Raw genomic sequence first — 115,343 nt, 5'->3', positions numbered from 1 at the left:
CCCTTGGCCCAGCTCGGCAAGCTGGACATGCTCTCGGTGGTCGTCGCGAGCGTCGGCCTGGTGCTCACCGCGGAATTCATCGCGGGCGACGAAGAGCGCGCCACTGTCCTGGTCGCCGGTCTGCTCGGCATGATCACCTATATCGTGGTCGACGGCCTCGGTTCGATGTTCCATACCGAGGAGTTCGAGGAATCCGCGGATGGCGGTCCGTCCCAGCTGGTCAAGGCCGCTGGCAAGGCGGCGTTCTTCCTGTTCCTGTACCTCGAGGTGCTGGACGCGTCGTTCTCCTTCGACGGTGTCATCGGCGCCTTCGCCATTACCTCCGACCCCATCATCATCGCGCTCGGCCTCGGTCTGATCGGCGCCATGTTCGTCCGTTCGATCACTGTGTACCTGGTGCGCAAGGGCACACTGTCGGAGTACGTGTACCTGGAGCACGGCGCGCACTGGGCGATCGGCGCGCTGGCAGTCATCCTGTTCATCTCGATCGGCGTGCACATCAACGAGATCGTCACCGGCCTCGTCGGCGTGGCGTTCATCGGCGCCGCGTTCATGACCAGCATCATCCGGAATCGGCGCGATGATGTCGACGAAGTGGAGAGCACGCGAGAGGTAACCCCGGTAGCCTGAATTCCGGCGGTAGCCGAAGAACTCGAGCGGCAGCGGCGTACCGGCCGCTGCCGCTTCTCTTTTCTCGAGGGGGAATGGCGACGTCGAACGAAACTCTGGGCGTGCAGCTCGCCAAGGTGACCCTGTCGAAGGCCACGCCGAGCAAACCCGGTGGTCAGCAGGGCACCATGCGGGTCAACCTGAACTGGTCCAGTGGCCCGAAGGGCTTCTGCTACCGCACCAAGATCTGGACCTGGGCTGCCTATACGAATTGTCGAGCGGTGCCAAGGGTGTAGTGCAGGCCATCGGCAATTATTTCGGCGGTAATTCAGCGCACGGGCACCGGCTGCCGCTGCTCGACCACCCGCCTCGGGCGGCGCGATGCGAACACCATGCCGAGCAGCCCGACGCCGAGTCCGGCGGCGGCGAGCAGCCGTAGCGGCTGATCGATGAACAGCCAGGCCAGCACGGCCGTGACCGCGGGAGTCGCGAAGAACAAGCGCCCGACTCGCGTTGCCTCCCAACGCTTCAGCATCGCGTTCAGCAGCAGGAATGCGACCATCGAATTGACCAATACCATCCAGGTGAGCGACGTGGCGAATCGCGTCACATCCCAGATATGCAATTGGCCGGTGCCCCAGGCCAATACGCCAGCGACCGGCGCGCTGACTGCCATGTGAACGGTGGTGGCGGCGCGCGAATCGACCTGCGGGACAAAGCGTTTCTGGTAGATCGTGCCGACGCTGAGGCCGAGCAGGCCGACCACGCACAGCAGCAGACCGACCAGTGACATGCTCGATTGGTCGAGTACGGCCAAACCGACGCCGATGCCACCGACGCCGAAGCCGAACCACTGACGCGCCGTGACGGTTTCGCCGATGAATCCGGCCAGCAAGGCAATGACGACCGGATTCAGTCCCTGCACCAGGGCGATGATGGCGGCCGAAACATGCAGGCTCATCGCGGTATAGAACGCACCGAACTGCACGATCTGCATCAACAGACCCGCGATCACGACATGTTTGAGCTGACCCGCACTCGGCCAGCTCGCGTGCATCACGGTGGCGTATATCGCGAGCAGGACCGCGGCGAGGCCGAAGCGCGCGAACAGCACCATCATCGGCGGGGCGGCGCCGACACCGACTACCCCGGCGATGAAGGCACTGCTCCACAGCACGACGAACAGAGGTTGCATACCCGCCGCGAGGGATGGCTTGCCGGTCGCGCGGAACAGCGGGTCCAAGAGCTGCGTCGGCACGTGCCCTCCTCGATCGACCATGACAGGCCAGATAACCACCTAAGACGGTTACTACCGTCGCATTCCGGCCCGTAACCTGTCAAGGCGGTTATTATGAGAGAGTGTTCGCCTTCGTCAGCGGTAATCTCGCCCTGGACTTCGCAGGCACGGTCAAGGCCCGTGCCACGACGTTCGACGATTTGCTCACCTCGCCGGCGGATCTCGACGAGTGGCTGGTCGCCGCCGACCTCCTCGATGCCGCACCGCCCTGCGATGCGGCGCTACTCGACCGGGCCGTGCGTCTGCGCGAAGCGAGCTACCGACTCGCATTGGCGGTGGTTCGCGACGAGCCATTCGCCGATGCGGACCGCGAGATCGTCAACGAGCTCGCCGGTGGCGAACTCCCCGGGCTCACTTTGCGATCCGATGCGACGATCGCCCGTCACGGTGGTCCGGACGCCGCACTCGCCGCGATTGCCCGTTCCGCCATCGAAATGCTCGGTCGGCCGGAGCGGGAGCTGATCAAGGAATGTGGGCGCGACGAGTGCACTCGCCTGTATCTCGATACGTCACGGGGGAAGTCGCGCCGCTGGTGCGATATGACCATCTGCGGCAACCGCGCCAAGAGCGCCGCCTTCCGCGCCAGACACACCGACTGACCCCGGCCGGCGTCAGGGAAGGAATTCGGTACTAGGCCACGGGGACGAGGCTGCCGGGTTCGAACCGCGGTATCGGCGGCGGTTCGGGTCGGGTTCCGCGCGGCAGCACGCGCACGAACAGGAAGAAGAACACCACGAGCAGGGCGGCACGTCCCCAGACGCCGAATTGCACGATGTTCTCCATCGAATCCACCGAGTTGCCGGATCCGATCGAATAGAAATACCGGAATACACCGATCCCGATCGCCGCATCGGCGATCAGATACCCGCCGATCACCGCCCACGGCACCTCGAGCAAAACCAGGAACGGCACCAACCACAGCGTGTACTGCGGCGAATGCACCTTGTGGAACAGCAGGAATCCGCACAGCATCGCGCCACTGACCCCGATCCACGGGAAAGTGCCGGTCATCGTGAATCGCTTCCAGCCCAACCACATTGCCAGCGCGAAGGAGGTCAGCACCAGCGTCGGCGAGGCGATCGAGACCACATGCTGAAATACGTTCTCGCCGTCGGTATCCTGACCGAACAGCTGTCGAAGCCCCCAGTACCAAATGGAATTGGTGGTGATATCGGCCTGGCGCAATTGCTGGAAGGTGATCGATGCGCGCCAGCCGTCGTAACCGGCAACGGCGAATGGCAGATTCACCACGACCACCGTGCCGACGGCCGCGGCGGCGGTCAGCAACGCACCGCGCACATCGAATCGGGTCGGCGTCGGATCGTCGATATCGCGCTGACCGCCGGTGAGCACATAGGCCAGCAGCGGCAGCACGAAGATGCCCGGATACAGCTTGAGGCAGAAACCGATACCGAGCAGCACAGCGGCCAGAATTCCCCTGGTACGCAACGAATACCTGGTCAGCGCGGTCACCACATACACCGCCGCGACCGCCGTGCAGACCACGGGCAGCTCCCAGTTGTGGAATGCGTAGAGCACCAGCGGCGGCCCCGCCGCCCACAGCAGCGCCGCCCGCCCCGCCAACCGGACCAGCAACCAGGCGGTCAACAGTGCGAACGGCGCCAACAGCAAGGCCGAATGCAGCAGGAATTCCGCGTCGTTATCGGCGCCGACCGCGCCGAGCCACATCAACACGCCGCTGAGCACGGGATATTCGACTGCGCCGCCGGTCAGCATGCCGTCGTCGGTAATGCCACCGTCGACATACGGAAAGACGTGCTGATCGATATCGCGCCCGAGCCACAGGAATTGGATATCGGAATAACAGACGTCCGAATCCTTGATCACATCGAAGACCGCACTGCGACCGTTCTCGGCGAACGGCGCGCCGGCGCATCGCGCCTTGTTCGCATACGCGAGCGCCAGCGTGAGCCCGCACAGCAACACCACCACCGCAGCCAGCACTGTGGTGCGCTGCGCGCGGCCCGCGATCGTGTCGCTGGCGGCCAGTCGGGTCGGCATGCCGACCAGACTAGGTGGCTGCGGCAGACCGCGCCCGCGGCTCCCCCGCCTCCCCGAGCCTTTTACCGGTCGTCAGTGCCACGACAGCCGCGTCGCGGGCCGGCGGTCGGCCGTTGGGTCGAATGCAGTACGTACCCGGCGAGTTACCCGTGTACGTACGAAATCAGCGGTTGCCAAGGAAATCGTGGGGGAGCTTGCGCTGCTCAACGGGGCGTTCATGTAGCCTTGTCGGGTTGCTGACGCAACGACCCTCCTGCCACGGACCGTCCGTGGCCGTTTCCTAGTCCACAGGAGGTGATTGGTCCGTGCGTCATTACGAAGTGATGGTCATCCTCGATCCGAGCCTGGACGAGCGCACTGTTGGTCCGTCGCTGGACAACATGTTGAGCGTCGTCAAGACCGATGGCGGCAAGGTCGACAAGGTCGACATCTGGGGCCGCCGCCGGCTCGCCTACGAGATCGCCAAGCATGCCGAGGGCATCTACGCGGTGGTCGATCTGACCGCCGAGCCCGCCACCGTGAGCGAGCTCGACCGCCAGCTGGGTCTCAATGAGTCGGTGCTGCGCACCAAGGTTCTGCGCCACGGCAAGTGACCCTCGATTGCGTCGGTGCCTGTCTCTAGGCTCTAGGGACGGCAGGTCGGCGAAGCCGACGGGGTGGGTAAACACAGCGCAACAGGTGCACTGCGGACTGCATACCGAGCAGGAGGAACCACATGGCAGGCGACACGGTCATCACCGTCATCGGAAACTTGACGGCCGATCCCGAACTTCGATTCACGCCCGCGGGCGCTGCGGTGGCGAATTTCACCGTCGCATCGACTCCCCGCGTGTTCGACCGTAATTCGAACGAATGGAAAGACGGCGAAGCGCTTTTCCTGCGCTGCAACATCTGGCGTGAAGCTGCGGAGAATGTCGCCGAAAGCCTGACCCGAGGCGCCCGCGTGATCGTGAGCGGACGACTGAAGCAGCGCTCCTACGAAACCCGCGAGGGTGAGAAGCGCACAGTCGTCGAGCTCGAGGTCGACGAGGTCGGACCCTCGCTGCGCTACGCCACCGCGAAGGTCGCCAAGGCCAGCCGCGGCGGCGGGGGTGGCGGCGGCTTCGGTTCCGGTGGCGGCGGTGGCAACTTCGCTCCTGCCGGTGGTGGCGGCGGCAGCCGTTCCGGCGCCGACGACGACCCGTGGGGCAGCGCACCCGCGGCGGGCTCCTTCGGGGGCGGCCGCGTAGACGACGAACCGCCGTTCTGAGAACGGCTTACATCGGCCTGAATGTTTTTGGGCCATCACTTATTACGGAGTAACCATGCCTAAAGCGCCCGCGCGCGAAAAGGTGCTGAAGAAGAAGGCTTGCACCTTCTGCAAGGAAGCCAAGTCCGGCACCGTCAATATCGACTACAAGGACACCGCCCTGCTGCGGAAGTACGTCAGTGATCGCGGCAAGATCCGCGCTCGCCGGGTCACCGGCAACTGCGTGCAGCACCAGCGCGACGTCGCCGTTGCCGTGAAGAACTCGCGTGAGGTGGCCCTGCTGCCCTACGTGTCGACGGCTCGCTGAGAAGGGAGACATCGCAATGAAGTTGATTCTTACTGCTGATGTGGACAACCTCGGTGCCCCCGGTGACACCGTGGAGGTCAAGGACGGCTACGGCCGCAACTACCTGCTGCCCCGCGGCCTGGCGATCGTGGCCACCCGTGGCGCGCAGAAGCAGGTCGAGGGCATCCGTCGGGCACAGGACGCGCGCAAGGTGCGCGACCTGGATCACGCCAATGAGCTGAAGCAGGCCATCGAGGGTCTGGCGTCGGTCTCGCTGTCGGTCAAGACCGCAGGCACCGGCAAGCTGTTCGGCTCGGTCACCCAGTCGGACGTCGCCGCCGCCATCAAGTCGGCCGGTGGGCCGGTCGTCGACAAGCGCAGCATCGAGCTGCCCAAGTCGCACATCAAGACGGTTGGCAAGCACAACGTCGTGGTGCACCTGCACCCCGATGTGGTCGCGAAGTTCGACCTGCAGGTCGCCGCGAACTGAGTTCCTCCGAAGGCCACTCTTGTGTTTCGGCACAAGGGTGGCCTTCGGCTGTGCTGCATCGATCCATATGCGATCGCGGCCTGAGTGAGCTGCGCCTTCCAGAGAAATAGCCAAATATTTGCGATGCGACCGCGACGGTGATCTGGACCATTCTCGGCAACCCGCTGCTATCGGCTCTACCACCGGTTATTCAGCTTGTGGATCGTCGAGAAAACCGACCGGACGCAATGTGATCTACGCCATAACCACCGAACGTGCTGTTTACCCCCAACACGCCCGGCTGTTGAACTAGACCGACACGCCGCACTTCATTCATCCACACGTGGATAGATCAAGAAATCGATATCTATCAGCACATTTGAGCGGTGTGACCTGGGTTTTCCCCAAGTTGTACACAGGGGGTGCACAACACCAGGTAAACAGTCCCCAACTTATCCACAGGTGTGTGCACAGTACGGTTTGGCGACTGCCCATCGGGTCGCCTAGGTTCGTCGGAACATCATGCACGCACCACCCGGAACGGCATGATTCGGCACCTGCCGCGGCGGTTTGCTGGAACCGCAGGTGAGGCCCGCTAGCGAGGTCTTTCGACCGCGGTGCGCTGCCGAATGTGTCGTAGCCCGGGAGTACAACGAATGATCAAAGGGTCGGCGGGTAGGCGCTTCGAGCGGCCTGCAGTGGCGAGAGAGGACGGTCGAGTCTGGTGACCACCACCGATGACCGCGGGCATACCGACTACCCGCCTGAACCGCCCGGTGAGGACTTCGGCAGACAGCCCCCGCACGATATGGCGGCCGAGCAGTCCGTGCTCGGCGGCATGCTGCTGAGCAAGGACGCGATCGCCGATGTCGTCGAGGTGCTGCGTCCCGGCGACTTCTACCGCCCGGCCCACCAGGCGGTCTACGACACCATTCTCGATCTGTACGGCCGCGGCGAACCCGCCGACCCGGTCACCGTCGCCGCGGGTCTGGACCGCCGCGGCGAACTCAAGCGCATCGGCGGCGCGCCCTATCTGGTCACCCTCACCCAGACCGTCCCCACCGCCGCCAACGCCGGGTACTACGCCGAAATCGTTGCCGAGAAGGCGATTCTGCGCCGCCTCGTCGAGGCCGGCACCCGCATCGTCCAATACGGCTACGCGGGCGCCGACGGCCAGGACATCGCCGAGGTCGTAGACCGCGCCCAGGCCGAGGTCTACGAGGTCACCGAACGGCGCACCACCGAGGACTTCCTCCCGCTCGAGGAACTTCTGCAGCCGACGATGGACGAAATCGACTCCATCGCCTCCCGTGGCGGCATCTCACTCGGCGTCCCCACCGGATTCACCGAACTCGACGAACTCACCAACGGCCTGCACCCCGGCCAAATGATCATCGTCGCGGCCCGTCCCGGTGTCGGCAAGGCGCTGGCCCTCGACACGCCCCTGCCCACCCCTACCGGCTGGACCACCATGGGCGAGGTCCGCGTCGGCGACGAACTCCTCGACGCCCACGGTCGCCCCACCCGCGCCCTCGCCGCGACCGAGGTGCTGACCGAACGGCCGTGCTACGAGGTCGAATTCTCCGACGGCACGGTGATCGTCGCCGACGAGCAACATCAGTGGCTCACCATTGCCGGGGCTGCGGGTGCTCGTATCGCCGCGGTGCGCACAACTGGCGAAATCGTCCACAGCGTGCACCTCGCCGACGACAGCCCGAACCATCTCGTGCCGACCACCGCTCGTTCGGCCGCCAGGCACATCGTGGATGTGCGAAAGATCGACACCGTCCCGGTGCGATGTGTCGAGGTGGACAACACCGACCATCTGTACCTCGCCGGGGAGTCGATGGTGCCGACGCACAACTCCACGCTCGGCATGGATTTCATGCGCAGCTGCTCGATCAAACATGGTCTGGCGAGCGTCATTTTCTCGCTGGAGATGAGCCGCACCGAAATCGTCATGCGCTTGCTCTCCGCTGAGGCGAAGATCAAGCTCGGCGATATGCGCTCCGGGCGTATGAGCGATGACGACTGGACCAAATTGGCTCGGCGGATGAGTGAGATCAGCGAGGCCCCGCTGTTCGTCGACGATTCGCCGAACCTCACCATGATGGAGATTCGTGCCAAGGCGCGTCGACTCAAGCAGCGCCACGACCTGAAACTCGTTGTGGTGGACTACCTCCAGCTGATGACCTCGGGTAAGAAGGTCGAATCCCGACAGCAAGAAGTCTCGGATTTCTCCCGAAACCTGAAACTGCTCGCCAAAGAACTCGAAGTTCCGGTAATCGCGATCAGTCAGCTGAACCGTGGCCCCGAACAGCGAACCGACAAGCGCCCCATGGTCTCCGACCTCCGTGAATCCGGATGCCTGCCTGCCTCGACCCGAATCCTACGGGCGGACAACGGCGGGGAGACGACTATCGGGGAGCTCCTCGCAAGCGGCGAACAGCCACTGGTGTGGTCGCTGGATGAGCGCATGCGCATGGTCGCGCGGCCGATGGTGAAGGTCTTTCCGAGCGGACGCAAGGAAGTGTTCCGGCTCCGTCTGGCATCCGGGCGGACTGTGGACGCCACCGGCAACCACCCGTTCCTGACGGTCGACGGCTGGATCCCGCTCGAAAAGCTGTCGGTCGGTGACCGCCTCGCGACACCCCGCATTGTCCCCGAGCCCGTGCAGACGACTCGGATGGTCGATGCCGAGGTAATCCTGTTGGCACACATGATCGGTGACGGCTCCTGCGTCAAACGCCAGCCGATCCGTTACGCGAGCATCGACGAGGAGAACCTCACTGCGGTGACCGCGGCAGCGCTGCACTTCGGTGTGACCGCCGTGCGGGACGAGTACGCGGCTGCGCGTGTCACGACTCTCCGACTGCCGGCGCCGTATCGACTCACGCACGGTAAGCGCAATCCGATCGCCGCGTGGCTCGACGAACTCGGGCTCTTCGGGCTGCGAAGTTACGAGAAGTTCGTTCCACAGCAGGTGTTCTCGTTACCGAACGATCAGGTCGCACTGTTTCTGAAGCACCTGTGGGCCACCGACGGTTCAGTGCGCTGGGATGCCAAAGGACGTCAGGCTCGCGTCTACTACGCCTCCACCAGCCGTCGCCTTATCGACGACATAGCGCAACTACTGCTGCGTCTGAGCGTGCACGCACGAATCAAGCGGGTCCACAAGGCGGGCTATCGCGACTGTTGGCACCTCACGATTGATGGGGCGGACAATCAGACGGTCTTCCTGCGCGACATCGGTGTCCACGGTGCACGTGGACGGGCTGCGCAATCGGCCCTCACCGAACTGGAACCGATATCGCGCAACACGAACGTCGACACCGTTCCCAAAGAAGTCTGGACCCAGGTCCGCAGTCTGCTGGCCACCAAGCACATGACTCACCGAGAGTTCTCGGCCGCCATGGATTCTCGCTTCTGCGGCTCCACCATGCGGAAGCGCTCACCCAGCCGTGCCCGTCTCGCCCGGGTCGCCGCCGTCTTCGATGACGCCGATATCGAAATGCTGGCTACCAACGATGTGTTCTGGGACAAGGTTGCCGAAATCACCAGCCTGGGCGAACAAGACGTCTACGATGGCACGGTCCCGGGAACGAATAACTTTGTGGCACAAGGAATCTCAGTGCATAATTCGCTGGAACAAGATGCCGATATGGTTATCCTCCTCCACCGGCCGGATGCGTTCGAGCGGGATGACCCACGCGGTGGTGAAGCCGACCTTATTGTCGGTAAACACCGTAATGGTCCGACTGCCACGATTACCGTTGCGCACCAACTGCATTTGAGCCGGTTCGTGGATATGGCCCGGGGCTAGTACGCATTTCGGATGGGCATGCTTGGGCGATCGTCTTCGAGTTAGGCCCGCACCGCGGTGCGGATTCGCGCCGATGAATGGCTTCGACAGTCTTCTGCGACGGATCCTCTCGCGGCGTTGTAGGAAAGCAACCCCAGCCCGCATGGTGAGACCGGCTGAGGAAGTGCCGGGGGAGTTGATCGGCCCGTCGGTGATGCGGATCCGGCGCGATCTCACCCATCGATGCCGTCCGGAGTCGGGTGCAAATGGCCGCACAGGAAGGCGTGGATTTCCCGGCGAGCGGGACGGGCGGCTGGTACCAGGCAGGGGATGCCGAGGAAGGTATGGGTGGCCCTCGATATCGACCACACCCGCGGCGACTCGAACCGGCACGACAGGCATGTCACCGTGCTACGAGCGACGAATCGGCTAGGTCGGCGTATGCATCTCCCGGGCCCGCAGGTTGCGCTTCTTGGCGCGATTGCCGCAGGTATCCATCGAGCACCAGCGTCGGTTTCCCGGGCGGGACAGGTCGACGAAATAGGCCTGGCAACTCTCGCCCGCACATCGCCGTATCAGGGCGGCGGTCGGCGAAGTGACCAGATCGAGCGCGTCCCGGGCCACCGTCGCCAGAACCGCCGCGATCGGATCGGGAGCTGCCCACCGCAATTCCCCGTGCTCGTCGAGACTCGGGATCGGGACGTGTCGGCTCGCCGCCTTGTTGATGACGGCGCGGTCCCGGTCGGACGGGCGTACCGCTCCCTTGGTAGTGCGGGCCAGTTCGACCACGCGAAAGATGGCCTCCCGCAACGTTCGCGCGGACTCGACGGCGCGAATATCAGGTGTCGCGGCCATCCGGTCCCACGGGCCGAATTGCGTGACCCACGCCGTCAGCGTCGCCGGATCGCTCAACTCCTCGACCTCGGCGGGCGCGCCGCGATGACGCAACGTCCGCACGTAGTCGAGGCAGATTCGACCGGATCCCTCACGAAATAACCACACGACCCCAGTCTATGGAACCACTTTGACTGGTTCGGAAAGAACCGGTTAAAGTGGTTCGCATGGTCGATGCAGTCACGGATGCAGAACTGGCACAGTCACTCTCGGGAGACTTTCGCAGCCACTACGCCGAGATCAACGGCATTCGGCTGCACTACGTCGCGGGCGGGGCGGGCACGCCGGTGATCCTGCTGCCGGGTTGGCCGCAAACCTGGTGGCAGGCCCGCAAGATCATGCCGCTGCTCGCGCGCCGACACCGGGTCGTCGCCGTCGACCTGCGCGGTATGGGCTCCTCGGACACTCCGGGCCACGGCTACGACAAGAAGACGATGGCCGAGGACATCCACCAACTGGTGCGGCACCTCGGCTACTCGACCGTCGACGTCGCCGGACACGATATCGGCTCGATGGTGGCCTTCAGCCTGGCGGCCAACCACCCGGAAACCGTGCGCAGGCTGGCGCTGCTGGAGGAGCCGCATCCCGATGATCGGCTCTACGACCTCCGTCTGCTGCCCGGACCCGGGGAACGTGGCCGGCAGCGCTGGTGGTTCGCCTTCAATCAGGTCGCCGAACTACCCGAACAGCTGCTGGCCGGACGCGGCAGGCAGCTCGTCGACTACCTGTGCCAGCGAAATCTGCACAATCCCAACGCCATCGACGAACAGGCCCGCGCGGTGTACGCACACGCCTACTCGCGTCCCGAGTCGATTCGCGCCGCCAACGGCTGGTATCAGGGTTTCACTCAGGACATCGAGGACGGCCGGTCGTATGCGAAACTGGCGATGCCCGTTGCCGCACTGTACTTTTCGGGCCATACCGACATCCTCGACAGTCTCGCCGAGCGAGCGACCGACGTGCTTGCCATCGAAATCCCGGATAGCGGCCACTATCTCGCCGAGGAACAGCCCGATCTCGTCGCGGCTCACCTGTGCGAGTTCTTCGGATAGCGGTTCAGCGCGCCCAGTCCGGGGCCCATATATCGGCGGTGGATGTCGTTCGGTATCTGATGTGGAGGTAGTCGAGGAAGTTCGCGAGCACCGGGTGCGGATTATCCGCTCGCCAGATGACGGAGAGCGGGTAGACCGGGGTCGGGTCGACGACGGGGATTCGGCGCAGATCATAGCTTTCCGGCCAGAGGTATCGGGAGCCTTCGCCGACGAAGGTGGCGAGTCGGGTCGAGTCGGCGAGTTCGGCGAGGAGCGCTTCGATGCCGAACATCGGCCCGATCGTGTCGATGGTGAGTCCGAATGCGGTCGCCAGATCTTCGTAGTAGCCGATCGGTTCGGCGTCGGACATGCCGGGCATCCAGATGGGGTGATCGGTGAGTTCGGCCAGCGTCACGGTCTTGGTGTTCGCCAATGGGTGCCGTGGGCCGACCAGCAGTTCGTGCCGGTCGTCGATCACTCGCGCGGACCGCAGTCCGTTCGGAACGCTGCGGCCTCGCAGGGATCTGAAGGTGGCATCAACGGTGCCCGAACCGATCTCGGCCAACGCCGACTCCGCATCGAAGTTGGTCAGGGTGACGACATCGAGTTCGATGTCCGGATGTTGCTGGTAGAAGGCGTAGAGGATGGTGGAGGGGGCGATCCTGCGGCTCACGACGTCGATGCGCAGCGCCCTGCGCCCCGGTGTCACCGCCGCGGTGGCGCGTTCGGCGGCACGAAGGATTTCCCGGGCATGCGGTAGCAAGGCTTGCCCGTCGACGGTCAGCCGCACCCCCCTGGCGATCCGCGTGAAGAGCTGAACGCCGAGTTCTCGCTCCAGCGTGGCTACTCGTTTCGACGCGGCCTGCTGGGTGATGCCCAGATCGTCGGCAGCGGCTTGGAACTGGCCGGTCTCGACAACCGCGACAAAGGTACGAACCGCATCGAGCTCCACGAGCGGAAACCTACTCCCACAACGAAAAGTTGTGACACTCCGCATGATCCGTTGTTGGTGCCGGCACGCATCGACCGGCTTCAATCTCCCGGACAACAGCGGGTTGTCCGGGAGATGGAGCAGGTGCTGAACATGTGGCGGAGGGCGAACTTGGGTCCGGCATTCGGGTGGCTGTGGGCCGCCTACGCGGTCAGCACTTACGGGACCGGACTCGGGTTCGGCGCATTTTCGGTTGTCGCCATCACCGTCCTCGACGCTGGTTCGGCGCAAGTAGCGGCCTTGTCGGCATCCGGACTGGCGATCGGGGCACTGCTGGCGGTCCCGCTCGGGCCGTGGATGGAATTTCGCGCCAAACGGCCGGTGATGATCGCCACGGACCTGATCCGCTTCGCGGCGTTGGCATCCATACCGCTCGCCTACTGCCTGGGTGGGTTGTCTTTCGCGCAGCTCTTGGCGGTCTCCGTCGTCACCGCCGCGGCGAAGATCGCGTTCACCGCCGCCAGTGGCGCCTACCTGAAGACCATCGTCCCGGCCGACCGACTCTTGGTGGCCACCAGTCGTTTCGAGTCCACCACTTGGTCGGCCACGGTCATCGGACCGCCGGTGGGTGGCGCCGCTATCGGGTTGTTGGGGCCGGTGACCACGGTTGTTGTCGATGCGGTGAGCTACCTGCTCTCAGCGCTCGGCATCACCGCGATCCGGGACTTCGAGCAGCCCCCGCGGAAGACCCGAACGCATCGGTCGAGCGACATTGTCGAGGGGTGGCGCTACATCCTGACCCACCACACACTGCGTCGACTCTTCGTGAACACCATCCTGGTCAACGGGCTGATCATGGCCGCGGAACCGCTGTTGTCGGTGCTGATGCTCGCGCACTTGGGGTTCCCGGTCTGGGAGTACGGGCTGGCATTCGCTGTTCCGTGCCTCGGTGGCCTGATCGGGTCACGACTCGCCCGCCGTATCGTTTCGCATTTCGGCGAACAGAACGTGCTGCTGGTCCTCGGCACGTTACGTGCCTGCTGGCCGCTCGGGCTGGCATTCATCCGGCCGGGCGCGGCCGGGCTGGCGATCGTGATGGTCACCGAGTTCGGGCTGATCAGCTGCGCGAGCATCTTCAACTCCGTCTTCGCCGCTTATCGGTTGAATAACACCGATACCGATCGCCACGCCCGGGTCCTCGCCGCGTGGTCGATCACCAGCAGCTTCGGCATCGCCGCCATCACTGTGATGTGGGGTCTATTGGCACAGCTCACCGGCCCGCGCACAGCCATCGCGCTGGCCGGGGTGCTACTCCTCGGCACGCCGTTGCTGCTGCCGCGACATGTCGCCAGGCCCGAACCGGTGCCGTCGAATGATGAGCCGGTGCTCTCCGGCGACGGGTAGGCATTGCAAAATCTATAGACCGGTCTATTCTGGCTTTATGGTTACGTCCAAAGGTGCTCAGACGAGTGGGCAGTTGGTGGAGTCGATGCTGGAGCTGATCCAGGCGCGGGGGTATAGCGGGACCGGTTTGAACACCGTCGTGGAGCATGCGGGAGCGCCGAAAGGGTCGTTGTACTTTCACTTTCCGGAGGGGAAGGAGCAGCTCGGTGCGCAGGCGATCGAGTTGGCGGCGCAGCGGTTTCGGACCCTGTTGGACGAGACGACGGGGCCGGGGGCATCACCGGGGGAGGTGATCCGGCAGGTCGTGGCGGTGTTGGCCGAGCTGGTCGCGGACAGCGATTTTCAGCTCGGGTGCCCGGTTTCGGTGGTCACTCTGGAGATGGGTGCGCACAGCGAACGACTGCGTGCCGTATGTGCCGCGGCGTTCGAATCGTGGATCGCGCCGGTGCGCGAATATCTGATCGCGGCAGGGCACTCGGAGGCAGCGGCGCGCACGCTGGCGACCGCGACGGTCAGCGCGGTCGAAGGCGCGGTGATCGTGGCGCGCGCCAAACGCGATGTGGAGCCGTTGCACAGTACGGCCCAGATGCTCGCGGCGCTGCTCGACCGGCCCGGGACGGTCGTGTGATGACCGCACGTCATGCGCTCGTATTCGGAGCCACCGGCTTTGTCGGCCGCAATCTGATCCTCACCTTGGACCAGGCCGGCGTTCGCGTCACCGCCGCCGTCCGCAGCCACGAATCGTTCGCGGTGCTGGCCACCTGGTTGACCGATCACGGATGCCGGACAGCTCCCGCCGAATTGATCGTCGACTTCGAGGCCGATCCCCTGGTTCCGGGCGAAGAGTCGACGTGGGCGGATATCACCGAGGTCTACAACTGTGCGGGCGCTTACCGATTCGGTATGACGAAGGACGAGGCACGGCACGGCAATGTCGACAGCGTCCGCGCGGTGGTGTCCTTCGCAGCGCGGCTGCCTCGGCTGTCCAGGCTCGTCTACGTCTCCGGCTACCGAGTCGGCGGTCAGGACCCGAGCACCGTGCCGTGGAGCCCGGAGCGGGTACAGCGAACCCATCGCCGTCTCGGTGCCTACGAGGCGTCGAAGGTGGAAGGCGACGCGGTATGCCAGGCCGCCGCCGACGAACTCGGCGTGCCGTGGTCGATTGTCAATCCGCCCACCGTCATCGGGCCGAGCAGCACCGGTGAATCCGATCAGCAATTGGGCCTCGCGGCGAGCATGAAGGAGATTTGGCAAGGCACCGCGGCGGCACTGCCGGGTAACTCCCGCACCTTCGTGCCGGTGATCCCGGTCGACTATCTGACCCGCTTCATGGCCCTGCTCCCGACAGATCCCGCCACCGCCGGTGCGGCGTACTGGGTGCTCGACGATGCCACGCCGGCACTGCCGACCCTGCTGTCGCACGTCGGTCGGCACTATCGAGTGCCGGTGCCGCGCACGCGCATCCCGGTCGCGCTGGTCAAGCGGCTTCCGCAGTGGTTGACGAAGGCCGATCCGGAGACGCTGACCTTCCTGTCCACCGACCGCTATCCCACGGCTTCGGCGCACGAATTGGCCCGCAGGCATGGCCTCGACCTACCTGATACCACCCGCACGATCCTGCGCTGGGCCGACCATCTCGCCGCGCACCGCTTCGGTACGGCGCCAACCGATCGTGCCGCACGGACTTTCGACGAATACGCCGGTGTGCGGACGTTCCGGATCGGCATGCCCGACGCGCCCACTGTGCTGCTGCCCGGCCTGCCGATCAATGCCGACACCTGGGCTCCGGTCGCGGCGACCATCGGCCGGGCTCAGGTTCTCGACCTGCCCGGACTCGGCATGTCCGCGGGCGGTCGAGGTGACTGGCACGCCTGGCTCACGGCAGTGCTCGAACGAACACCCGGCGCGCACCTGGTCGGTCACTCCATAGCCGCCGCCGCGGTGGTCGAGGCCGCGGCCGCACATCCCGACAAGGTCGGATCGATCACGCTGGTCGCCCCGTTCTTTCTCCAGCCGAGCGCCGGGATTTCGGCACGGGCCACCCCCCTGACCCGCTGGTACCTGCGTCGACTCAGTCCGAAAAGCCTGTCCGACCGGCTCACCGGCTCGCCCGACCACGCGGCGGTGCTGCAATCGAGCGTCCAAGATCTGCGGCGTGCGAAGGTCGCGGCCACTGTCGCCACACTATTCGCCGCGACGACGAACGCACGCTGGCGCGGCGAACTCGCCACCAAACTCGCACAGTATCCCGGACCGGTCCATGTGATCACCGGAAGCGCGGACCCACTCACTCCCGCCCAGCTCGAATCACTCTCGCCCCGAACCGAATTCAGCACCATCGACGGAGCCGCACATCACCCGCAACTGACCCGGCCCGACGAATTGGCGAATGCGATTGCCGCACCCGCGCGCAGCGCGCGGCCGTCCGGTTCGCGCGATGAGCGATCAGCACCTCAGCCAGGAAAGCGTGAACCAAGGGCCGGAATCAGATCGTCGAACCAACGGGCCGCGGGGTCGTAGTGGGCGAAGAATTGGCGGCCCACATCGGCAGGGTTTCGGGCTTGTAGGAGGCGTAGCGCGAAAACCTCGACGCCGAGGACAGTGGTGATGCCATCGATGAGGACCTTGCCGGGATGGGCGGACATGACCGGGCCGCGGGCAGTGCGCGCCAAGCCCGATACGCTGCGAATGGCATCGGTATAGATCTCGTGAGCCTGGGCCAAGGGCACTTCGAAGTAGTTGCGGGCACCGGTATCTCGCTCGACGAACATGTAGTACGGGATCACCCCGAGCCAGACCAGCTGCTGCCACATGTCCGCCCACACCCGGGCGTCGTCGTTGACATGCGCGACCAGCGGCGCTTGCGCCCGGATCACCGCACCGGTGTTCCGAATCCGGGCGATGGCCTGCCGCACGGCGGTGGTCGACAGCTCCCGTGGATGCGAGAAATGCGCCATGACGGCGAGTCGGCAGCACCCGGCCCGGCGGGCACGCAGGTGTAACCAGGCAATACGAACAGCAGAGCCGGGTACAACGCCTCGGAATCGAATGCGGAAAGCGGTACCGATCGCGGCTCGAACGCCGGAATTTCACCGCGCAATACGGCACCGACGTCGTAGCGAGATTCCGCGGGTGCGGTTTCCAACAGTCGGGCATGCAATCCGACCTGCGGGCTGCCGTCGACGGTGCCGATCAGCCAGCGTGGCTGCCCCGGCAGCAGCGGACCCATCGTCTCCAGCCATCGGCCGGACACGGCGAAATCCGCGGTCGCGTCCGCCAGCATCGCCCATTCCGGCGGACAGCCATCGGGCCCCCTGAGTTCCACACGCATCGCTCACCTGCAGATTCCCGATGAGTGAGCGGATCGGCGCTGACACCGCGGAACCACCACATCGATCATGCCGTTAACTAACGTAACTATATCAAGCGTGCCGTTAAATAGTGATATATAACTCAGCTCGACTGTAACCATTTCCACACCGCGGTAACGATCCGACCCTCGAGCCCGACGTCCTTCGTGACACATGGCCTGTCGGGGGGCCTGTCCGTCCACTTGTCGTTTTCGGATTGGGGAACGGGACATGGCTCTTCGGGAGTTCTTCGCGCGCCATCGCATGGCTTCGGCCATCGTCGCGCCCGCGTCATTGGGGGTGGCGGCGATTGTCGTCGCCTCGGTTGCGCTCACATCGACGCCCGAAACCGTCGATACGCGCCTGCGGGCGTCCGTCACGGAGTGTCACGACATGGTGACCATTTCGGTCGCCGGGCGTCGGGATACGCCGGACGCCGCGACCACGAAGATGCTCGTCGATGCCAATGGCAACGAGTTGCCCGCCGCGCTGTCCGGTGACCACAGCAGCCAATGGGTCGATCCGGTGGTCAACGCACCGGCCGACGATGTCGATCCCGGGTCGTACGCCGCCGTCTACATCGCTTATCCGGCGAATATGGACACCTACGAGGATGCCGTCAACGCCGGTGTCGCGAATACCGAACAGGTGATGCGGGAAATCTCACAGGCCTGCCCGGACACCAAGTTCTCGATCGTCGGCTACAGCGAGGGCGCCGATGTGGTGCGCCGCGTCGCCATGACGGTCGGACATCAGACCGCCGATAAGGATGGTGGCTACGGCATTGTCGATCCGGCCGATGTCGTGGGTGTGGTCATCCTCGCCGACGCCGGACGTTCGGCGGGCGAGGGACCGTTCCCCGGCGCGAAGGATCCGTACAGCAATCCCGACGGCTTCGACCAGAAGTATCAGAACGGCACGACAACCGCATCGGGCCAAGGCGCACTGCCCGGAACCAGCGGTGATTTCGGTGCGCTGAACGGCAAGATCGCGTCGTTCTGCTCCGACGGCGATCTCACCTGCTCGGCGCCACAGAACATTTCACTGCTGCAGCTGGCGGTGAATGTGGGGCGGCAGTTGAATGTCGACGCACTGGAACGCGACGGACTCACCCCGGCGACCGGACAGGACGTCGCCGTTACTCTCGGCCGAATCGCGATGGCGGCATTCGCGGATATCCAGTCGCAGCCGAACTGGATGCAGAGTGATGAGACATTTCTGCAAGTGCTGCTGAGGGTTTCGGATCCGGCATACCAGCCGGGTCAGGCGCCGAAGACTCCGGCCAAGGCGGAGTCGATCGCGACCAACGAGATGTCGCCGCTGGCCTATCTGCCGCAGAAGGTGTTCAACGAGATCATCGGTCTGATCGTGACGAACCAGAACACCATCCCGGTGATCATGAGCGACCCTTACCAGCTCACGCTCGGCCCCAATGCGACCGGTCACCACTTCGACTACTGGCGCGACGCCGACCCCGACAACGGTAAGCCGCTGACATCCGCCGAGTACGCGGCCGCCTGGCTCACCCATCTGGCGCAGCAGGCGCAGGCGGGTCAACCGGTCGATACGACCGCCAAGCCGGAGTCGGCCGATCTCGCCGCCGCGTACCGGGCAGCGACCTCGACAACCAAGACCCCCGAACCGAGCAAGACCACAACGACGGCACCGACGACCACCAACGCCGCCCCCGCGAAGACGGAAGTCAAGAGCCAGCCGACTACGACGGCACCGCCGACTACGACGGCACCATCGACTACGACGGCACCATCGACTACGACGGCACCATCGACTACCACGACACCATCGACTACCACGACACCATCGACTACACCGGCAGTGACGACACCACCGACTACGACGACCGCTCAGCCCCCGAAGCCGGCCGTCACCGAAACCACCACCACGACGACAACACAATCCACGGCCCCGACCACTACGACCGGGTCGAGTCGCCCCTGACCGGACCGCGAGCGCAGGTCCGCACGGCTACCGCCGTCGCGGGCCTGCACAGACATCCCGCTTTCCAGCCATCCCCTGATGGGATGAATTCGTATAGGCTCCGATTCGATCGGAAGTGAGCAGGGCCATGGCTGGTGAGACGGGGGAGCGATGACGCGGCGCGGGTGGGTGCTGTTCCTGGCGATGGGCGTCATCTGGGGTGTGCCCTACGCGATGATCCGGATCGCGGTCGAGGATTTCGATCCGATCGTGGTGGCATTCGGCCGGACCTTCCTCGGCGCGCTGATCCTGCTGCCGATCGCGCTCTACACCAAAACCCTCACACCGGTGTTCCGGCGGTGGCGTCCGCTGCTGCTGTACACCCTGGTCGAAATCACCGGGCCATGGTTTCTGATCGGGTACGCGGAGACCACGTTGAACAGTTCGACCGTCGGGCTGCTGATCGCCGCGGTTCCGCTGGTCGGAATGGTGATCCTGTCCAGACCCGTGCAGGGCATCGGCGCGAAGCTGTGGCCCGAGCACTCATTCGCCCACGATCGCTTCGATGCGCGCCGCACCATCGGCCTGATCATCGGATTCGCGGGTGTGGCGGCGCTGGTCGGCTTCGATATCGATCTGACCCAGCCCGCCGCCATCGGTGCCATCGGGCTGACGACCATCGGTTATGCCATCGGTCCGGTCATCATCAATCGCGCACTCGCCGATCTGCCGCCACTCGGTGTGGTCACCGGATCACTGATTCTCGCGGCGGTGATCTACACCCCCTTCGCCGTACTGCGTCGGCCCGCGCATTTCACCGCCGCGGCGTCGTGGTCGGTGCTCGGGCTGGCCGCAATCTGTACGGCCGCGGCATTCTTGGTCTTCTTCGCGCTGATCAGCGAGGTCGGCCCGGCCCGTGCCACGGTCATCACGTATATCAATCCGGCGGTGGCCATCCTGCTCGGCGTATCCCTACTGGACGAGCCACTGACCATCGGTATGGGTATCGGCTTCCCGCTGGTCATACTCGGCTCGATCCTCGGCACCGCCCGCGCCCGCGCCGCGGAGGAGCCGGTCGCGACGCCGGTCACCCCCGTCAACCGAATCTGAAGCGCGCTCAGTAGGCGGCCGCGGTAGGTCAGACCGGCACCGCCGATAATCTTCGACAGTCGGTGCCCGCGCTCGCCGCCATCGCGACCGCGACGGAAACCCTCCTGGCCATGGGCTTGATCCTCGGCATCGCGGCGAAACTCACCGCACGCGGCGCCACCGCGGTCTTGGTCGCCTTCGCGGTGGCCATGTGGACGTCGGTGGGGTTCGGCGAAATGTGTTCCTACGGTGTCCTTGTCGTGGCGGGCGGCGCCGCGCTGCTCGGCACCTGCGATACCGCCCTGCACCTCGACAAACTGTTGCGCCGCACGCCGTCGCGACGACTCGCAATCGAATCGGGCGTCGCCGAGTGAGTCGACACGTGGGTGCATGATGTCGTGGTGACAGCGAACAGTCGAACCGTTCCCGCAGATGTGGCGCGCACCCGCGCCGCCTACGACGAGAACGCCATCCGCTACGCGGAATTCGCCGAAGGCCATCTCGCGGCGCAGCCATTCGACCGTGCCATGCTCGGCACCTTCGCGGAACTGGTGCGGGCCGACGGCCGCGTGGCCGACCTCGGATGCGGTGAAGGCCGAATGACCGCCCACCTGTCCGGGCTCGGCCTCGATATCTTCGGGATCGACCTGTCACCGCGACTGCTCGAATTGGCGCGGGCGCAATATCCGGCACTCGATTTCGGCGAGGGTTCACTCGAACAGCTCGATATCGGCGACGCCGCCCTCGCGGGAATTCTGGTGTGGTACTCGACCATCCATCTGCCGCCCGAACGAATGCCGGCGGTGTTGGCGGAGTTTCATCGGGTACTCGAATCCGGAGGGCACGCGCTGCTCGCGTTCCAGGCCACCACTGCCCGGGAGGTGGAACCGTTCGACCACAAGGTGATTACCGCCTATCGATGGTCACCGGATCGGCTCGCCACGCTGGCCGAACAGGCCGGTTTCACGCCGCTCGCCCGGATGGTCCGAGAACCGGATCCCGGCGAGCGGGGTCGCCAGGCCTACTTGCTGCTGGTCAAGGATCGCTGATTCGGCAAACGCCGATCCGCACCTTTCAGTAAGGTTGGGGACAGCGCACAGGGGACATGGCTGTGCGGACCCTCACCGACATCGTGGTCGATTTCCTTTCACCGAAAACCTCAGCACCACATCGTCGTCAGGGGGCGACAGACCATGGAGCTCATTTCTCCGATCGATGCCGTATTTCTGCTCGCCGAATCCCGCGAGCACCCAATGCATGTCGGATCGCTACAACTATTCGAGGCACCGGAGGATGCCGGATCCGATTTCGCTCGGTTGACCCATGCGAAATTGTTGGCGAACAACGAATTTCACCCCACCTTCCGCAAGCGTCCGGCCACCTGGCTCGGCGCCCCACAACTGGCGTGGACCGAGGCCGAGGACGTCGAACTCGCCTATCACCTACGCCGATCGGCGCTGCCGAGTCCAGGCGGCTTCGAGCAACTGCTCGCACTGGCCTCCGACCTGCACAGCGCACTACTCGACCGGCACCGCCCGCTCTGGGAGATCCATGTCGTGGAGGGGCTGAACGATGGCCGCTTCGCGCTGTACTCGAAGATGCATCACGCGCTGATCGATGGCGTCACCGCACAGCGAGTGCTGCAACGGACGCTCACGAACGATCCCACGGCGAACGAAACGCGGGTGCCGTGGAATCTGCCCAGATCCAAGCGCAGGACCGAACCGTCCGGCTCGCTGCTCGGTGGGCTCGCGCGAAATCTCTTGTCGGCTGCCAATTCCGGGCCCGCTGTGCTGCGGGTAGCCAGGGCCGCACTGGTGCAGCAACAGTTGACCATGCCCTTCGAAGCGCCGCGTTCGATGTTCAATGTGCCGATCGGCGGCGCCCGGCGGTGTGCGGTCCGTTCTTGGCCGCTGGAGCGGGTCAAGCAGGTCAAGAAGGCGACCGGCACGACCGTCAACGATGTGGTGCTGACCATGTCGGCCGGTGCGTTGCGCTCGTATCTGATCGAGCAGAATGCGCTACCCGATAAGCCGTTGATCGCCATGGTCCCGGTCTCGCTGCGGACCGATGAGGAGGATGCCGAGGTCAGTGGCGTCAAGGTCGGCGCGATCCTGTGCAATCTCGGCACCGATATCGCCGATCCGATCGAACGGCTACGCGTGGTGAGCGAATCGATGCGCCGCAGTAAAGAGGTCTACAACTCGCTCTCGCCCGTCCAGACCATGGCGCTATCCGGCTTGATGCTCAGCCCGCTGGCCCTGACCCTGCTGCCCGGCATGCTGTCGTTCACGAATCCGCCGTTCAATATCGTCATCTCGAATGTCCCCGGCCCGAGGGAACCGCAGTACTGGAACGGCGCCCGCCTGGACGCCTCCTATCCGATGTCGATTCCCTTCGACGGTCAGGCCGTCAACATCACCCTCACTACCAATGTCGACAGCCTGGACTTCGGACTGGTCGGCTGCCGCCGCAGCGTGCCGCGACTGCACAGCCTGCTCGACCACCTGGAGAATTCGCTGGCCGAACTGGAGCAGTCCGCCACCTGACTCTCGAATAGCCCGGTCGATACGCTGAGGCGATCGACTGGCGACGGGCGGGCGACGATGGCTCTTTACGACCACACGGGTCAGACGTACGCCCGGACCAGGCAACCGGATCCACGCATCGCCGCGGTCATCGATGACGCGGTGCGCGGTATGGACTCCGTTGCCAATATCGGCGCGGGCAGCGGATCCTACGAGCCGTCCGCCACCGTGATCGCGGTCGAGCCGAGCGCGGTGATGATCACGCAACGCCCGCCCGGCGCCGCACCCGCAGTACAGGCCGTCGCCGAACAGCTACCGATCCACACCGACGCCGTCGATGCCGCCCTTGCCATCCTGACCGTGCACCACTGGACCGACCTCGACCGCGGCATCGCCGAACTGAAACGGATCGCCCGCCGTCGCATCGTCATCCTCACCTGGGATCACACCGTATACCGTGAATTCTGGCTGGTCGATGACTATCTGCCCGCCGCGGCCGATACCGATGCGAGCCTGGCCGTCGCGCTCCCGCGTCTGGCCGCACTGCTCGGCGATGCATCGATCACGCCGATCCCGGTCCCGCACGATTGCGCAGACGGGTTCGGTGGCGCGTACTGGCGGCGACCCGAGGCGTATCTGGATGAAACCGTGCGTGCGGGGATGTCGATGCTGGCGATGACACCGGCGGCGCTGCTCCAGGACGGACTGAACCGACTCCGGGACGATCTGGCGACCGGCGCGTGGGCCGGGCGACATGGCGAGCTGCTCGACAAATCCCACCTCGACCTGGGGTACCGGCTCGTCAGCGTCGAACTCTGATCTGGGCGTCGGGAACAGCTATCCCCAGAAAACTAGAACGTGTTACATTCGAGGTCAGGTACCCGCGCCTGCTGACGAAGCTACCGCCGCCTCATGGCGATATCTGCGGCGGACGGCCGAATCGGCAGCGCGGGCCGGTGACCAAATATGCAACCCGTTCCAGCACTCGTCAGCCGTTGCGATCCGGCTGCTGAGCAAGTAGGGAGACCAGCACGCCATGCGTACCGAAATCTGCGACCGGCTGGGGATCGAATTCCCCATCTTCGCCTTTACCCATTGCCGCGATGTGGCGGCCGCGGTCAGCAATGCCGGTGGACTCGGCGTGCTCGGTGCGGTCGGCTTCACCGCCGAGGAGTTGGAGGTCGAGCTGGCCTGGCTCGACGACCATGTGCACGGTGTGTACGGCGTCGACCTCGTCATCCCGTCGAAGTACGAGGGCAAGGGGATCGATGATCTCACCCCCGAACAGCTGGAAGCCAAACTGGCGGAACTGGTTCCGCAGGGGCACCGGGACTTCGCGGAGAGGCTGCTCAACGACCACAATGTCCCGCATCTGCCCGACGGTGAGCACCACAACCAACTGCTCGGCTGGACCGCCACCACCGTCGCACCGCAGATCGAGGTGATCCTGCGCCATCCGAAGGCCAAGCTGGTCGCCAATGCCCTCGGCACCCCGCCGCCGGATGTGATCGAGCAGATCCAGGGCTCGGGACGGCTCATCGGCGCGCTGTGCGGTTCGGTGAAACATGCGCTCAACCACAAGCGCGCCGGTCTGGATTTCGTTGTCTGCCAGGGCACCGAGGGCGGCGGGCACTGCGGTGAGATCTCCTCGATGGTGCTGTGGCCGCAGGTGGTCGACGCCATCGGCGATATGCCGCTGCTGGCCGCCGGCGGTATCGGCAATGGTCGGCAGATCGCCGCGGCCATGGCAATGGGCGCGGCGGGCGCGTGGACCGGCTCGCTGTGGCTGACCGTCGAGGAGGCGAACGTGCCGCCCGCGCAGATGCAGACCTATATCGAAGCCTCCAGCCACGACACGGTGCGCTCGCGGTCCTGGACCGGCAAGCCGTGCCGCATGCTGAAGAACGACTGGACCGAGGCCTGGGAGGCGCCCGAGAATCCGGATCCGCTGCCTATGCCACTGCAGATGATGGTGGCCCTGGACGGCGTCAAGCGTGGGCACCGCTATCCGGAGGCGGCCAAGGATGTGAACTTCAATCCGGTCGGTCAGGTCGTCGGCATGATGAACAAGGTGGAGCGCTCCGCCGATGTGATCGCCCGGCTGATCAATGAGTACGTGGAGGCGTGCGACCGCCTGAACAAGCTCAATAGCGCGCTGTAGCAACATCATCGATGCCGCCCCGCGAATCGTCGGGGCGGCGTCGTCGGCCTCCCGTGGCTGGGTAGCCGTCCAGGAGCGCACGCGGTATACAGATGATTCGCACTGTTACGGTGCGAGCGCTCGCGTCAGTCTTGGGAGGTCGGCATGTATCCCTGCACCAACCCTCGGTGCGGAAGTCGCGGACATAATGAACCGGAGTGTCCGAATCTGATGCATGCCGATCAGCCGCAACGGCGAAATCTGGTGGTGCTGGCGGTACTTGCCGTCACGATCGTCAGCTCGCTCGTGCTCGCCGCGTTCGCCGCGGCACCGCATTGATATCGATCCCGGCTAGGAAGTCACCGAGAAGTCGTAGCGCACACCGGTCAGCCGCTCGCTGAGCTGCCAGAGTCTGCGCGCGGTCGAGCGGCGGTAGGCAAGTGGATTGCGCAGCGCTCGCCGCGGATATCCGGCGACTTCGAAACCCGGTCCCACATAAGAGTTTCCGCGCACATCGGGCACGGTGGCGGCATACAGTTGCGGCAGTGCGCCCATGTGATCGGACTGGGCCAGCGCGAACAGAATCGCCTGCGGAATTGCCGCCAACACACCACTCACCCCCTTCTCGCCGTTGCGGTCATAGAGGTGGGTCGCGGCCACACCGGGATGCGCGGCAACCGCGCGTAGGTGCGACCCGGCCGCGCGAGCCCGACGCTCCAGTTCGGCGGTGAACAGCAGATTCGCCAGTTTGGACTGGCTGTAGGCGAGCCAGCGCAGATAGAGCCGCTGCCAATTCGGGTCGAACCAATTGATCACGCCGACCCATGCGGCCACCGACGATACGGTCACCACCCGCGGGTGTTCGGTGCGCAGGAGTGCGGGCAGTACCGCACCGGTAAATGCAAAGTGCCCGAGGTGATTCGTGCCGAATTGGGTGTCGAACCCGTCGGCCGTGCGCGAGCGCGGTACCGCCATCACACCCGCGTTATTGATCAGCAGATCGATCCGGCCGACGGTGTCGTCGATCTGTTCGGCGGCTCGCCGGACCGAGGCGAGATCGGCCAGATCCAGCTGCAGCACTTCGGGTTTCGGCCCCGTGGCCACCAGGGTGACCACATCCAGTGCCGTCGCCGCCTTCTGCGGATTGCGGCAGGCCAGTAGCACGTGCGCGCCTTTGCTCGCCAGCGCCTCGGCGGTGCGCAGGCCCAGACCACTATTAGCGCCGGTGACCACGACAGTCTTGCCGGACTGATCCGCGATATCCGCAATAGTCCAGCGGCGCGGCAGGATTGGTACCGATATCACAAAGAACTCCTGGTGAAGCGCGCCCACCGAGCTGTTCGGCGGGGTATTGCTGTCTCAGGCGGCGCGTCGACCCGGTGATCTTGCTCGATGGCCGCAAAGCTGCACTCTCCGAGCGAGTTGAGGGATATCCGCCCAACAATGACTCAGACAGTAGATTTCCAGGGATCGAGGACGATCATGCGGTCGCCGCGCGCTCCGCATCCTCGTCGGCCTCGGTCCCGACATCGAGCAATTCCTCGAACCGGACGATCACCTTGTCGTGATACAGCCCGAACAGATCCTCGAACAGCGCGAGCTGCGCATCGGACGGGCCGGAACCGGAGTCCCACACCGCGACCAGCGCACGCCATACCAATACATGTAGATCGGCCGCGCCCGCGAAGAAGGCCTCGACGGCCTCGGGCACCTCGAGCACCATCTCGCCGATGGAGTTCATGATCGCGCGCTGCATGCTCAGGCCCAGTGCGGTGAGCAGTCGGCGGACCAAGCCGACCTCGATGGCGAGGATCTGCCGGAAGTCGGGAACATCCTGTCGGGCAAGCGATTCCAGTTCATCGATCGCGGCCTTGAGTTCGGCCGAATCGATCTCCTGTTCGCTGCTGGTATACGCGAGCAGCGCCTCCATCACGATGCCGCGCTCCACCTCGACAATGTCGTGGAACATCTCGATGGCCACATCCGGCATCGGAATCGAGAAACGGAAGAGATGCCGATACACATCGATGCCGCCCGCCTCACGGACATCGCGGATCGTGAACCCCTTGCCGCGTCGTGCCTCGACGAATCCGTACGATTCCAGCCGGCCGAGGGTCAACTGCGCGGTCGCACGGTTCATATCGAACTCCTCCGCGACCTGACGGACCGACGGCATCAAATCCCCCGGCTGATATTCCCCTGCGGCAACCCGGCGTGCCAGCTCATCGGCAACGTCGGCGACTACCGTTCGGGATCCCATCGAGATGCCACCTTTCGACTCGGTGCTTATACGTCCCAGACAGTCTATGCCGTCCTGTGCGAGACTGCACCTGTGTAACACTGGTCAGCGCGCAGTGTAGAGGTGAGTCATGACAATTCAGCGTGGCGAGGGTCGATCGGCCGAGAGTTCGACGACCGGACGCACGCGCCGGTTCGCGGTGAGGTCCAACGGTAAACCCCCAGTTCGCACGGCGGTTCGCAATGCGAAATTGGCAGCGCTGCCGGTCGCCTTCGCGGGCCGTCAGGCCGCGGGTATCGGTAAGCGCGCACTGGGCCGACCGGCCGCCGAGGTCGATCGCGAAATCCAGATGCGCACCGCACAGCACATCTTCGAGGTGCTCGGCGAGCTGAAGGGCTGCGCCGCCAAACTCGGTCAGCTGCTTGCCATTTACGAACTCGCACTGCCGCCGGATCTCGCCGAGCCCTACAGAATCGCGCTGAGCCGACTCCAGGATTCCGCACCCGCCATGCTGCCGCGTTCGGTGCACGCCGCGATGGCCGCCAGCATGGGTGCGAATTGGCGTTGGTATTTCCGGGAGTTCGACGATCGGCGCGCGGCCGCGGCCTCGCTCGGCCAGGTACACCGCGCCGTGTGGCGCGACGGTACGCCCGTCGCGGTGAAGGTGATGTATCCCGGCGGTAAGCAGGCGGTCGCGAACGAGCTGAATCAGCTACGCCGGATCTCCATGCTGGCAACGGTTTTCGTGCCCGGTGCCGATGTCAAGGGCTTGACCGAGGCGATCTGCGCCAGTGTGCTCGACGAACTCGACTACGCGGCCGAGGCGGAATATCAACGGGTCTTCGCGGCGGCCTACGCCGACGACCCGGATTTCCGCATTCCGCGGGTGATCGAACAGCGCGGCGATGTGCTCGTCACCGAATGGCTGGACGGTACGCCGCTGCCGCGCGTCATCGCCGACGGCACCCGCGCCGAACGGGATCGGGTCGGCATGCAGCTCGTTCGGTTCATGGCATCGAGTTGGATTCGCAGCGGTCTGCTCTACGGCGATCCGCATCCAGGCAATTTCCGGGTGCTGCCGGACGGGCGACTCGGCATCGTCGACTTCGGGGCCTGCGCACCGTGGCCGACCGAGGGTTTCGAGGAATTCGCCTTCGACTACTGCGATGCGCTGTTCAACGGCGGGCCCGCGGAACTGGAGGCGGCGGCACGGCGGCACGGCTTCTGCGAACCAGGCCGGGTACTCGATGCCGAGGATCTGTTCCATGTGGTCGCACCGTGCATCGAACCCTTCAAACATGCGAATTACCGGTTCACCATGCGCTGGCTGCGCAAACAGGTACTGCGGGTGACGAATCCGCGACTGTCGAACGCCCTGCGCCAGGGCACCATGCCCCCGCGCTTCACCCCGTTCGCGCGGTCGATGCTGACGCTGATCGGCGCGATCGGTCAGTTGGAGACCGAGGGATCGTTCCGCGACGAGGTCGGGCGCTGGCATCCGACGCTACACGAGTTGGTCACCCGGCCCGTCGACGCGAGCGCGATGCCGGTCGAGCTGGCGGTGGCTCGGCGCAAGCGGACCGAATCGGCTGCGCGCCGCATGTCCGTCGGCTGAGCACAACTACGCTGACCTGCCCGGACGCCACGGAAGCACGACCCGAGACATCGCGTCTCAGACAGCATCGTCGGCGCCGGGCGCCGCACGTTGGCTCGATCGGCACCTCGGCAGTGTGCACCCGGCCGGAATGATCAGCGCGCCAACCACTCTCGCCAATGCGGACGGATGAGCGCGGCCAACTCGTCGTAACCGGCCGCGCCGGGATGTGCGCCGTCACCCGCGCGCACCTCACCCATCCATACCGCGCTGTCGCGCAGCGGTTGATGGACGCGCACATACGGAATCGCCGCTGTGGCACAGATGTCGGCGAAATGTCCGTCGAGTCCAGCAGTCCTGGCATTCTGCTCGGCATCATCGATGGGCGGCGGCGCGACGACCAGGATTGGAACTCCACGCTCGCTGGACTGTGCGAGCAGTTCGGAAAGGTTGGCCGCCGATTGCTGGGCTGCCACTCGGGGCCGTCCGTCGATCAGCGTGGTGTCGTTGACGCCGAACGAGACGACCAGGCGCGCATCGGAGCCGTTCGGAAAGCGGGGCGCGCATTCGGCCTGCCAGCGTCCGAGGATCTCGGTCGAGGTCTGCATCCGCACACCCAGGTTGTATGCGGTGAGCGGCTGCCCGATCGCGTAGCTCCCGGCGGCCAGGCGGCCCACCCAGCCGAGGCACTGGGGGTCGCCGACACCCGCGACGAAGGAATCGCCGATGAAGCACACACGAAGGTCATTCCACACTCGGTGATCTTCGCAATCGGCCACCAGATCCCGGCCACCGCGGGTCGCGATATGCCGTTAGGATCGCCGTGGTTGTTCGGGAGGGATTTGACGTTGACAGGGGTAGCCGAGTCCGCGGGGCCGCCGTGGTTCACCGATTTGTTCGCGCATCGACGCTGGATTCGCCGGGTCGATCCGTTTCCGCATATCTATGCCAGGGATGTGTTCGTGCCCGAGTTCTACGGGCGGCTGGCCGACGAGCTGGCGCGGGCGCGCCGGGAGCGGCCCGAGGCATTCGAATCGGCGGCGGATTACGGTGCGGTCAGGGCATCGCTTGCGGGGCTGCGGGATGGGCCGTTGGCGCTGTTCCTCTCGCGGGAATGGCATGACCTGATCGCCCGGGTCTCGGGGGTGGCTACCACGGGTGATATCGAGGGGGCGGTGCTCCACCATCCGCCGGGGAGCCCGTTTGGATCGCCGCACAATGGTTTGCATCCCGCCCGGTTCGAGGGTTCGCCGGGCGAGGTCGGGACCGTGGATCCGAAGACCGGGCCACGGACGCCGGAGTTCTTCGCGCGCGAGACGGTGCGCGCGGTCGCGGTGCTGTTCTATTTCGGCAATCCGGACTGGCGGCCGGGCGATGGTGGCGAGACCGCCCTGTACGCGCATCTGGGTGCGAATCCGGTTCCCGCGGTGCTGGTGCCACCCTTCGACAATTCGCTGCTGGTGTTCGAGTGCACCCCGCGCTCCTGGCATACCTTCGTCGGCAATAACGCCGCCGCGCGCAATAGCGTAGTGATGTGGCTGCACCGGCCGAAGGAAGATGTGGTGCGACGCTGGGGAGGAGACAGCATTGCACAGTGGCACTGAACGCCGGGTATGTCTGTTGACCGGGGCCGGTGGCGCACTGGGTGACACCTTCTGCCGCGGCCTGTACACCGACTACGACATCATCGCGGTCTGCCGCAATCGCACCCCGGCCGCGCCGTCCCAGCTCGAATGGTTCGTCGACCCCTTCGAACCGGAAAAGCCGGTGCCGGAGAATGCTTCACGGATATTCGTGATCAAGGCCGATCTGACGGTGGCGGGTGCGGTCGAGCGCGTCGTCGATATCGCACTCGCCCGGTTCGGACATATCGATCTGCTGGTCAACAATGCCGCGCACAGCAGATTTCAGCCCCGCGGCATTGTCGACGGCGACGCCGCGCTCGACGAATTCGATCCCCATTTCGCGCTGAATGTCGGCGTGCCGCTGCGGTTGTCGACGCGTCTGGCGCAGCGGAGCTGGGTGCATACCGGGGACGAGAACCGGGCCCGCAATCGCAATGTCGTGAATGTCTCCAGCCTTTCGGGATCGCGGGTGGACCCCGGCGGACAGGCGCTCTACGCGGCATCCAAGGCGGCGCTCAACCACCTGACCCGGCATATCGCGGCCGAATTCGATGAGTTCGGAGTGCGCGCGAATGCGATCGCACCCAATGGTTTTCCCGCATCGGTGGTCACCGAACAGGTGGTGCGGGCCATTGTCGAACTCGATCGCGGCGAGATGAGCGGCGAAATCTTCACCGTCGCGGTGGCGGAGGAAGGTGGGCGTCACGCACTCGGTGCGGACGCCCACTGACCTATTCCGCCGAACCCGTCGTTCCGGTGATCTCTTCGGACATCGTCCAAAGCCGTTGCGCGAGTTCGGCGTCCACCGCCTGCCTGTTCCGCGGCGGCTCCACCTTGAATCGGTGGAAGTACTTGCCGTTGATCTCGTCCGATGTTGTCGCCAAGTGCACCAACGGATCCGCGCCCTTATCAGCCCTGATGAAGAAGGGCCGCGACAGCGGCGAGCGGATGAATGCGCCGAGCCCGAGCGGGGCATTGTCGTAGACATGGGTGGCGACCACGCCCGGATGGAATGCGGCGGTGACCAGCCCGGTGCCCTCGGCGCGGCGGGCCAGTTCCCTGGTGAAGATGATATTGGCGAGTTTGGAGGTGCTGTAGGCGCCGAGCTGATTGAACGAGCCGGTCGATGCGTTGACGGTGTCGAGGTCCAGTTTCGCCATCCGATAGGTCGTGCTCGCGGTATTGACCACCCTGGCCTGCGACTGCACCAGCCGATCCAGCAGCAGGGCGGTCAGCAGGAACGGTGACAGGTGATTGACCTGGAAGGTCAGCTCATTGCCGTCATCGGTGACGGTGCGTTTCGCCCACGCGCCACCGGCGTTATTGGCGAGCACATCGATGCGCGGATAGCGGTCGAGGAGCTGATCGGCAAGTTTGCGCACCTCGTCGAAGCGAGCGAAATCGGCGATGAACGGCTCCGCGCCGACCCGCGCCGCCACCTCGGCGGTGCGCTCCGGCGAGCGCCCGACCACCGCGACAGTCGCACCGCGCGCCACCAGCTTCGCCGCGGCCTCGGCGCCGATGCCGGAACTGGCGCCGGTCACCACCACCGTCTTCCCGGATAGATCCTGTGCTGCCATGTCCTGCCTTCCGAGCCGTTGGCTGATTCGTCCTGATCCTCATCGGCTTACCCAGATTCGGCAAGGCCGTCTACTGACCGGTAAGTCGGCACCATCGGGCTGCTGTGTATCGTGCTGCCAACGCAACAGTTGATCTAGTAAGAACATGGGTAACTCCCCGGGAACCCCCAGAACTCAGCTACTCACCGACTGTCGGCCCGCGACGAAACTCTCGCGGCACCCAACGGCCGGCCGAAGGTTCGGGGAGGCGGATGAGCACATGGGTAACTCGCCGGGGACGCCCAGAACTCAGCCATCCCGAGAACCGCCGGCCCGCAACGGTAGGTTATGGCCAACCCACGACCGGCAAAAGGCCCGGGGAGGCGGAGGAGCCCGGGGAGGCGGAGGAGCGATGCGAGTCGATGGGCGGGATATCCCGGTTACCGGGAGCCTGCTGCAACCGCTGATCCGGCGGACCAGTGACATCATCCGTGTCGTACTCGCGGCACTATGGGTCGGCGTGGTCGTCGCCGCCTCGCTGATCACCCGGCCGGAGTGGCTGGCGCTGGAGCGTTCGGTCTCGAATATCGTCGGGTTCCTCAATCCGGACCAGTCCAATCTGGTGTACCTGGTCTACGGGATGGCGATTCTGGCCCTGCCGTTCGCGATCCTCATCGAATTGATCATCAGCAGGCAGTGGAAGCTGCTCGCGGGCTATGCGGCCGCGGGATTGGTGGCGGGCCTGCTGCTATCGATCACCGGGACGGGATTGTCCGCGCCGCAGTGGCATCTGCAGGTGCCGGATCGGCTCGATACCTTCCTGTCGCAATTCCTGGACGATCCGCGCTGGATCGCCATGCTCGCCGCGGTGCTGACCGTATCCAGTCCGTGGCTGCCGACTCGGCCGCGGCGCTGGCTGTGGTTCCTGCTGCTGGCATTCGCACCGATCCACTTGGTAGTCAGCACCGTGGTGCCCGCACGGGCCATGTTCGGGCTCGCGGTCGGCTGGTTGGTCGGCGCGGTGATCGTGCTCGTCGTCGGCACACCGGCACTGGAGGTGCCGCTGGATGCGGCGGTGCGGGTGCTGGCCAGGCGCGGACATACCGTCACCGCATTCACCGTCTTGCATCCTGCCGGCCGCGGTCCGCTGGTGCTCGCCGCGGCCATCGATGGTCCCGAGCGCGAGTTGATTGTCGAGCTGTTCGGTAAGAATCAGCGCAGTTTCGGTGCGCTGCGCCAGCTGTGGCGCTGGCTCACCTTCCGCACCAGCGAAACCGCGGCACTGCACGGATCCATGCACCGTGCCGTCGAACACCGCGCGCTGCTGGCCATCGCCGTCGGCGAATTGGGCCTGGCCGCCGTACAACAGGTCGCCGTCGCGGCACTCGAGCGGGGCTGGATGCTGTACGCGCACACCATGCCTCGCGGTAAGCCGCTCGACGAAACCTCCGACGATGAGCTCGCCGGCGTGTGGAAATCGCTGGCCGCCCTGCACTGCGCCCAGATCTCGCACGGCGATCTGCGGCCCGCCGAGATCCGAATCGAGAACGGCGCCACGCTGTTCAACGGTTTCGTCAATGCGGAATTCGGCGCGTCCGATAAGCAGCGACAGTCCGATGTCGCGCAGTTGCTGGTCTCGACCACGGCGATATTCGGCAGGGAAGCCGCGGTGCGCACCGCCATCGATACGCTCGGCGAGCAGACGGTGCTGACCGCGGCGAGTCGACTCACCAAGTCCGCCATGCCCGCCGGAATCAAGAAGTCGATTCCGGACTGGGGCGAGGTGGTCGCTGCGGCACGCGACGAAGTGCGCAAACAGACCGGGCAGGACAAGATCGAGGCCGAGCAGATCACCCGGTTCAGCCGCAACCAGATCATCCAACTGGTGCTGCTGATCGGGCTGGTCTATGTCGCCTATCCGTTCATCAGCGCAGTGCCGACCTTCTTCTCACAGCTGCGGACCGCCAACTGGTGGTGGGCGCTGCTCGGATTGGCGGTCTCGGCGCTGACGTATGTGGGTGCGGCGGCCGCGCTGTGGGCCTGCGCGTCGCGCCTGGTCAGCTTCCGCAATCTGGTGATCATGCAGATCGCCAATACCTTTGCCGCCACCACTACCCCGGCACGGGTCGGCGGGCTGGCCTTGAGCGTGCGCTTCCTGCAGAAGGGCGGACTCGGCGCGGTGCGTGCCACCGCCGCCGTCACCTTGCAGCAGGCCGTGCAGGTGATCACCCACATCAGTCTGTTGATCCTGTTCAGCGTGGCGGCGGGTACCTCGGCGAATCTGTCGCATTTGGTACCCGACGCCACCGTGCTCTATCTGGCCGCGGGTGTGGGGGTCGGCATTATCGGCACCTTCATGTTCGTGCCGAAACTGCGTCGCTGGCTGAGCAATTCGGTGCGTCCGCAGTTGCAGGAAGTGCTCGGCGAACTCGGCGATCTGGCTCGGGATCCGAAGCGCTTCTCGGTGATCGTGCTCGGCTGTGGTGCCATCACGATCGGCCAGGCGCTCGCGCTGTGGGCCAGTGTCGAGGCGTTCGGTGGCGGCGCGTCTTTCATCACCGTCACCATCGTCACCATGATCGGCGGCACCCTGGCCTCGGCCGCGCCGACACCCGGTGGCGTCGGCGCCGTCGAGGCCGCACTGATCGGTGGTCTCGGCGCCTTCGGCCTGCCCGCGACCATTGCCGTACCTGCGGTGCTGCTCTACCGCGTGCTCACCTGCTGGCTGCCGGTTTTCTGCGGCTGGTTCACCATGCGCTGGATGACATCGAAGGACATGATCTGAATCAGGCGTCCTTGGTAGCCACCAGTACGCCGGTCGTCGGGGGGATCGTGGTGAAGTCGACCGTTCCGAATCCGGCGGCCCGCAACGCTTCTCGATAGCGGCGAATGTCGATGACCGCCAGTGGGTCCGCATGGTGTCCCGGCGCGTGCGGGTCGTCGGTGCGGCGCGCGGCGAATCGGGACATGAGCCGAACCGCCGCTGGCAGCACCTTTCCGGTCGGGTGGGTGTCGGCGAGCAGCAGTCGGCCGCCGGGACGCAGCACCCGGAACATCTGTCCCAGTGCCGCCGTACGTTGTGCCTCCGGAATGTGATGCATGACGAAGGTCGAGGTGACCACATCGACCGAGGCATCGGGCAAAGTCAGCGACTGGGCGGCGCCGCCTTCGAAACGACAGTTGGGGGTGGCGCGGCTATTCGCGTAATCGATCATCTCCGGGGACGGGTCGATACCGATCACTCGACCGGACGGTCCGACCCGATCGCCGAGTGCCCGGACGAGTTGGCCGGGACCGCAGCCGATGTCGACGGCATGATCACCCGCGGCGACACCGCTCAGCTCGACGAGTCGAGCGTTCAGACTCCCGACCCGGCCGAGCAGGAAGGCCGATTTCACGGCGAGGTAGCCGCGCGGTTTGGTGATGAGAATGCCGACCTCGGAGTTTCGGTCGGCATGTACTTTATTGGACGGTTGTACGTTTCCGGTCATGAGTTCATAATCGGACCAGATAACCGGATCGACCAGAAGCAAAAGTGCGGATATCGTGCCGTTCTGAACGGATTCGCACAATCTGTACGGAAACGCAGTATTCGCGTTCGGAGGATGCCGATGACCAGCACCGATCGCCGGGTGCGTCGCACCAAGAGCCTGCTGCACCGCGCGCTGATCGAGCTGATGATCGAATGCGGCTATGACCGGATCACATTGCAGGACATTCTGAATCGCGCCGACGTCGGACGTTCCACCTTCTACGCGCACTTCCGCGACAAGGACGATCTGCTGTTGGTCAGCAGCACCGAGTACCTGCGCGCGGCGGTCGCGGATGCCGGATCGGCCGTGCATGATCCGGGCGCGCCGCACCATTCGGAACCGCTCGCGCCGCTGTACACGCTGTTCCGGCTGGCAGCGGCGAATCCTGAGGTCTATCGGGCGCTGCTGGGTCGCCGGGCGACCGGAGTGCTGCTGCGCTCGACGCGGCGCATGGTGGAAGAAATCCTCACCGAACAGCTTTCGGGTCGACTCGAGATGGACGACGACGAATTCGCGGTGACGATGACCTTCCTGTCCTGGGGCGTCGTCGGCCTGCTCGGCTCGATCGCGGATGCGGAACCACCGCTGCCCGCGGCCGAAACCTACCGTCGCCTTGAAGATCTGATCGGCCCCGGCCTGACGAGCCGGGTATCGCACACCGGACGGATCAGCCACGCAGGCGGCTGATCGTCATACCGAGGTGCCGATCAGCTCCGGCGCTCGAGCGGCGCCGCCGATGTCTTCGATTCCGGCGAACTCAGGACGAATAGTCCTTGCGCAGCTGCACTTTCACGACCTTGCCGCTGGCATTGCGCGGCAGCTCGGCCACGATCACCAGATCCTTGGGATGCTTGTAGCGGGCCAGGTTCTCGTTGAGGAACGGCGCCAGCTCGTCGAGGGTCAGTTCGGCATCCGGATCGGTAAGGGCGACAACGGCGACCGGCACTTCACCCCACTTCTCGTGCGCCCGCCCGACCACCGCGGCCTCGCGGATCTTCGGATGTGCGAAAAGCACATTCTCCACCTCCGCGCAGTAGATGTTCTCGCCGCCGGAGATGATCATGTCCTTCTTGCGGTCGACCACCCACAGGAAGCCCTCCTCGTCCGCGCGGACCAGGTCACCGGAGTGGAACCAGCCACCGGCGAAGGCTTCGGCGGTCGCCTCCGGCTTATTCCAGTAGCCCTGCATGAGAGTCGGTCCGCGATAGACGATTTCGCCGATCGCACCGGGCGCGACATTGTTCATCTCATCGTCGACGACGCGGGCCTGGATGGTCGGAATGGGCTTGCCGACCGAACCGAGCTTGCGGATCGCGTCCTTCCCCTCGAGCACACAGGTGATGGGCGACATCTCGGTCTGGCCGAAGACCGCGACATTGACCGCGTCCGGGAAGCAGTCGGCCATGGCCCGCAGCACGGTATCCGAGGCCGGAGCCGCACCCCAGCTGAGCACCTTCAGCGCGAGCTTGCGTTGCTTGACGCTCGGCTCCTCGCAGATCAGCTGCCACTGCGCGGGCACACAGAAGGCGGTGGTGGCCTGCTCGCGTTCGACGGCGTCGAGGAATTCGGTGGGATCGAACGCACCGAGCGGATGCAGCACGGTCTTGGCGCCGAGCACGAAATACGGTGCGAGACTGCCGAGTCCGGCGATATGGAACAGCGGTGAGGTGCAGAAGCCGACCGAATCGGTACCGATCTCCGTGGCCCGAATGCAGGTCAGCGCTTGGGCATTCATATTCGCGTGGGAGAGCACCGCGCCCTTCGGACTGCCGGTGGTGCCCGAGGTGTACATGATCAGCGCGGGGGTGTCCTCGGGAAGGTCGAGCGGCGTATGTGGTTCGCCGTCCTCGGCAAGCACATCGTCGTAGCCGAGCACCGAATCGGTGGTCTGGCCGCCGATCACGATGCAGGTCGCCAGCTCGGGCGCCTGGCCCTGCACGGCGGTGGCCAACGGCTGCAGCATCGTGTCGGTGACGATCGCCTTGGCGCCGCAATCGCTGACGATATAGGCGACCTCGGGCGGGGTGAGCCGGAAGTTCACCGGGACCGCGATGGCGCCGAGTGCGTTGATGCCGAAGACGGCCTCGAGGTATTCGGGATAGTTCAGCGCCAGGATCAGCACCCGGTCGCCGAAGCCGATGCCGCGGCGGGCGAGCGCGTCGGCGAACTTCAGCGAGCGCTCGTGCAACTGCCGCCAGGTGGTGTCCACACCACGGAACCGCACGGCGACCGCGTCCGGGCGCATCTGCGCATGCGATGCGATCTGGTTGTTCCAGTGGTTGCGCCGCGACCTGATCGGCTCGTCGAGCGCCTGTGCACCGGTGGTCATGCCACTCCTCTCGGACCGCCAACCACGCGCCGGTGGGTCCGACAGCGCCGGTGGGCTGAACTGAGAGCAGAATAACAACTAACTTATTGTCGCGGCAACACACCAAGATATGAACCGCTGTTAATCGTCTCAACGCGGATACCTCAGGCCGAAAATCGCATCTAGCTGCATATATACCAGCCATCATCAGCACCTTCTCGAGATTCAGTACACGTTCAGAGGGGCATACGATGCGAATCCCGGCTTACTTATGAGTTGAACAGCGGATGATTCCCATGTCACCATCACTGCGTATGGGCGCCACTGGCACGCCCCGCAACGCATAGGAGAAGGCGCAATGCTGCGTACCAGGTTCACCGAGATATTCGGCGTCGAACACCCGATCGTGCAGGGCGGCATGATGCATGTCGGCCGCGCCGGTCTCGTCGCGGCCGTCGCCAACGCCGGCGGGCTCGGCTTCATCACCGCACTCACCCAGCCCACCCCTGACGACCTGCGCAAGGAGATCGAACGGACCCGGGAGTTGACCGATAAACCGTTCGGCGTGAACGTCACGATCCTGCCGTCGATCAATCCGCCGCCATATGCGGAATATGTGCAGGCGATCATCGACAGCGGTATCGAGATCGTCGAGACCGCGGGCAGCAATCCGGAGCCCTTCCTGCCGTACTACCGAGCGGCCGGTATCAAGGTGCTGCACAAGTGCACCAGCGTGCGGCATGCGTTGAAAGCGCAGAAGATCGGGGTCGACGGTGTCAGCATCGATGGTTTCGAATGTGCCGGACATCCGGGCGAAGACGATATCCCCGGGCTGATCCTGATCCCGGCCGCCGCACGAGTGCTCGACATTCCGATGATCGCCTCCGGCGGTATCGCCGATGCCAGCGGTCTGGTCGCCGCGCTCGCTCTCGGTGCCGACGGCGTCAATATGGGCACCCGCTTCCTGTGCACCCAGGAGTCGGCGATCGACCAGAAGGTCAAGGAGAAGATCGTCGCCAACTCCGAACTCGACACCCAGCTGATCTTCCGGACCATGCGCAATACCGCGCGCGTAGCGGACAACGAGATCAGCCGCAAGGTCGTCGAAATCGAAAAGGCCGGTGGCACTTTCGACGATGTCCGCGATCTGGTCGCGGGTGCGCGCGGACGACGCGTCTTCGACGAGGGCGACCTCGATGCGGGCATCTGGTCCGCGGGCCTGGCCCAGGGCCTCATCCATGACATCCCGTCCTGCGCCGAACTGATCGGCCGAATGGTCGCCGAGGCGGAGGAACTGATCACCGCGCGGCTCGCGGAGAAGGTGGTCGCCTGAGCGCGGCCACCCGTTACGAGCCCCCGGGCCGCCCCGGGGGCTCGTCTCGTACTCGGACCGTTCGGCGCAGTCCATCGGGGGTGACTGCGACCGATCGGCCCCGCACGCTGACATACGATGACGTCGACTACCAACCAAAGGACGGTCATCGTGTCCGAAGCGTTCGACTGGTCTCTGCCGAAGACTTACATCCTGCCGGTGGATATAGACGATTACCTGTCTATGCCCGAGGACATCGCACGCAATGTCGAGATCAAAGACGGGATGATCATCCACTGCGAATCGGCCTCGCCGAATCACAATGCGATAGCACGCAATATCGAACGGGTACTGCTGGACGGCCATGCCAAACGCGGTTCGGCGGAGCCGTGCCTGCGGGTCAACCGGGATGTGGACATGCTGGTCTCGGAGGTTCCCTTCCACTACAAGCGGCCGGACATGATTGTCTACCGCCGCATCGATGAGCCTCGGCCGAAATGGCGGATGAAGCCGACAGCAGCAGACACCGTGCTAGTGGTCGAAGTCGTCTCGCCGACCACGATCACGGCTGACCTGGTCGACAAACGCGCCGAGTATGCCCGGTTCGGGATCCAGCACTACTGGATCGTCCGGATGGCCAATGAGGACGGTCCTGCGGTCTCGATCGAAATGCTGACGCTCAACTCGGCTGGGGAATACGTCTCGGCCGGTCACCGCAGCCGATCCGACGGTTCCGCCGCGGCGATCGATTCGCTGGTGCCGTTCGAAGTGCACGCCACTTGGCAGCAACTCGACGAGGGCATCGACTGAATTTGCCGCGATCAGGCGGGTTACCGCTGTCGCGTTGCCAGTGCCTCGACGGCGGCATAGTCGTGGGCCGCGACGATTTCGATGCCGTCGGGTAGGGCGTGTAAGCGGTGGATGGTGGCGAAGGTGGCGTCGCGGTCGGCATCGAAGAGTTGGCCGGGCATGGGTGCCTTTTCGCGGATCAGCTGGATCTGCAGTTTGTTCCACACCGCGTCGCCCGCGAGCAATACCCGGGTGCCGTCGTCGACCGCGAGCAGGACGCCGATACTGCCCGGGGTATGTCCGGCGAGATCGACGAGCAGCACCGAACCGTCGTCGAACAGGTCCAGGCTGCGCGGGAAGGTGAGCACCGGCGGGCCGTCGAGTTCGAAGGTGTCGAAGGTGCGACCGCGCAGCGGTCCGCGGGCAACACCGACGGGGGCATGCGGGCCGTCGAGTGCCCAGGCGCGTTCGACGGCGGGGAGTCGGATAGTGACGGAATCGGGCAGTTCCAGCAGGCCGGAGATGTGATCCCAGTGCAGATGGGTCGGCAGGACGAAATCGATCGCATCGACGGCGATATCGCGGGCGGCCAGCGCGTCCGAGAGCCCGAGCACCGGCTTATCGGGCGCGACCAGCAGTGGAATCGGGAACGGCAGTTCGGGCAGCACCCGATCGTGCACACCAGCGCACAGGGCCGGATCGACCAGGAATCGAGCCTTCGGATGTTCGATCAGATAGGCCGACATCGTCATCGGCAATTCGCGCAGGCTGCGCACGCCCTCCGCGACAATCGCGGTGGGAGCGGCCATACGAGCCTGCATCAGGACGGTGAGCCCAACCGTCACCTTGGTCTGTGGCAGCGGGACCGGCTCCAGACCGGCCAGCAACGCGGTATCGGGACGACGCGGACGCAGCAGTCGCCCCGGTGTGGCCGCCAGTGCGGTGCAGCAGCGCAGCACGGTCGGCAGGATGGGCGTCCGCTCGGTTCCGAATTCGGGCACGGTGCCACCGTAAGCGATCACCGCAAACCGCGAAAGAACCGGGTATGCAGGACAATTCCGGACATTTCACCCGCCTGCTCGCGATCGAAGGACACCTTGATCGCACCGATATCTACGGCATAATCGCAGGGGGTACCGGCGTGGGGGCACCAGCCCTCCGACGACGGGAGGAGGACGGATGGGGCCTGGTCTTCCGGACGGGCAGGGTGTTGTCTCGAGCGACCTGCGAACAGTCGCCGATGGTGTTTCGAACAGATCCGGTTCGCGACGTGCCGCGCTACTGAGCGCTGCCACCGCCGCCATCGCCGCTCTGCTGAATATCGATGCCACAACGGTCTCGACCAGTGCGCCGTTCAACGATCTCGGCCTTGGCTCGCTGCAACTGGCGCGACTGACGGCGCATCTGGAAGATGCCATGGGAGTCGAGGTTTCGCTCACCGCCCTCTACGACCATCCGGACATCGAGCAGCTTGTCGAGTATCTCGCGATGCGATGAGCACCCCGCCCACAAATCGGAAAGGCGATCCCGCCGCCGTCCGGCCGTATCCGCCGGTATCGATCGTGGGCATCGGCTGCCGGGTGCCCGGCGCGTCGAATGTGCCCGAGTTCTGGCGGATGCTGTGCGATGGCCGGGATGCCACCGGTGCACCGCCGCCAGGTCGACCGGGTACACGGCACGCCGGATACCTCGCCGATGTCGACGCGTTCGACAATGACTGGTTCGCCATCTCCGGTCGCGAGGCCGCGCTGATGGATCCGCAGCAGCGGCTGGCGCTCGAGGTCGCGGTCGAGGCGCTCGACGATGCCGGAATCGGCTATCGCACCAGGGGTTCCGGGGCGGCGGTGGTATTCGGTGCGTGCGCCTACGACCACGGCATCGCGGTGCTGGGCCGCGACGGGCACGATGCGCCCTACGCGGTCACCGGTTCGGCGCTCAGCATCATCGCCAACCGGCTCTCCTACGTCCTCGACCTGCATGGACCCAGTCTGGTGCTGGACAGCGCCTGTTCGTCCTCACTGGCCGCGGTGGATCTTGCGGTACGCCTGCTGGCCGATGAGGCGGTCCCGTTCGCGATCGTCGGCGGGGTGAATCTCACGCTGTTGCCGCATACCTCGCAGTACCTGGCCGAGGGTGGGTTCCTCGCGCCCGACGGGCGGTGTAAACCGTTCGATGCCGCGGCCGACGGATATACCCGGGGTGACGGATGCACCGTCGTGGTGCTGCGGCGCACCGCCGATGCGCTGCGGGACAGGCACCGGGTATACGCGGAAATCCTCGGCACGGCGGTCGGTTCGGACGGGCGGTCCAATGGGCTGTACGCGCCGAACGGTCGAGCCCAGCAGGACACCATCCGTACCGCATGGGCACGGGCCGGACTCGATCCACGTGCTGTCGGATATGTCGAATGTCATGGCACCGGAACGCCATTGGGTGATGCCGTGGAGGTGGGCGCACTCGCCGCGGTAGTCGGAGTCGATGCCGAGCCGACCTGGATCGGCTCGGTCAAATCCAATATCGGACATCTGGAGGCGGCCGCCGGTATCACCGGAATGGTCAAGGCGGCGCTGTCCATTCGGCACGGTGTAATCCCACCGACCATCAATTTCCACACGGAGAGTCCGCTGCTGAAGCTCGCCGAGCACGGACTGCGAGTGCCGACCGAACCTGTTCACTGGACCGAAACACCGGTGCACGCCCGGCACGCCGGAGTCAGCTCATTCGGATTCGGCGGGACGAATGCGCATGTGGTACTGCGTGGCCTGGCACCCGAATGCCATCGGAGTTCTGAACCGCCCGTACTGCTTCCGGTCTCCGGTCGCGACGATACGGAGTTGCGTTCGCGCGCGCTGCAATGGGCCGATCTGCTCGAAGGTCTCGGGTCGAGTGAGATGACCTCGGCTGGCGCCGGCGGCTCCGCACGGACCGACAGGCGAGACGCCGTACCCGACGGCGCCTCGCGCAACGGGACGAGCGGTGTCTTGCGGGACGGCACCAGCGGCACCTCACGAGTCGGCATGGCCAGCACAAGCCGCGCCGCACAAGTCGGCACAACCAGCACCGCACCCGATGCCAGGTGCGATGACACCACCAGCGCCTCGCGAGACAGCAGCACCGGCACCTCACAAGACGGCACAAGCAGCGCCGCACAGGCTGGCACGAGCGGCTCCGCACGGACCAGAAGGCGAGACGCCTTACCCGACAGCGCCTCGCAAAACGGCAGGAGCGGCGTCTCGCGAGACGGCACCAACAGCGCTCCGTACGAGGGCACCAGCGACGATCTACGCGACGGCAGAAGCGGCGTCTCGCGGGATGGCACAACCGGCACACCACGGGATGTCATACGCGACATCTCGACACGCAGCACAAGCAGCAGGCGGAAGGGCACCGGCGACGGTCTGAGCGACGGCTCACGGGACAGCGCAAGCAACGCCGGGCGCAAAAGCACCGGCGGCACCGCGCCCGACGGTACCGACGACGCCTCACGCGAAGAGGCGAGCAACACTGCACGCGACGGCATGAGCGACGCAATCGACGCGGTTGCGATGGGCTACACCGGCACAGGAGGTAGTGATCGCGAAGTTCTTCGGCGATTCGCCGCTGCTGCGGCGCGGTTGATACCCGAGAATTCCCGTGCCGCAGTGGTTTCGCGCGATCTGGACGATGCGGTGGGTCGGTTGCGCGCGCTGGCGGGCGGGGACTCCGGTGCCGGGGTGATCGGCGCGAGTTCGGTGCGGCGGCGAGGTGGTGTGCTTTTCCTGTTCGCTGGGCAGGGTGGTCAGTATTCCAAGATGGGGCGGAGCCTGGCGGCTCGCTATCCGGTATTCGCGAGCGCGGTGACCGCTGCCGCGGATGCGATTGTGGCGGCGGGTGGCAGGCGGGTGTGGACGCCGCGCAACGGTTTCGCGCCCGGCGGTGCGGCGAGCGACGGCACCACCGCGACGGAACTCGTCCAACCGGCGATCTTCGCATTCCAGGTGGCACTCGCCGAACTCCTCGCCGCGTGGGGTATCGAACCCGATGCGGTGGTTGGGCACAGTCTCGGCGAGGTAGCCGGTGCCGCGGTGAGCGGCGCGTTATCGCTTTCGGATGCGGCCCGAGTCGTGGTGCAGCGCAGCCGGATTCTGGCGCGCCTCGACGGGCACGGTGCGATGGCGGTGCTGGAGGCGACAGCGGATGAGGCCGCGCGGCTGGTCGAGCCGCTGCATGCGCGGGTAGCGATCGCGGCGATCAATGGACCGCGTTCGGTGGTGGTCTCCGGTGCGCCGCGCTATATCGCCGCGCTGGTCCGACGGGCCAAGCGCCGGCAGATGTTCGCGCAGCGGATCGCCGTCGACTTCGCCGCGCACAGTCCACAGGTCGGCGCGCTGCTCCCCGAATTCGCCGACGCACTCGACGGACTCACCGCGCAGGTGCCGCGCATTCCGGTGTACTCCACGGCGCGTCGCCGCGAAACGATCACCAGCGCCGCGATGGATGCCAGCTACTGGACCGAAAATGCCTCGAGAACAGTCGAACTGGCCGCCGCATTGCAACAAGCCGCCGACGATGGATTCGCGACGGTACTGGAAATCGCACCACATCCGGTACTGATACCCGCCATCCGGGAGTTCCCCGAATTCGCCGACGCCACCCACGCCGTGACCACCCGCGACGATGAAGCCGGAACCTTCCTGACCTGCCTCGCCAAGCTCTACCTCGAAGGCCGCGCGGTGAATTGGACCGCAAACGGCCCCTTCACCACACCCCCGCCACCACGCCAATGGTCGCGCCGCCGCTTCCCACTGATCACCACGCTCGATCCCGACACCACCCAGTACCCCACCCTGGAGCCCGACACCACAAACGTCGCTACCGCTGAGCCCAGCACGTCGGATGGCGCGGCCACCAAGCGCCCCGCCGCCAGCGACGGCCCCGAGCACCGCACCACCCACGACGTCGCCAGCGAGCCCGACACCACCGATGTGACTGCCCGAGAGCACAGCACCTCGCGCGTCGCCCCCATCGATTCCAGCGGAGCCCTTGTCGCTGCCGCCAATTCCGGCACGACCGACGACCCGGCCACCGAGCCCAGGACCAACAACCTCGCAGCCAACAAGCCCGACACCGCGACTGAGCCCGATACCACCTGTCATGGTGCAACCGATCACGCCATGAACGGCCACACCGTCAACGACTCCTCGGTATCCGACTTCGGCACAACCATCGGATTCGATGTCGTCCACAGCCGAAATGCCCACGATCCGAGCACAACCGCCGCACATGGCACCATCGGCGGCCGAGATACGCATGCCGCGACCAACCGACTCGACACCGCCAGCGGTACCCCGGACGCGAACACAGGCGACGGCAGCCGCGGCCGAGATGCCTTCGATTCGACCGCATCCGGCGTCCCCATCGCCGAATCCGAGTTCCCCGCCGACGATATCCACGATCATGTCGTGCACGGCGTCCCGACCGTCCCCGCGGTCTTCTGGCTGCTCAGGCTGCTCCACTTGGCTGGGACCGCACAGACGATCACCGATTTCGTGGTGCACGAGCGGACCGCGCTTGCCGCACTGTCCGCCGTCACCTATCGAGCCAGCGGTGCTGGAAGGTTGCAGGCGGAGGTCACAGGCGCCGGGACGCTGGCTTCGGCACGGCTGGCCGGTGACCCCACACCCGGGGATATCGTCGCATGGATGCGGGTGGTCGATGCAAATCGGGCCGCCCGTCGGCGCATGCGAGTGCTCACGCCAGGTGTTTTCTACGACTCGTTGCGCGCGCGGCGACTCGACTACGGTCCCGGCTTCCGCGCACTGCGCGATATCGGGGCCGGACCCGATTGTGCGATGGGATCGTTCGACGCCGCCCCGCTGCAGCGCACAGCGACCCTCGACGGCTGTCTGCATCTACTCGCCGCCGCGAGCCGGGACCACCTGCCCACCGATGCCATTGCGCTGCCGATCGGCATCGAATCCGTTTGGCTGTCGGCCGAACCGGATCTGGTGCTGTCGGAAGCCCATGCGCTCGTGCGCGATCGCTCCACGGCGGGACTGACCGGTGACATCATCGGCACCGATCAGCACGGTGTTCCGGTGCTCGCGCTGTCGGGTGTTCGAATACGTTTCGCAACGATCGAAGCCGCAGCGCAGGTCGGTCCTTTCCGCCGGGAAACATGGATCCCGTTCCAACACATTCGTCATTTCGCCGAGAGCATCGGCCAGCGAACCGCAAATCCGCGGCGCGCCTTGGTTATCGGTGAATCCCAGCTCGCCATCCGGCTCGCCAGAGAACTCGACCGCACCCTGCCCACCGAACGAGTGGCCCGTGAACCGGACGCTGCCGGGCCGATCGTCTCCGCCGTACTCGCCGGACGCACCGGCACCGCGAACACGGCAGTCGTCGTGATCTGGCCCGCCGAATCCGGCGCGACCCACACCCGCCATGACATCGAGTCCGCGAGCAGTGTCGCCACGGTCGGTCGCGTGCTGGATCTGCTCCAACGCGTCGATTCCGAAGCAGCCACAGCATCTTTGACGATCGTCCTCCCCGACCGCGACGCGACCGACCGTCGGCAATCCGCGACGAACAGCCAGCGCGGCCCGACGTTGCCGGGCAATACGATCGTGCCGATGGCAGTCGCCGGTCTGGTGCGATCGCTGCAGCTCGAATCGGGCCACGAAGTGCGGCTCGTGTGGACCGATACCTCACCGACCGCAGTCTCCCGACTGCGTGAGCTGATAGACGCCACTGGGGCGCGGCATGAACTCCCCGATGAACTCCGCATCCGCGCCGACGCGGTCACCACGCGCCGTTTCGTGCCCGCCCGCCCCCGCTCGACCACCCCAACGCGGATCGACCCCAACGGCACCTATGTGGTCACCGGCGGACTGGGTGCGCTCGGGTCGGTCGCGGTGCGCTGGTTGCTCGATGCCGGTGCCCATGATGTCGTGGTACTCACCCGCGCACCGAGACCGGTGCCCGCACTCCTGGACGGACTGGAGGACCGGATCGTGGTAGTGCGCTGCGATGCCGCCGACCGCAGCGATCTGGCAAATGCGCTCGATGATGTTCGCGAATGCGGTTCCACCATCCGGGGGGTCGTCCACGCCGCGGGAGCACTCGACGACGCTGCCTTCGGGGCCGTCACCAGCCGCCAGCTCACTCGCATGTTCGCACCGAAACCCCTCGCCGCGAGCAATCTCATCGAACTCACCGCCACCGATCCGACCGACTTCGTCCTGTTGTTCTCCTCGGCCACCGGTGCGCTCGGCGCACCCGGACAGGCAGCCTATGCCAGTGCGAATGCCGCGATGGACGCACTCGTCCGCGCCCATCCGGGGCGGCGCGTACTGAGCATCGGCTGGGGCGTGTGGGATTCGGGCCTCGCCGAGGACGCGGGCGGTGCGGTACATCTGCGGCGTGCCGGAATCTCCGCATTCGATATCCCGCGCGGCACCGAATTGCTCGCCCAGGCCATGTATTACAACGACCCCTACCTGCTCGCCTTGGACTACACACCGAGCACCGATTCGGACCCGGTCGCCGCCCGCTTGCGAACCCTGCTCACCGACCAGCCGTCGACAAGCGATCCAGCGCCGCCGAATCCCGCACCGGCCCAGCGTTATCCGACCGAACCGCTCTCCGCGACCATCCGCACCGTCCTCGCCGCAACCCTCGACCTGGGCTCCGACCAGATCGACCCGGAAGCCAACTTCAACGAATTGGGCCTGAGCTCACTGCTCGGCATAGAAATGCGGCGCCACCTCGAAACTCGACTCGATATCCGCATCTCGACCGCCGAACTGTTCCAACACCCGACCATCACCGCACTCGGTGCCGCTTTGGCCGACCGAGTCGCCGCCAGGAAATCCGACGGGATGCTGTGACTGTGCCGAATACGACGTGGCAGGCCGACATCCTGGCCGCCCGGGTTGCCGAGTGGGCGCAGTCCAGGCCCAACGACAGTGCGTACACCGAATTGCGTTACCGCGGATCGGATTGCACTCCGGTCACGCTGACTTACAGCCAACTGCATCACGCAGCGGGTGCACAGGCACAGCGGCTCAGGGCGACGACCGATCGCGGTGACCGGGTGGCGATCCTGTGCGCGCATGGAATCGACTACGTCATCGCCTTTCTCGCCTGCCTTTACGGCAATCGAATTGCGGTGCCCTTGTTTCCACCGACGGGCAATAGAAACCGGCCGCGGCTCGAAGCTGTACTCGCCGATGCCCGACCCACCTCGAGCCTGATCTCGGCGACCGACACCGCTACCGGCGAAATCCTCGGGCCAGCGCTGGGGCAGGTGCTGAAACTCACGCCGGACACCACCCCCGCGGACGCCCCCGTTGTCGATGCCGTCCGAGCCGGGACCGCCTATCTGCAGTACACCTCGGGATCGACCAGGGCACCAGCGGGCGTCGAAGTGACCCACGCCAATCTCGGTGCCGCACTGGATCAATTGTGGACCGCGGTACCCGCCGTGCGCGCGGGCCCCATCGTGTCCTGGCTCCCGTTCTTTCACGATATGGGCCTGATCCTGGCCCTTTCATTACCGCTCTACGCGGGCGTACCCGGCGTCACCATGGCGCCGACCGAATTCGTGAAACGCCCCATCCGCTGGCTGCGTGCCCTCAGCGACTATCATGCCGGCGCCACCGGCAGCCCCAATTTCGGTCTGACCCTCGCGGTCTCGGCAACCACCCCCGAAGACCGCGCGGGCCTGGACCTGTCCGGTCTCGACGCACTCCTCAACGGCGCCGAACCGATCCGCGCCGAGGCACTGACCGACTTCACCGAAGCCTTTGCCCCCTACGGATTCCGGCACCACGCCCACACACCGGGCTTCGGCCTCGCCGAGGGCACGCTCTCGGTGACCGTATCCGATCAGTCGGTCGAACCCGTCGCGCATCGATTCGACCGTACAGCCTTGGCGCAGGGGCACGCACGGCTCGCACCGCACGGCATTGCGCTCGTCGGCTGCGGTGTACCCGTAGGCCAGCGGATTGTGCTGGTGGAGCCCGACGAGCACACCGAAGTCGCAGCGGGCACCGTCGGCGAGATCTGGGTCAGCGGCCCCAATGTCTGCGCCGGTTACTACAACGATCCGGTCGCCACCGCGGCGACTTTCAGAGCGACCCTGGCCGATAGCGACGAACTCTGGCTGCGCACCGGCGATCTCGGTTTCTGGTACGAAGGCCACCTCTATGTCGTCGGTAGACGCAAGGATCTCATCGTCATCGACGGCCGCAACCACTATCCGGCCGATATCGAATCCACGGTCTCGGATTGCGCACCCGAAGTGCGTGTCGGCCATGTAACCGCATTCGGCCACGATGTCGGCGACCGCGAGGATCTGGTGGTCGTCGCCGAGCTCGTCGACCCCGAGGTCACCGAACCAATGGAACTGTCTCGCCGCATCCGCAATGCCATCGCGGCCGCCCACGAGGTGACACCGGGAGCCGTCGTCCTGGTCGCGCCGGGCCGGATCCCGAAGACCTCCAGCGGCAAACTGCGCCGCGGCGAATGCCGAGCACTCTACGGCGCAGGCCACCTGACCCAGCCGTAGTGGAAACACCCACCGATCTCCCCATGCTCGCTGACATCGGGCGCGATGATGGGCGAATGGCAACCGCAATCATCCCCGTGACGTGGAAAGACCTGCCCGAGGAACACGACTACCCGGCGGCCGCGGACTATCTGGAGTTGCTCGCCGCACCGGATGTGGTCGACGCCGTGATCGCGGAACTACGCGCGGCACCGGTCGTGCACAAGAAGGCCAAGGACATCCTGCGCGCGGCCGGACTCGAACTGGTGCCGGCCGAGAATCCGTATGTCCGTCGCGATCTCATCAAGATCAATAATCGCAAGTCGCTGTCCCCGATTCTGCTGGTGCGCGGCGACTTCCGCACCGGCGTGCCCATGGTGATCGCCGATGGCTACCACCGCGTCTGTGCCGTGCACTGGGCCGATGAGAATATCGCCATTCCAGCGAAGATCGCCGCCATGCCGCAATGACCCTCGGCACCCTCGCCCTGGTCATCGCGCTCGGACTGTGCGGACCGCTGCTCGCCCTGCGACAGCACTGGCACATACCGGTGATCCTGGGTGAACTGCTCGCAGGCGTCGTCTTCGGCGTCACCGGATTCGGCGTCCTGCACGCCGCCGACCCGATCTTCACCTTTCTCGCCGATATGGGTTTCGCCGTGGTCATGTTCGTCGCGGGCACCCATGTCCCGGTGCGTGATCCGGCCGTGCGCTCCGCACTCGGGAAGGGCGCGGTCCGGGCCATCCTGGTCGGATTGCTCGCCACCGCTGCCGGTCTCGGGCTGGCCCGCTGGTTCGGAACCGGGCACGGTGCGGTCTATGCGGTGTTGATGGCGTCCTCATCGGCGGCGCTGGTGCTGCCGATCATCGATTCGGTCGGCCTGCGAGGTAGCCCGGTACTCGCCCTCACCGCCCAGGTCGCGATTGCCGATACCGCGTGCGTGGTGGCGCTGCCACTGGTGATCGATCCGGCGAATACGGGTCGCGCGGCACTCGGCTCCGTCGCGGTCGCGGCGGCCGCCACGGTGCTGTTCCTGGTGCTGCGCGAGCTGGAGCGTTCGGGTCGGCGACGGCGGGTACATCGGCTGTCCGAGAATCGCGCATTCGCCCTGGAACTGCGGGTCAGTCTCGCGGTGCTGTTCGCCTTGTGCGCGTTGGCAACCCAGACCCGTGTCTCGATCATGCTCGCCGGATTCGCCGCCGGACTGGCGGTCGCCGGAATCGGGGAGCCGCGTCGCGTGGCCCGCCAACTCTTCGCCATCAATGACGGCTTCCTCGGCCCGCTGTTCTTCGTCTGGCTGGGCGCCCGACTCGACCTGCGCGAGTTCGGCGACCACCCACGGCTGATCGGACTCGGTTTCGCACTCGGCATCGGCGCGGTGCTGGCGCATCTGGTCGCCCGCGTCGCCGGACAGCCGATCGCCTTCGGCACCCTCGCGGCGGCACAGGTCGGCGTCCCGGTCGCCGCCGTCACCGTCGGCTCACAACTACATGTCCTGGTGCCCGGCGAAGCATCTGCGATGATGCTCGGCGCCCTGTGCACCATCGCCGCCGCCGCACTCGCGGCCAGCCGGATAGCGACCAGCACCGCGAAATCGGGCGTGCACTAGCGCCTCAGTTGTCCGTGCGTCCAAGCAGGCGGTCCGTCTCGCGACGTTCCCGCTTGGTGGGCCGACCGGAGCCGCGGTCGCGGCGCGGCATGGACGCGACGATCTCACGGGGCGGCGGTGGAGGGCTGCGGTCGATCAAGCACTGTGCGGCGATCGGCGGACCGACCCGCTTGGTGATAACGCGCTCCACGATGACGATGCGTTCCACGCCACCGGCCCGGACGCGAACCTCGTCACCAGGGCGAACCGGTTGGGCCGGTTTGGCCGCAACACCATTCACGCGGACATGGCCGCCGCGGCAGGCTTCCGCGGCGGCGGATCTGGTCTTGAAAAGACGCACCGCCCACGTCCAGGAGTCCACACGGGCCTGGCTCGGGGCGGTGTTCTTGGTGGTCGGTTGGGCAGGTGCCACCTTTAGACCATACGGCGTGCCGTCACAACCATGTCGGGGCGCAGGGGGGTGTAGGACACCGGCTGACCGGACTGGACCGCATTGAGCAGCTTGCCGTCGCCCGCGTACAGGCCGACGTGGCCGCCGCCGTTGGTCACTACGATATCGCCGGGCTGCAGGTCCTCGAACGCGACCGGCGCGCCGACATGCGACTGCTCGAAGCTGGTGCGCGGCAGTTGGATTCCGGCCTGCTTGTAGGCCCACTGGACCAGACCCGAGCAGTCGAAGCTGAACGGTCCGGAGGCACCCCAGGAGTACTGCGCGCCGACCTTGGTCTTGGCGGCGTCCAGCGCGATGTCACTGACGGTGTCCTGGTGGAACATCTCCGGCAGGGCCGGGGCGAAGAGGCCGGGAAGCGACGGTGCGGCCTGCGGGGCGGCGGCCTGCGGGGCGGGCGCGGCGGGCATCGAGGCGAGCGCCTGAGTGAGCTGCTTACCCAGATCCTGGGCCTGCTGATCGAACTCCGGCGGAACCGGGACGTCGAAATCACCGATCCCAGGGACGTTGATGGTGGCTGCCATCGCGGGGATCGCCGGCATCGCACCAGTGGATGCGGCGACCGCGCCCATGACGAGCGCACCCTTGACGGAATTCGGTAGCCGCGATTCCCGCTGCAAGCTGTGTTTACCCACCGAGCCGAGTCTCCGATCTTTCTGCTCTCCCGCCGACCGGGTCAGCTGTCGGTTCGGACCGGCAGAACGGCCCCAACTCCCAGTTGAATCTCTGGGTCCCGGTACGGCAGCCGGAATTGGTGGTCCCGACAGCCGTTTTGGCGGTAACTCAGTGGCGCCGCTTCTCTTCCGAACCGACAGACTCCACTAAGTCACGAAGAGATTACGGCCAGGACGCGGTGTTGTCCAGCCCACAGACCTGCGTCTTCGCGGTTGATCGCAAAACCCCAGGACGAGCGGGCGCAATTGCGACACGCCCAAATGATCACGACACGGTATCGGCGTCACGTCGGGTGTTATCGAACCGAGGTGCCAACCGGAAGCGACAGCGCGCCCACCGGATTCGTGATCCCGCCGACGGCTACTCGTCGGATCCGGCACCCGGTCGACCGAGCGCCCGCTCCAGCTCATCGATCCGCCGCCGCGCATCGGCCAAGCCGACCTCGAGCTGACCGAGCGCCACCACCAGCGGACCCACGGCGAGATCCGCTACGAGCTGCGGATCATCGAAACCGCGATCGATCGCGGCCAGGATATTGGAGCGGATACGGCCGGCCGCGGCGGCACCGGTGGGAACCTTCCAGGACTCGACCACCTCGGCGGTGGTGGGGAGTGGTTCCTCGGACATACCCCTCCGTTCCGGTACTGGACGGTTCACCGAACCGCCATCAGCGTAGAGACTTTCGCGGCGATGGCAATAGTGCAAGTCCCAGCATGCGACAGTTTGCTAGCAATATCTAGGACACGCCGTATACATACCCAGATTCGGCTGACGAGACGCGCTACGGTGTGTGGGCATGGACCCCGTGCGGAATCCGTATGCTCCCGGAGCCGGACAGCGCCCACCCGAATTGGCCGGGCGCGATAGGCAACTCAAGGCCTTCGACATTGTGCTGGAGCGGATCGCGCGTGGTCGACCGGAACGCAGCGTCATGCTCACCGGATTGCGTGGTGTCGGAAAGACCGTGCTGCTCAACCAACTCCGCTCCGCTGCGGGTTCGCGCGGTTGGGGCACCGGCAAAATCGAGGCCCGCCCGGATCAGGAGCTGCGCCGCCCACTGTCGTCCGCACTGCACATGGCCGTCCGCGCAATCGCCATGACACACCGCAATCAGGAGCGCGTCGACGACTTCCTGGGCATACTCAAGGCTTTCGCGTTGCGCTCCACCGCAGACAAGGGCATGCGGGATCGCTGGCAGCCCGGTATCGACGTGCCCGCGGTCACCGGTCGCGCCGATTCCGGCGATATCGAAATCGATCTGATCGAACTGCTCAAGGAGGCGGCCGCACTGGCCAGCGATATCGGCGTCGGCATCGCGGTCTTCATCGACGAGATGCAGGATCTCGGCCCCGCCGATATCTCCGCGATCTGCGGCGCCTGTCACGAATTGAGCCAGGACACCGCGCCTTTGATCGTGGTCGGCGCCGGACTGCCACACCTACCCGCGGTGCTGTCCGCCTCGAAAAGCTACTCCGAGCGACTGTTCAGCTACCACCGCATAGACCGGCTCGACCGCGAATCGGCGGATCAAGCCCTCATCGCACCGGCCGAACGCGAAGAGGTGAAGTTCACCGAGGAAGCGCTGGATGCCCTGTACCTGCGGGCAGATGGCTATCCGTACTTCGTGCAGGCCTACGGCAAGGCCGTCTGGGATCAGGCGCCGGAGAGCCCGATCACCGCCGAGGACGTCGAGGTGGCGGCACCGAGCGCCGAAGAGGAACTGGCCGTCGGATTCTTCGGTTCCCGATACGAGCGGGCGACCCCGGCCGAACGCGAATACATGCGCGCCATGGCCGATTTGGCGGGCGACGACGGTCCGGTACCGACTGCGGCGGTGGCCAACGAGCTCGGCCGCAAACCCGCCTCGCTCTCACCGGCCCGCGACGGGTTGATCAAGAAGGGCCTGATCTATTCGGCCGAACGCGGCACCATCGGCTTCACGGTGCCGCACTTCGGTCGCTACCTACGCGGCGTCTAGGCCAAAGACTCAGAACGGCAGGGGAAACGGGTACTGGTAGTCGCAGTTCCCCTGCGCGGTGCAGGCATTCTGCAGGGACCGCCAGGTAGCGGGACCGATTACCCCGTCATCGTAGATACCGACGGCCCGTTGGAAGTTCCGCACCGCCGCCTTGGTCTGCGGACCGAACTTGCCATCGACATCGATATGGCCATTGCCATAGCTGTAGCCGAGGAATGCCTGTACCGCCGCGACACACGGCCCCTGGTTGCGCACTCCTTCCCTCAATGTCGGCTTGGCCGCCAGACACTGACCGATGGACGCCGGGTACTGGACCTCGGCCCGTGCGGGCGCCGCGATCGCGGCGGTTCCGGCCACCGCGGCGACCCCGATGGCCGCCGCGGCAATCGCCCGGCGAATCCGCTGAGCGCCGGAAAGCTGTGCTGCGTACATGATGTTCCTCGTGGTGCGCGAAGCTTCACCCTGCTGGTGAGGCTGGTAGCGCCAAGGTAGGAAGCGCGACCAATGGCGGACCAACGATTCACCAACGAACTCGCACGCCGACTCAGGCGAGCGGACGCCGCAACTCGAGCGTCACCGAACCGATCCGGATGCGGTCCCCGTGCACCAGAGCCGCTCGACCCCGAATGCGTTGTTCATTGACGTACACGCCATTGGCCGACCCGCGATCCTCGATCCGGACCGCAGCGCCGTCCAGCACCACGCGCGCATGATGCCGGCTGGTCTTCGCATCCTCGAGCCGGATGTCGTTATCGGCGCTGCGACCGATCGTCATCCCCGCCTCGGTCACTTCGAAGCGCCTGCCGTCCTCGACGTACAGCAGCACGTGGCCGAGCGTCTCCAGCAGCGTCGACCCATCGGTATCCACAGTGAGGCGCAAGCGAAGTCTATTTCGGGTCGGCAACGGCTCACGACGCAGGATCCGCTGTTCGAGCGCGGTCAACCGCGGGCTCGGATCCATGCCTTGATCTCGCAGTATCCTGCGCATGACCCGACCGGCTTCGAGCGCATCGCCGTCGCGCCCCGATTCGTACAGTGCCGTAATCAGCTGGGCCCACAGGGTTTCGCGCAGCGGATGACGCGCGGTCAACGCCCGCAGCTCCCCGATGACCTCGGCGGCACGGCCTGCGGCGATCTCCAGATCCAGCCGCGCCTCGAGCGTGCGGTGGCGTTCCTCGTCCATATGCGCGCAGAACGCCTCGACAAAGGTGGACATCGGTAACCCGTCCAGCGCCGCGCCGCTCCATTCCCCGAGTGCCCGCAGGAAATGCTCGGCGGCGTGCTCGTGATCACCGCTGTCGAATGCGGCCATCGCCTCGGTCCTGGCCTGTTCGAAACGGCCGAGATCGCATTGCTCATCGCGAATGTCGAGGCAGTAGTTGCCGGAAGTGTCGGTGCGCAACAGCACGGTCGCGGCCACCTCGGCGGCCTGCAGCGCGGACCGCAGTTCGGCGATACGATTGTGCAGACTCGCCCGAAAGCTCGGTGGCGGCTCGCCGTCCCAGATGGTGTTCGCCAACCGCGTCGGCGAGATGGCATTGCGCCGGTTGACGACGAGAACCGCGAGCATCGTCCTGGTCAGCGGCCCACCGATGATGAGCGGCCGACCCGCGACGTAGCACCGGACCGGGCCGAGAATGCGCACATCCACCGCGGGCGGCGGCACGGCACCAGTTGTCATGGCGCTGGTACACATCGGCCGTCGAAGGCACCGTCGGCGACCCGGAATACCGGCCACTGTATGGCTTTTGCCCGCGTCTCCGGTCCGTAGATGCCGTCGACCGCGGCACCGTAGTCGACCTGCAGATGCCGAATGGCGCGCTTCATCGGGGTGTCGTAGACCGTCGTCGAGTCCAGTTCGATGCCGTGGCACACGGTCAGCGCCTGCCGCAGGGCCATGACCGATTCGCCTCGATCGCCATCATTGAGCGCACAACGCGAATCGTCGTGATCGGCGGCCCCACTAGGCAATTCGAGATAGAAGTCGGTGCCGATCGGTACCCGCACCCGCCAGTAGCAGCGCAGCAGCCCCGGCGGCGCGGCGCTCGTCCGCGGCACTGTCGTCGGGGCCGCGCCATCGGATCGGTGCGGGGTCGGCCAGATAATGGTCGTCACCGCTGCCACGGCCACGGCAGCGATCGCCCCGAGCGCGGCGATGCGGCCGCGCGGACCACGGACCAGACCGGTCACACCCCACCGCCGCGGCCAGCGCTCGGTATCGCTGACCGCCAGCTCGACAGCCCGCGCGAATTCCACGCAGGTCCGATAGCGTCGCTCCGGCTCCACCGCCATCGCCCGTGCGATGACCTCGTCCAGTGCCGGTGGCACATCGGGACGCACCCGAGTCGGCGCGAGCGTATCCCGCACCGTTCGGGCGCCGCCGGGCGGCGAGGGTGCACCGCCGTTCGGATTCGCGCCGGTGAGCAGCGCCAGCAGGGTGGCGCCGAGCGAATAGATATCCGCCCGACGATCGACCGCGAGTCCCCGCAGCACCTCCGGCGCGGCGAAGGCGGGAGTGCAAGCGCGCCAACCCGTTTCGGTGACCGTCGCGGCATCTTCGACGGTGCGGGCCAGACCGAAGTCCGCGACCAGCACGCGTTCACCATCGGCACCGGCGGCGACCAGGATGTTCGACGGTTTGACATCACGGTGCAGCAAGTTCTGCTCGTGCGCGTGATGCAGCCCCTTCGCGGCCTCACACACAATGCGCGCCGCCCGGTTCGGCGCCAATCCGCCGGGTTCGGAGTGCATGAGCTCGCCCGCGTCGGTGCCGTCGACATACTGCATCGCCATCCAGAGGGCTTCGTCCTCCTCGCCCCGGTTGTAGACCGAGACGACGTTGGGATGGTCCAGGCGACACACCAGATCGGCCTCACGCCGGAAGATGCTGCGATAGCGATGATTGGCGCCGAGTTGCTCGGCAAGCACCTTCAGCGCCACCCGTCTCGGCAGCACCGGATCCTCGGCGAGGTAGACCGCGCCCATCCCACCGGAACCGAGTGGCCGCACAATCGAATACCCCGCGAACACCTGCCCTGGCCGCAACAAAATCCCTCCCCTCCAAGGGAATACGGGCCGCGTCGTCTGGCGCGCTTCAGCTCACTACCGTTGCGTGGATCTCAACGATTGTCTCACCGAGATTCTTCCTGCTTGATCGACGACAGCCCACTCCACAAACGAGAAGAGGTCCTACACGGTCTCCACGAGGCATTTCACCGCTTCAGGGATTTCGCGGCGAGGACCGTGTGCAGAAAGATCGCGGCGCCGGCTGATGACAGCGAAGGTCGTAGACCCCAGATCTATCAAGATCATTAGAGATTGCTAGATAACGCTCTACCTCAATGTCTACCAGCCGGTAACAAACCCTCCTACACTCTTATGTGATCCTGATCACGTCCGAGGAGGACATCATGGCGACTACCGCGAAAGTCGACGCCACCGAAGAACAGGCCCGCGCACTGGTCGAGGAATCCCGCGAAACCAGCTGGGCCAAACCATCGTTCGCCAAGGAGATGTTTCTCGGCCGATTCCGGCTCGATCTGATCCACCCCTATCCCCAGCCCAGCGACGAGGACGCCGCGCGCACCGAGGCCTATCTCGCCCGGCTGCGGCCGTTCTGCGAATCGCTCGACGGCAGCGTTATCGAAGCGGAGTCCAAGATTCCGGACGAGTACGTCAAGGGGCTGGCCGAACTCGGCTGCTTCGGCCTCAAGATCCCGGAGGAATACGGCGGCCAGGGCCTTTCCCAGGTCGGCTACAACCGGGCCCTGATGCTGGTCGGCTCCGCACACCCCAGCCTCGGCGTCCTGCTTTCGGCACACCAGTCGATCGGCGTGCCGGAACCGCTGAAGCTGGCGGGCACCCCGGAACAGAAGGCCGAATTCCTGCCCCGCTGTGCGGCGGGTGCGGTCAGCGCATTCCTGCTCACCGAACCGGATGTCGGCTCCGATCCGGCCCGCATGGCCAGTACCGCGACCCCGACCGCGGACGGCGAGGCCTACGACATCAACGGCGTGAAGCTGTGGACCACCAATGGCGTGGTCGCCGAACTGCTGGTGGTCATGGCCCGGATACCGAAGAGCGAGGGCCACCGCGGCGGCATCTCGGCCTTCATCGTCGAGGCCGATTCGCCCGGCATCACGGTGGAGCGGCGCAATTCGTTCATGGGCCTGCGCGGTATCGAGAACGGGGTGACCCGGCTGCACAATGTCCGAGTACCCAAGCGCAATCTGGTCGGTCGCGAGGGCGACGGCCTGAAGATCGCGCTGACCACGCTGAATGCGGGCCGCCTCGCCATTCCGGCACTATGCACGGCCGCCTCGAAGTGGTCGCTGAAAATCGCCAGGCAGTGGTGCACGCAGCGGGTGCAGTGGGGTCGGCCGGTCGGTGAGCACGCGGCGGTCGGGGAGAAGATCTCGTTCATCGCGGCCACCACCTTCGCACTGGAGGCCGCGCTCGACCTGTCGGCCACCATGTGCGACGAGGGCCGCAACGATATCCGCATCGAGGCCGCCCTGGCCAAACTCTGGGCCAGCGAGATGAGCTGCCGAATCGCCGACGAACTCGTGCAGATCCGCGGCGGGCGCGGCTACGAGACGGCGGCCTCGCTGCGGGCCCGCGGTGAGCGCGCGGTCGGAGCCGAACAGCTGGTCCGCGATCTGCGGATCAACCGCATCTTCGAGGGCTCCAGCGAAATCATGCGGCTGCTGATCGCCAGGGAGATGGCCGATGCCCATATGGCCGCAGCCGGCGCGCTCGTCGATCGGAACGCGGAGTTCAAGGACAAGGCCAAGGCCGCGGTCGGCGCGAGTGGTTTCTATGCCAAGTGGTTCCCGCAGCTGGCCGTCGGCGCGGGTACGGTGCCGGCGACCTATGCCGAATTCGGGCCGCTGGCACGGCATATGCGCTTCGTCGAGCGCAGCGCCCGCAAGCAGGCCAGGTCGTTGATGTATGCGATGGCCCGCTGGCAGGCGAGTCTGGAATACCGGCAGAATTTCCTCGGTCGCATCGTCGATATCGGTGCCGAGTTGTTCGCGATCTCGGCGGCATGCGTACGCGCGCAGGCGCTGCGGACCGCCGGCGCGCCGGAGGCCAAGGCCGCCGAGGAATTGGCCGATACCTTCAGCAGGCAGTCGCGTGTTCGGGTGAAGCAGTTGTTCGACGCGCTGTGGGACAACACCGATGACGACGATCGCACCCTCACCCGCAATGTCCTGGACGGCCGCTACCAGTGGCTGGAGGAGGGCATCTTCGATCCGAGCGAGGGCACCGGACCGTGGATCGCGGAATGGCAGATGGGTCCGTCGACCGAGACCAACCTGCTACGACCGTTCCTCCCATCGACCCGTAGTCACGCGGGCACCTAGGCCCGCAACCGCGCCGAGCCGTCACCCATGCGTAGGTGGCGGCTCGTCGCGTGTTGAGTATTCACATATCTCGGAAAATTTCTAGATATAGACATATTTTCGATACTCGACGTATGGTTACGGTCCTATAACAATTTCTAGCGGACTCTAGGAGATCCGATCGATTACCCGATAGGCGGCAATGCCGCGGGTCGATCATGGACGTCTACCGGAATCTAGCGCCTGACCTATCCATTCATAGATTTACCGATCCTCGGGCTCGCATGCCCTGGCCAGGTCGATCAGCGGCGTCAGTTGGACAACGCGTACATAACGGACGGTATGGCGCGCTAACAGTGCGGGAATTCCGCGCGACAACCGGGCAAGAACGCTCCGAACCGGGTGTCCTACCAGACACAGGAGAATCGTCATGTCAACGACGACTGCCCGGCGCGCCGCCGACTACGACGGCCACCGGATCACGGTATCGGCCGACGACGGCACCCCGATCGCGGTCCGTACCTTCGGCGCCGACGATGCGCACCTGACCGTCGTCTTCGCTCACGGTCACTGCCTGCGTGCCGAGTCCTGGTCATTTTTGCGCGATCAATTGCTGCGGCACTGGGGGACGGTAGTCGGCGTAGCCGACGGGGTGGGTGGGTACAGCGGGACGGTAGTCGGCGGAGCCGACGGGGTGAGTGGGTACAGCGTCGGCGAAGCGGATGTGCGCATGGTCTTCTACGACCACCGGGGACACGGCGAATCCGGCGTCGCTCATCCATCGACCTACACCATCGACCAACTCGGCCACGACCTCGATGCCGTTCTGCGGTCGGTGGTACCGACCGGCCCGATCATCCTCATCGGACATTCGATGGGCGCGATGGTCACCCTCGCCTACTCCCGACTTTTCCCGGCAACCATCGGCACCCGGGTGGTCGGAGTCGGCCTGATCGCCGGTGCGGCCAACGGCATCACCGAGGTCGGACTCGGCCGCTTCCTGAATCGGCGTGCGGTGAACTCATTGCAGGTCGCGGTGCGGCGGGCACCCCGGCTCATGCAGGCCTCCAAGCGTCTTTCGCGCCGGATCTTCGAGCCGATCGCCCGCGAGGCGAATATGGGTACCAGGCGGACGAATCCGCGCATGGTCGCGGTGGCCGCAGCGATGATGAACGACACCCCGCTGCTCACCATGTCGACCTTCCTGGCCTCACTGATGACCTTCGACGAGACCGCGTCGCTGCACCGACTCGGCGGCATTCCGGCGCTGGTGCTGGCCGGTTCGGCCGACATAGTGGTGCCGTTCGCGCATTCGGTGGTGCTCGCCTCACACCTGGCCGGCTCCGAGCTGGTCCGGCTCGAGGGTGCCGGGCACAGCGTGCATCTGGAGCGGGCCGAGGAGGTGGCACTGTCCATCGTCGCCCTCGTCGATCGGGTCATCGCGGCCATGCAAGGCCATGGCCCGGGGTACGCCACCGCCAGCTGAGAACGCTCGCCGCAACCCCATGCAGCACTCGGGCGAACAACCGACATTGTGGGCACCACGAGCCAAAATCGAATTCCTCACGTACTGTGTTGTAGATCACGTTGTGTGGTGAGTCACACGACTCGGTAGAGCGCGGTCTCGGGCAGGCAGACATGGATCCACCCGCTACCCATCGAGTTCGTCTGTCCGCCAAGGAACACAGGAGGTATCGATGACACGCAGCGAAATAGCGGACCTGCGCTACGCGGTCGGCCAGCTCCGGCAATCCATCGGCGCACTGCGCACCCACTACGGTGACGCCAACTCGGTGCGACGACTGGAGAACGACCTCGAGCGGCTCGTCATCGACGCCGACGAACTCGAGCAGTCGCCGCCGCAGGAGATCATGCGCCGTCCGCAGGAGACGATCTACGTGCCGGACAGCAAATCCGACGAAGCGGCGTGGATGGGCGCACAGGACGAGGGCCTCGGCTTCCACTCCCGCCCGCGCACGAAGTAAGCCTTCGCCTCCTCACACCTTCTGCCGGTCGTCGGGCACGCCACAACTTCCGTCGCGGACCGGCGGTCGGTAACGCGTCGGCTCTGGGCGTGCCCGACGAGTTGCCCAGACCCTCGCGAAATGAGTTGTCGCGTTGGCTGCGTCGAGCGCGGGGCCGACACGCCGCCTTCGGCCCGACTGCCGCATCGTTGACATCGAGCAGGTCACGCGGGTGGCGATCCCATTCCCGCACCGGCGCAAGCGGTTCCATCACCACGGCTGCGGCAATGCACCGCCCGCAGTCCGCTGCCGCGACCGGTCGGCCAGTAATACGACGACCGCGAACGGCAATGGCGAAGGCTCCCTGACCGGTTCACCACCCGGTGCGGCGACCAAACCTCGATCGAATGTGGCGGAAATCACGGACCTGAGGATGGGTCAGGTTTGGCGGGACCCCGCTACGCCATAGCAGGCGTGTCGTATGGTGCTCAGCATCACATTCGATTGCGGAGGTCACGGGGACCATCCGCACAGCAGATCAGCGAGGCATCCACCTGTGAGTGCCGCACCGACCGCCGCCCCGGAAACGGGCACCGGCGTCTTCAGCAAGACCAGAGCCGCCATCTCCGCGCGCACACTGCGCACCGACCGGTGGTGGGTCCCACCGCTAGTGACGGCCGTCGGACTAGGCGCGTTCGTCATCTACGCGACCGTCAGATCGTATGTGCGAACGGCATATTGGGTTCCGGAGTACCACTACTTGACGCCGTTCTACTCGCCGTGTGTGAGCAGCGACTGCGTCGAGGGCTCCAGTCACTTCGGCGCGTGGTTCGGCCACATCCCGGCGATCCTGCCGCTGGGCTTCCTGGTGCTGCCGTTCCTGCTCGGGTTCCGGTTGACCTGCTACTACTACCGGAAGGCCTACTACCGCGCGGTGTGGTTCTCCCCGCCCGCCTGCGCGGTCGCCGAACCGCACGCCAAGTACACCGGCGAGACCAAACTGCCGCTGATCATCCAGAACGCGCACCGCTACTTCTTCTATGTGGCCGTGCTCGTTTCGCTGATCAATACCTATGACGCGATCACCGCGTTCCACGGCAAGACCGGCGGCTTCGGCTTCGGTCTCGGCAATATCGTGCTGACCGGCAATGTGCTGCTGCTGTGGGCCTACACCCTGTCGTGCCACTCCTGCCGGCACATCATGGGCGGCAAACTCAAGCACTTCTCCGCCCACCCGGTGCGGTACTGGTTCTGGACCCAGGTCTCCAAGCTCAATACCCGGCACATGGCGCTGGCCTGGACCACTCTCGGCACGCTCGTGTTGACCGACTTCTACGTGATGTTGGTTGCCAGCGACACGATTTCGGATCTGCGGTTCATCAACTAACCGCCCTCACAAACCAGGAGTTTCGCGGCCATGCCAGAAGTGGAACGGCACAAGTACGACGTCGTCGTCATCGGTGCCGGTGGCGCCGGACTGCGCGCGGTGATCGAAGCACGCGAACACGGTCTCTCCGTCGCGGTGGTGTGCAAGTCGTTGTTCGGCAAGGCACACACCGTGATGGCCGAGGGCGGCTGCGCCGCCTCGATGGGCAATGCCAATGAAAAAGACAGTTGGCAAACCCATTTCAAGGACACCATGCGTGGTGGCAAGTTCCTCAACAACTGGCGCATGGCCGAATTGCACGCCCAGGAAGCACCCGACCGAGTGTGGGAACTGGAAACCTATGGCGCACTGTTCGATCGGACTGCCGACGGCCGGATCAGCCAGCGCAACTTCGGTGGCCACACCTACCCGCGGCTGGCACACGTCGGCGACCGCACCGGACTCGAGATCATCCGGACCATGCAGCAGAAGATCGTTTCGCTGCAGCAGGAGGATTTCGCCGAGACCGGCGACTATGAGTCGCGCATCAAGGTTTTCGCCGAATGCACCATCACCGAATTGCTCAAGGATGGCGATCGGATCGCCGGTGCGTTCGGATACTGGCGCGAGTCCGGACGGTTCGTACTGTTCGAATCGCCCGCCGTGGTGGTCGCGACCGGCGGCATCGGTAAGTCCTACAAGGTCACCTCGAATTCGTGGGAGTACACCGGTGACGGTCACGCGCTGGCACTGCGGGCCGGCGCGACGCTGATCAATATGGAATTCCTGCAGTTCCATCCGACCGGTATGGTCTGGCCGCCCAGTGTGAAGGGCATTCTGGTCACCGAGGGTGTGCGCGGTGACGGTGGCGTGCTGAAGAACACCGAAGGCAAGCGGTTCATGTTCGAGTACATTCCGCCGGTCTTCAAGGGGCAGTATGCCGAGACCGAGGAAGAGGCCGATCAGTGGTTGCGCGATAACGACTCCGCCCGCCGCACCCCGGATCTGCTGCCACGCGACGAGGTCGCCCGTGCCATCAACTCGGAGGTGAAGGCGGGACGCGGCACCGAACACGGTGGCGTGTACCTGGACATCGCCTCGCGACTGCCCGCCGAGGAGATCCGGCGACGCCTGCCCTCGATGCACCATCAGTTCAAAGAACTTGCGGACGTGGATATTACGAAGGAGCCGATGGAGGTCGGACCGACCTGCCACTACGTGATGGGTGGAATCGAGGTCGATCCGGATACCGGTGCGGCGACCGTGCCCGGATTGTTCGCCGCCGGCGAGTGTTCCGGCGGTATGCACGGCTCGAACCGGCTCGGCGGCAATTCACTGTCCGATCTGCTGGTATTCGGTCGGCGGGCCGGACTCGGTGCGGCAACCTACGTCGAACAGCTTTCCGAGCGCCCCGCAATCGCCGATGCCGATATCGACGCGGCCGCGAAGGCCACTGTGGCGCCGTTCGATCCGCCCACCGAAGGGACGGGGGAGAACCCGTACACCCTGCACACCGATCTGCAGCAGGCCATGAACGATCTGGTCGGCATCATCCGCAAGGAACACGAATTGCGGGAGGCCATCGATCGCCTCGCCGAACTGCGAACCCGCTTCGACAGCGTGACGGTGGAGGGGCATCGGCAGTTCAACCCGGGCTGGCATCTCGCCCTCGACCTGCGCAATATGCTGCTGATCAGCGAATGTGTCGCGCAGGCTGCCCTTTTGCGCACCGAGAGTCGCGGCGGACACACCCGCGACGACTTCCCCGCCATGGATCCGGACTGGCGCAACAAACTGCTGGTGTGCGCGATCGATCCCGCCGATGCGGACGGACCGGTGCCCGGTGTGCGGGTGACCCCGGAGGACCAGATCCCGATGCGAAACGATCTGCTCTCGCTCTTCGATCTGAGTGAGCTCGAAAAGTATTACAACCCAGCCGAACTCGACTCCCATCCGGAGGGTTCGGTTTCGGCCACGGAAGGCGAGGCGTAGGAATGGGTTACGACGCCAAATTCCGCGTGTGGCGCGGTGATATCGACGGCGGGGAATTGCACGACTTCACCGTCCAGGTGAACGAGGGCGAGGTGGTGCTCGACATCATCCACCGGCTGCAGGCCACCCAGGCGCCGGATCTCGCGGTGCGGTGGAATTGTAAAGCGGGTAAATGCGGTTCATGTTCGGCCGAGGTGAACGGTCGGCCGCGGCTGCTGTGCATGACCCGGATGTCGACCTTCCAGCCGGACGAGTTGATCACCGTCACACCGATGCGCACCTTCCCGGTGATCCGAGATCTGGTGACCGACGTGTCGTTCAACTACCAGAAGGCCAGGGAGATACCGTCTTTCACCCCGCCGGACGACTTGAAGCCGGGCGACTACCGGATGCAGCAGGTCGATGTCGAGCGCTCCCAGGAGTTCCGCAAGTGCATCGAATGTTTCCTGTGCCAGAACACCTGTCACGTGGTCCGCGACCACGAGGAGAACAAGGAGTCGTTCGCCGGTCCGCGCTTCCTGATGCGGATTGCCGAATTGGAGATGCATCCACTCGATGTGGCCGATCGTCGCGATCTGGCTCAGGAAGAGCAGGGGCTCGGGCTCTGCAATATCACCAAATGCTGTACCGAGGTCTGCCCGGAGCACATCAAGATCACCGATAATGCCCTGATTCCGATGAAGGAACGGGTGGCGGACCAGAAGTACGATCCGCTGGTGTGGTTGGGCAACAAGCTCTTTCGGCGCTGATCAACCACTGCGAGACCACCGGCCGGGGTAGGAATACCCGGCCGGTCGGCGCACCCTTATAACAACGCGACAACCCCGACGGCGACGACCCACACGAGCACCCCGACGAAAAGTGCCGAGAGGAACGAGCCGGTCAGGACGAATACGCCGACCGCCGACACTGTGAAAAGCAGTGCCACGATCAGCCATTCCACCCAATCGCCCGGCCGCAGTTTCTTGTACCGGGGATGGGAACTCTTGAGCCCACGGTCCACAAGATGTGGGCTACCCGTAATCCCCCTCGGCAAACACGGTTTCGTTGTCGAATCTGCACTATTTCGTGATCTTCCCGAGCGCATACGATCATTGCGACGAGGCGCCCAGCCGGACGCCGCTGCCGTCACGTGACAGGACCCGACGGGTACAACAACCGCCGGGTCGATCGCACTACGACCGCGGTCGGTCGAACTCACCATCGTGCACACCAGCCGTGAAGGCGGCCCACTCACCCGGAGTGAAGACCAGGACCGGTCCGTCCGGGTCCTTGCCGTCGCGCAGCGCGACGTGCCCGGCATCCAATAGCGCGACCTCTACGCTGTCCTTACCCGCGCCGTCGCCGGCCTTACGCCAGACCGCATCGGTCAGATCCACCTTCGCGCCGTCATTGATGCTCATGCCCGCAACTCCTCAGAACTCGCCGCCCGCAACACGTGCGGTGAAAGCGTCCCATGCATCCGCGCCGAAGACGAGGGCAGGTCCACCGGGATTTTTGCTGTCGCGTACGCCGACCCCGCCGCCCGCGAGGAAGGCGATCTCGACGCAGTCCTTGCCCGCACCGCTGCGGGTGCTCTTGAACCATTGCGCGCCAACCAAATCCATACTCATGCCGCATACTCCTTCGCTATCTGCCGGAGCAGATGTCTACTGGGTTGAATATCCAGCGCGCAGCGCTGGAGGCACTCGTGCGCACGATCGTACCGCCGTACATCCGCATGTCTTTCGAGGTAGAGATCCCCCGTGAAGCCCTCTGCGTACACCACCGGCGGCTCGATCGGCTGGCCCTTGTTGTCGATTCCGAATTCGAGAACCGTGAACGGTCCGGTGGACACTCCGAGCGGAACACCGGCCGCGAACGGCAGGATACGCAGGGAGATATTGGGTTGGGTACTGATATCGGCAAGATGACGTAGCTGCGCCGCCATCACTTTGGCGCCACCGACCACCCGACGCAAAACCGACTCGTGCAAGATCACGTTCACCGTCGCCGGTGCGACCTTGCGGGTGATCAAAGCCTGACGCTGCATCCGCAATTGGACCCGGCGCTCGATCTCGTCGTCCGAATCCTTCGGATAGCCAAGGCGATTGAGGGCTCTGGCGTAATCGGCGGTCTGCAGTAGGCCGAGCACGATTTCGGATTGGTAGGAGGTTAGTTGTTGGGCGGATGCCTCCAAACCGACATAGACGTCGAAGTTTTCGGGGATGAGATCGCCGTAGGCATGCCACCAGCTCTTGACGGCGGCTTGCTGGGCCAGGCCCTTGAGACCGTCGGACAGTTCGTCCGGAATGCCGTAAATGTGGCACAGCTCTTGGATATCGATGGTTCGAATGCGGTCGGCCTGGCCTTTCTCCAAGCGCTGCAGCGTACTTGCGCCCCATTCCATCAGCCTGGATGCCTCCGCGATGGTCAAGCCCGCCTGTGTCCGCCAGTCCCGGAGGTATCTGCCGAGTTGGCGCCTGGGTAGAGTGGACGCGGCGTTCTCGGGGGATAGTCGGTCCGAGATGTCCGACTCCCGCGCGGATTTCCTGGAACTCTCCGACGCTCTTGCCGAATTCGCTGACACAGCACGCTCCGTTCTGTATTCAATTGCGACGTTCCCTGGTTCCTGCGCGGTTACGCAGGGCTTCCGTCTCCGGTCCCGGCGTGCGCGATGTGCCCTGTGACATGGTTCGCTCGCCCACGCCGCGGACTCGGATGCTCACCCAAGGGTTTGGCTCCGGGCGACCCCACAAGCTCGGTTCCCCGTTACTTCGCTTGGGCAGCGGGCTCTTTCGTCCACTATGGAGAATCCTCCCTTCCGAGTTGGGTTTTGTGCTGGGAATTCGCCTCAAATCTTTGGATATCCACGAAGGACATCGTTCGGACTCCGCCGCGGTGGTGTGCTGAGAGTGTGCCCGGAGCGGAACAGGCGCCTCTTCCCTCCTCCTGTGAAACCTCCGGGCGCGCACAGTATTCGATGGCGACGCTCGCGGCGCCCTCCGTGGTCACGCAAGCCAGCGCCTCCGGGCGCGTCGCGACCGTCGTAGGAATCGCACGTAGGAACGAGGAGTCATGGCTGTAAGTGTCATAGCGTCGTCCTTGATGACCAGCGATTTGACCCCGCATCGCGCGCGTAGCGTCGGGCAGGAGAGCTGGGTGGTTTCCTATTTGCCCGGACGCACGCTGACCTGTGACCAGGCGGTTGCCGCGCTGAAGGTTGCCGAGGTGGTGCCATCGCTGTTCGCCGCGGTCGGCGATCTCGCGGACGAGGTCGGCCTGACCGTACTCGAGGCGGTGGGTATGGCGGTTCAACATGCCCCGTGGGATCAGGGACCGGTCTCCCGGTACACCCGACAGGTCCGCTCGGTGCGACGCCGGGCAGAGGTTGTCTAATGCAACTCACCAACCTACACATGCCTGTCGCATCGCTGCTCGCCTGCGGAAACGACCCCGGTGTGATGACAATCGAACAAGCCCACGCCGCAATGCAATTGCATATCGACTGCACTGTCGACCGGTGCCGGGTCCGCCGTGCGGCGCGGACCACGCTGGTCGAGGCGGGCAAATGTGTGCTGGACGAGCGGGCGCTGCAATTATGAGGCCCACTGCCGAGCCGCCGGGTGCGCCGGAGGTACTTACCGACTGTATTCGGGTGCTGCGCTGGGTGACCGCCGAATCCCTGGCCAATCGACGACACGCTGTCGCGCGGACGAAATACGAGCAGCCGAAGCGAGTTGGCCGGCGGATCCGCTCAGTGCCAGGTGTGGTCGGTGAGCGGGGTACGCGGGCCGAACTTCGGCTTGTGCGCGTAACCGCTGATCTCCAGCAGACGGATGGCCCGATAGCGATGTGGCCGTAGCGGTTCCAGATATTCGACCATCGCGTCATCGTCGATGGGTTCGCCCAGCAGTGTCCAACCGACGATAGCCGCCAGATGGTAGTCGCCGACCGAGAGGGCATCCGCGTCACCGAAGGCGCGCTGCCCGATCTCGGCGGCGGTCCACACCCCGACACCGGGCACCGTGCGCAGGCGACGGGCGGCTTCCGCCGGATTTTCGGCTGCCGCCCGCTCCAGCGCATCCGCCACCCGGGCCGCGCGCACGATCGTCTGCGCGCGCTGCGGCCCGACATTGGCACGATGCCAGGTCCAGGACGGGATCCGGCGCCAGGTATCGGCGTCCGGCGGCAGCAGCAGTCCGACCGGCGCCGGGCCGGGAGCGGGCGATCCGAACTGTCGCACCAGCTTTCGCCAGGAGGCGCGGGCGGAGACGGTGTGCACCTTCTGTTCCAGCACGGCGGGTACCAATGCCTCGAAGACCAGGCCGGTGCGCAGCATGCGCAAGCCGGGAAAGCGGCGGTGCGCGTCGGCGATTTTCGGATGTTCGGGAGTGAAGTCGGAGACGTCCTCGTCCAGGCAAAGCATATGGTCGAGGCCATCGAGGAATTCGGTCGCGCCCGGACCCCAGGCGTGCGCATCGACCGTGTGCCGATCGGCCTGGGTCAGGCGGTAGGTGACCGGGCCGGTCGACATCCGGGAGGCGTGCCAGTGCGCGCCGTCATGGGTGACCTGGTGACACGGGTCGCCGCGGCCGCGCGACAGCGGCGCCAGGGTGGGCGCGAGATCGATCGGCCGCTCCGCGGCGACCGTCCTGGTCAGGCCGGCCCGGCTCAGGTCCGGCGCGGCCGTCTGATTGCGCACCGACCCATTGTGCCCGGTGGGCGGGTGGTGCGAACGCGGACCTCCCGCGGAATGTCGAATGTTGCCCGGCTCACAATTATGTCGGTCCGAATGCCTGATCCACCATGCGGATTCGGCCTAATCGCAGATCCTCGCTATTTTGTAACGTGACGAATAAGCATGGCGATATTGATGCGTTCGGCAAACCGCTGGCAGTCACCCTAGTGGAGGTACACAAATGATCACCAACGTGCTCAACTGGTTGCTCAATGCCTGGGGTGCTGTTTCCGCGGGCAGCTCGGGCTACCAGATTCCACCCGGCACGCTGCCGTTCGGCAGCTGAGCCTCATTCGCCGAGCAGGAACTGCGCCAGATGCAGACCTCGGCGGCCGCTCAGCTGCACAGCCTGGGTTCGACACGAGAACCCGTCAGCTATCAAGATCGAATCGTCGGCGGCATTCCGCAATGCCGGGAGCAAGCCGTTCTCGGCTACGGCGACCGAAATGTCGTAATGGCCGGATTGCATTCCGAAGTTTCCGGCCAGACCACAGCAGCCGGTGATCTCAGTCACATTTATCTGCATACTGGCTAACATCTGGCGATCTTCGTCGAATCCGAGTACGGCATGGTGATGGCAATGCGGTTGGACGACCACCGACTGTCCCGGTCGCGGTGGCGGCCGCCAGTCCGGCTGTTCGGCAAGGAATTCGGCGAGTGTGCGCACCGCGGCCGCGGTCGCGGCCGCTCGTGGGTCGTCCGGTAGCAGTTCGGGCAGGTCCGAACGCAGGACCGCGGTGCAGGACGGCTCCAGGCCGACGACGAGGCCGCCGCCGCGCACATGCTCATCCAATTCGGTCAGTGTCGCGCGCAGCCGAGCTCGGGCGCCGTCGAGTTGGCCGGTGCTGATCCAGGTGAGCCCGCAGCACACCCGGCGTCCCGGTATGCGGACCCGGTAGCCGAGGGATTCCATCAGTCGCACCGCGGCCTGGGCTATTTCGGGGTCGAAGGCATCGGTGAAGGTATCGATCCACAGCATTACCTCGGGTGCCCGGACCGAACCGCCTTGCCCACCACTCTGGTCGCGCCAGAGCCTGCGGAAGCTGCGGTCCGCCAGCCTCGGCACCTCGCGTCGTGGATCAATTCCGCCAGCACGCAAGGCGATGCGGCGCAACCAACCGACTTCGGCCAGCGCATTCGCCATTCGCGGCAGGCGGCCCGCGGCACCTAGCCAGCGCGGCAGCCAGCCCAGCGTGTAGTGATCGATAGGGCGCGGACGGCGCCGATAGCGGCGGTAGAGCGCCTCGGATTTATAGGTCGCGATGTCGACCCCGGCCGGACAGTCGGAGCGACATGCCTTGCAGGACAGGCACAGATCGAGCGATTCGGCGACCGCCTCGGATGACCAGGGCAGTGCACCCCGCACCACCTCCTGCAACACGCGGGCTCGCCCGCGGGTGCTGTCCTTCTCGTCGACGGTCGCCAGATACGACGGGCACATGAAACCACCGGTAGCGCGGGTGTCCGCGCGGCATTTGCCGACACCGACGCAGCGATGCACTGCCGCTGCGATATCGCCGTTGTCGTGCGGAAAGGCGAAACCACCCGCACCGTCGATCGGGCGCACCCCAACCAACCGCATGTCGGCATCAATGGGACGCGGTGCGACCAACACACCCGGGTTCAGCACATCATCCGGATCGAAAAGTGCCTTGTACCCGGCAAATACGTCGAGTGCGTCCTGGGAGTACATGACCGAGAGCAATTCCGAGCGAGCGCGCCCGTCGCCGTGTTCACCCGAAAGTGAACCGCCGTAGCGAACCACCAGCTCGGTCGCATCCTGGATGAAATTCCGAAAGCGTCGCGGCGCATCGGCAATCGGCAGATCGAGACGAACGTGGATGCAACCGTCGCCGACATGACCGTAGAGCAATCCATCCACACCGTGGTCCATTGTCAGCGTGGCGAAATCGCGCAGATACGCCCCCAGGTGCTCCGGCGGGACAGCCGCGTCCTCCCAGCCCGGCCAGGCCGGATGACCCGCCGGGGTGCGCCCGGCCAGCCCGGCGCCCTCCGCCCGAATGCGCCAAAGTGCCGCGGCGACACCGGGATCGGTGACGATCCTGGAGTCCAGCGCACCGACGGTCCGGCAGAGCCTCTCGGCCACGGCATACGCCTCGGCGGGGGTTTCACCGGCGGACTCGACGAATAGCCAGCCGCTACCGCGCGGCAGTTCCGGTACCCCGCTGGTGGCCCCGCGGTGTACGCGCACGATATCGACCAGTCGCGCATCGATGCCCTCAACCGCAATCGGGTCGCAGGCCATGACCGCCGCGACATCATCGGCGGCTGTTGCGATATCGGGATAGCCGAGCACCGTGAGTACGGTGGCCCGCGGCAGCGGCACCAGATCCACCGTGGCCTCGAGCAGCAACCCACAGGTCCCCTCGGTGCCGACGAACGACTTCGCGACCGCCGCACCACGTTCCGGCAGTAGATGTTCCAGTCCATAGCCGGAGGCCTGCCGATCGAATCGGCCGAGTTCGGTGCGGATCACCGCGAGACCGGCCCTGGTGAATTCGGGCAGGCCGGGGATTGCGGACGGGTCGGCCGCGAGCGTCCGCTCGGCCGCGGTCCCGTCGATAATGCGCAGTTCACGCACATTATCCGAGGTGCGCCCCCAGGCCACCGCATGCGGTCCACACGCATTGTTGCCGATCATCCCACCCAGCGTGCACCGATTCTGCGTCGACGGATCGGGCCCGAATCGCAGCCCGTGCACACCGGCCTTGCGCTGTAATTCGGCGAGGACGACGCCGGGCTGAACGCGTGCGACGCGCCGCTCGGGGTCCAGCTCGCCGATGCCATTCATATACCGGCTGAAGTCCAGCACGATCCCGGGGCCGATGGCATTGCCCGCCACCGATGTCCCCGCACCCCGGGCGGTCACCGACAGCCCATTACCCCTGGCGAATTCGAGTGTGTGCGCCACGTCCTCGGCACCCCGCGGAAATACCACCGCAGCCGGGAGCACCCGATAGTTCGACGCATCGGAGGAGTATTCGGCACGCCTGCGCGCGGACGCGTCGACCTCGCCCGCAATCCCACGCCCCAACGCCGCCGCCAATCGCTCCGTACCCACCCTGCCAGCCTATGCACGCCCTACCCGCACGGCCCGCAGCCACCTCGGCAAACTGTGGATCGGGCTGTTTTCATGCGGTCGGGCGTGGACGGCGCAGCAGCCAGGCCAGGAGCGATCGGCGCGGCGGGCGCGGATACTTCGCCACCACCGCGCCCGAACCGATCTCGCCGTCGACCCGCACGAGCGGCGATCCGGGCAGACCGCCCTCGGTCACCTTGTTCTTGATGGTGCCACTCTTGGCCTGCACCCGATCGAGGTCGACCCGCCAGCCGCGCGGCACGATCAACTGGACCGCGCCGGAACCAACCGCGATATGCACCGCAACCTCCCGATGTGGACACAATGCCCGCGTGAAGTCGATTTTGATACCGCCGGAGCTGCATTCGGCCGTGATCTCGGCCGGGACGATCCACTCCCCGTCCTTCACCCGCGCGCCACTGCCGGTACGCAATTCGATGGGTTCGCGTGCGGCGGCGAGCACCGGCAGATCGGACGTGATGGCGACGAGTTCCTGCGTCGTCTGCGCCGAATAGACCGCGACCAGACGTCTATCCAGTTCGAGCAGATCGAGTTGCCCCTCGTCGACGGCGAGTTGCAGCTGCTTGGCCGCGACCTCGCGATCGATATCGCCGACCCGAACCGCAGGCACTGCGGGCAGGTTGTTCTCTGCATCGGTCATCGAATACATCCCCTGGCTCGTCTGCTGCGATCGTACGATGGCTCCCCGCCGCCCCGCGCCTTTTGCCGCACACGTCGCGTCGCGGGCCGGCGGCCGAGCATTTGCCCAGATCTGGACGTACCCGACGAGTTACCCGGGTGCCCGCGAAATCAGCTCGTGCGTTGGCCGAATCGAGTGTTGCCAATTCCGCTACTTGTCATTCCCGTGCGGTAAAACATATCTATGCCCAGGTGGCTGCTGCACGTCGATCTCGACCAGTTCCAGGCGGCGGTGGAATTCCGTCGCCATCCGGAGCTGCGCGGCCGACCGGTCATTGTCGGCGGCAATGGCGACCCCGACGAACCGCGCAAGGTGGTGACCTGCGCGTCGTATCCGGCGAGGGCATTCGGGGTGCGCGCCGGGATGGCATTGCGCTCGGCCAAGCGCAAATGTCCCGACGGGATCTTCCTGCCGCTGGATATGGCCACCTACGAGGATGCGTCCGACGAAGTCATGGCGCTGCTGCGGACCTTTCCCGGCCGCGTCGAGGTCTGGGGCTGGGACGAGGCCTTCCTCGCCGCCGATACCGACGATCCGGAGCAGCTCGCACGCGAAATCCGAAGCGCCATTGCCGAATTGGAGTTGACCTGCGCCATCGGCATCGGCGACAACAAGCTCACGGCCAAACTTGCGACCGGCTTCGCCAAATCCGCCGGCAAGTCCTCGGCCGCGCCCGCCGATACCGATGGCGCGGCGGCGGGCATCTTCCGGCTCACCGCCGCGAACTGGGTCGAGGTGATGGCGCACCGTCCGACGAATGCGCTGTGGGGCATCGGAAGTCGGATCGCCGCGCGGATGGCCGACCTCGGCATCGAAACGGTCGCCGACCTGATGGCCGCCGATCGGCAGCGCCTCGCCGCCGAATTCGGTCCGAATACCGGCCCATATCTCTGGGTGCTCGGCCACGGCAAGGGCGATACCGACGTCAGCACCGAACCACGAATTCCGGTGGGCCGCAGTAAATCCGAGACGTTCCCGCACGATCTGACCGAAACCGAGGAGATCCGCGCACAAGTGGCGCGGCTGGCCACGGAGGTCGGCGAGGAGATGGGCGCCGCGGGCCGCATCCCGCTGCGCGTCTCGGTGACCGTCCGCAGCAACACCTTCTTCACCCGGAGCAAACAGGAGAAACTTCCGGAGCCGACCACCGATATCGCGACCATCGTGGAAACGGCCCTGCGCATCATCGACCGATTCGAGCTCGATCGCCCGGTTCGGTTGCTCGGCGTCCGCCTCGAACTCGTACCGCAATAGCCGGGGCCGACGCGAAGATCCACCCCGGCGCCGGCCGACGCTCGTATGCTCGTCGGCATGGAGTTCTGGGCGATGGTGGCACACGAATCGGACAGCGGGATCGTGCTCACGCGGCAGCAGGTCAACGAGGATTTCCTCGGACCGGGTGAGGTCACGATCAAAGTGCACTACTCGAGCGCGAACTACAAGGACGGGCTGGCGATCACCGCGGGCGGCGGCGTGGTCCGGAATTATCCGATCATCCCCGGTATCGATATCACCGGCGAGGTCGTCACCTCCGAGGTCGACGATTTCGCGCCCGGCGACCAAGTGGTGGCGCACGGCTACGATATCGGCGTTTCACATCACGGCGGCTTCGCCGAATACGCCAGGGTGCCCGCCGACTGGGTGGTCAAGCTCGCCGGTCTCAGCACCCGGGACGCGGCCGCGCTCGGCACCGCCGGTTTCACGGCCGCACTCAGCGTGCAGGGCCTGCTCGATCACGAACTCACCCCGGAGACCGGCGCGGTGCTCGTCACCGGCGCGACCGGCGGTGTCGGCAGCGTGGCCATCGATATCCTGTCGGGCCTCGGTTTCGAGGTGATCGCGTCTACTGGTAAGACCGATGCGAGTGATCGGCTCGCCGAACTCGGCGCGAACGAGGTGATCGGCCGCCTGCCGGAGGATCCGGATGCCAAACTGCGCGCACTGTCCAAGGCCACCTGGGCCGGTGCGGTGGACAGCGTCGGCGGCAAATCCCTCGCCTATATCCTCAGTGCGATCGGCTACGGAGGTGCGGTCGCGGTCAGCGGCCTCACCGGCGGCGCGGATCTGCCGACCACCGTCATGCCCTTCATCCTGCGCGGCGTCTCGCTGCTCGGCATCGACTCCGCGTACGTCCCGATCGACAAGCGGCGCGCACTGTGGGCTCGGCTCGCCAATGAGCTACGGCCGCAACACCTTTCGACCATCGAGAACTTCGCTCCCATCACCGAAGCCGAGAAGATCCTGCACGCCATTCACCACGGCAGCCACTCCGGCCGCACCGTATTCGGCGTCGCGGGCGAATTCTGACGCCTACCCACCGAAGCGCGGACCGCGCCGGGCTTCGGTGGATACGGACTCAGGCCGCGACTTCGACCGGTTCGTCCGCGAACTGCGTCCGGTACAGCTCCGCGTAGCGTCCGCCGGCGGCCAGCAATTGCGTGTGCGTGCCACGCTCCACGATGCGGCCGTCCTCGAGCACCAGGATCTGATCGGCGGCGCGAATGGTGGAGAGGCGATGCGCGATCACCAGTGCGGTGCGACCGTCCAGCGCCTCGGAAAGTGCCTCTTGGACAGCGGCTTCCGAGGTCGAGTCCAGTGATGCGGTCGCCTCGTCGAGGATCACCACACGAGGTTGCTTGAGCAGCAGCCGGGCAATGGTCAATCGCTGGCGTTCACCGCCGGAAAGGCGATAGCCGCGTTCGCCGACGACGGTATCCAGACCGTCCTGCAGTGACGTCACCAGCTCACGTAACCGGGCCCGCTGCAACGCATCCCACAGCTCCGCCTCGGTCGCCTCCGGCCGGGCCAGCAGCAGATTGGCGCGGATGGTGTCGTGGAACAGGTGGCCGTCCTGGGTGACCAGGCCGACGGTATCGCGGATCGAGGTCGTGGTCAGGTCGCGCACATCGGTACCGTTCAGCCGAACCGCACCGCCATCTACGTCGTAGAGCCGGGAAACGAGTTGGGCCACAGTCGATTTTCCGGCACCGGAAGAACCGACCAGTGCGACGAGCTGACCGGGTTCGGCCCGCAGCGACACATTGTGCAGCACCTCCACCCCGCCGCGGGTATCCAGCGTCGCGACATCCTCGAGCGAGGCGAGCGAGACCTTATCGGCCGACGGGTAGCCGAAGGTGACATTGTCCAGTTCCACGGCGACCGGGCCCGCGGGCACCGCGCCGGCATCCGGTGCGTCCTCGATCAGCGGTTTCAGATCCAGCACCTCGAAGACCCGCTCGAAACTCACCAGCGCGGACATGATCTCCATCCGCGCGCTGGCCAGTGCGGTGAGCGGCGTGTAGAGGCGGGTCAGCAGCAGCGAAAGCGATACCACCGCACCGGCATCCAGCTGGCCGCGCAGCGCGTACCACCCGCCGAGCCCGTAGACCAGCGCCAGCGCCAGCGCGGAGACCAGGGTCAGCGAGGTGACGAAAACGGTCTGCAGCATCGCCGTGCGCACCCCGATATCGCGCACCCGCCGTGCCCGCAGCGCGAATTCGTCCGACTCCTGCTGCGGCCGTCCGAACAGCTTCACCAGCGTCGCGCCGGGTGCGGAGAACCGTTCGGTCATCTGGGTGCTCATCGCCGCATTGAGGCCCGCGGCTTCCCGCTGCAATCCGGCCAGCCGATTGCCCATCCGCCGCGCCGGAACCACGAAAACCGGCAGTAGCACCAGCGCGAGCAGCGTGATCTGCCAGGAGATGCGGCCCATGACGGCGAGGGTGAGCGCGAGGGTCACCAGATTCGTGACGACACCGGAGAGCGTATCGCTGAACGCGCGCTGTGCTCCGATCACGTCGCTGTTCAGGCGGCTGACCAGTGCCCCGGTGCGGGTCCGGGTGAAGAACGCGACCGGCATCTTCTGCACATGATCGAAAACGGCCGTGCGCAAATCCAGGATCAGCCCCTCACCGATGCGCGAGGACAGCCAGCGAATGATCACCCCGAGCGCGGCGTCCACCACCGCGAGCCCGCCGATCAGGATGGCGAGGGTAACCACAATCCTTGGTGCCGCACCGCCGACGATATCGTTGACCACCCGCCCCGCCAGCACCGGCGTCGCGACCGCGAGCAGCGCGGACACCACGCTGAACAGCAGGAACGCGCCGATCCGGCGGTGATGCGGCCGCGCGAACCGCAGAATGCGCTTCGCCGTGGCGAGCCGGAACGGCCGCTGCTCCTGCGGCGCGTTCGCCCGCCGATACATCTGGCTCCACGCCACCGATTCGATACTCACGTACTGCTCCCTCTCGCTCCCGCCCATCGAACACCTGGCCACCGACACTAAGACCTCAACAAAGGTTGAGCACAAGCCCTTCCGGCAGCAGGTTCGCGCACAGCGAAAACGCTGGAGTACTCGCGACACCGACTCGGCGGTGAAATCCGCACCGCCCCATCGGTGTCGTGCGTGAACTCGCCGATGCCGCGTGATGCCCGAACGTCTGGATGTCGAACCGGTGCCGTGCGCGAGGTTCAGGGCACTGCGTGCTCGGTCGAGCGCGAGCTCCACAGCGGTTGCCGATCGGCCGACCAACCCAGCAGCGACCGCAATGTCGCGACCAGCGACCGGGGATACATGCCCTCGTCGGAGCGCGCGGCCACATGTCCGTCCGGACGCACCAGCAGTGCACCACCCGTCGGCAGATCGGTGCAGGCACCCCATTCGGCGCCCAAACCGTGTACCGCGATCTCGATTCCGGTCACGCGCTGCGCATCGGCCGCGGCATCGCGCCAGGCGGCCGAGTTTCCGGCGATCAGCAGCGCGTAACCGGGTCCGCACAGATCCAGGGTCGATGCGGTGAGCTCGGCGTCGAGCCACAGGTGCGGCAGCCGCGTTCCGACCTGTCCCGCCAGCCGATCGACATGCGGCTCGACCCATTCGACGCAATCCGCGGGTTTACGCGATACCGCGCTCGACGAGTACCGGAAGCGGGACATGACCGCGCCGAAATCCAACCGCTTCGCCAAAATATCCGCGTTATCAGGTGTTTCGATGCCGTAGCGGGTCTCGAAGTCGTCCCCCAGATTGGCCTGTTCGGCGGCGATGATCGCACGTGACCACCGTTCGGCCTGATAGGAATCGAGCAGTGCGGGCCCGCCGGTACCCGACAGCACGGCGGCCAGCTTCCAGACCAGATTATGCGCGTCGGCGACACCGGTATTGCCGCCGAATCCACCCCACGGCGCGTGCCGATGGGCGGCATCGCCGGTGAGGAAGACCCGCCCGCATCGATACTTATCGGCCACGAAACTGCCGGTGTCCCAAGCACTCCGCGCCAGCACCTCGACATCGATATCGGGCACGCCGATGGCCGCGCGGATCAACCCGACGCAGCGCTCGTCCGGATAGTCCGCGGCCGTCTCTCGGTTCGGATCGTATTCGAGTTGGAAGGACCATTCGTCGGTGTTGTTCTTGGACAAGACAAGTGCGCGCACCGTGTCATTGCCGACCTCGCATTGGCTGAAGGTGCGACCGCCGAGCACACCCGTAAGATCCGTCCGCACAAAGACATTGATGTAGTGGCGGGTCGGCGGCACCTCCCAGCCCGCGATACCCAGTGCCCGACGGATGGGGCTGGCCGCACCATCGGCGGCGATGAGGTAGTCGGCCCGGATAGCCGAGCCGCGGCCCGATTCGTCACGCAGGGTTGCCGTGACACCGGAGTCATCGGCCGCGAAGTCGATGAGCTCGACCCCGAACCGGAGATCACCCCCGCGTTCCCGAGCCTGCTCCGCGAGCACCGGCTCGAGCAGCACCTGGGGCAGGAAGCAGAACTGCGACGGGCTCGGATCGCCGGCCGTCATCGCCGCCCGCAAGTGACCGAGGTCCAGTGGCTGCGCCGCGATCAGGCTGACGCCCCGGCTCGCACCGCCGAAGCTGCCCGCCCGCAATGCGGTCGCGGCGGCCTGCCGGACCCGCTCCTCGACGCCGACCTGGCGGAACAGCTCGGCGGTCCTGGTGTGTAGGCCGCGAGCCTTGGGCAGCGCCGATGTCCTGGTCCGCTTCTCGACGAGAACGTAAGGGACATCGTGATATTCGAGGAACAGCGCGGCCGACAGTCCGACCAGGCCGCCGCCGACAACGAGAACGGGAATCTGCTGCGTGGAAGTCATGCCACGATGGTGTGCGCACGGGCTTGCACCGCCCTTGCGTCACGGTCACGGCGACCATGCACCCGAAACGGGCCGTGCCCGCAGGCACGGCCCGTTCGGCTCGGATATCAGGCGCTCGCCGCGAAGACGGGAGCGTCCAGGGCCGGTTCGGCGACCGGCTCGATGGCGTAGGCCAGGATCTCGGCCACATCGGCGACCGGACGCACATCCAGGGCGGCCAACACGTCCGCGGGCACATCATCGAGATCCGGCTCGTTGCGGGCCGGGATGAATACCGTCTTCAGACCCGCGCGCTGCGCGGCCATCAGCTTCTGCTTCACCCCACCGATCGGCAGCACCCGGCCGTTCAGTGTGACCTCACCGGTCATGCCGACATCCGCGCGCACCTGGCGACCAAGCGCCAGCGACACCAGGGCGGTGACCATGGTGACACCCGCCGACGGCCCGTCCTTCGGCACCGCCCCCGCCGGGAAGTGGATGTGGATATTGCGATCCAGCACCGACGGTTCGATGCCGATCTCCACCAGGTGCGAGCGCACGTAGGTGAGGGCGATCTGCGCCGACTCCTTCATGACATCACCGAGCTGACCGGTCAGGGTGAGCGCACGCTCGCCCTCGGCGCCGTTGGCCTCGATGTAGAGCACATCGCCGCCGAGACCGGTGACCGCCAAACCCGTTGCCACACCGGGGACCGCGGTGCGTTCCACCGAATCCGGGGTGAAGCGCGGACGACCCAGGTAGCCCTCGAGATTGTCCAGATCGATGGTCAGCGATCCGGATGGCGCCAGCGCGTCGTAGCCGAGCTCGATGTCGTATCCCAGCGACACCACGGTTTTGTCGGTGGCGGAGTCGGTTCCGTCCTCGGACAGCCGAGTCGCGGCCTTGCGCAATGCCTTCGCGATCAACCGCTCCATCTGCCGCACCCCGGCTTCCCGGGTGTAGTTGGCCGCGACCTCGCGCAATGCCGCATCGGTGATCGAAACCTCGTCCGCGGTAAGCGCATTGCGCTCCAGCTGCCGCGGCACCAGGAAGTCGCGGGCGATGGCCACCTTGTCGTCCTCGGTGTAGCCGTCGACGGTGATCAGCTCCATCCGATCCAGCAGCGGGCCCGGAATGGTTTCCATGACATTCGCGGTCGCGATGAACAGCACATCGGACAGGTCGAGATCCAGATCCAGGTAGTGGTCGCGGAACGTGTGGTTCTGCGCCGGATCCAGCACCTCGAGCAAAGCCGCCGCCGGATCGCCACGGAAGTCCGAGCCGACCTTATCGATCTCGTCCAGCAGGACAACGGGATTCATCGAGCCCGCCTCCTTGATGGCACGCACGATCCGCCCCGGCAACGCACCGACGTAAGTGCGCCGGTGACCACGGATTTCCGCCTCGTCGCGCACACCGCCGAGGGCGACGCGGACGAATTTGCGGCCCATGGCCCGTGCCACCGACTCACCGAGCGAGGTCTTGCCGACACCGGGCGGGCCGACCAGCGCGAGCACCGCACCGGAGCCACGTCCACCGACGACCTCGAGTCCACGCGCGGCGCGACGAGAGCGCACGGCCAGGTACTCGACCATGCGATCCTTGACCTCGTCCAGGCCGTGGTGGTCGGCGTCCAGCACCGCGCGGGCGGCCGAAACATCGGTGCTGTCGGTGGTTTTCACGGTCCACGGCAGGTCAAGGACGGTATCCAGCCAGGTTCGGATCCAGCCGGACTCCGGGCTCTGATCGCTGGCCCGCTCCAATCGACCGACCTCGCGCAATGCCTCCGCACGCACGTCATCGGGCAGATCGGCCTGCTCGACCCGGGTGCGGTAGTCGTCCGCGCCGTCGGGCTCGTCCTCGCCGAGTTCCTTGCGAATGGCATTGAGCTGCTGGCGCAGCAGGAATTCGCGCTGGCTCTTCTCCATGCCCGCGCGGACATCCTCACTGATCTTCTCGGTGACCTCGGCCTCGGCGATGTGTGCCTTGGTCCACTCGATCAGCTTGGTCAAACGCTGTGCGGTATCCGGAGTTTCGAGCAGCTCACGCTTCTCGTCGGCACTCAGGTACGGCGCGTAGCCCGCGGTATCGGCGATCGCGGACGGATCGGTCAGCTGATTGACCGCGTCGATGATCTGCCAGGCCTCGCGGCGCTGCAGCACCGAAACGACCAGCTTCTTGTATTCGGCGGCAAGCTCTTTGGTGCGGCCGTCGACGGCGGGCGTTTCCACCGGTTCGGCCTCGACCCACAGCGCGGCGCCCGGTCCGGTCACGCCGTGACCGATCTTGGCGCGCCGTTCGGCTTTCAGCACCGCGGCGGGCGCGCCACCGCGCATCCGGCCGACCTGTTCGATGGTGGCGACGACGCCGTAGGAGGCGTAGCCCTCGGTCAATCGAGGTGCGAGCAATACCGCGTCGGTATTCGCGGCGCGCGCGGCGTCGATGGCGGCCTGCGCCGATTCGTCCAGTTCGATGGGCACGACCATGCCCGGCAGCACGATCGGATCGGTCAGGAACAGCACCGGCAGGTTCTGTGGTGTAGTCACGTGTTCGACCCTTCCAAAAGTTGAGCGATGCCCAGTCAACCCCGGTCCATCCACGTTTGTTCCACACCACCACCCCCGTTCGCTCAGAGCGATCGGCGCCCGCTGCGGCACTAGAATTCGGAGCGTGCTCGAAGTCAATGCGCGGCCGGCGTCCGGACCCGTTCGCTGCGACAATCCGGACGGGCTGAGTATCGGTGAGGCCGCGCGCCGCACCGGGGTCAGCGTGCATACCCTGCGCTATTACGAACGCGCGGGCCTGGTCATCACCCCCGTCGACCGCACCGCCAGCGGGCGACGGCGCTACCACCAGCTGGACCTGGACTGGATTTTCGTGTGCACCCGGTTGCGCGCCACCGGAATGCCCATCCAGACCATCCGTCGCTACGCCGAACTCGTGGCCGCGGGAAATGGCAACGAGCCGGAACGCATCGCGCTGATGGAAGCGCACCGTGCCGAGGTGGTCGCCAAACTCGCCGAGATCCAGGAGAACCTCGCGCTCATCGAGCACAAACTCGACATCTACCGAGGTCGAATCGCCGTCGGTGACCGGCGTCCTGGTTGATCGCTGAGCGGCCGCGGCTGCGGCCCTGGTCTCGCATTGACACCCCGTCCGAGCCAATGAGAATGTTGGCAGCTAGATATCTCACCACTGATCTTTTCGAGCGACCTGCAAGCAGTCGCTACGGCTAGCGACAACAGGGGGATCCCACGATGACGACACTCACCTCCGGAGTGTTCATCGATTGGGAAGAGTTGACCGGCCTGTCCAAATTCTCCGTCGATCTGATCACTTTTCCGATCTTCAGTGCGCTCGCCGGATGGCTCACCAACTGGACCGGTGTGCTGATGCTGTTCTGGCCGGTCGTCTTTCGCGGAATCCGGATTCCCGGCCTGCAGGTGTTGTATCCGTATTTTCCGCGGCGGGTCCAGGTGCTGCCGACATTCTCCGGCGACGGGCGCCGATTCGGATTCCAGGGATTCATTCCGGCCCGCGCGGAGAAGATGGCGAGCATTTGTGTCGACAAGGCACTGATGCGCATCGGCAGTCCGCGGGATTTCATCCACGAACTGGATCTCGACAGTATCGCCGACTACATCGCGATACTCGCGAGCAAACAGGTCGAACCGCTCGTCGACGAGGTGATGTACCGAGAGAATCCGGACCTGTGGCGGGGCGTGCCGAAGGCCATGAAACAGGTCATCTATCAGCGGGTGGACCGCGAATTGCCCGCATTGACCAAGCGGGCCTTCGAATCGCTCGGCGACAATGTCGACCAGCTCATCGATATCAAAACCTTCGTCATCCGGTATCTGCAGGAAAACCCGTACATCCTCAAGGATCTGACAACCACCATCGCCGCGCCCGAATTGCGTTTCATGGTGCGGATCGGCCTGCTCGGCGCGCCGTTCGGCTTGCTGCTTGCACTGTATATGCATGTGCACCACACCATTCCGGTGTTCAGCTGGGTGCCGGGTTGGGTGATTGTACTGCTGGCCTCTGCGGCGATCGGTGTGCTCGTGAATGTCATCGCGGTCAAAATGGTCTTCGAACCAGGTGATCCGCAGCCGCGCTACAAGTATTTGTGGAAGCAGGCACTGCTGGCCAAGCGGCAGCCGCAGGCGGCGACCGATCTCGCGCATATCCTCGCCTACCAGGTGCTGACGCTGCCGAACCTGTCCAGGGAACTACTCGACGGTCCGAACGGCGATAAAACCAGGCAGCTGATCGAGCGGCTGGTCTCCGATGAGATCCACCGCCAACTCGGCCCGACCACCTCGATCGTGCGCGTCGCCTTCGGCCGCCGCCAATTCGACAATCTCAAGGTCGGCGCCGCGGGTGCGGCGGTCGGACTGGCCCCGAGCCTGGTCGAGGACGAGGCGTTCACCCTCGAACAGGCCAAGAAGATCGATGAGTTCGCCGCGCGCAAGCTCCAGGACCTCACCCCGGGGGAGTTCATGGAGATGTTCTATGCCTCGGTCGAACAGGATGCCTGGCTGCTGTATCTGCACGGCGCTCTGCTCGGCCTGCTGGTCGGCGCCGCCCACTTGACGATTTTCGGCTGGTAACCGGCCCTGATCGGGTCGGCGGCCGGTCCGTGCAAAATACAAGCACGCATGCTTGCATTTTTTTGGGACCGCTGCGATGCTGGACCGCGACGGCGTACGCAGCGGTGCGCCTGGACGGGACAGGATCTGATGGCCGACCTAGACGCGCTCCTGCGCGATTTCGCCGACGACTGCGCGGAACTGGAACGAATCGTCGCGCCGCTGGCGGCGGGGGACTGGTCCGTGCCGACACCGGCGCCCGGCTGGAGTATCGCCCATCAGATCGGCCATCTGGCCTGGACCGACGAGGTCGCCACGCTGGCCGCCACCGATCCGGAAGGGTTCACGAAGCTCGTCGAGGAGGCGGGCCCGAGGGCATTCACCTTCGTCGACGAGGCCGCCGAGGATGCGGCTACCGCACCCGCCGCCGAACTGCTCGACCGGTGGCGCCGCGGCCGCGCCGATCTGATCGAGGCCCTGCGCGCGGTGCCGTCCGGCACCAAACTGCCGTGGTTCGGACCGCCGATGAGCCCGGCATCCATGGTCAGCGCGCGCATGATGGAGACCTTCGCGCATGGCCAGGACATCGCGGATGCACTCGGGCTGACCAGGACGCCGACCGCCCGGCTGCGCACGGTCGCCCATATCGGCGTGCGGACCAGGAACTTCGCCTACACAGTGCGCGGTAAGACCGCGCCGACCGAGGAATTCCGGGTCGAACTCACGGCACCGGACGACAGCGTGTGGTCCTGGGGCCCCGACGACGCCGCGCAGCAAGTAACCGGTCCGGCGCTCGACTTCTGCCTGCTGGTGACGCAGCGTAGGCACCGCGATGATCTCGCGCTGGAAACGGTGGGTGCGGACGCCGCCGAATGGCTCACCATCGCACAGGCTTTCGCGGGACCGACGGGTGCTGGGCGGTCGGCGGGCCAGTTCATCTGACCGCCTGACCCGAACCATCAGGTCCGACCGCAAGGGAGGTGCGGGCGAGCGCCACACTTGGGTGCGCCGTTCGTGTCGGCCGGACGCCGTTGGCCGGGTGTCTCGATGTGGCAGTCGAGAATGACGCTCGCCAGCCAAGTATATTTACCCGCTTGTCAGCTGGTGGAAACATGAACGACGCCATTCGACTCGAATTCGGTACTGTTCGGTCCACCCCGGCTTTGTGATGCTGATCTCCCCCATGCGGTGCCACCTGCGGCTGCCCCTGTAACCTGGACAAGCGTACGGCTTTCAACGATGCGGGCCGTGCGCCGAGGGGAGCAGGGGCGGACGGAAAGGAACGCATCGTGGCAGCACATAGGCCTGCCCAGATCGCTCGGCACGCCGCCATCGTGCTCGCCGGCGCCGCCAGCCTCAGTCTCACCGTCGCCGCGGGGGCCTACATCGTCCATCAGATCGCCGGTGCCCAGCACGCCAGCGACAACATCGCCGCACCACCTCCGGTTCACATCCCGGATTTCGAGGCCGACTACGGACCCGCGCTCTCCGATGCCATATTGACCGGTGGCAGTCGCGACCTACCCGCACTGTTCGGCCGCTTCCCCGCGGAGCCTGGTGACGGCGCCGTGAAAATCTCTCAGGCCCATACCGATTCGCCGGCCACCGCAGGAATCGGCGGCAAACTGCGCCTCGGCACCGCCTATGTCGGCGCGCAGGTGGCACCCGGCCGCGCGAATTCCGTCGCCTTCACCGTGGATACCAATGCGCTCACGGTGGTGACGGATTTCCTGCTCACCGAACCGGTTCGGGAACGACTCGGCATCCACGCCGATCCGGGCGGCATCACCCAGTTGCGCACCGAGGTCGATACGCGCAACGGTGAGGCGACATTCACCTTCTCCGATCCGACCCTCGGCGAACACAGCCTTCGACTGGACCGCGACCCCGCGCCCAGCACCGAATACGCTGCGAGCAAGGCAGATTCGGCCGCTCCGGCAGCGGTCGACGCGACCCCCGACCCGGCCATGACGACGGCGAACCACACCATCGCGGTCTAGTCCGCCTACTCTGCGTCCCATGTACGACTTCTGTGTCATCGGGGGCGGGATCGTCGGAGTCGCGACGGCGCATCGGATTCTGCGCCGTCATCCGGGTGCGAGCCTGGTGCTCGTCGACAAGGCCGACGCACTCGCGACCCATCAGACCGGGCACAACAGCGGCGTCATCCATTCCGGCATCTACTACCCGCCGAACAGTCTGAAGGCCCGCCTGTGCCGAAAGGGTGCCGCCTGGACGAAGGAATTCGCCGCGGCACATGGCATTCCATTCGAGGTCTGCGGAAAACTGCTGGTGGCCACCGATGCCGCCGAATACCGGCGGATGCTCGCGCTGCACGAACGCTCGGTCACCAATGGTGTCGATGTCGAGCTCATCGATACCACCGAACTGATCCGCCGCGAACCGCACGTGACCGGTGTCGGCGCACTGTTCGTACCCGCCACCGGCATCATCGACTTCACCCGGGTCACCACCGCGCTAGCCGAGCAGGTACGGGCGGCGGGCGGCGAGATCGTGCTACATGCCGAAATCACCGCACTCACCGAAACCGCCGATGCGGTCACCGCGGCCGGTCCCGCGGGCGTCTGGACCGCGCGCACGCTGGTGGTCTGTGCGGGTCTGCAGGCCGACCGCATGGCCGCACTCGCGGGTCTGCGAACCGATTTCCGCATCGTGCCGTTCCGCGGCGAGTACTACCAGCTACCGCCCAGCCGATCCGGGCTGGTGCACACGCTGATCTATCCGATTCCCGATCCGAAGCTGCCCTTCCTCGGGGTACATCTGAGCCCGATGATCGACGGCACCCTGACCGTCGGCCCCAATGCGGTGCTCGGCCTGGCCAGGGAGGGTTACCGCAAGGGCAGCTTCGACGCCCGCGACGCCCGCGCGGTGCTCGGCTTTGCCGGCTTCCACCGGGTGGCCCGCACCCATGTGCGCACCGGACTTCGTGAATTGCGCAACTCCCTGTTCAAACGCGGTTACCTGGCCGAATGCCGACGGTACTGTCCGGAGCTCACGCTTGCCGACCTGCGGCCGCGCGAGGCGGGCATCCGGGCGCAGGCGGTGCTGCGCGACGGCACCCTGGTGCACGACTTCCTGATCGAACGCACACCGCGCTCGATTCATGTGCTCAACGCACCGTCACCCGCGGCGACCTCCGCCATGCCGATCGCCGAATACATCGTCGACCAACTGTGACTGCGCCGCATTAGCTGTGGCGCGCGTTCCAGCAAACCAAGCAACCACCCAGTCGGCTTGTCTTGACCCACCCCGCCGGCTTCGCCCGCTGCCATCTCCCATGTGGAAAGCCCGCCAACCAAATTCCGGGCAACCCCTCGAATAAAGAGGAGAGCTGTAGTACTTTTAGCGGCAGCCAACAGGGAGGGGCCCTATGGGCCACATCAAGTACGCGAGCGACGTCGGAGCCCCGGTCGAGGTGGCATTCACCTATACGGACAACCATCTGTTCGTGCCGGACTGGATGTTCGCAGTCGCCGCGTTCGAGCCGAACGGCGAGCTCGACCAGGGGTTCGGTGCGATCTTCACGACTCGGATCAGGTTGGGAGCGTGGCGACCGACCATCGAATGCGAGATCACCGAATACCGGCGCAATGTGGTGATCGGCTACACGCTGCGCGGGCGGTTGTCGGGCACTTTGACGCTACGGTTCGATCCGCTCGGTTATGGACGCTCGGTGCTGACCTCGGAAGCAGAGTACGCTCCACCGAGTGGGCTGTTCGGTCGACTGTGCCTGGGCCTGGTGGATTCCGCCGTCCGCTCGGCACTGCGTCGCACCGAATCCCAGTTGCGAAGGGAGATAGAGGAATTCCACGGTACCGATCTTGTCGGTCGGATTGCGTAGGGTGCCATCCATGATCATCGTGAGCACCGACGGATCCTGCCTCCGCAATCCCGGCGGCGCCATCGGCTGGGCTTGGGTCAATCATCAGGGCGGTTCACGCAGTGGGGGAGCCGCCACCGGAACCAATCAAGTCGCGGAGTTGCGCGCGCTATTGGAGGCGGTGCTCGCCCATCCCGGCGAGGAACCGCTGTTCATCGAGAGCGATTCGCTATACGCGATCAAATGCGCGTCGGAGTGGATCGCCGGCTGGCGGACCAATGGCTGGCGCACCGCCAGCGGCGGCGCGGTGAAGAACGTCGAGCTCATCAAACAGATCGACCGGGCCATCGCCTCCCGGCCGGGACCGGTTCGGTTCCGTTGGGTGCGTGGCCATGTCGGCAATTACTTCAATGAAATGGCCGATACCCTCGCGGGCGAGGCGGCCAGACAGGCCGCGGCCTCCGCGGCTGCCGGTGAGATCCCGACCGCGGAACTCCCCGAGCTGCAGCCGAAACTCGAGGACTCCGCTGATAAGACCACAAAATCCGCCCGGCCGCGGTCAGCGGGGAAGCCGGTCGCGCCAGCGCCTCAGACATTGACCTTGTTCTGAGTCCGCCGGGTGCGACCGGGTGCAAGACCGCCGGAAAGACCTCCGGGCGGGTGGTGACTTTCCCACCCGCCCGGAGGCAGCCCTGCAGCTATTCGGACATCAGGCGCGGTCTGGTAACCCGATCAGTTGCCCATCTGCTTCAGGATGGGCAGATCGAACTTGTCGACCAGCCACTTGTCGTCGACCTTCTTCAGACCGGCCACAACCACGAGCTCCACCTTGCTCGGCGGCTTATTCGCGGCGGCGATATTCACATTGGTGGTGGTCTGACCGATCACTACCAGCACATTCGCGCTCTCGGTATCGCCGGACTGGAAGCCGCACTGCATGTCGTAGGTGGACGAGGTGGCCTTGGCGTCGATGACGACACCCTTGAGGTCCTGGCCGAGCTTGGCGAACTGATCCTTCCAGTCACCGGTCGACGCGGCATCCACCTTCTTCAGGTAGTCGTCGATGGTCTGCGGATCGTAGGTGGAGATCAGCTTGCCGTATTCGCACGCGGCCGCGGTGGCGGCGGCGTGCGCGTCCAACTCACCGCCGCGATTACTTGCCTGCCGGTAGAACACCACCACGGCCGTCACCGCCGCGACGAGCAGCACACCGGCGACGAACGCCGCGATGATCGGGACCAGCGCGCCGCTCTTGGCGCCGCTTGGGGCGACGGGTTGCGGCGCGCCTTCGGCCAGCTTGTCCGTGGCCGGCTCGGGCGCGGCAGCTTGCGGAGCAGCGGCTACCCCATCGCCCGACTTCCCGATCTCGACCGCCTTGTCCGCGGCGGACGCGTCGACCGCGGCGTCGGCTTTCTTGGCTTCGGCTTCCTCGGCACCCGAGTCCTGCTTCTCGGCGCCGACTTCATCAGTGGACATCGATACAATCCTGCACTTTCCCGGCGCACCCGAGCGCACCGATATGGACTTTTGTCGGTCCGCATCGGACGAACCGTTCGCACTCTGAGGCGAGTATCGCTGTGGCTATTCACCGCAGCGGCGGCGGGGTCATTTCATTCGGATCCGCTCCCGGCGGCATCTGCGCGCCGTTATCCGGCACATTCGGCCGCGGCGCATTCGCCGAACCGCGAACCTGCAGTCCGGGCGGCGGATTCTCACAGTAGTTCCACTTCGGCACCGAACCGTCCTGGACGACTTCATTGCGGATCGGGGTGTGCTTGTACTGGCAGATCGGTCGAACCCAGATATCCGCGACAGCATGGAACTCGTTATCGTGTGCCGGTACACCAGCGGCGGACAACCCGAGGTTCAGCGAGGGGAACAGCGCCTGCAGCGCCGGAATCCGCAGCTGCGCGGCCCTGGTCATCGCCGCGAAGTTGGCCGCCACACTCGTGATCGGATCGGCCGTCTTGTCCAGAACCGCGCCGAGGCTGGTCAGCTGTCCCGGCGCCTTCTCCAGGATTGCCTGCAATTCGGCGTTGGCATTGTTGAACTGATCGAACAACTCACCCGAATTGCGGGTCAGCGTCCCGAGATCGGGCTGCGCGTTCGAGGTGGTGTTCGCGATGGTACGCAGGTTGGTGATCAGGTTCTGGGTTTGCGGGAGCAGATTATCGAATCCGGCCATGGCCAGGCTGACGCCATTGACCAAGCCGCGCAACTGATCCGGGCCACCGCTCAGCGCGGTGTCCAGATTGGCCAGGATGACGCTGAACTTATCCGGATCGATCTGGGAGATCAGCGCGCTGGAGTTGTCGAGCACCGACCAGATCGGGGTCGGGGTCTTGATCTTCTCCGCATCGAACTGGATGACCGAACCGTCCTTCAGGAACGGTGCCTGCTCGGTATTCGGGCGGAAGTCGATGTACTGCTCGCCGGCGCCGGAGAGCGCACCCACCGAAATCTTGGTATCGGCCGGAATCTTGTACTTCGAGTCGATATCGGCCTTCGCGGCGATCGACTGTCCGCGGTCGATCAATTCGATCGAGGTCACCTTGCCGACGCGGAAACCGCGCAGTGTGACATCGTTGCCGGGCTGCAGACCGCCGGAGCGGTTCAGATGCACCGTGACGGCGTAGGTCGATTTCAGCGGATTCACCCGCATGACACTCACCAGCAGATAGCTGGCACCCAGGATGAACACCAGCACCAGGCCGATGGTGGACAACAGCATTTTGCGCTGCATCAGTTTGCCGAGCCAGCTCATCGGTGTCCCCCCTGCAGTCGTCCCTGAATGGCCTGCAGGACGGTGATCAGGCTGCCCGCGAGATCGCTGAGATCACGTCCGTCGAAGAACTTGCCCTGCGCCGGATCCGACAACAAGCTGAAGTTGTGGATATTGGTGATGGTGGCGTAGACGGCGAGGCTGTTACCACGGAAGGACGCATCGATCGGGCCGCGTATTTCGCGCAGCGCATCCAAGGCCGGACCGAAGTTCTGCTCGGTCTGCGACAGGGCGTTCATCAGCTTGTGCACATTGTCGAGTAGATCGCTCAGCTGGTCGCTGGAGGTGTTGGCGTAGTCGCCGAGCGCCGCGCTGGTCACCGAAATCTTCTGCAGCAGATCGCCGATGGCCCGGTTGTTCTCCGCCACGGCGCCGATCATCTGCGGCAGGGTATCGGCGACCTGACCCAATTCCGAATGCCGGCCCTCGATGGTGTTGGCCAGCGAGCCGAACTGGGCGAGCACGCTGTCCACGCGCGCGCTGTTGTCGTTCAAACTGCCTACCACGCCGGTCATTTCGTTGATCAGATGCGCAATCTGATCACCGCGGCCGCCGACGATCGAGTCCAGCTCCGAGGTGAGCTTGGTGAGCGCGGCGACGCCACCCCCGTTGAACAACATGGATACCGAGATCAGCAGCTCCTCGACGGTGGCGCCCGCCGAGGTCTTGTCCAAACCGAGGGTGTCGCCGTCGTGCAGCATCGGCGCGCCGGGATCCGCCTTGACCTTCGACACCGCGATGAACACGTCGCCTAGTGGGGTGGCTTGCCGCAGTTCGGCCGTGCTGCCGACCGGAAGCTCGATGTCCTTGCTGATCTTCAGATCGACAATCGCCTCGAAGTTCTTGGTCTGGATATTCGAGACCACGCCGATATCGGAGCCACCGATCTTCACCTTCGCCTGATCCGGCAGGTTCAGCGCGTTCTCGAATTTCGCGTGCAGGGTGTAGGTTTCACCGGCCGTGCCCGGTTTGGGCAGCGGCAGGTTCTCCACCGTGAGACCACAGCCCGAGGTGATGGCCACCCCGGATGCCAAGGCCAGCGCGATCACCGCGCGGCGGGCTTTGCCTGTGAACCGGTCGCTCATTTGGTCATCCCCAGCAGTGCCGCCGTAACACCAAGGTCCGGACCGAGGTCCTCCAGTTTGCCGGTACGGCAACCGTCCGAGCGCATTTGAATCCGTTCACAGAACACGCTCAGCAGTTCTCCGTTGAGGAAGGTCGGCAGGTTGCCGTGCAGCCGGACATATCCCAACTCCCGGTTCATCGACCGGTCCAGGTTCTGCATGAGCAGCGGCACGATGTCGACGACCTCGGTGAGGCCCCGGGCGTTGGCGCGCAACTGATCGGTCACCTTGGTCAGCCCCTCGAGCGAACTGCCCAGCTGATCCTGGTACTGCACGAAGACCGAACTGGTGTTGGCCAGGAAGTCGTTGAGCTGCCGCAGCGTGGCCTCCAGACCGGGGGCTTGATCGCTGAGCAGCCCGCTGAGCTGCGTCATCCGATGGCTGAAATCACGTACGGACTGGTCGTTTTCGGCCAGCATGGTGGTCAGTTCGTTCAACTTGATGATGATGCTGGAGACCGCGTCCTTATTGTCTACACCGACCTTCAACGCACCGGAGAGCGCATTGAGGGTGTCGCGCATCTTCTCGCCGTTGCCGTTCAACATCGGATAGAGCACCCGACCCGACAGCGGACCTATCCCCTCGGTACCCGGTTCCGGCTTGAGCGCCGCGGCGAACTGATCGATGGTCTTGAGCATCGTGTCCAACTCGACCGGCGTCTTGGTCTTCGCCTTCGGCAGATGGGCACCATCGGACATGGCCTCGCCCTGGGTGTACACCGGGGTGAGTTCGACGTGCCGGTCGGTCACGATGGACGGCGAAACGATCGCTGCCATCGCATCTTTCGGGATCTTGACGTCCTTATCGATCGTCATGTGCACCTCGACCAGGGTGCCCTTGGGAATGATCTTATCGATCTTGCCGACCTGCAGGCCGAGCACCGTGACCGGATTGCCCTCGAAGACACCCGCGATATTCTCGAAGTCCGCGGTGATCGTCATCGTGTTGCCCAGTGCGCTGTTCACCGAACTCGGCACCAGCGAGCAACTGCCGACGGCCAGGGCCGCGACACTGATCATCAGTGGTTTGGCCAAGCGCCGCAGGTTGATTCGGGTCAGTTTCATCCCCGGCACCCCTCGATCATGTGGGCGAAGCACAACCAGTTGTCTGGGAAGAGCCAGGGGATGCCGACCTCACCGTAGGGACCATTACCGAACGCGTTGTTGAAGGTGCGCACCGACACCGGCATGATCTGCAGCATCCGGTCGAGGTTGTCCTTGTTCTTCTGCAGGCCCTCCGCCATGGTGTTCAACTGCACGATGGTCGGGCCGAGCTGATTGTTATTGGCCGCGCCGATCTCCTGCAGCTGACGGCTCAGCGTCGACACATTGTCGAGCAACTGCCGCAGCAGGCTCTGGCGTTCCATCACCCGGTTGGCGATGGCCTCGCCCTGGGTGATCACGAGCAGCACGCTGTTGCGGTTGTCGCCGAGAATCCTGGTGACCCGGTCGAGATCCTTGAGCAGGCTGTCGACCTCCGCCTTGCGCGAATCCATCACCTTTGCCAGCGCGCCGACGCTGTCCAGCGCCTGCGCCGTCAGCGCGGGCGAGTCGCCCAACTGCTTATTGATCACATCGAGCGAGGTGGCCAATTGTTTGGTGTCGAGCGCCTCGAACTTCGGGGTGCCGTACTCGACCACATCGGCCAGGTTGTACGGAACCGAGGTGTTGGACAACGGAATTCGGCTGTCCTTCAGCCCCGACCCATCGCCCGGGTCCAGATCGACATAGCGGGCGCCGAGCAGCGTCGCCATCTTGATCGAGGCCCTGGCATCGGGGCCGAGCTTGACATCGTTATCGACGCTGAGGGTGAGCAGGATATGCCCGTTCTCCAACTTCGCACCGGCCACATGGCCACTCGGGACGCCGGCCACATTGACCTTGTCGCCGACCTTGACCCCGGCGGTCTGCACGAACTCAGCCTTGACCGTCTGCTCGCCGACGCCGAGCAGCTTGTACGCGCTCGAGCCGATCAGCAGAGCGATGACGAGGACGCCGCCGATCACACCCAACCAGAAGTACCGGTTGCTGTTGAACCTGTCCTTGATCTTGGTCATCATGGGCGGCACACCGCCGACTGTCCATTGCCACCGATCTGGGGGAGCAGACCGCGCGGCAGCAGGATGTTGTACAGCGAGACGTCCAGCTTGCAGAAGTACGCGTTGGCGTAGGCGCCGTCCTGGGTGAACTTGCCGAGGGCGGCCAGTGCGGCGGGCAGGTCGATCGCCGCTTGATCGAGTTTGGCGCCGTTGGCGATCAACAGCGTCAGCGCGGCGCTGGTCGAATCCTGTGCGGTGGCCAGCTTCGGCTGGATCTTGCCCATCATGTCGACCAGACCGCTGGTCGCATCCGCGATCTGCACCGTGGACGCTTGCAGCGACTGGCCCTGGTCGTACAGGCCGCCGATCAGTGCCCGGGTCTGGGTAACCAGGGTCTCCAATTCATCACCTCGCTTGGCCAACCCGGACATCACGCCACTGAGGTTGGTGATCACATCGCTGAGAATCGCGTCCCTGCGCTGGAAATCCGTGGCCAGGGTCGCGGCCTGGGTGATGAACGAGCTCAGCGAAACACTGTCACCCTGCAATGCCTGGATGAAGGTCTCCGAGAGCCGGTTCACCTGTTCGGGCTGCAACACCTGGAACAGCGGCTGGAATCCGTTGAGCAGTGCGGACACGTCGAAGGACGGTTCGGTGCGCTCGAGCGGAATGGTGGCCTTGTTCTTCAACGCCGCCGGGCTCGCCGCCTTGCCCGGGGCCAGCGCGACATAGCGCTGGCCGATCAGGTTCTGGTAGCGCACCAGCGCCTTGGTGTCGTCGTACACCGTCTGGTTGCGCTGCACGATGAATGTCACATTGGCGACGGACTTCTTGGTCTTGGAATCACGGGTGAGTTCGATCTTTTCGACCTTGCCGACCCGCACCCCCGCCATCCGGACGTCATCGCCCTCGCGTAGGCCGAGCACATCGCTGAAGGTCGCGGTATAGGTGTTGGTATCACCCTCCACGATCCGCGCCAACGTATTCCAGACAACGACGGTGACCAGGATCGAGACGATCGCGAAGAGACCGAAGCCGATGAGTGGTTTACGAATGCTCATTCGGCGGCACCTCCGACCTGCAGGGTGCCCCCGCGCATCGCCGACCCGAGCAGTAGATATTCGGCCGCCGTCGGCCGACGACCGAGCAGCGCCACGATCGCGGCATCTCCTTCGTACGAAATCGGACCGGCGGTTACGGGCGCACTCGCCGGTTGGGCGGGCACGGCCGGGGCCGCGGGCTGGTCGGCGGAGGGTTGCGCATTCGGCGCGGGCGGCGCCGGATTCGGGAACAACCCCTCCAGCGGCGTACCCGCGAACGGGCTGGCCGGCTTCGGCTCGGCCGAGCTCGGCGCAAGCGGGTCACCCGGTGTGGTCAGACCGGGAATCTCCGGGAAGCCCGCGGGCAGTGGCAGTTTCGCCAAACCCTGCGCCGTTTCCAGCGAACGCGGCTTCATCGAGTCCGGCAGATAGCCGGGATCGGAGACCACCGGTGCGGTGGCACAGCTCGGGCCGGCCAGGTTGCCGTAGCGCGGGCAGTCGGCCTGTTCGTACGGCCGGTACGGGGTGAGTGTCGCACCGGCATTCCAGACCATCTGCCGCTGCGGACCCCAATGGAAGGTGGTACTCAACTTGCGCAGCGAGTTGTTCAGCGAGGCAATGGTGTCCGGGATCGAATTCGCGTCCGCGGCGAGGGCGCCGAACATATCGCTGGTCCCCGCCGTGATCTGCTTACCGATATCGCCGTTGCGGGCGAACAGTGCGTTGACCGTATCCACCGTGCCCGCCGTCCCGCTGATCAATGCGACCAGCGCGGACCGGTGGTCGGCGATGGTCTGCGCGGTCTGCACCGAACTGCGGAGCACATCGAGCAATTCGGGCGCGGACTGGTTGAGCGCGCGGGCCGAGGCCGCGAAATCATCGAGCAGCACACCGAGATTCGGGATGGACTCGTCCACCGAGGTGAGCCACCGGTCCAGCCGCTCGATGGTGGAGCCTGGCATCCGGCCGCTGCCGTCCAGCGCCTGGGAGAGTGTGCCGAGCACCCGACCGAACTGCACCGGGTCGATCTTGGTGAGGATATTCCGCACGTTGGTGAGGGTGTCCTGCAGCGCGATGGTGCCCTGGCTCTGGTCCTGCTCGATGATCGAGCCCTCGTGCAGGTACTTGTCCGCGGGACCGTTGAAGACCAATTCCACCGAGGTGACGGCGAACAGGTTGCTCGGCACCACCCGGGCGGTCACATTCGACGGGATATCGCCGGCGAATTCCGGTTTCAGGTCGATCTTCACCTTCTGCCGCGCGCCCTTTTCGACGACCGCGACATCTTTGACCACGCCGACCAGCACGCCGCGGAACTTCACGTCGGCCTCGCTGGGCAGCCCGTCACCGGTGTCGCCCACATCGGCGACAACATGCACCTTGGGCACGAAATAGCCTTGGTATCTCGCCATCAGAAAGCCGAGGATCAGCGCGAAGACGACGAGTCCGCATACGCCGGCGACCAGCAGTTGTCGCATGGTGGGCCCACGCCCACTGGGATCGATGATCATCTCGTCCTACCCCGAGATCCGGATGCCGGGATTGACGCCCCAGATCGCCAATGTCATGAACAGGTCAGCGAATACCACGATGATGATGCACATCTTGATCGCCCGACCGGCCGCGACACCCACGCCCTCCGGACCACCCGAGGCGAAGAACCCGTAGTAGCACTGGATGAACGTGGTGATCGCGACGAACACCATCGCCTTGAGCAGCGAGTAGAGCACATCCCCCGGAATCAGGAACTGATAGAAGTAGTGCGCGTAGGTACCGCTGGGCGTGTTGCCGATCAACTGCACCGTGAGCGAGCACGAAAGGTAGGCCATGGCCAGGCCAAGGCAGTAGAGCGGGATGATGGCGATCATCGCCGCGAACATCCGGGTGCTCACCAGATATGGCAGCGGCCGGATCGCGATGGACTCGAGCGCGTCGATCTCCTCGGAGATCCGCATCGCACCGAGCTGAGCGGTGAATCGGCAGCCGGCCTGGGCCGCGAACGCGAGTGCCGCGAGCAGCGGGCCCAACTCCCTGGTGGTGGCAAACGCCGAGATGGCACCGGTGATCGGGCTGAGGCCGAGCAGATTCAGCGAGGTGTAGCCCTGGATGCCGACCGTCATCCCGCCGAACGCACTGAGGATGAGAATGACGCCGATGGTGCCGCCACCGACGACCAGGCTGCCGTTGCCCCAGGTGACATCCGAGAGCAGCCGCCAGACTTCCTTCGGATAGTGCCGCAGCGCCAACGGGATCGAGCCCACCGACCGAAGGAAGAAGAACACCTGGTGGCCCAGGCGCGCAACCATATCCACCGGGGCCTGCGCGGACTTCTTTATTTGCTGAAGTGGCCGCAGCAGCGGCGGTACATAGGTTGATGACACCGGCTCAGACCACCTGTGGGGGGAGGAGAACGTTGTAGATCTGGGTGATGATCAAGTTCACGCCGAACAACATGATGGCGGAACTGACCACCGCGGAGTTCACCGAGTTGGCGACTCCGCCCGGCCCGCCCCGGGTATTGAGTCCGGTATCACAGGCGATAATCGCCGCGAGCAGCCCGAAGATCAACGATTTCACCAGTGCGACAAGGAGATCGATGGTAACGGCGAACGAGGAGAAGGTGCCGACATAGGAACCCGGGGTGCCGTTCTGCGCGAAAATATTGAAAATGTAGCCAGTCAAAAATCCGACGAATACGACGAAGCCGCAGAGCAGTACGCTGACCAGCATGGCCGCGCCGAGCCGGGGCGCGACCAGGCGACGCAGCGGATCCACACCCATCACCCGCATCGCATCGATCTCTTCGCGGATGGTGCGCGAACCGAGATCGGCGGTGATCGCCGAACCGACCGCGCCCGCGATCATCAGCGAGGTGACCAGCGGCGCACCCTGCTGAATAATGCCGAGACCGTTCGCAGCGCCGATGAACGAGGTCGCACCGACCTGGGTGGCGACCGCGCCGACCTGGATCGAAACGATCACGCCGATCGGGATGGCGACCAGCAGCGTCGGCGCCGCCGCGACACTGGACATGAACGCGCACTGGCGGATGAACTCACGATAGGGAAAGCGGCGTCGGAATATCGCGATGAACAACTCCGCGACCGCCGCGAACCCCATCGTGATCTGTCTACCGAATGTCTCCAACGAACGCTTCGGATGGTCTTCCCAGTAGGCCTTCGTCCAATCGACCGCGTCACTCATCCGTGACTGCGCTGGTGGACTCTTGGTCGACTGCACTGGCTAACCCCTCTCGACGCCGGTAACCAAACCCCGACGACTTGTTTGCTTGAGGCACCTTACTACGGAGTAGTGCAGAACACACCATCACCGTGTGATTGCAGTCATAGATTGGAGCCGCTGTGCAGAAAACGCTATGAGCAGTGGTGCGACACTTGGGACGAGTCCCAAAGTTAACGGCGATACCTCTAGCGCAAGTTACAGATCACCTGCTCCGATCAGCATCGAATATGGCCCGCTCGGCTATTTTTGCGGATAATATTCATGCAAAATATGCGTGCGATTCGAATGACCTCCGCGGTACCGATCAACATACAACCGAAACACAATCGACCGCTTTGCAACGATTGCGGTAATAGACTTTTGCTATTGCGAGAAAATGAGACGCTGCATCTGAAATGTCGAAAAGTGCGGTCCCCGCCGATGCGTTCGCCATCGGGAGGACCACCCCTTTCGAGCGACCCGCAAGCGATCGCTGCGGGGTATGGGACGCGCCCGGAGCCGAATACTGACACGATGGGTGCGACACATTGATATCGTGCGGACTTCCGACGTCTGGAGGGACATGTTCAGCAAACTCGCCAAGGTGGCCAACGCCGCCTTCGCCGTAGCTCTTGGTGCGGCGCTGGTCGCGACGGGGGCCGGGACCGCGGACGCCGCGCCGGGACCGCCCGTAATCGGCGGTGGGTCGGGAATCATTATCGATAATCAGTTCGAATGCACCGTCACCACGGTCGGTTACGACGGTGCCGGCCGGCTGATCGGCCTGACCGCGGGACACTGCGGCGACGCGGGCGCTCAGGTGTACGCCGAGAGCGATCGCGGCGCAGGCGTGATCGGCCGGTTCGCCTACTCCAACCATGATCTGGACTACGCCATCATCCAGTTCGACCCGGCCAAGATCGTCCCGGTCAACCGGATCGGCAATCTCACCATCACCGGGATCGGCGCCCCGGCCCAGTTCCCGATGATCGTCTGCAAGGAGGGCCGCACCACCGGCAACACCTGCGGCCTCGCCTACGGCGATATCTTCGGCACGAATATGGAGACCTGGTCGCAGATGTGCGTGGTGGAGGGCGACTCCGGGGCACCGGTCGTCGTCGGCACCACGCTGGTCGGCATGGTGAACGCCTACCTCGCCATCGCCTGCTTCGGACCCGAGGTCGGCACCAATATGAGCTCGATCATGGGCGATATCAATGCCCGTGGCGGCGTGGGAGCGGGCTTCAACCCGATCTAGCCGGGATCAGTCGAATACCGAATGAGCGGGTCGGACGACCCGCTCATTCTGTTTTATGGAGCGGAGCCAGCGCCGGACCCGTCATTCCGCACTGCGGCATGCAGTCGACGTTGTCCAGCCTCGCCGCGTGGCGCGGCACGCGCAGCAGTACCGCGGCGATCAGTGCACCGGTCACCAGCAGGCCCACGCAGATCCATATCGCGACGCCGAAGCCGCGGTCGAATTCCACTGGGTCGCTGAGCGATCCGGAGATTCCGGCGAGGCCGGGCAGCGCCGCGACGGCCAGCAGCTGGGCGGTACGGGCGACGGCATTGTTCACCCCGGAGGCGATACCGGCCTCACTGGCGGGCACCGCACCGAGTACCGCGCCGGTGAGCGGGGCGACCAGTACCGACAGGCCGAGGCCGAAGACCAGCACGCCCGGCAGGACATCGGTCAGATAGGTGGTGTCGGGTCCGATGCGCAGCAGCAATATCAGGCCGAGCGCGGCGAGGAGCGGACCGACCGTCATCGGAATGCGCGCACCATGCACCTGCGCCCAACGACCCGCGGGCGCCGAGAGCGACAGCATGATCAATGTGACCGGAACAGTGGCCACGCCCGACATGAGCGGCGTGTACTTCGCCACCAGTTGCAGCTGCATCACCAAGAGGAAGAAGACACCGCCGAGTGCGGCGTAGACCGCGAGGGTAACCAGATTGGCGGCGGTGAAGACCCGTGACGCGAACAGCGACGGCGGCACCAGCGGATGATCGCTGCGCATTTCGATCACCACGAAGACCGTGAGCAGCAGCAGACCGACGACCACCAGCAGTGGCATCGCATCGATCAGACCGAAGGTGAGCGCGCCGAGGGCCACCGCGACCACCGCCGCACCCGGAACATCCAGGCGCGCCGAGGCATTCGGATCGTGGCTCTCCGGCACATGTCGCAGCGTGACGAGTACGACGACCGCGGCGAGCGGCACATTGATGAGGAAAATGGATTGCCAGCCGGCCAACTCGATCAGCCAGCCGCCGAGGAACGGGCCGAGTGCGCCCGCGACACCGCCGAAACCGGACCACAGGCCGATCGCCGCACCCTGATCGCGCTGATCGATGGATGAGGAGATCAGGGCCAGGCTGCCGGGGGTGAGCAGCGCACCCGCCACACCCTGCAGGATCCGGGCGACAACAAGCATCTCGATATTCACCGCGGCACCGCACAGCACCGAGGCCAGCGCGAAACCGATGACGCCCCAGACGAACACCTTGCGGCGGCCGAGACGATCGCCGAGCGAGCCGCCGAGCAGGATGAACGAGGCCAGGGTCAGTGTGTAGCCGTTGAGCGTCCACTGTAGGCCCGCGACGTCGGTGTCGAGGGATTCACCGATGCGCGGCAGCGCGATATTGACGACGGTGGCATCCAGCGAGGCCACCGACGAACCGAGGATGGTGGCCAGCAGAATCCAGCGGCCGGTGGCCGAACCCAGCCGGGGTAGATCAGCGCTCACCGCCCCAACGTAACCGCTGCCGGCCGGTTTTCGTGGCGGTCAGAGATTCTGGACGCAGACCACGAAGTGGCGGGTCGGGTATTCGAAGCCGCTGCTGCTGCCGCAGACGCTGGCGTCGTCCGCACCCTGCTGGATATTGGTCACCTTCACGCCCTGGCTGACGCGCTCGGTGCAATCGATGCGCTTGGGATCCTCGCCGCCGATATCCATGCAGCCACCGACGACCCAGTCGATGTCGAGGCAGATCGCGCCCTGCTGCGCGCCGTTGAGGGTTTCGAAGTAGGCGGAGTCGCGATCGGCGACGCACTGCGAACTGGTCGCCGCCTTGCCGATCACCTTGTAGTTCGAGGCCCGGCTGCCGCAGGAGGCCTTGGCGATGGTGGCGTTGTCGGTGGTGCCACCGAGCGTCACACAGTCACCGACGTTGGCCTGGAAGTCGGTAGTGCCACCTTTGGTCGCCGACGTGGTGGTGGTCGGCTTCCCCGAGGTCGGACGGGCGCTGGTCGTCGGCCGCCCCGAAGTGGGCCTGGCCCCTGAGGTTTTCGGCGTATTGGTGGACGAGACCGCATCGATGGTCCCGTTACCTATGGCGGGCTGGGCGTTGCCGCTGATTTTATTGCCGCAGCCCGCTAGCGAGAGCGCGGCGACGACCGCGACCGCGGCGACGACCGCCGTCGCGAGCCGACCCGAGATCAGTTGACGAGACACTTACAGTCCTCCCGGCTGTAACGCTCCGAACTCATACCCCCGGTCGGAATCCGAAGTGACCTAGCAATGCGTGAAATACCACGCCATGCATACACCACCGAGCGCTGGTGCGTCGAGTCGACAGCACCCGCATCACACCAGCGCAGTGCCTGCCGAAGTGTTGGTTCGCGCACTGCGACGCCACCGCTCGCGAGTGGAATCGGCTTGCCAGCAACCGATCTGGGTATGGTGAGGTGCCAGTGTGAAAGGAGTTCATCCATGAAGCTGATCAGCGCAATCACCTGCATCGCCGCCATATTCGGCACCGCGCTGATCCTCCCCGCAACTGCCTTGGCAACCGATGCGCATTGTGCCTCCGACGGCGGCACGGACGTCACCGTCATCGATGGGAGCACTGCGTGCCGGGCCGCGACCGAAACCCCTGGACGGGCCTGGGCGGCCGGATACGACGGCGTCGGCTACGCCCGTGCTCGCCTGGGTGCCACCGCACTCGGCGTCGGTGCGGCGGGCGGTGTCGGTGCCAGCGACGGGGTCGGCGGAATTCCGATCGCGCTCGGCTACGGCGCCGACGCCATCGCGCAGACCTCGATCGCCGCTGCGACAACCGATTCCGAAACCGACCAACCGAGCCCGCCCACCCCGCTGTTCGCGGTGTCGATCGCCTTCGACGGCTCGCGCGCACAGGTCGCGACCGCCGACAGCGCGGTGATCTGCCTCGGCACGGCGGCCTTCGCGTGGAATTCCGCCACCGGCGCGACGTGTCTGACCACGCCTTTCGGACGCTGGCAAACGCCGCGATCCGCGTTAGGCTGAGAATTCGCCCCCAGCCAGCCAGCAGGAGGTATGCCCCGTGGTTTCTGCCTTCCCCGCACCGGACCGGTGGCCAGCGGCGCCACGGGAAATGCTCGTCGATCCGAGGTTCGTCCGTCTCGCGGACCACTTCTTCCACATGTTCACCCAGCCGACGCGCGGTGGCGGCGCCTTGTCGATCTATCTCGACGGCCGACCCGTCGTCGATATCTGGGCGGGCTGGGCGGCCAAGGATCGCCGCTGGGAGGGCGACAATGTGGCGCTCACCTTCTCCACCGGCAAGGGCGTCGCCGCGACCGTGGTGCACCGGCTGGCCGAGCGTGGGCTGATCGAATACGACGCACCGGTCGCCACCTACTGGCCGGAATTCGGCGCACACGGCAAAGCCGAGATCACGGTGCGCGATGTGCTCTCCCACCGTGCCGGACTGCATAGGGTACGCGGCCTGGTCCCTGGACGGGAGGGCATCCTCGACTACGACGCCGTGGTCAGGGCGCTGGCCGAAAGTCCGGCCGACCCGCGGCGCATCCGCACATCGGGCTATCACGCGATCACCTTCGGCTGGCTGGTGGCCGAGATCGTGCAGCGCGTCACCGGTGATCCGTTCATTGATGTGGTGCGCCGCGAGATCGCGGAACCACTCGGCTACGACGAATTCTGGTTCCGGGTACCGGAATCCGAGCGCTATCGGATCGCCAAGATCTTTCCGCATCTGAACCCACCCGGAATCCGCTGGAATACCGCGTCATCGGTGCTGTCCTGGGTGCGCCCGGTGCGCGGACTCGCCGAGGCGGGTATGCCGGAGAGTTTCGACGAACTCGTCCGCGATCCGCGCGTACACGATGCGGTGATGCCGGGCTGGAACGGTGTCTTCTCGGCGCGCGCACTGGGCAGAATGTATGGAGCCCTGGCGAATGGCGGTCGGGTCGAGGCGCTGGACGCCGAACGCGGTGGCCATGGCATCGAGGCGGCGCAGTTCCTGCGACCGGAGACCATCGCGATCATCAATGAAACCCAGCGGGCCGACAGCCGCGACTATGTGCTCGGGGTGCCGCTGAAATTCACTCTCGGCTATCACCGTCCGGTGGTGATGTCCAAGCAACAGCCGCGAAATGCCTTCGGTCACTACGGACTCGGCGGTTCGGGTGCCTATGCCGATCCCGAACTCGGCATGTCGATCGCCTTCGTCACCAACCGACTCGGCAATGCGGTGACCGCGCTCGGGGACGCACGGCTCGCGCGCTTGGCCGCCCTCGCCAGCACGACGGCGCGCAAAGTGCGCCCGAAGGGGCCGGTCGAACCGGGACCACCGTGAGTTCGTAACTATAGATATGGAGCAGGCGGGTGCATCGGAGGAAACGGCGCTGGACGCCGCGCCTTCGATGCCGCGCCCGCCGAGAATGGTGCTGGCGCACGCGTTGGCGGCGGGCATCGATTTCGAGCGGTACTTCCGATGGCGACGCGAACGCGAGGGCGATCCGTTCTACGTGCGGTTTCCCGGTTTCGGCGCGGTGCTGTTCACCGGCACGGCCGACGGTGCCCGTGAACTCTTCCGCGCGCCGATCGATCTGCTCGAACCGCCGCGGCCGAATCCGATCGAACCGCTGGTCGGCTCCGCCTCGCTCATCCTGGCCGCGGGCGAACGACACCGGCGTGATCGGGCATTGCTCGCACCCGCATTCCACGGTGCGCGGATCCGTGCCTACGGCGAACTCATCCAAGAGTCCACTATTGCCGAAATATCCGGCAGCACAGGCGAATCCCGGCCCGCCTGGATACCGGGTACACGCATCGACTCGCGCGCGGCGGCCAGGGCGATCACACTGCGGGTGATTCTGGAGGCGGTATTCGGGGTGGACAGCCGCGAGCGCCGCGCCGAATACACGGCTGCGGTCGCGAAATTCCTGACCGCCTTCTCCGGACCGCTGATGTTGGTGCCCGCGCTGCGCCACGGGCTTTTCGGCCGGGCTCCGTGGGATCGGTTCATGGCCGCGCGCGAGCGGCTGGACGAGCTGATCCTGACCGATATCGCGCGGCGCCGGACCGCCGCCGACGGTGGCTCGGTCGGCGCCGACATTCTCGGCCTACTGCTCGCGACCGGCTACGAGGACGGTACCTCGATCACCGATGACGATTTGTGCGAGCAACTCCGCACCCTGCTGGTCGCCGGACACGAGACCACCGCGACCAGTCTCGTATGGGCGCTGTTCCATCTGCATCGCGAACCCGAGGCGCTGCGCCGCCTGCGCGCCGAACTGCGCGCGGCCGGACCCGAGGCCACCCCACTCGAGCTGGCCAGACTGCCGTTCCTGGACGCGGTGTGCCAGGAAACACTGCGGCTGCATCCCGCCGTGCCGATCGTCCTGCGCAGGCTGACCGCGCCGTTCGCGCTGCGCGGTGTCGAGCTCGCGGCGGGCGACATCATGGGCGTCGCGGTTCCGCTGCTGCATTCCGACCCCGCGGTGTGGGCGGATCCGGCGCTGTTCCGGCCCGACCGGTTCATCGAGCGCAAGTACCGACCGCACGAATTCGCGCCATTCGGCGGCGGCCATCGACGATGTGTCGGGGCATCGCTGGCCGATTACGAACTGCGGGTCGTGCTCGCCACCATTCTCGCGCGACTGCGACTGCGATTACCGCCGCGGTACGCGCGCGGGCGGGCACCGCTGTCGGTGCCACACAACATCGCGACGGGCCCGCATCGGTCGATCCCATTCGAGGTAATTGCGTGATTTATCTCACGAAGTAGTTTGACCTCTTGCGCGGTCGACCGACTTGACGGCCGTCTGCGGCCATCGAAGCTCACCGACCTGACCGGCCCATTCACGAAAGATGATGATCGGCAACAGCATATGTGGCGCTCGACACATTTAACGGTCGGCGCGAATCAATCCGAAACGCCACTGGCCTCGGACCGCCAATGGAAGGTAGGAAGGACGCCAGGGTCGGGTGCGTCATAAATACCCGTGGGGTGCGTCGTGTTCCCCGCGCCGTTTTTCCGTGGCGTTTGCACGGAAGCCACGAAGGATCTTCGTGGAACCGCCCTGCAGCTCCACACCGATGAGAGATCTCGCCGCGCTACCGGCGTGGGCGAGAGATGGATTGGACGAGAAACCTATGCATGCCGCTTTGTACACCGGGACGTCGACTGCTCTTCGTCGCGGAGCGCTAGCCCGCCGACTCCGGCAGGGCATCCTATTGTCGGCGGCGATCGCCACGCTCGGCATCAGCGCCGTCGCGCCGGCGCAGGCCGATCCGGTACTGCCGGGCACCGGCTCCGCTACCTCGACCGCCACCGATCCGGGTGTCACGGCGAACTTCGCCCCGCCGAGCATCAGCCCCGGCGACGGCGAGACCGTCGGCGTCGCGCAGCCGATCATCATCAACTTCCAGGATCCGGTGACCGATCACGCCACCGCCGAGCAGGCCATCAAGATCACCTCCTCGAACTCGGCGCCCGGTCACTTCTACTGGTTCAGCGACAAGCAGGTGCGCTGGCGGCCGAACGAGTTCTGGCCGGCCGATACCGATGTGACCGTGGAGGCGGGCGGCACCCGCACCGCATACCGGATCGGTGACGCCTTCATCACCACCGCCGACGACGACACCCACACCATCACGATCACTCGCAACGGCGAGGAGATCATGACCATGCCGACCTCGATGGGTAAGACCAAGCACGAGACCCCGAACGGCACCTACTTCGTCGGCGAGCAGCTGCGCAAGATGACCATGGATTCCTCCACCTACGGTGTGCCGACCACCGATCCCGAGGGTTACAAGGTCGAGGTCGAGTACGCCACCCGGATTTCCAACAGCGGCATCTTCGTACACGCCGCCCCGTGGTCGGTTGCGCAGCAAGGTGTTTCGAATGCCAGCCACGGCTGCCTGAACGTCAGCACCGAGAACGCGAAGTGGTTCTTCGAGAATGCCAAGAAGGGTGACCCGGTCATCGTCCAGAACACCAAGGGCGGCACCCTCAACGCCCGCGACGGCTATGGCGACTGGAACGACTGAGGTAGCTCCCGCCCCGTAGCGACGGGCAATCGAAAGCCGAACATTACGACCAAATGGACGAAAAGTCCGGTCGGAATGTTCGGCTTTTGTTTCACTGGCCCCATGCGCGAGAAGTTAAGCGTATCGGCGTTCGGTGTTAACCGGCCGCTTGCTGCGCGCCGTAGAGTCTCGGCCGTGCGAACCAGGCCGGAACGAGTGCTGCCCCAACCGAGCGGGCGCGGACTGCGCAATCGGCCGTGGCAGGACTACGCGCTGTTCCTGGTGTTGCTCGGGCCGAATCTGGTGCTGCTGACACTGTTCGTCTACCGCCCGCTGGCCGACAATATCCGGCTCTCGTTCACCGACTTCAATATCTCGGACAACTTCGTGACCTACATCGGGTTCGCGAACTACCGGGAGTGGTGGAGTCGCGACGACTCCTGGCAGATCGTCACCAATACGGTGGTTTTCACCGTGGCCGCGGTGGTCGGCAGCATGATGCTCGGCCTCGCGCTGGCGCTGCTGCTGGACCGTAAGCTGTTCGGCCGCAATGTGGTTCGCTCGGCCATTTTCGCGCCGTTCGTGATCTCCGGCGCCGCCATCGGCGTGGCCTTCCAGTTCATCTTCGACCCCAGCTTCGGGCTGATCCAGGATGTGCTGCACCGCATCGGCGTCGACCGGGTACCGGACTTCTACCAGGACCCGCACTGGGCGCTGTTCATGGTGACGGTCACCTATATCTGGAAGAACCTCGGCTACACCTTCGTCATCTACCTGGCCGCACTGCAGGGCACCCGCGCCGATCTCATGGAGGCGGCCGAGATGGATGGTGCGAGCCGCTGGACCACCTTCACCAAAGTGCTGTTGCCGCAACTGCGCCCGACCACATTCTTCCTGTCCATCACGGTGCTGCTGAACTCGCTGCAGGTCTTCGACATCATCAATGTGATGACCCGCGGCGGGCCGCTCGGCACCGGCACCACGACCATGGTCTACCAGGTCTACCAAGAGTCCTTCCGCAACTTCCGGGCCGGTTACGGCGCAACAGTCGCCACCATCATGTTCCTCGTGCTGCTGGTCGTCACGCTGGTCCAGGTGCGCATCATGGATCGGGGCGAGCAGTGAAACACGCCGGCCGTAGCGACGGGCGCGGAGGAGGCAGCTTGCGTAACCACGCAGCGACCCGCGCAGGCCGCGATATACACCGAGTGGAGACCCTTTCGTATCGGCGGCGACAGCGCGCGGTGACCGGGCTCGGATACGCCGCGATGGTGTGCGTGCTGATCATCGTCGGTGTTCCGCTGTTCTGGATCTTCATCACCTCGTTCAAGGCGCGTCCGGATATCTACACCCAGCCCGCGGTGTATTGGCCGCACAGTTGGCATCCGGCGAACTACGCGGACGCCACCACCACGCTGCCGTTCTGGACCTTCCTGCGAAATTCGCTGATCATCACCGGAATCATCGCGCTGGTGAAGTTCGTACTCGGGGTGTTCAGCGCGTACGGCCTGGTGTTCTTGCGGTTTCCGGGCAAGACCCTGGTATTCGTGGTGATCATCGCGGCGCTGATGGTGCCCAACCAGATCACGGTGATCTCCAATTATGCGCTGATCGCCCAGTTGGGCTGGCGAAATACCTTCCAGGGCATCATCATTCCGCTCTGCGGGGTCGCCTTCGGCACCTTCCTGATGCGCAATCACTTCCTCTCGCTGCCCTCGGAGGTAATCGAGGCGGCCCGGATGGATGGTGCCAACTGGTGGCGCCTGCTCACCAGGGTGGTGCTGCCGATGTCCGGACCGACGATGGTGGCCTTCGCGGTGGTCACGCTGGTCAACGAGTGGAACGAATACCTCTGGCCGTTCCTGATGGCCGACGACACCAGGGTCGCCACGCTGCCGGTCGGCCTGACCCTCTTGCAGAACACCGAGAATCCGAGCGTCACCAACTGGGGACCGGTGATGGCGGGGACGCTGCTGACCATGCTGCCGATCCTCATCGTCTTCCTGCTGCTGCAGCGCCACATGATCAAGGGCCTCACCTCGGGTGCGGTCAAGGGTTAAGCCCACCCGCCACCCGACCACCACCCCGCACGGAATCGCTACGCGATACTGAGAAAAGGAGAACCAGTGTCCACTTCACATTTCCCGGCACTGTCGCGGCGCGGATTCATCGGCATGGCCGGTGCGCTTGCGGCGGGTACCGCGCTGACCGCATGTGCGGGCAGCGGCGGTGGCGGCAAGCAATCCGGTGACGCGAACACCATTACCTTCTGGTCGAATCACCCTGGCACGTCGAAGGAACTCGAGGCCGAGCTGATCAACCGGTTCCAGGCGAAGCATCCGGACCTGAAGGTCAATCTGGTCGACGCGGGCAAGAACTACGAGGAGGTGTCGCAGAAGTTCAATGCGGCGTTATCCGGCGGTGAGCTGCCCGATGTCGTTGTGCTGTCGGATGTCTGGTGGTTCAACTACGCGCTCAACGGCACCATCGAACCGCTCGATTCGCATTTCGCCGCTGCCGGTGTGCGTCTCGACGACTATGTCGATTCGCTGGCCGCCGACTACGTCTTCAACGGTAAGCACTACGCGCTGCCGTACGCGCGCTCGACGCCGCTGTTCTACTACAACAAGGGCGTCTGGGCGAAGGCCGGTCTGCCCGACCGCGGCCCGCAGAGTTGGCAGGAGTTCGACGAATGGGGCCCGAAGATCCAGTCCGTGGTCGGCGACGGCAAGCTCGCACACGGCTGGGGTGACGCCAAGAACTACCTGGCCTGGACCTTCCAGGGGCCGAACTGGACCTTCGGCGGCTCCTACTCCGATCAGTGGACGCTGAAGTTCACCGACCCCAAAACCATTGCGGCAGGCCAGTTCCTGCGCGATATGATCCACACCAAGAAGTACGCCGGCATCAAACCGCAGATCGCCGTCGACTTCGGCACCGGCGTCATCGCCTCCACCATCGCCTCCACCGGCGATCTGAAGGGCATCCAGAAGAATGCCGAGGGCAAACTGGAATTCGGCACCGCATTCCTGCCGCATCCCAACGGCCCCGGCGTCACCACCGGCGGTGCCGGACTGGCGATTCCGGCGCGGATCTCGGATCAGCGGAAGGCGAATGCGCTCGAGTTCATCGAATTCATCACCAATGCCGCGAATACCGCGTACTTCTCGCAGGGGACCGGGTACATGCCGGTGCGCAAGTCCGCGGTGACCGATCCGAGCGAGGTCGACTTCCTGTCGAAGAATCCGAATTCGAAGGTCGCCATCGAACAGCTCGCGGTCACCAAATCGCAGGATTACGCGCGGGTGTTCGTGCCGGGCGGCGACCAGATCATCGGCACCGGACTGGAGCAGATCGGTCTGCAGAATGCCGATCCGGCAACGGCGTTCGCCAATGTGGCCAGTCAGCTGCAGGCCATTATCGACCGGCAGATCACGCCGAAGCTGCCGAAGTAGTACCGACGAAGAGGGAGATCGACGCCGTGGCAACAGTGCACTTCGACGGGGTGACGCATCAGTATCCCGGTGCGCCGACGCCCGCCGTCGACAACCTGGAACTCGATATCGCCGACGGGGAATTCATCGTCCTCGTCGGCCCATCGGGTTGTGGCAAATCGACCAGTCTCCGAATGCTGGCCGGACTGGAATCCGTTGCGACGGGTCGCATCCTGATCGGTGGTAAGGACGTCACCGGACTGCCGCCGCGCGCCCGCGATGTGGCGATGGTATTCCAGAGCTACGCGCTGTATCCGAATATGACCGTCGCGCAGAATATGGGCTTCGCACTGCGCAATGCCGGCATGAACAGAGCCGATACCGCGGCTCGGGTGCGGGAAGCGGCGATAATGCTCGAACTCGAGCATCTGCTCGACCGCAAACCGGCGAATCTGTCCGGCGGACAACGCCAGCGCGTGGCAATGGGGCGCGCCATCGTGCGCCGACCCCAGGTCTTCTGCATGGACGAGCCGCTGTCCAATCTGGATGCGAAACTGCGGGTCAGCACCCGCTCGCAGATCGCGGCCCTGCAGCGGCGGCTCGGCACCACCACCGTCTATGTCACCCACGACCAGGTCGAGGCCATGACCATGGGCGATCGGGTCGCGGTGCTGCGCGAAGGGAAACTCCAGCAGATCGCCAAACCCCGTGACCTCTACGACGATCCGGTCAATACCTTCGTCGCGGGCTTCATCGGCTCACCCGGTATGAATCTGCTCGACGCCCCGGTTCGCGACGGCGCCGCGGTCCTCGGCGAGCTGCGAATCCCCCTGCCCCGCACCGCGACCGGCGAGCGGGTCATTATCGGCATCCGTCCGGAGTCCTGGGAGACCACCACCGAGTCCGACGATAGCCTCGCCGTGGCCGCCGAACTGCTCGAGGAACTCGGCGCCGAATCCTTCATCTACAGCCACGGCGTCACCGAGGAATGGAACAGCCGCTCCGGCAAGGTGGTGGCTCGGGTGGACCGACGCTTCCAAGTGGCCCTCGGCGATCGCCTGCGGCTGCGTCCGAAACTCGACGAGATCTTCTTCTTCGACGGCGAAACCGAGGAACGCCTGCGCTGACGGCCGGCGCCCTCGCATCCGCCGCCAACTCACCAGATCTTGACGCGCTGTACGGGTTCCAGATAAAGCTCGTCACCCGGCTGCACATCGAAGGCCTCGTGGAAGCTGTCGATATTGCGAACCACGGCATTGCAGCGGAACTCGGGCGGCGAGTGCGGGTCGGTGGCCAGCCGGCGAATGGCCTCCTCGGTGCGGGCTTTGGTCCGCCATACCTGCGCCCAACCGTAGAAGACGCGCTGCAGACCGGTGAGACCGTCGATGACCGGCGGCTGCTGTCCTTCGAGCGAAATCCGGTAGGCGGCCAGGGCAATGGACAACCCGCCGAGGTCGCCGATGTTCTCGCCGATGGTGAATTCGCCGTTGACGGTGTGCTCGTCGGACAGCGCCTTGGGCGAGAGCACGCTGTACTGGTCGATCAAAGCCTTTGTGCGCTTGCCGAATTCGGCGCGATCGGCATCGGTCCACCAGTCGACCATATTGCCGTCGCCGTCGTACTTGGCGCCCTGATCGTCGAAACCGTGGCCGATCTCGTGGCCGATCACCGCACCGATGCCGCCGTAGTTCGCCGCGTCGTCGGCGTGCATATCGAAGAACGGCGGTTGCAGAATGGCCGCGGGGAAGACGATTTCGTTCATGCCCGGGTTGTAGTAGGCGTTCACCGTCTGCGGGGTCATGAACCATTCGGCACGATCGACCGGACCGCCGAGCTTGTTCAGATCACGATCGTGTTCGGCGGCATAGCCGCGTCGATAGTTGCCGACCAGATCGGATGGGACGATGACGATGGCGGAGTAGTCGCGCCACTTGTCCGGATAACCGATCTTCGGGGTGAACTTCTCCAGTTTGGCCAGCGCGGCCGCCCTGGTATCCGGCCCCATCCAGTCGAGCTCGGCGATATTGCGACGGTACGCCTCCTGCAGGTTGGCAACCAGCTCGACCATCCGCGCCTTTGCCTCCGGCGGAAAGTGTTCGGCGACATACAGTTTGCCGACCGCCTCACCGAGCAGATCCTGCACCAGCGAAACACCGCGCTTCCAGCGTTCCCGGTTCTCCTGTGCCCCGGTGAGGGTGCGGCCGTAGAAGTCGAAATTCTCCTCGACGATCGGATCGGTGAGATAGGCGGCCCGCGAACGCAACAGCCGCCACATCGCCCACGCCTGCCAGTCGGCGAGCGGTTCGGCCGCCCAGGTCTGAGCGAAGGTGCGCACATAGTCCGGCTGGCGCACAACCACTTCGGCGAACAGGTCCGGACCGGACTTCGAAATACCCTCGGCGAGTGCGGCAGTCCAGGCATGCCAATCGAATTCCGGATGCTCGGCGACCAGCGCGTCGAAGGTGGTGAGGTTGTAGCTCAACTCCGCGTCGCGCCGCCGCACCACATCCCAGTGTCCGGCCGCGAGCTTGCGCTCCAATTCGAAGATCCGCTGTCCGACCGCTTCCAGGTCGGCGGGCAGCAGTGCGGCGATCTGTGGTTCGGCGGCGGCCAGGGTGAACATCCGGCCGATGTGCCGGATGTATTCGCTTCGGATCTCGGCGAATTCGTCTTGTCGGTAGTAGGACTCGTCGGGCAGCCCGATCCCGGACTGGGTGGCGTGCACCAGATACCGGTTGGAGTTCTTGTCGTCGGTATCGACGTAGAAGCCGAGCGCGCCGCCGATACCGGTGCGCTGCAAGCGACCCAGCAGCGCGGCGAAGGCACTGCGATCGGCGACCTCGTGGATCTCGGTGAGTTCCCCCGCGATGGGCGCCAGCCGCAGCGCGGCCACCGTATCGGTGTCCATGAAGCTCGAATACAGATCACCGATCTTGCGCGCGTCGCTGCCGTGCTCGGCCGCCGAGTCCGCGGCCTGCCGGATGATCGTCTGCACATCCAGCTCCGCCTGGTCGTACAGCGTCCGGAAGGCGCCGTCGACCGCACGATCCGCCGGTATCTCATAGGTATCCAGCCACCCGCCGTTGACATGGACGAACAGATCGTCCTGCACGCGAACCGCGTGGTCGAGGTGGGAGAGGTCGATACCGGAGGGACTGCTCAGATCGGAAGTCACGATCTCCAGTATGCAGAGCTGGGGTCAAGGCTGCCGTCGCCGAGGTAGGCCCCGGCCGCGCACACGGCCGGGGTGGCACGGTCAGGCGGGCAGGATGATGCGATCGAATTCGCCGTCGCGGGCGCCGGCAATGAACGCATCCCACTCTTCGGGGGTGTAGGAGAGGGTGATATCGCCGTGGCGCAGGGTGGCACTGCCATCGGCGCAAGTGTGTGCGATCAGCTCGTTATGCGATCGGCCGCGGTTGAGTAGGTGGATGAACGAGGTCCACAGGCTCGCGGTGACGGTGATGACGGGCTCTTCAGCGGGGCGGTTGGCCGGGTTGCGGCGGTATTTGCTGTCACGGATGAGCACCGCGTCACCATCGAACCGGACCTCGACGCATTGATTGCCGTTGTTCGATCGACTCGACGTGAACCAGTCGGTAAAAACCGACCGGAGGGTAGCGGTGGTGGCCATGGGCAGGATTTTACACTTGTGCATACCTGCTGATCAGGGCCAATGATGCTGCACGATTCAACGACTGTTCCAGTGCGCGAACGTAAGCGAAGCTCAAATCGCGCACCTGTTCCGGATCGTCCACCGCACCGCCGAAGACCGCACTCTCGGCCCACGCGAAGGTCGGCAGCTGTTCACCGGCGAAGTCGATCAGGTGGAAGCTGGACCCGCCGAGCACCGCCCCCGCCCGCGCCGCGAACGGGATGACGCGCACCTCGATATTGTCGAGCTGCTCGATCGACTTCGCCAGATACTCCAACTGCCCGCGCAGCACCTCCGGCCCACCGGTCTGCTGCAGTAGCGTGCCCTCACCGATGACCGCGGTCAGCTCGACCGGCCTCTTACCGCGCAACCGCTCCTGCCGCCGCATCCGGATGGCTACCAGTTGCTCGACTTGAACCGGGCGGATCATCACATCGGCACTGATGAGCGCCCGCGCGTAATCCTCGCACTGCAGCAGACCCGGAAAAACCAAACTGTCATAGCTGCGAATGCTCTGCGCCCCGTACTCCATGCCGTACAGCCGCTGCAGTTCCGGACCGATCAGTGCGGACGATTTTGCCCACCAGCCGCGCTGCTTACTCGCCTCGAGCAGTGCCAGCAATTCGCTGCGTTCCTCGGCGTCCACCTCGAGCAGTTCGAGTACCGGGCCGATGGTGTTCGTGGTGAGCACCCGCCGCCCCTTCTCGACGTGCGACCAGTTGGCCGGAGTGAAGCCGACCCGCTTGGCGAAGGTGGCCGAATCGAAGCCGCGCTGTTCGCGCAATTCGCGCAGACGCAGCACCAGCTCCCAGCGAGCAACGGTTGGCGAAACGGGTGCCATGGCCCGAGATAGTACGCCGGAAATTTACTCGGCGTGTGACTATTGTCAAGGAACTTGTGCGGGTCTAGGGTCGGTTTCAGCGGCAACTTTGGTTTTCACGTCGATCCACTCACAGTCGAGGCGAGGTTCGTCATGAGTACGTCGCACATGGAATCGGGTAGCTACCTGGCAGCCCAGGATTTCGCTGCGGCACAGGACGCGTTGGCGCGCTGTCGCCGCTATCGCAAGGACAACGGTCTATACGGGGTGGTCGATCCGGCCCTCGGGCGAATCCTGTTGGAAGTCGGTGCGGTCGGTGCGGTCGTCATGCCCGCCGCACTCGGCAAGCGAGTGTGCGCCCATCTCCTGGCCACCTACGGGCGGACCGGACCGATCATCGCGCATCCGCGCTCCAGCCGGTGGTCGTTTCTGACCGGCCCGACCGATAACTCGTATCTGGATATGACGCTATTTCCCGAAATGTTCCGGGCCTGCGCGTCGGTGGCGCTGCCAGGCAGCCGGATCGTGCTGCCCTCACCGACCGATGAGCAAAGCGGCTACCGGATCTGGATCGCCGCGCCCGAGGGTGACTACCGTCCCGAACTCGGTGATGTCATCGCCGCCACCCGCACGTGTGCGAACAGCGGCGGTCGGTCGGTCGTCACGGAGATCAGGGGTGTTGTCAAGGGGTCGGGCGCGGAGTGAGCGTCACACTGAAGCTCTGCTCGATGCTGTGCTGCCACTTGTCCCGGCACTCGTTGAGCTTGGTCTGATCGTTGCCGGCCTTCTGCACGCAATCCAGATAGTCCTTGCCGCCGGAGTCGACGAAGAAACTCCAGCCGACAATGCTGAGCACGACCGCGGCGACCAGTGCGAGCACACCCAGAATCAATCCGGTGACCGCCATGCCGGTACCGCCCGCACTCCCGGAACGGATCTTGACCAACGCGATGATGCCGAAGATCAGCGCGAAGAAGCCGAACAGGTAGCCGCCGATCAGCGTCCAACAAC

General features: G+C 65.3%; 102 protein-coding genes and 1 pseudogene (2 of these 103 running past the window's edge). 59 read left to right on the top strand and 44 right to left on the bottom strand.

What is annotated here, in order from left to right:
* Positions 1-630, top strand: the 3' portion of a protein-coding gene (locus AB0L58_RS24235; protein WP_364389871.1) for a DUF475 domain-containing protein. The gene continues 480 nt to the left of window position 1, outside the view; only the last 630 of its 1,110 coding nucleotides appear in the window; the start codon falls outside the window, past its left edge; the stop codon is at positions 628-630.
* 74 nt (positions 631-704) lie between these two features.
* Positions 705-931, top strand: a pseudogene (locus tag AB0L58_RS24230) (Tellurium resistance); the annotation flags it as partial.
* 6 nt (positions 932-937) lie between these two features.
* On the opposite strand, the gene AB0L58_RS24225 reads toward AB0L58_RS24230, so the two are convergent.
* The gene (locus tag AB0L58_RS24225) at positions 938-1,867 is read right to left on the bottom strand and encodes a DMT family transporter (RefSeq protein WP_364389870.1); all 930 of its coding nucleotides are present in this window, start codon (positions 1,865-1,867) and stop codon (positions 938-940) included.
* Positions 1,868-1,968: 101 nt separating this feature from the next.
* Here AB0L58_RS24225 and AB0L58_RS24220 point away from each other — a divergent pair, with 101 nt between their 5' ends.
* Positions 1,969-2,505, top strand: a complete 537-nt coding sequence (locus AB0L58_RS24220) for a CGNR zinc finger domain-containing protein (protein WP_364389869.1) — start codon at positions 1,969-1,971, stop codon at positions 2,503-2,505.
* A gap of 31 nt (positions 2,506-2,536) precedes the next feature.
* Here AB0L58_RS24220 and AB0L58_RS24215 read toward each other — a convergent pair whose 3' ends face one another.
* The gene (locus tag AB0L58_RS24215; RefSeq protein ID WP_364389868.1) at positions 2,537-3,928 is read right to left on the bottom strand and encodes a hypothetical protein; all 1,392 of its coding nucleotides are present in this window, start codon (positions 3,926-3,928) and stop codon (positions 2,537-2,539) included.
* A gap of 305 nt (positions 3,929-4,233) precedes the next feature.
* Here AB0L58_RS24215 and rpsF point away from each other — a divergent pair, with 305 nt between their 5' ends.
* The 5 genes from rpsF to AB0L58_RS24190 all read left to right on the top strand — a co-directional run bounded on the left by rpsF (position 4,234) and on the right by AB0L58_RS24190 (position 9,755).
* Positions 4,234-4,521 (top strand): 30S ribosomal protein S6, encoded by a 288-nt coding sequence (gene rpsF / locus AB0L58_RS24210; RefSeq protein WP_364389867.1) that lies wholly within the window; start codon positions 4,234-4,236, stop codon positions 4,519-4,521.
* Between the two features lie 122 nt (positions 4,522-4,643).
* Positions 4,644-5,177, top strand: a complete 534-nt coding sequence (locus AB0L58_RS24205) for a single-stranded DNA-binding protein (RefSeq protein WP_364389866.1) — start codon at positions 4,644-4,646, stop codon at positions 5,175-5,177.
* 55 nt (positions 5,178-5,232) lie between these two features.
* On the top strand, positions 5,233-5,484 hold the full coding sequence (gene rpsR / locus AB0L58_RS24200; RefSeq protein ID WP_040697505.1) for a 30S ribosomal protein S18: 252 nt from the start codon (positions 5,233-5,235) through the stop codon (positions 5,482-5,484).
* A gap of 16 nt (positions 5,485-5,500) precedes the next feature.
* On the top strand, positions 5,501-5,953 hold the full coding sequence (gene rplI, locus AB0L58_RS24195; protein ID WP_364389865.1) for a 50S ribosomal protein L9: 453 nt from the start codon (positions 5,501-5,503) through the stop codon (positions 5,951-5,953).
* A gap of 703 nt (positions 5,954-6,656) precedes the next feature.
* Positions 6,657-9,755, top strand: a complete 3,099-nt coding sequence (locus AB0L58_RS24190) for a replicative DNA helicase (protein ID WP_364389864.1) — start codon at positions 6,657-6,659, stop codon at positions 9,753-9,755.
* Between the two features lie 408 nt (positions 9,756-10,163).
* Here AB0L58_RS24190 and AB0L58_RS24185 read toward each other — a convergent pair whose 3' ends face one another.
* Positions 10,164-10,736, bottom strand: coding sequence for an ABATE domain-containing protein (locus tag AB0L58_RS24185; protein ID WP_364389862.1), 573 nt, complete (start codon positions 10,734-10,736; stop codon positions 10,164-10,166).
* A 59-nt stretch (positions 10,737-10,795) separates the two neighbouring features.
* On the opposite strand from AB0L58_RS24185, the gene AB0L58_RS24180 reads away from it, so the two are divergent.
* Positions 10,796-11,680: an alpha/beta hydrolase gene (locus tag AB0L58_RS24180; protein WP_364389861.1), complete on the top strand. Its 885-nt coding sequence runs from the start codon at positions 10,796-10,798 to the stop codon at positions 11,678-11,680.
* Positions 11,681-11,684: 4 nt separating this feature from the next.
* Here AB0L58_RS24180 and AB0L58_RS24175 read toward each other — a convergent pair whose 3' ends face one another.
* Positions 11,685-12,611, bottom strand: a complete 927-nt coding sequence (locus AB0L58_RS24175) for a LysR family transcriptional regulator (protein WP_364389860.1) — start codon at positions 12,609-12,611, stop codon at positions 11,685-11,687.
* A gap of 150 nt (positions 12,612-12,761) precedes the next feature.
* On the opposite strand from AB0L58_RS24175, the gene AB0L58_RS24170 reads away from it, so the two are divergent.
* From AB0L58_RS24170 to AB0L58_RS24160, 3 genes are read left to right on the top strand one after another with little or no spacing between them, the layout of a single operon-like run.
* Entirely contained in the window at positions 12,762-13,994 is a 1,233-nt protein-coding gene (locus AB0L58_RS24170; protein WP_364389859.1) for an MFS transporter, read from the top strand.
* 37 nt (positions 13,995-14,031) lie between these two features.
* Entirely contained in the window at positions 14,032-14,622 is a 591-nt protein-coding gene (locus AB0L58_RS24165; protein WP_364389857.1) for a TetR/AcrR family transcriptional regulator, read from the top strand.
* Entirely contained in the window at positions 14,622-16,514 is a 1,893-nt protein-coding gene (locus AB0L58_RS24160) for an alpha/beta fold hydrolase (RefSeq protein ID WP_364389856.1), read from the top strand. Before AB0L58_RS24165 ends, AB0L58_RS24160 begins: the two co-directional genes overlap by 1 nt.
* On the opposite strand, the gene AB0L58_RS24155 is transcribed toward AB0L58_RS24160, so the two are convergent.
* A complete protein-coding gene (locus AB0L58_RS24155; protein WP_364389854.1) occupies positions 16,448-16,951 on the bottom strand; it encodes a hypothetical protein in 504 nt (167 codons plus the stop codon). The genes AB0L58_RS24160 and AB0L58_RS24155 overlap by 67 nt on opposite strands.
* A complete protein-coding gene (locus AB0L58_RS24150) occupies positions 16,867-17,325 on the bottom strand; it encodes a hypothetical protein (protein WP_364389852.1) in 459 nt (152 codons plus the stop codon). The genes AB0L58_RS24155 and AB0L58_RS24150 overlap by 85 nt, the downstream gene beginning before the upstream one ends.
* 250 nt (positions 17,326-17,575) lie before the next feature.
* Here AB0L58_RS24150 and AB0L58_RS24145 point away from each other — a divergent pair, with 250 nt between their 5' ends.
* From AB0L58_RS24145 to AB0L58_RS24115, 7 genes are all read left to right on the top strand, one after another.
* Positions 17,576-19,303 carry a cutinase family protein gene (locus AB0L58_RS24145; protein WP_364389851.1) on the top strand — a complete coding sequence of 576 codons (1,728 nt, stop codon included), beginning with the start codon at positions 17,576-17,578 and terminating at the stop codon, positions 19,301-19,303.
* Positions 19,304-19,453: 150 nt separating this feature from the next.
* Positions 19,454-20,392, top strand: a complete 939-nt coding sequence (locus AB0L58_RS24140) for a DMT family transporter (protein ID WP_364389850.1) — start codon at positions 19,454-19,456, stop codon at positions 20,390-20,392.
* A gap of 62 nt (positions 20,393-20,454) precedes the next feature.
* On the top strand, positions 20,455-20,745 hold the full coding sequence (locus AB0L58_RS24135; protein ID WP_364389848.1) for a hypothetical protein: 291 nt from the start codon (positions 20,455-20,457) through the stop codon (positions 20,743-20,745).
* Between the two features lie 27 nt (positions 20,746-20,772).
* A complete protein-coding gene (locus tag AB0L58_RS24130) occupies positions 20,773-21,420 on the top strand; it encodes a class I SAM-dependent methyltransferase (RefSeq protein ID WP_364389847.1) in 648 nt (215 codons plus the stop codon).
* 144 nt (positions 21,421-21,564) lie between these two features.
* Positions 21,565-22,920, top strand: coding sequence for a wax ester/triacylglycerol synthase family O-acyltransferase (locus tag AB0L58_RS24125; protein ID WP_364389846.1), 1,356 nt, complete (start codon positions 21,565-21,567; stop codon positions 22,918-22,920).
* Positions 22,921-22,977: 57 nt separating this feature from the next.
* Positions 22,978-23,718, top strand: a complete 741-nt coding sequence (locus tag AB0L58_RS24120) for a methyltransferase domain-containing protein (protein ID WP_364389845.1) — start codon at positions 22,978-22,980, stop codon at positions 23,716-23,718.
* 217 nt (positions 23,719-23,935) lie between these two features.
* Positions 23,936-25,060: a nitronate monooxygenase family protein gene (locus AB0L58_RS24115; protein ID WP_364389844.1), complete on the top strand. Its 1,125-nt coding sequence runs from the start codon at positions 23,936-23,938 to the stop codon at positions 25,058-25,060.
* 330 nt (positions 25,061-25,390) lie between these two features.
* Here the strand turns inward: AB0L58_RS24115 and AB0L58_RS24110 are convergent, their stop codons facing one another.
* Both AB0L58_RS24110 and AB0L58_RS24105 read right to left on the bottom strand, forming a co-directional pair.
* Positions 25,391-26,344 carry an oxidoreductase gene (locus tag AB0L58_RS24110; RefSeq protein ID WP_364389843.1) on the bottom strand — a complete coding sequence of 318 codons (954 nt, stop codon included), beginning with the start codon at positions 26,342-26,344 and terminating at the stop codon, positions 25,391-25,393.
* Between the two features lie 175 nt (positions 26,345-26,519).
* A complete protein-coding gene (locus tag AB0L58_RS24105; protein WP_364389842.1) occupies positions 26,520-27,299 on the bottom strand; it encodes a GntR family transcriptional regulator in 780 nt (259 codons plus the stop codon).
* 109 nt (positions 27,300-27,408) lie between these two features.
* On the opposite strand from AB0L58_RS24105, the gene AB0L58_RS24100 reads away from it, so the two are divergent.
* Complete coding sequence (locus AB0L58_RS24100) at positions 27,409-28,893, top strand: AarF/ABC1/UbiB kinase family protein (RefSeq protein ID WP_364389841.1); 1,485 nt, start codon at positions 27,409-27,411, stop codon at positions 28,891-28,893.
* Positions 28,894-29,027: 134 nt separating this feature from the next.
* Here the strand turns inward: AB0L58_RS24100 and AB0L58_RS24095 are convergent, their stop codons facing one another.
* Entirely contained in the window at positions 29,028-29,627 is a 600-nt protein-coding gene (locus AB0L58_RS24095; protein ID WP_364389840.1) for a GDSL-type esterase/lipase family protein, read from the bottom strand.
* A 93-nt stretch (positions 29,628-29,720) separates the two neighbouring features.
* On the opposite strand from AB0L58_RS24095, the gene AB0L58_RS24090 reads away from it, so the two are divergent.
* Entirely contained in the window at positions 29,721-30,476 is a 756-nt protein-coding gene (locus AB0L58_RS24090; protein ID WP_364389839.1) for a 2OG-Fe(II) oxygenase family protein, read from the top strand.
* On the top strand, positions 30,460-31,227 hold the full coding sequence (locus tag AB0L58_RS24085) for an SDR family oxidoreductase (RefSeq protein ID WP_364389838.1): 768 nt from the start codon (positions 30,460-30,462) through the stop codon (positions 31,225-31,227). The genes AB0L58_RS24090 and AB0L58_RS24085 overlap by 17 nt, the downstream gene beginning before the upstream one ends.
* 1 nt (position 31,228) lies before the next feature.
* On the opposite strand, the gene AB0L58_RS24080 is transcribed toward AB0L58_RS24085, so the two are convergent.
* On the bottom strand, positions 31,229-32,077 hold the full coding sequence (locus AB0L58_RS24080; protein WP_364389837.1) for an SDR family NAD(P)-dependent oxidoreductase: 849 nt from the start codon (positions 32,075-32,077) through the stop codon (positions 31,229-31,231).
* A 391-nt stretch (positions 32,078-32,468) separates the two neighbouring features.
* Here AB0L58_RS24080 and AB0L58_RS24075 point away from each other — a divergent pair, with 391 nt between their 5' ends.
* Positions 32,469-34,841: a lysylphosphatidylglycerol synthase transmembrane domain-containing protein gene (locus AB0L58_RS24075; protein WP_364389836.1), complete on the top strand. Its 2,373-nt coding sequence runs from the start codon at positions 32,469-32,471 to the stop codon at positions 34,839-34,841.
* A 1-nt stretch (position 34,842) separates the two neighbouring features.
* Here AB0L58_RS24075 and AB0L58_RS24070 read toward each other — a convergent pair whose 3' ends face one another.
* Positions 34,843-35,547 carry a methyltransferase domain-containing protein gene (locus AB0L58_RS24070; protein WP_364389835.1) on the bottom strand — a complete coding sequence of 235 codons (705 nt, stop codon included), beginning with the start codon at positions 35,545-35,547 and terminating at the stop codon, positions 34,843-34,845.
* Positions 35,548-35,667: 120 nt separating this feature from the next.
* Between AB0L58_RS24070 and AB0L58_RS24065 the strand changes: the two genes are divergently transcribed.
* Positions 35,668-36,276, top strand: a complete 609-nt coding sequence (locus AB0L58_RS24065; RefSeq protein WP_364389834.1) for a TetR/AcrR family transcriptional regulator — start codon at positions 35,668-35,670, stop codon at positions 36,274-36,276.
* A gap of 70 nt (positions 36,277-36,346) precedes the next feature.
* Here the strand turns inward: AB0L58_RS24065 and fadD5 are convergent, their stop codons facing one another.
* Positions 36,347-37,918 carry a fatty-acid--CoA ligase FadD5 gene (gene fadD5 / locus AB0L58_RS24060; RefSeq protein WP_364389832.1) on the bottom strand — a complete coding sequence of 524 codons (1,572 nt, stop codon included), beginning with the start codon at positions 37,916-37,918 and terminating at the stop codon, positions 36,347-36,349.
* A 337-nt stretch (positions 37,919-38,255) separates the two neighbouring features.
* Between fadD5 and AB0L58_RS24055 the strand changes: the two genes are divergently transcribed.
* A complete protein-coding gene (locus AB0L58_RS24055) occupies positions 38,256-39,230 on the top strand; it encodes a nitronate monooxygenase (protein WP_364389831.1) in 975 nt (324 codons plus the stop codon).
* A gap of 150 nt (positions 39,231-39,380) precedes the next feature.
* Positions 39,381-40,019 (top strand): Uma2 family endonuclease, encoded by a 639-nt coding sequence (locus tag AB0L58_RS24050; protein WP_364389830.1) that lies wholly within the window; start codon positions 39,381-39,383, stop codon positions 40,017-40,019.
* A 20-nt stretch (positions 40,020-40,039) separates the two neighbouring features.
* Here AB0L58_RS24050 and AB0L58_RS24045 read toward each other — a convergent pair whose 3' ends face one another.
* Positions 40,040-40,999: an MBL fold metallo-hydrolase gene (locus AB0L58_RS24045; protein ID WP_364389829.1), complete on the bottom strand. Its 960-nt coding sequence runs from the start codon at positions 40,997-40,999 to the stop codon at positions 40,040-40,042.
* 178 nt (positions 41,000-41,177) lie between these two features.
* On the opposite strand from AB0L58_RS24045, the gene AB0L58_RS24040 reads away from it, so the two are divergent.
* Genes AB0L58_RS24040 through AB0L58_RS24020 form a run of 5 tightly spaced genes read left to right on the top strand, consistent with a single transcriptional unit; the run spans position 41,178 to position 51,139 of the window.
* Positions 41,178-41,495, top strand: a complete 318-nt coding sequence (locus AB0L58_RS24040) for an acyl carrier protein (protein WP_364389828.1) — start codon at positions 41,178-41,180, stop codon at positions 41,493-41,495.
* Positions 41,492-47,869, top strand: a complete 6,378-nt coding sequence (locus AB0L58_RS24035) for an SDR family NAD(P)-dependent oxidoreductase (protein WP_364389827.1) — start codon at positions 41,492-41,494, stop codon at positions 47,867-47,869. The genes AB0L58_RS24040 and AB0L58_RS24035 overlap by 4 nt, the downstream gene beginning before the upstream one ends.
* A 2-nt stretch (positions 47,870-47,871) precedes the next feature.
* Positions 47,872-49,551 (top strand): fatty acyl-AMP ligase, encoded by a 1,680-nt coding sequence (locus tag AB0L58_RS24030; protein WP_364389826.1) that lies wholly within the window; start codon positions 47,872-47,874, stop codon positions 49,549-49,551.
* A 56-nt stretch (positions 49,552-49,607) separates the two neighbouring features.
* Positions 49,608-50,000 carry a hypothetical protein gene (locus tag AB0L58_RS24025; protein WP_364389825.1) on the top strand — a complete coding sequence of 131 codons (393 nt, stop codon included), beginning with the start codon at positions 49,608-49,610 and terminating at the stop codon, positions 49,998-50,000.
* A complete protein-coding gene (locus AB0L58_RS24020; RefSeq protein WP_364389824.1) occupies positions 49,997-51,139 on the top strand; it encodes a cation:proton antiporter in 1,143 nt (380 codons plus the stop codon). Before AB0L58_RS24025 ends, AB0L58_RS24020 begins: the two co-directional genes overlap by 4 nt.
* 4 nt (positions 51,140-51,143) lie before the next feature.
* On the opposite strand, the gene AB0L58_RS24015 is transcribed toward AB0L58_RS24020, so the two are convergent.
* The 3 genes from AB0L58_RS24015 to AB0L58_RS24005 all read right to left on the bottom strand — a co-directional run bounded on the left by AB0L58_RS24015 (position 51,144) and on the right by AB0L58_RS24005 (position 52,889).
* Positions 51,144-51,551: an RNA-binding S4 domain-containing protein gene (locus AB0L58_RS24015; RefSeq protein WP_364389823.1), complete on the bottom strand. Its 408-nt coding sequence runs from the start codon at positions 51,549-51,551 to the stop codon at positions 51,144-51,146.
* Between the two features lie 2 nt (positions 51,552-51,553).
* Positions 51,554-52,222 (bottom strand): NlpC/P60 family protein, encoded by a 669-nt coding sequence (locus AB0L58_RS24010; protein WP_364389822.1) that lies wholly within the window; start codon positions 52,220-52,222, stop codon positions 51,554-51,556.
* 400 nt (positions 52,223-52,622) lie between these two features.
* Entirely contained in the window at positions 52,623-52,889 is a 267-nt protein-coding gene (locus AB0L58_RS24005) for a hypothetical protein (RefSeq protein WP_364389821.1), read from the bottom strand.
* Between the two features lie 169 nt (positions 52,890-53,058).
* Between AB0L58_RS24005 and AB0L58_RS24000 the strand changes: the two genes are divergently transcribed.
* Positions 53,059-54,240 carry an ATP-binding protein gene (locus tag AB0L58_RS24000; RefSeq protein ID WP_364389820.1) on the top strand — a complete coding sequence of 394 codons (1,182 nt, stop codon included), beginning with the start codon at positions 53,059-53,061 and terminating at the stop codon, positions 54,238-54,240.
* A 9-nt stretch (positions 54,241-54,249) separates the two neighbouring features.
* Here the strand turns inward: AB0L58_RS24000 and AB0L58_RS23995 are convergent, their stop codons facing one another.
* From AB0L58_RS23995 to AB0L58_RS23985, 3 genes are all read right to left on the bottom strand, one after another.
* The gene (locus AB0L58_RS23995; RefSeq protein WP_364389819.1) at positions 54,250-54,672 is read right to left on the bottom strand and encodes a peptidoglycan-binding domain-containing protein; all 423 of its coding nucleotides are present in this window, start codon (positions 54,670-54,672) and stop codon (positions 54,250-54,252) included.
* A 112-nt stretch (positions 54,673-54,784) separates the two neighbouring features.
* The gene (locus AB0L58_RS23990) at positions 54,785-55,921 is read right to left on the bottom strand and encodes a BTAD domain-containing putative transcriptional regulator (protein WP_364389818.1); all 1,137 of its coding nucleotides are present in this window, start codon (positions 55,919-55,921) and stop codon (positions 54,785-54,787) included.
* Positions 55,918-57,285, bottom strand: coding sequence for a serine/threonine-protein kinase (locus tag AB0L58_RS23985; RefSeq protein ID WP_364389817.1), 1,368 nt, complete (start codon positions 57,283-57,285; stop codon positions 55,918-55,920). Before AB0L58_RS23985 ends, AB0L58_RS23990 begins: the two co-directional genes overlap by 4 nt.
* A gap of 365 nt (positions 57,286-57,650) precedes the next feature.
* Between AB0L58_RS23985 and AB0L58_RS23980 the strand changes: the two genes are divergently transcribed.
* The 6 genes from AB0L58_RS23980 to AB0L58_RS23955 all read left to right on the top strand — a co-directional run bounded on the left by AB0L58_RS23980 (position 57,651) and on the right by AB0L58_RS23955 (position 65,656).
* Entirely contained in the window at positions 57,651-59,606 is a 1,956-nt protein-coding gene (locus tag AB0L58_RS23980; RefSeq protein ID WP_364389815.1) for an acyl-CoA dehydrogenase family protein, read from the top strand.
* A 409-nt stretch (positions 59,607-60,015) separates the two neighbouring features.
* Positions 60,016-61,071, top strand: a complete 1,056-nt coding sequence (locus tag AB0L58_RS23975; RefSeq protein ID WP_364389813.1) for an alpha/beta hydrolase — start codon at positions 60,016-60,018, stop codon at positions 61,069-61,071.
* A gap of 211 nt (positions 61,072-61,282) precedes the next feature.
* On the top strand, positions 61,283-61,570 hold the full coding sequence (locus tag AB0L58_RS23970) for a hypothetical protein (protein WP_364389812.1): 288 nt from the start codon (positions 61,283-61,285) through the stop codon (positions 61,568-61,570).
* A 535-nt stretch (positions 61,571-62,105) separates the two neighbouring features.
* On the top strand, positions 62,106-62,936 hold the full coding sequence (locus AB0L58_RS23965; RefSeq protein WP_364389811.1) for a hypothetical protein: 831 nt from the start codon (positions 62,106-62,108) through the stop codon (positions 62,934-62,936).
* A 30-nt stretch (positions 62,937-62,966) separates the two neighbouring features.
* Positions 62,967-64,907 (top strand): fumarate reductase/succinate dehydrogenase flavoprotein subunit, encoded by a 1,941-nt coding sequence (locus AB0L58_RS23960; RefSeq protein ID WP_364389810.1) that lies wholly within the window; start codon positions 62,967-62,969, stop codon positions 64,905-64,907.
* A gap of 2 nt (positions 64,908-64,909) precedes the next feature.
* A complete protein-coding gene (locus tag AB0L58_RS23955; protein WP_364389809.1) occupies positions 64,910-65,656 on the top strand; it encodes a succinate dehydrogenase/fumarate reductase iron-sulfur subunit in 747 nt (248 codons plus the stop codon).
* Between the two features lie 56 nt (positions 65,657-65,712).
* Here the strand turns inward: AB0L58_RS23955 and AB0L58_RS23950 are convergent, their stop codons facing one another.
* From AB0L58_RS23950 to AB0L58_RS23935, 4 genes are all read right to left on the bottom strand, one after another.
* Positions 65,713-65,910 carry a hypothetical protein gene (locus AB0L58_RS23950; protein ID WP_364389808.1) on the bottom strand — a complete coding sequence of 66 codons (198 nt, stop codon included), beginning with the start codon at positions 65,908-65,910 and terminating at the stop codon, positions 65,713-65,715.
* Positions 65,911-66,082: 172 nt separating this feature from the next.
* Positions 66,083-66,310, bottom strand: coding sequence for a DUF397 domain-containing protein (locus AB0L58_RS23945; RefSeq protein ID WP_364389807.1), 228 nt, complete (start codon positions 66,308-66,310; stop codon positions 66,083-66,085).
* A 12-nt stretch (positions 66,311-66,322) separates the two neighbouring features.
* Entirely contained in the window at positions 66,323-66,520 is a 198-nt protein-coding gene (locus AB0L58_RS23940; protein ID WP_364389806.1) for a DUF397 domain-containing protein, read from the bottom strand.
* The gene (locus tag AB0L58_RS23935) at positions 66,517-67,416 is read right to left on the bottom strand and encodes a helix-turn-helix transcriptional regulator (RefSeq protein ID WP_364389912.1); all 900 of its coding nucleotides are present in this window, start codon (positions 67,414-67,416) and stop codon (positions 66,517-66,519) included. The genes AB0L58_RS23940 and AB0L58_RS23935 overlap by 4 nt, the downstream gene beginning before the upstream one ends.
* A gap of 578 nt (positions 67,417-67,994) precedes the next feature.
* Between AB0L58_RS23935 and AB0L58_RS23930 the strand changes: the two genes are divergently transcribed.
* Both AB0L58_RS23930 and AB0L58_RS23925 read left to right on the top strand, forming a co-directional pair.
* Positions 67,995-68,285, top strand: coding sequence for a hypothetical protein (locus AB0L58_RS23930; protein WP_364389805.1), 291 nt, complete (start codon positions 67,995-67,997; stop codon positions 68,283-68,285).
* Positions 68,286-68,305: 20 nt separating this feature from the next.
* Positions 68,306-68,491 carry a hypothetical protein gene (locus AB0L58_RS23925; protein ID WP_364389804.1) on the top strand — a complete coding sequence of 62 codons (186 nt, stop codon included), beginning with the start codon at positions 68,306-68,308 and terminating at the stop codon, positions 68,489-68,491.
* A 152-nt stretch (positions 68,492-68,643) separates the two neighbouring features.
* On the opposite strand, the gene AB0L58_RS23920 is transcribed toward AB0L58_RS23925, so the two are convergent.
* The 3 genes from AB0L58_RS23920 to AB0L58_RS23910 form a co-directional block, all read right to left on the bottom strand.
* Positions 68,644-69,591, bottom strand: a complete 948-nt coding sequence (locus AB0L58_RS23920; protein WP_364389803.1) for a DNA-3-methyladenine glycosylase 2 family protein — start codon at positions 69,589-69,591, stop codon at positions 68,644-68,646.
* A 325-nt stretch (positions 69,592-69,916) separates the two neighbouring features.
* Complete coding sequence (locus tag AB0L58_RS23915) at positions 69,917-72,709, bottom strand: FAD-binding and (Fe-S)-binding domain-containing protein (protein ID WP_364389802.1); 2,793 nt, start codon at positions 72,707-72,709, stop codon at positions 69,917-69,919.
* A gap of 70 nt (positions 72,710-72,779) precedes the next feature.
* Complete coding sequence (locus AB0L58_RS23910; protein WP_364389801.1) at positions 72,780-73,388, bottom strand: DUF1707 domain-containing protein; 609 nt, start codon at positions 73,386-73,388, stop codon at positions 72,780-72,782.
* A gap of 222 nt (positions 73,389-73,610) precedes the next feature.
* On the opposite strand from AB0L58_RS23910, the gene AB0L58_RS23905 reads away from it, so the two are divergent.
* A complete protein-coding gene (locus tag AB0L58_RS23905) occupies positions 73,611-74,681 on the top strand; it encodes a DNA polymerase IV (protein WP_364389799.1) in 1,071 nt (356 codons plus the stop codon).
* 57 nt (positions 74,682-74,738) lie between these two features.
* Positions 74,739-75,734: an oxidoreductase gene (locus AB0L58_RS23900; protein ID WP_364389797.1), complete on the top strand. Its 996-nt coding sequence runs from the start codon at positions 74,739-74,741 to the stop codon at positions 75,732-75,734.
* A gap of 49 nt (positions 75,735-75,783) precedes the next feature.
* Here AB0L58_RS23900 and AB0L58_RS23895 read toward each other — a convergent pair whose 3' ends face one another.
* From AB0L58_RS23895 to lon, 3 genes are all read right to left on the bottom strand, one after another.
* Complete coding sequence (locus AB0L58_RS23895; protein WP_364389795.1) at positions 75,784-77,664, bottom strand: ABC transporter ATP-binding protein; 1,881 nt, start codon at positions 77,662-77,664, stop codon at positions 75,784-75,786.
* Positions 77,665-77,900: 236 nt separating this feature from the next.
* Positions 77,901-79,541, bottom strand: coding sequence for an FAD-dependent monooxygenase (locus AB0L58_RS23890; protein ID WP_364389793.1), 1,641 nt, complete (start codon positions 79,539-79,541; stop codon positions 77,901-77,903).
* 107 nt (positions 79,542-79,648) lie between these two features.
* Positions 79,649-82,066, bottom strand: coding sequence for an endopeptidase La (gene lon / locus AB0L58_RS23885; RefSeq protein ID WP_364389791.1), 2,418 nt, complete (start codon positions 82,064-82,066; stop codon positions 79,649-79,651).
* A 124-nt stretch (positions 82,067-82,190) separates the two neighbouring features.
* Between lon and AB0L58_RS23880 the strand changes: the two genes are divergently transcribed.
* The 7 genes from AB0L58_RS23880 to AB0L58_RS23850 all read left to right on the top strand — a co-directional run bounded on the left by AB0L58_RS23880 (position 82,191) and on the right by AB0L58_RS23850 (position 88,563).
* Positions 82,191-82,628 carry a MerR family transcriptional regulator gene (locus AB0L58_RS23880; RefSeq protein WP_364389789.1) on the top strand — a complete coding sequence of 146 codons (438 nt, stop codon included), beginning with the start codon at positions 82,191-82,193 and terminating at the stop codon, positions 82,626-82,628.
* Between the two features lie 149 nt (positions 82,629-82,777).
* On the top strand, positions 82,778-84,133 hold the full coding sequence (locus AB0L58_RS23875) for a hypothetical protein (RefSeq protein ID WP_364389787.1): 1,356 nt from the start codon (positions 82,778-82,780) through the stop codon (positions 84,131-84,133).
* Positions 84,134-84,262: 129 nt separating this feature from the next.
* Positions 84,263-85,054 carry a TIGR03084 family metal-binding protein gene (locus AB0L58_RS23870; RefSeq protein WP_364389785.1) on the top strand — a complete coding sequence of 264 codons (792 nt, stop codon included), beginning with the start codon at positions 84,263-84,265 and terminating at the stop codon, positions 85,052-85,054.
* Positions 85,055-85,401: 347 nt separating this feature from the next.
* Positions 85,402-86,112, top strand: coding sequence for a hypothetical protein (locus AB0L58_RS23865; RefSeq protein ID WP_364389784.1), 711 nt, complete (start codon positions 85,402-85,404; stop codon positions 86,110-86,112).
* A gap of 19 nt (positions 86,113-86,131) precedes the next feature.
* Positions 86,132-87,310 carry an L-2-hydroxyglutarate oxidase gene (gene lhgO / locus AB0L58_RS23860; protein ID WP_364389782.1) on the top strand — a complete coding sequence of 393 codons (1,179 nt, stop codon included), beginning with the start codon at positions 86,132-86,134 and terminating at the stop codon, positions 87,308-87,310.
* Between the two features lie 193 nt (positions 87,311-87,503).
* Positions 87,504-87,974, top strand: a complete 471-nt coding sequence (locus tag AB0L58_RS23855; protein ID WP_364389780.1) for an SRPBCC family protein — start codon at positions 87,504-87,506, stop codon at positions 87,972-87,974.
* A 10-nt stretch (positions 87,975-87,984) separates the two neighbouring features.
* Complete coding sequence (locus AB0L58_RS23850) at positions 87,985-88,563, top strand: ribonuclease H (RefSeq protein WP_364389778.1); 579 nt, start codon at positions 87,985-87,987, stop codon at positions 88,561-88,563.
* A gap of 122 nt (positions 88,564-88,685) precedes the next feature.
* On the opposite strand, the gene AB0L58_RS23845 is transcribed toward AB0L58_RS23850, so the two are convergent.
* From AB0L58_RS23845 to AB0L58_RS23805, 9 genes are all read right to left on the bottom strand, one after another.
* Positions 88,686-89,429 carry a hypothetical protein gene (locus AB0L58_RS23845; RefSeq protein ID WP_364389776.1) on the bottom strand — a complete coding sequence of 248 codons (744 nt, stop codon included), beginning with the start codon at positions 89,427-89,429 and terminating at the stop codon, positions 88,686-88,688.
* A gap of 109 nt (positions 89,430-89,538) precedes the next feature.
* Entirely contained in the window at positions 89,539-90,717 is a 1,179-nt protein-coding gene (locus tag AB0L58_RS23840) for an MlaD family protein (RefSeq protein ID WP_364389774.1), read from the bottom strand.
* The gene (locus AB0L58_RS23835; protein ID WP_364389773.1) at positions 90,714-91,820 is read right to left on the bottom strand and encodes an MCE family protein; all 1,107 of its coding nucleotides are present in this window, start codon (positions 91,818-91,820) and stop codon (positions 90,714-90,716) included. Before AB0L58_RS23835 ends, AB0L58_RS23840 begins: the two co-directional genes overlap by 4 nt.
* Entirely contained in the window at positions 91,817-92,923 is a 1,107-nt protein-coding gene (locus AB0L58_RS23830) for an MlaD family protein (protein ID WP_364389772.1), read from the bottom strand. Before AB0L58_RS23830 ends, AB0L58_RS23835 begins: the two co-directional genes overlap by 4 nt.
* Positions 92,920-93,915 carry an MCE family protein gene (locus tag AB0L58_RS23825; protein ID WP_364389910.1) on the bottom strand — a complete coding sequence of 332 codons (996 nt, stop codon included), beginning with the start codon at positions 93,913-93,915 and terminating at the stop codon, positions 92,920-92,922. Before AB0L58_RS23825 ends, AB0L58_RS23830 begins: the two co-directional genes overlap by 4 nt.
* Positions 93,915-94,958, bottom strand: coding sequence for an MCE family protein (locus AB0L58_RS23820; RefSeq protein ID WP_364389770.1), 1,044 nt, complete (start codon positions 94,956-94,958; stop codon positions 93,915-93,917). The genes AB0L58_RS23825 and AB0L58_RS23820 overlap by 1 nt, the downstream gene beginning before the upstream one ends.
* The gene (locus AB0L58_RS23815) at positions 94,955-96,448 is read right to left on the bottom strand and encodes an MCE family protein (protein WP_364389768.1); all 1,494 of its coding nucleotides are present in this window, start codon (positions 96,446-96,448) and stop codon (positions 94,955-94,957) included. The genes AB0L58_RS23820 and AB0L58_RS23815 overlap by 4 nt, the downstream gene beginning before the upstream one ends.
* Positions 96,449-96,454: 6 nt before the next feature.
* Entirely contained in the window at positions 96,455-97,318 is an 864-nt protein-coding gene (locus AB0L58_RS23810) for an ABC transporter permease (RefSeq protein ID WP_364389766.1), read from the bottom strand.
* Between the two features lie 4 nt (positions 97,319-97,322).
* Positions 97,323-98,141, bottom strand: a complete 819-nt coding sequence (locus tag AB0L58_RS23805) for an ABC transporter permease (RefSeq protein WP_364389765.1) — start codon at positions 98,139-98,141, stop codon at positions 97,323-97,325.
* A 601-nt stretch (positions 98,142-98,742) separates the two neighbouring features.
* On the opposite strand from AB0L58_RS23805, the gene AB0L58_RS23800 reads away from it, so the two are divergent.
* Positions 98,743-99,417, top strand: a complete 675-nt coding sequence (locus AB0L58_RS23800; RefSeq protein WP_364389764.1) for a serine protease — start codon at positions 98,743-98,745, stop codon at positions 99,415-99,417.
* Between the two features lie 43 nt (positions 99,418-99,460).
* On the opposite strand, the gene AB0L58_RS23795 is transcribed toward AB0L58_RS23800, so the two are convergent.
* Positions 99,461-100,909, bottom strand: coding sequence for an MFS transporter (locus AB0L58_RS23795; RefSeq protein WP_364389762.1), 1,449 nt, complete (start codon positions 100,907-100,909; stop codon positions 99,461-99,463).
* A 39-nt stretch (positions 100,910-100,948) separates the two neighbouring features.
* Positions 100,949-101,617, bottom strand: a complete 669-nt coding sequence (locus tag AB0L58_RS23790; protein ID WP_364389761.1) for a hypothetical protein — start codon at positions 101,615-101,617, stop codon at positions 100,949-100,951.
* Positions 101,618-101,875: 258 nt separating this feature from the next.
* Here AB0L58_RS23790 and AB0L58_RS23785 point away from each other — a divergent pair, with 258 nt between their 5' ends.
* The 8 genes from AB0L58_RS23785 (at position 101,876) to ugpC (ending at position 110,984) form a co-directional block, all read left to right on the top strand.
* On the top strand, positions 101,876-102,430 hold the full coding sequence (locus AB0L58_RS23785; RefSeq protein WP_364389759.1) for a DUF6764 family protein: 555 nt from the start codon (positions 101,876-101,878) through the stop codon (positions 102,428-102,430).
* Positions 102,431-102,518: 88 nt separating this feature from the next.
* Complete coding sequence (locus AB0L58_RS23780) at positions 102,519-103,742, top strand: serine hydrolase domain-containing protein (RefSeq protein ID WP_364389909.1); 1,224 nt, start codon at positions 102,519-102,521, stop codon at positions 103,740-103,742.
* Positions 103,743-103,758: 16 nt separating this feature from the next.
* Positions 103,759-105,159 (top strand): cytochrome P450, encoded by a 1,401-nt coding sequence (locus tag AB0L58_RS23775; RefSeq protein ID WP_364389757.1) that lies wholly within the window; start codon positions 103,759-103,761, stop codon positions 105,157-105,159.
* Positions 105,160-105,544: 385 nt separating this feature from the next.
* Entirely contained in the window at positions 105,545-106,444 is a 900-nt protein-coding gene (locus AB0L58_RS23770) for a L,D-transpeptidase (RefSeq protein ID WP_364389756.1), read from the top strand.
* 174 nt (positions 106,445-106,618) lie between these two features.
* A complete protein-coding gene (locus tag AB0L58_RS23765) occupies positions 106,619-107,548 on the top strand; it encodes a sugar ABC transporter permease (protein WP_364389754.1) in 930 nt (309 codons plus the stop codon).
* A 143-nt stretch (positions 107,549-107,691) separates the two neighbouring features.
* Positions 107,692-108,483, top strand: coding sequence for a carbohydrate ABC transporter permease (locus AB0L58_RS23760; RefSeq protein WP_364389908.1), 792 nt, complete (start codon positions 107,692-107,694; stop codon positions 108,481-108,483).
* Between the two features lie 114 nt (positions 108,484-108,597).
* Positions 108,598-109,878 (top strand): ABC transporter substrate-binding protein, encoded by a 1,281-nt coding sequence (locus tag AB0L58_RS23755; protein ID WP_364389907.1) that lies wholly within the window; start codon positions 108,598-108,600, stop codon positions 109,876-109,878.
* Positions 109,879-109,904: 26 nt separating this feature from the next.
* Positions 109,905-110,984, top strand: a complete 1,080-nt coding sequence (ugpC, locus tag AB0L58_RS23750) for a sn-glycerol-3-phosphate ABC transporter ATP-binding protein UgpC (RefSeq protein WP_364389753.1) — start codon at positions 109,905-109,907, stop codon at positions 110,982-110,984.
* A gap of 29 nt (positions 110,985-111,013) precedes the next feature.
* On the opposite strand, the gene AB0L58_RS23745 is transcribed toward ugpC, so the two are convergent.
* The 3 genes from AB0L58_RS23745 to AB0L58_RS23735 all read right to left on the bottom strand — a co-directional run bounded on the left by AB0L58_RS23745 (position 111,014) and on the right by AB0L58_RS23735 (position 114,353).
* Positions 111,014-113,032 carry a M13 family metallopeptidase gene (locus tag AB0L58_RS23745; protein ID WP_364389751.1) on the bottom strand — a complete coding sequence of 673 codons (2,019 nt, stop codon included), beginning with the start codon at positions 113,030-113,032 and terminating at the stop codon, positions 111,014-111,016.
* Between the two features lie 81 nt (positions 113,033-113,113).
* Positions 113,114-113,491 carry a DUF397 domain-containing protein gene (locus AB0L58_RS23740; RefSeq protein ID WP_364389749.1) on the bottom strand — a complete coding sequence of 126 codons (378 nt, stop codon included), beginning with the start codon at positions 113,489-113,491 and terminating at the stop codon, positions 113,114-113,116.
* A 10-nt stretch (positions 113,492-113,501) separates the two neighbouring features.
* Positions 113,502-114,353 carry a Scr1 family TA system antitoxin-like transcriptional regulator gene (locus tag AB0L58_RS23735; RefSeq protein WP_364389747.1) on the bottom strand — a complete coding sequence of 284 codons (852 nt, stop codon included), beginning with the start codon at positions 114,351-114,353 and terminating at the stop codon, positions 113,502-113,504.
* Between the two features lie 132 nt (positions 114,354-114,485).
* On the opposite strand from AB0L58_RS23735, the gene AB0L58_RS23730 reads away from it, so the two are divergent.
* The gene (locus AB0L58_RS23730) at positions 114,486-115,037 is read left to right on the top strand and encodes a hypothetical protein (RefSeq protein ID WP_364389746.1); all 552 of its coding nucleotides are present in this window, start codon (positions 114,486-114,488) and stop codon (positions 115,035-115,037) included.
* On the opposite strand, the gene AB0L58_RS23725 is transcribed toward AB0L58_RS23730, so the two are convergent.
* Positions 115,015-115,343: the 3' portion of a DUF4190 domain-containing protein gene (locus tag AB0L58_RS23725; protein ID WP_364389744.1), read on the bottom strand. 151 nt of this gene lie beyond the right edge of the window; 329 of the gene's 480 nt are visible here — the last part of the coding sequence; the start codon falls outside the window, past its right edge — the gene reads right to left on this strand; the stop codon is at positions 115,015-115,017. The genes AB0L58_RS23730 and AB0L58_RS23725 overlap by 23 nt on opposite strands.

The sequence above is a fragment of the Nocardia sp. NPDC052112 genome (assembly GCF_040680135.1).
Classification (GTDB): domain Bacteria; phylum Actinomycetota; class Actinomycetes; order Mycobacteriales; family Mycobacteriaceae; genus Nocardia.
The sequence above is the reverse complement of the archived record's forward strand: the minus strand, read 5'-3'. Positions and strand labels throughout refer to the sequence as shown.

What these genes read in the sequence shown, in the direction of transcription:
- AB0L58_RS23850 (WP_364389778.1), top strand. Translation starts at nt 87,985, where the DNA reads ATGATCATCGTGAGCACCGACGGATCCTGCCTCCGCAATCCCGGCGGC.
- AB0L58_RS24125 (WP_364389846.1), top strand. Translation starts at nt 21,565, where the DNA reads ATGGAGCTCATTTCTCCGATCGATGCCGTATTTCTGCTCGCCGAATCC.
- AB0L58_RS23825 (WP_364389910.1), bottom strand. Translation starts at nt 93,915, where the DNA reads ATGACCAAGATCAAGGACAGGTTCAACAGCAACCGGTACTTCTGGTTG.
- AB0L58_RS23840 (WP_364389774.1), bottom strand. Translation starts at nt 90,717, where the DNA reads ATGAGCTGGCTCGGCAAACTGATGCAGCGCAAAATGCTGTTGTCCACC.
- lhgO (WP_364389782.1), top strand. Translation starts at nt 86,132, where the DNA reads ATGTACGACTTCTGTGTCATCGGGGGCGGGATCGTCGGAGTCGCGACG.
- AB0L58_RS23815 (WP_364389768.1), bottom strand. Translation starts at nt 96,448, where the DNA reads ATGATCATCGATCCCAGTGGGCGTGGGCCCACCATGCGACAACTGCTG.
- AB0L58_RS23875 (WP_364389787.1), top strand. Translation starts at nt 82,778, where the DNA reads ATGACGACACTCACCTCCGGAGTGTTCATCGATTGGGAAGAGTTGACC.
- AB0L58_RS23970 (WP_364389812.1), top strand. Translation starts at nt 61,283, where the DNA reads ATGACACGCAGCGAAATAGCGGACCTGCGCTACGCGGTCGGCCAGCTC.
- AB0L58_RS24105 (WP_364389842.1), bottom strand. Translation starts at nt 27,299, where the DNA reads ATGGGATCCCGAACGGTAGTCGCCGACGTTGCCGATGAGCTGGCACGC.
- AB0L58_RS24005 (WP_364389821.1), bottom strand. Translation starts at nt 52,889, where the DNA reads ATGTCCGAGGAACCACTCCCCACCACCGCCGAGGTGGTCGAGTCCTGG.
- AB0L58_RS23975 (WP_364389813.1), top strand. Translation starts at nt 60,016, where the DNA reads ATGTCAACGACGACTGCCCGGCGCGCCGCCGACTACGACGGCCACCGG.
- AB0L58_RS24055 (WP_364389831.1), top strand. Translation starts at nt 38,256, where the DNA reads ATGCTGCGTACCAGGTTCACCGAGATATTCGGCGTCGAACACCCGATC.
- AB0L58_RS24165 (WP_364389857.1), top strand. Translation starts at nt 14,032, where the DNA reads ATGGTTACGTCCAAAGGTGCTCAGACGAGTGGGCAGTTGGTGGAGTCG.
- AB0L58_RS23955 (WP_364389809.1), top strand. Translation starts at nt 64,910, where the DNA reads ATGGGTTACGACGCCAAATTCCGCGTGTGGCGCGGTGATATCGACGGC.
- AB0L58_RS23845 (WP_364389776.1), bottom strand. Translation starts at nt 89,429, where the DNA reads ATGTCCACTGATGAAGTCGGCGCCGAGAAGCAGGACTCGGGTGCCGAG.
- AB0L58_RS24040 (WP_364389828.1), top strand. Translation starts at nt 41,178, where the DNA reads ATGGGGCCTGGTCTTCCGGACGGGCAGGGTGTTGTCTCGAGCGACCTG.
- AB0L58_RS24080 (WP_364389837.1), bottom strand. Translation starts at nt 32,077, where the DNA reads ATGGCAGCACAGGATCTATCCGGGAAGACGGTGGTGGTGACCGGCGCC.
- AB0L58_RS23900 (WP_364389797.1), top strand. Translation starts at nt 74,739, where the DNA reads ATGGAGTTCTGGGCGATGGTGGCACACGAATCGGACAGCGGGATCGTG.
- rplI (WP_364389865.1), top strand. Translation starts at nt 5,501, where the DNA reads ATGAAGTTGATTCTTACTGCTGATGTGGACAACCTCGGTGCCCCCGGT.
- AB0L58_RS23905 (WP_364389799.1), top strand. Translation starts at nt 73,611, where the DNA reads ATGCCCAGGTGGCTGCTGCACGTCGATCTCGACCAGTTCCAGGCGGCG.
- AB0L58_RS24205 (WP_364389866.1), top strand. Translation starts at nt 4,644, where the DNA reads ATGGCAGGCGACACGGTCATCACCGTCATCGGAAACTTGACGGCCGAT.
- AB0L58_RS24180 (WP_364389861.1), top strand. Translation starts at nt 10,796, where the DNA reads ATGGTCGATGCAGTCACGGATGCAGAACTGGCACAGTCACTCTCGGGA.
- AB0L58_RS24000 (WP_364389820.1), top strand. Translation starts at nt 53,059, where the DNA reads ATGGACCCCGTGCGGAATCCGTATGCTCCCGGAGCCGGACAGCGCCCA.
- AB0L58_RS24215 (WP_364389868.1), bottom strand. Translation starts at nt 3,928, where the DNA reads ATGCCGACCCGACTGGCCGCCAGCGACACGATCGCGGGCCGCGCGCAG.
- AB0L58_RS24140 (WP_364389850.1), top strand. Translation starts at nt 19,454, where the DNA reads ATGACGCGGCGCGGGTGGGTGCTGTTCCTGGCGATGGGCGTCATCTGG.
- AB0L58_RS24070 (WP_364389835.1), bottom strand. Translation starts at nt 35,547, where the DNA reads ATGACCGGAAACGTACAACCGTCCAATAAAGTACATGCCGACCGAAAC.
- AB0L58_RS23775 (WP_364389757.1), top strand. Translation starts at nt 103,759, where the DNA reads ATGGAGCAGGCGGGTGCATCGGAGGAAACGGCGCTGGACGCCGCGCCT.
- AB0L58_RS24065 (WP_364389834.1), top strand. Translation starts at nt 35,668, where the DNA reads ATGACCAGCACCGATCGCCGGGTGCGTCGCACCAAGAGCCTGCTGCAC.
- AB0L58_RS23760 (WP_364389908.1), top strand. Translation starts at nt 107,692, where the DNA reads ATGGTGTGCGTGCTGATCATCGTCGGTGTTCCGCTGTTCTGGATCTTC.
- AB0L58_RS23730 (WP_364389746.1), top strand. Translation starts at nt 114,486, where the DNA reads ATGAGTACGTCGCACATGGAATCGGGTAGCTACCTGGCAGCCCAGGAT.
- AB0L58_RS23805 (WP_364389765.1), bottom strand. Translation starts at nt 98,141, where the DNA reads ATGAGTGACGCGGTCGATTGGACGAAGGCCTACTGGGAAGACCATCCG.
- AB0L58_RS23870 (WP_364389785.1), top strand. Translation starts at nt 84,263, where the DNA reads ATGGCCGACCTAGACGCGCTCCTGCGCGATTTCGCCGACGACTGCGCG.
- AB0L58_RS23820 (WP_364389770.1), bottom strand. Translation starts at nt 94,958, where the DNA reads ATGAGCATTCGTAAACCACTCATCGGCTTCGGTCTCTTCGCGATCGTC.
- AB0L58_RS23940 (WP_364389806.1), bottom strand. Translation starts at nt 66,520, where the DNA reads ATGAGTATGGATTTGGTTGGCGCGCAATGGTTCAAGAGCACCCGCAGC.
- AB0L58_RS24100 (WP_364389841.1), top strand. Translation starts at nt 27,409, where the DNA reads ATGACAATTCAGCGTGGCGAGGGTCGATCGGCCGAGAGTTCGACGACC.
- rpsR (WP_040697505.1), top strand. Translation starts at nt 5,233, where the DNA reads ATGCCTAAAGCGCCCGCGCGCGAAAAGGTGCTGAAGAAGAAGGCTTGC.
- AB0L58_RS24150 (WP_364389852.1), bottom strand. Translation starts at nt 17,325, where the DNA reads ATGCGTGTGGAACTCAGGGGGCCCGATGGCTGTCCGCCGGAATGGGCG.
- AB0L58_RS23980 (WP_364389815.1), top strand. Translation starts at nt 57,651, where the DNA reads ATGGCGACTACCGCGAAAGTCGACGCCACCGAAGAACAGGCCCGCGCA.
- AB0L58_RS23925 (WP_364389804.1), top strand. Translation starts at nt 68,306, where the DNA reads ATGCCTGTCGCATCGCTGCTCGCCTGCGGAAACGACCCCGGTGTGATG.
- AB0L58_RS23890 (WP_364389793.1), bottom strand. Translation starts at nt 79,541, where the DNA reads ATGACTTCCACGCAGCAGATTCCCGTTCTCGTTGTCGGCGGCGGCCTG.
- AB0L58_RS24075 (WP_364389836.1), top strand. Translation starts at nt 32,469, where the DNA reads ATGCGAGTCGATGGGCGGGATATCCCGGTTACCGGGAGCCTGCTGCAA.
- AB0L58_RS24035 (WP_364389827.1), top strand. Translation starts at nt 41,492, where the DNA reads ATGAGCACCCCGCCCACAAATCGGAAAGGCGATCCCGCCGCCGTCCGG.
- AB0L58_RS23910 (WP_364389801.1), bottom strand. Translation starts at nt 73,388, where the DNA reads ATGACCGATGCAGAGAACAACCTGCCCGCAGTGCCTGCGGTTCGGGTC.
- AB0L58_RS24115 (WP_364389844.1), top strand. Translation starts at nt 23,936, where the DNA reads ATGCGTACCGAAATCTGCGACCGGCTGGGGATCGAATTCCCCATCTTC.
- AB0L58_RS23960 (WP_364389810.1), top strand. Translation starts at nt 62,967, where the DNA reads ATGCCAGAAGTGGAACGGCACAAGTACGACGTCGTCGTCATCGGTGCC.
- AB0L58_RS23830 (WP_364389772.1), bottom strand. Translation starts at nt 92,923, where the DNA reads ATGAAACTGACCCGAATCAACCTGCGGCGCTTGGCCAAACCACTGATG.
- AB0L58_RS24020 (WP_364389824.1), top strand. Translation starts at nt 49,997, where the DNA reads ATGACCCTCGGCACCCTCGCCCTGGTCATCGCGCTCGGACTGTGCGGA.
- AB0L58_RS24025 (WP_364389825.1), top strand. Translation starts at nt 49,608, where the DNA reads ATGGCAACCGCAATCATCCCCGTGACGTGGAAAGACCTGCCCGAGGAA.
- AB0L58_RS24155 (WP_364389854.1), bottom strand. Translation starts at nt 16,951, where the DNA reads ATGGCGCATTTCTCGCATCCACGGGAGCTGTCGACCACCGCCGTGCGG.
- AB0L58_RS24160 (WP_364389856.1), top strand. Translation starts at nt 14,622, where the DNA reads ATGACCGCACGTCATGCGCTCGTATTCGGAGCCACCGGCTTTGTCGGC.
- AB0L58_RS23800 (WP_364389764.1), top strand. Translation starts at nt 98,743, where the DNA reads ATGTTCAGCAAACTCGCCAAGGTGGCCAACGCCGCCTTCGCCGTAGCT.
- fadD5 (WP_364389832.1), bottom strand. Translation starts at nt 37,918, where the DNA reads ATGACCACCGGTGCACAGGCGCTCGACGAGCCGATCAGGTCGCGGCGC.
- AB0L58_RS23930 (WP_364389805.1), top strand. Translation starts at nt 67,995, where the DNA reads ATGACCAGCGATTTGACCCCGCATCGCGCGCGTAGCGTCGGGCAGGAG.
- AB0L58_RS23780 (WP_364389909.1), top strand. Translation starts at nt 102,519, where the DNA reads ATGCTCGTCGATCCGAGGTTCGTCCGTCTCGCGGACCACTTCTTCCAC.
- AB0L58_RS23735 (WP_364389747.1), bottom strand. Translation starts at nt 114,353, where the DNA reads ATGGCACCCGTTTCGCCAACCGTTGCTCGCTGGGAGCTGGTGCTGCGT.
- AB0L58_RS23770 (WP_364389756.1), top strand. Translation starts at nt 105,545, where the DNA reads ATGCATGCCGCTTTGTACACCGGGACGTCGACTGCTCTTCGTCGCGGA.
- AB0L58_RS24145 (WP_364389851.1), top strand. Translation starts at nt 17,576, where the DNA reads ATGGCTCTTCGGGAGTTCTTCGCGCGCCATCGCATGGCTTCGGCCATC.
- AB0L58_RS23835 (WP_364389773.1), bottom strand. Translation starts at nt 91,820, where the DNA reads ATGAGCGACCGGTTCACAGGCAAAGCCCGCCGCGCGGTGATCGCGCTG.
- AB0L58_RS23995 (WP_364389819.1), bottom strand. Translation starts at nt 54,672, where the DNA reads ATGTACGCAGCACAGCTTTCCGGCGCTCAGCGGATTCGCCGGGCGATT.
- AB0L58_RS23990 (WP_364389818.1), bottom strand. Translation starts at nt 55,921, where the DNA reads ATGACAACTGGTGCCGTGCCGCCGCCCGCGGTGGATGTGCGCATTCTC.
- AB0L58_RS23740 (WP_364389749.1), bottom strand. Translation starts at nt 113,491, where the DNA reads ATGGCCACCACCGCTACCCTCCGGTCGGTTTTTACCGACTGGTTCACG.
- AB0L58_RS23855 (WP_364389780.1), top strand. Translation starts at nt 87,504, where the DNA reads ATGGGCCACATCAAGTACGCGAGCGACGTCGGAGCCCCGGTCGAGGTG.
- AB0L58_RS23755 (WP_364389907.1), top strand. Translation starts at nt 108,598, where the DNA reads ATGGCCGGTGCGCTTGCGGCGGGTACCGCGCTGACCGCATGTGCGGGC.
- AB0L58_RS24120 (WP_364389845.1), top strand. Translation starts at nt 22,978, where the DNA reads ATGGCTCTTTACGACCACACGGGTCAGACGTACGCCCGGACCAGGCAA.
- AB0L58_RS23945 (WP_364389807.1), bottom strand. Translation starts at nt 66,310, where the DNA reads ATGAGCATCAATGACGGCGCGAAGGTGGATCTGACCGATGCGGTCTGG.
- AB0L58_RS23785 (WP_364389759.1), top strand. Translation starts at nt 101,876, where the DNA reads ATGAAGCTGATCAGCGCAATCACCTGCATCGCCGCCATATTCGGCACC.